The 114997-nt window shown below is 67.5% G+C and carries 108 protein-coding genes, 5 tRNA genes and 1 pseudogene (2 of these 114 running past the window's edge); 61 read left to right on the top strand and 53 right to left on the bottom strand.

What is annotated here, in order from left to right; translation table 11 throughout:
- The 5 genes from pspA to GKZ92_RS13175 all read left to right on the top strand — a co-directional run.
- Positions 1-405, top strand: the 3' portion of a protein-coding gene (pspA, locus tag GKZ92_RS13195; protein ID WP_006359533.1) for a phage shock protein PspA. The gene continues 417 nt to the left of window position 1, outside the view; only the last 405 of its 822 coding nucleotides appear in the window; its start codon lies off the left edge, out of view; its stop codon occupies positions 403-405.
- A 10-nt stretch (positions 406-415) separates the two neighbouring features.
- A complete protein-coding gene (locus GKZ92_RS13190; protein ID WP_006359532.1) occupies positions 416-1609 on the top strand; it encodes a glycosyltransferase in 1194 nt (397 codons plus the stop codon).
- Positions 1600-1794, top strand: a complete 195-nt coding sequence (locus GKZ92_RS13185) for a DUF3046 domain-containing protein (RefSeq protein WP_006359531.1) — start codon at positions 1600-1602, stop codon at positions 1792-1794. The genes GKZ92_RS13190 and GKZ92_RS13185 overlap by 10 nt, the downstream gene beginning before the upstream one ends.
- Positions 1795-2023: 229 nt before the next feature.
- Entirely contained in the window at positions 2024-3067 is a 1044-nt protein-coding gene (gene recA / locus GKZ92_RS13180; protein WP_006359530.1) for a recombinase RecA, read from the top strand.
- Positions 3068-3087: 20 nt separating this feature from the next.
- Entirely contained in the window at positions 3088-3627 is a 540-nt protein-coding gene (locus tag GKZ92_RS13175) for a regulatory protein RecX (RefSeq protein WP_006359529.1), read from the top strand.
- Positions 3628-3654: 27 nt separating this feature from the next.
- Here the strand turns inward: GKZ92_RS13175 and GKZ92_RS13170 are convergent, their stop codons facing one another.
- From GKZ92_RS13170 to GKZ92_RS13155, 4 genes are read right to left on the bottom strand one after another with little or no spacing between them, the layout of a single operon-like run.
- Positions 3655-4533: an amino acid ABC transporter permease gene (locus GKZ92_RS13170; RefSeq protein ID WP_042375772.1), complete on the bottom strand. Its 879-nt coding sequence runs from the start codon at positions 4531-4533 to the stop codon at positions 3655-3657.
- Positions 4530-5207 carry an amino acid ABC transporter permease gene (locus tag GKZ92_RS13165; protein WP_042375773.1) on the bottom strand — a complete coding sequence of 226 codons (678 nt, stop codon included), beginning with the start codon at positions 5205-5207 and terminating at the stop codon, positions 4530-4532. The genes GKZ92_RS13170 and GKZ92_RS13165 overlap by 4 nt, the downstream gene beginning before the upstream one ends.
- Before the next feature lie 12 nt (positions 5208-5219).
- Positions 5220-6251 (bottom strand): glutamate ABC transporter substrate-binding protein, encoded by a 1032-nt coding sequence (locus GKZ92_RS13160; protein WP_081790104.1) that lies wholly within the window; start codon positions 6249-6251, stop codon positions 5220-5222.
- Between the two features lies 1 nt (position 6252).
- Entirely contained in the window at positions 6253-6981 is a 729-nt protein-coding gene (locus GKZ92_RS13155; RefSeq protein ID WP_196222048.1) for an amino acid ABC transporter ATP-binding protein, read from the bottom strand.
- A gap of 143 nt (positions 6982-7124) precedes the next feature.
- Here GKZ92_RS13155 and miaB point away from each other — a divergent pair, with 143 nt between their 5' ends.
- Together miaB and GKZ92_RS13145 are read left to right on the top strand one after the other, a co-directional pair.
- The gene (miaB, locus tag GKZ92_RS13150; protein ID WP_196222047.1) at positions 7125-8693 is read left to right on the top strand and encodes a tRNA (N6-isopentenyl adenosine(37)-C2)-methylthiotransferase MiaB; all 1569 of its coding nucleotides are present in this window, start codon (positions 7125-7127) and stop codon (positions 8691-8693) included.
- A gap of 43 nt (positions 8694-8736) precedes the next feature.
- The gene (locus tag GKZ92_RS13145; RefSeq protein WP_006359523.1) at positions 8737-9354 is read left to right on the top strand and encodes an Rv2732c family membrane protein; all 618 of its coding nucleotides are present in this window, start codon (positions 8737-8739) and stop codon (positions 9352-9354) included.
- 40 nt (positions 9355-9394) lie between these two features.
- Here the strand turns inward: GKZ92_RS13145 and GKZ92_RS13140 are convergent, their stop codons facing one another.
- Positions 9395-10759 carry a DUF349 domain-containing protein gene (locus tag GKZ92_RS13140; RefSeq protein WP_196222004.1) on the bottom strand — a complete coding sequence of 455 codons (1365 nt, stop codon included), beginning with the start codon at positions 10757-10759 and terminating at the stop codon, positions 9395-9397.
- Positions 10760-10973: 214 nt separating this feature from the next.
- Between GKZ92_RS13140 and GKZ92_RS13135 the strand changes: the two genes are divergently transcribed.
- The 4 genes from GKZ92_RS13135 to hflX are packed head-to-tail and all read left to right on the top strand — an operon-like array spanning position 10974 to position 15073.
- Positions 10974-11708 (top strand): hypothetical protein, encoded by a 735-nt coding sequence (locus GKZ92_RS13135; RefSeq protein WP_006359521.1) that lies wholly within the window; start codon positions 10974-10976, stop codon positions 11706-11708.
- Complete coding sequence (gene miaA, locus GKZ92_RS13130; RefSeq protein WP_006359520.1) at positions 11705-12622, top strand: tRNA (adenosine(37)-N6)-dimethylallyltransferase MiaA; 918 nt, start codon at positions 11705-11707, stop codon at positions 12620-12622. The genes GKZ92_RS13135 and miaA overlap by 4 nt, the downstream gene beginning before the upstream one ends.
- 39 nt (positions 12623-12661) lie before the next feature.
- Positions 12662-13564 (top strand): diaminopimelate epimerase, encoded by a 903-nt coding sequence (dapF, locus tag GKZ92_RS13125; protein WP_035754133.1) that lies wholly within the window; start codon positions 12662-12664, stop codon positions 13562-13564.
- Between the two features lie 51 nt (positions 13565-13615).
- Positions 13616-15073: a GTPase HflX gene (gene hflX / locus GKZ92_RS13120; RefSeq protein ID WP_006359518.1), complete on the top strand. Its 1458-nt coding sequence runs from the start codon at positions 13616-13618 to the stop codon at positions 15071-15073.
- Positions 15074-15076: 3 nt separating this feature from the next.
- Here the strand turns inward: hflX and GKZ92_RS13115 are convergent, their stop codons facing one another.
- The 4 genes from GKZ92_RS13115 to GKZ92_RS13100 all read right to left on the bottom strand — a co-directional run bounded on the left by GKZ92_RS13115 (position 15077) and on the right by GKZ92_RS13100 (position 19272).
- On the bottom strand, positions 15077-15337 hold the full coding sequence (locus GKZ92_RS13115; RefSeq protein WP_006359517.1) for an HPr family phosphocarrier protein: 261 nt from the start codon (positions 15335-15337) through the stop codon (positions 15077-15079).
- A 77-nt stretch (positions 15338-15414) separates the two neighbouring features.
- Positions 15415-17478 carry a PTS fructose transporter subunit IIABC gene (locus GKZ92_RS13110; protein WP_006359516.1) on the bottom strand — a complete coding sequence of 688 codons (2064 nt, stop codon included), beginning with the start codon at positions 17476-17478 and terminating at the stop codon, positions 15415-15417.
- A gap of 67 nt (positions 17479-17545) precedes the next feature.
- A complete protein-coding gene (pfkB, locus tag GKZ92_RS13105; RefSeq protein ID WP_155225343.1) occupies positions 17546-18505 on the bottom strand; it encodes a 1-phosphofructokinase in 960 nt (319 codons plus the stop codon).
- The gene (locus GKZ92_RS13100) at positions 18502-19272 is read right to left on the bottom strand and encodes a DeoR/GlpR family DNA-binding transcription regulator (RefSeq protein ID WP_155225342.1); all 771 of its coding nucleotides are present in this window, start codon (positions 19270-19272) and stop codon (positions 18502-18504) included. Before GKZ92_RS13100 ends, pfkB begins: the two co-directional genes overlap by 4 nt.
- A 136-nt stretch (positions 19273-19408) precedes the next feature.
- On the opposite strand from GKZ92_RS13100, the gene GKZ92_RS13095 reads away from it, so the two are divergent.
- A complete protein-coding gene (locus tag GKZ92_RS13095) occupies positions 19409-21109 on the top strand; it encodes a putative PEP-binding protein (RefSeq protein ID WP_155225341.1) in 1701 nt (566 codons plus the stop codon).
- Here GKZ92_RS13095 and lexA read toward each other — a convergent pair.
- Positions 21087-21794 carry a transcriptional repressor LexA gene (gene lexA, locus GKZ92_RS13090; protein ID WP_006359512.1) on the bottom strand — a complete coding sequence of 236 codons (708 nt, stop codon included), beginning with the start codon at positions 21792-21794 and terminating at the stop codon, positions 21087-21089. The genes GKZ92_RS13095 and lexA overlap by 23 nt on opposite strands.
- A gap of 237 nt (positions 21795-22031) precedes the next feature.
- On the opposite strand from lexA, the gene GKZ92_RS13085 reads away from it, so the two are divergent.
- Positions 22032-22568: a LysM peptidoglycan-binding domain-containing protein gene (locus tag GKZ92_RS13085; RefSeq protein WP_006359511.1), complete on the top strand. Its 537-nt coding sequence runs from the start codon at positions 22032-22034 to the stop codon at positions 22566-22568.
- A gap of 99 nt (positions 22569-22667) precedes the next feature.
- On the top strand, positions 22668-23135 hold the full coding sequence (gene nrdR / locus GKZ92_RS13080; protein WP_035754175.1) for a transcriptional regulator NrdR: 468 nt from the start codon (positions 22668-22670) through the stop codon (positions 23133-23135).
- On the opposite strand, the gene hrpA is transcribed toward nrdR, so the two are convergent.
- Positions 23109-27095, bottom strand: coding sequence for an ATP-dependent RNA helicase HrpA (hrpA, locus tag GKZ92_RS13075; RefSeq protein WP_042375780.1), 3987 nt, complete (start codon positions 27093-27095; stop codon positions 23109-23111). The two genes, nrdR and hrpA, sit on opposite strands and share 27 nt — an antisense overlap.
- A gap of 22 nt (positions 27096-27117) precedes the next feature.
- On the opposite strand from hrpA, the gene GKZ92_RS13070 reads away from it, so the two are divergent.
- Positions 27118-28395, top strand: coding sequence for an aminotransferase family protein (locus GKZ92_RS13070; RefSeq protein ID WP_006359508.1), 1278 nt, complete (start codon positions 27118-27120; stop codon positions 28393-28395).
- 72 nt (positions 28396-28467) lie between these two features.
- On the opposite strand, the gene GKZ92_RS13065 is transcribed toward GKZ92_RS13070, so the two are convergent.
- On the bottom strand, positions 28468-29001 hold the full coding sequence (locus GKZ92_RS13065; protein ID WP_006359507.1) for an alkyl hydroperoxide reductase: 534 nt from the start codon (positions 28999-29001) through the stop codon (positions 28468-28470).
- 14 nt (positions 29002-29015) lie between these two features.
- Positions 29016-29603 (bottom strand): peroxiredoxin, encoded by a 588-nt coding sequence (locus tag GKZ92_RS13060; protein WP_006359506.1) that lies wholly within the window; start codon positions 29601-29603, stop codon positions 29016-29018.
- A gap of 126 nt (positions 29604-29729) precedes the next feature.
- On the opposite strand from GKZ92_RS13060, the gene GKZ92_RS13055 reads away from it, so the two are divergent.
- Entirely contained in the window at positions 29730-30662 is a 933-nt protein-coding gene (locus GKZ92_RS13055) for a hydrogen peroxide-inducible genes activator (RefSeq protein ID WP_006359505.1), read from the top strand.
- 3 nt (positions 30663-30665) lie between these two features.
- On the opposite strand, the gene GKZ92_RS13050 is transcribed toward GKZ92_RS13055, so the two are convergent.
- Positions 30666-32747, bottom strand: coding sequence for a DEAD/DEAH box helicase (locus tag GKZ92_RS13050; RefSeq protein WP_006359504.1), 2082 nt, complete (start codon positions 32745-32747; stop codon positions 30666-30668).
- A 20-nt stretch (positions 32748-32767) separates the two neighbouring features.
- The gene (locus GKZ92_RS13045) at positions 32768-33748 is read right to left on the bottom strand and encodes a PAC2 family protein (RefSeq protein ID WP_006359503.1); all 981 of its coding nucleotides are present in this window, start codon (positions 33746-33748) and stop codon (positions 32768-32770) included.
- 254 nt (positions 33749-34002) lie between these two features.
- Between GKZ92_RS13045 and GKZ92_RS13040 the strand changes: the two genes are divergently transcribed.
- Both GKZ92_RS13040 and GKZ92_RS13035 read left to right on the top strand, forming a co-directional pair.
- Positions 34003-34668 carry a hypothetical protein gene (locus GKZ92_RS13040; protein WP_155225714.1) on the top strand — a complete coding sequence of 222 codons (666 nt, stop codon included), beginning with the start codon at positions 34003-34005 and terminating at the stop codon, positions 34666-34668.
- A 91-nt stretch (positions 34669-34759) separates the two neighbouring features.
- Positions 34760-35851 carry a DUF4192 domain-containing protein gene (locus GKZ92_RS13035; RefSeq protein WP_006359501.1) on the top strand — a complete coding sequence of 364 codons (1092 nt, stop codon included), beginning with the start codon at positions 34760-34762 and terminating at the stop codon, positions 35849-35851.
- Positions 35852-35900: 49 nt separating this feature from the next.
- Here GKZ92_RS13035 and GKZ92_RS13030 read toward each other — a convergent pair whose 3' ends face one another.
- Positions 35901-36596, bottom strand: a complete 696-nt coding sequence (locus GKZ92_RS13030) for a metal-dependent transcriptional regulator (protein ID WP_006359500.1) — start codon at positions 36594-36596, stop codon at positions 35901-35903.
- 160 nt (positions 36597-36756) lie between these two features.
- On the opposite strand from GKZ92_RS13030, the gene GKZ92_RS13025 reads away from it, so the two are divergent.
- Both GKZ92_RS13025 and GKZ92_RS13020 read left to right on the top strand, forming a co-directional pair.
- Positions 36757-38013 (top strand): acetoin utilization protein AcuC, encoded by a 1257-nt coding sequence (locus GKZ92_RS13025; RefSeq protein WP_006359499.1) that lies wholly within the window; start codon positions 36757-36759, stop codon positions 38011-38013.
- On the top strand, positions 38006-40843 hold the full coding sequence (locus GKZ92_RS13020) for a bifunctional acetate--CoA ligase family protein/GNAT family N-acetyltransferase (protein ID WP_035754135.1): 2838 nt from the start codon (positions 38006-38008) through the stop codon (positions 40841-40843). Before GKZ92_RS13025 ends, GKZ92_RS13020 begins: the two co-directional genes overlap by 8 nt.
- 13 nt (positions 40844-40856) lie before the next feature.
- On the opposite strand, the gene GKZ92_RS13015 is transcribed toward GKZ92_RS13020, so the two are convergent.
- Positions 40857-41795 (bottom strand): sigma-70 family RNA polymerase sigma factor, encoded by a 939-nt coding sequence (locus GKZ92_RS13015; protein WP_174310882.1) that lies wholly within the window; start codon positions 41793-41795, stop codon positions 40857-40859.
- A 255-nt stretch (positions 41796-42050) separates the two neighbouring features.
- Positions 42051-42488, bottom strand: a complete 438-nt coding sequence (locus tag GKZ92_RS13010) for a DUF3099 domain-containing protein (RefSeq protein ID WP_127962955.1) — start codon at positions 42486-42488, stop codon at positions 42051-42053.
- Positions 42489-42621: 133 nt separating this feature from the next.
- On the opposite strand from GKZ92_RS13010, the gene GKZ92_RS13005 reads away from it, so the two are divergent.
- Entirely contained in the window at positions 42622-42894 is a 273-nt protein-coding gene (locus tag GKZ92_RS13005; protein ID WP_005197294.1) for a DUF3039 domain-containing protein, read from the top strand.
- Positions 42895-42915: 21 nt separating this feature from the next.
- Here the strand turns inward: GKZ92_RS13005 and GKZ92_RS13000 are convergent, their stop codons facing one another.
- The gene (locus tag GKZ92_RS13000; protein WP_139319493.1) at positions 42916-44181 is read right to left on the bottom strand and encodes a YihY/virulence factor BrkB family protein; all 1266 of its coding nucleotides are present in this window, start codon (positions 44179-44181) and stop codon (positions 42916-42918) included.
- A gap of 268 nt (positions 44182-44449) precedes the next feature.
- Between GKZ92_RS13000 and GKZ92_RS12995 the strand changes: the two genes are divergently transcribed.
- Entirely contained in the window at positions 44450-46207 is a 1758-nt protein-coding gene (locus tag GKZ92_RS12995) for a DEAD/DEAH box helicase (RefSeq protein WP_006357269.1), read from the top strand.
- A gap of 95 nt (positions 46208-46302) precedes the next feature.
- Here GKZ92_RS12995 and GKZ92_RS12990 read toward each other — a convergent pair whose 3' ends face one another.
- From GKZ92_RS12990 to ppgK, 3 genes are all read right to left on the bottom strand, one after another.
- On the bottom strand, positions 46303-46512 hold the full coding sequence (locus GKZ92_RS12990) for a DUF7455 domain-containing protein (RefSeq protein WP_005197291.1): 210 nt from the start codon (positions 46510-46512) through the stop codon (positions 46303-46305).
- 226 nt (positions 46513-46738) lie between these two features.
- Complete coding sequence (locus tag GKZ92_RS12985; protein ID WP_259347561.1) at positions 46739-48289, bottom strand: RNA polymerase sigma factor; 1551 nt, start codon at positions 48287-48289, stop codon at positions 46739-46741.
- A 56-nt stretch (positions 48290-48345) separates the two neighbouring features.
- Positions 48346-49134, bottom strand: coding sequence for a polyphosphate--glucose phosphotransferase (gene ppgK, locus GKZ92_RS12980; RefSeq protein WP_035754137.1), 789 nt, complete (start codon positions 49132-49134; stop codon positions 48346-48348).
- 131 nt (positions 49135-49265) lie between these two features.
- Between ppgK and GKZ92_RS12975 the strand changes: the two genes are divergently transcribed.
- A complete protein-coding gene (locus tag GKZ92_RS12975) occupies positions 49266-50126 on the top strand; it encodes an inositol monophosphatase family protein (RefSeq protein WP_006357272.1) in 861 nt (286 codons plus the stop codon).
- A 7-nt stretch (positions 50127-50133) separates the two neighbouring features.
- Here the strand turns inward: GKZ92_RS12975 and cei are convergent, their stop codons facing one another.
- On the bottom strand, positions 50134-50826 hold the full coding sequence (cei, locus tag GKZ92_RS12970) for an envelope integrity protein Cei (RefSeq protein ID WP_035754138.1): 693 nt from the start codon (positions 50824-50826) through the stop codon (positions 50134-50136).
- A gap of 444 nt (positions 50827-51270) precedes the next feature.
- Here cei and GKZ92_RS12965 point away from each other — a divergent pair, with 444 nt between their 5' ends.
- Positions 51271-51570, top strand: coding sequence for a DUF4193 domain-containing protein (locus tag GKZ92_RS12965; RefSeq protein WP_005197286.1), 300 nt, complete (start codon positions 51271-51273; stop codon positions 51568-51570).
- Positions 51571-51690: 120 nt separating this feature from the next.
- Here the strand turns inward: GKZ92_RS12965 and GKZ92_RS12960 are convergent, their stop codons facing one another.
- Positions 51691-52245 (bottom strand): DUF3093 domain-containing protein, encoded by a 555-nt coding sequence (locus GKZ92_RS12960; RefSeq protein WP_035754139.1) that lies wholly within the window; start codon positions 52243-52245, stop codon positions 51691-51693.
- Positions 52246-52268: 23 nt separating this feature from the next.
- Between GKZ92_RS12960 and dut the strand changes: the two genes are divergently transcribed.
- Both dut and GKZ92_RS12950 read left to right on the top strand, forming a co-directional pair.
- Entirely contained in the window at positions 52269-52739 is a 471-nt protein-coding gene (gene dut, locus GKZ92_RS12955) for a dUTP diphosphatase (RefSeq protein ID WP_155225340.1), read from the top strand.
- Positions 52740-52815: 76 nt separating this feature from the next.
- A complete protein-coding gene (locus GKZ92_RS12950; RefSeq protein WP_006357276.1) occupies positions 52816-53682 on the top strand; it encodes a DUF3710 domain-containing protein in 867 nt (288 codons plus the stop codon).
- A gap of 26 nt (positions 53683-53708) precedes the next feature.
- On the opposite strand, the pseudogene GKZ92_RS12945 reads toward GKZ92_RS12950, so the two are convergent.
- Positions 53709-54431, bottom strand: a pseudogene (locus GKZ92_RS12945) (alpha/beta hydrolase); the annotation flags it as partial.
- 187 nt (positions 54432-54618) lie between these two features.
- Here GKZ92_RS12945 and GKZ92_RS12940 point away from each other — a divergent pair.
- Both GKZ92_RS12940 and GKZ92_RS12935 read left to right on the top strand, forming a co-directional pair.
- Complete coding sequence (locus GKZ92_RS12940; protein ID WP_006357278.1) at positions 54619-54996, top strand: OB-fold nucleic acid binding domain-containing protein; 378 nt, start codon at positions 54619-54621, stop codon at positions 54994-54996.
- Positions 54993-55673 carry a DUF3159 domain-containing protein gene (locus GKZ92_RS12935; protein WP_006357279.1) on the top strand — a complete coding sequence of 227 codons (681 nt, stop codon included), beginning with the start codon at positions 54993-54995 and terminating at the stop codon, positions 55671-55673. The genes GKZ92_RS12940 and GKZ92_RS12935 overlap by 4 nt, the downstream gene beginning before the upstream one ends.
- A gap of 3 nt (positions 55674-55676) precedes the next feature.
- Here the strand turns inward: GKZ92_RS12935 and GKZ92_RS12930 are convergent, their stop codons facing one another.
- Positions 55677-56339 (bottom strand): potassium channel family protein, encoded by a 663-nt coding sequence (locus GKZ92_RS12930; protein ID WP_035754141.1) that lies wholly within the window; start codon positions 56337-56339, stop codon positions 55677-55679.
- Between the two features lie 43 nt (positions 56340-56382).
- Entirely contained in the window at positions 56383-57048 is a 666-nt protein-coding gene (locus GKZ92_RS12925) for a potassium channel family protein (protein ID WP_006357281.1), read from the bottom strand.
- A 78-nt stretch (positions 57049-57126) separates the two neighbouring features.
- Between GKZ92_RS12925 and GKZ92_RS12920 the strand changes: the two genes are divergently transcribed.
- The 3 genes from GKZ92_RS12920 (at position 57127) to dxs (ending at position 62536) form a co-directional block, all read left to right on the top strand.
- On the top strand, positions 57127-59142 hold the full coding sequence (locus GKZ92_RS12920) for an APC family permease (protein ID WP_006357282.1): 2016 nt from the start codon (positions 57127-57129) through the stop codon (positions 59140-59142).
- Positions 59139-60431, top strand: coding sequence for a class I SAM-dependent RNA methyltransferase (locus tag GKZ92_RS12915; protein WP_006357283.1), 1293 nt, complete (start codon positions 59139-59141; stop codon positions 60429-60431). The genes GKZ92_RS12920 and GKZ92_RS12915 overlap by 4 nt, the downstream gene beginning before the upstream one ends.
- A gap of 146 nt (positions 60432-60577) precedes the next feature.
- Positions 60578-62536: a 1-deoxy-D-xylulose-5-phosphate synthase gene (gene dxs, locus GKZ92_RS12910; protein ID WP_006357284.1), complete on the top strand. Its 1959-nt coding sequence runs from the start codon at positions 60578-60580 to the stop codon at positions 62534-62536.
- 48 nt (positions 62537-62584) lie between these two features.
- On the opposite strand, the gene GKZ92_RS12905 is transcribed toward dxs, so the two are convergent.
- From GKZ92_RS12905 to GKZ92_RS12895, 3 genes are all read right to left on the bottom strand, one after another.
- Positions 62585-63013: a type II toxin-antitoxin system Rv0910 family toxin gene (locus GKZ92_RS12905; RefSeq protein ID WP_042375783.1), complete on the bottom strand. Its 429-nt coding sequence runs from the start codon at positions 63011-63013 to the stop codon at positions 62585-62587.
- A gap of 80 nt (positions 63014-63093) precedes the next feature.
- Positions 63094-64380: an HRDC domain-containing protein gene (locus GKZ92_RS12900; protein ID WP_006357286.1), complete on the bottom strand. Its 1287-nt coding sequence runs from the start codon at positions 64378-64380 to the stop codon at positions 63094-63096.
- Positions 64381-64385: 5 nt separating this feature from the next.
- Positions 64386-65021: a DUF3000 domain-containing protein gene (locus GKZ92_RS12895; RefSeq protein WP_035751407.1), complete on the bottom strand. Its 636-nt coding sequence runs from the start codon at positions 65019-65021 to the stop codon at positions 64386-64388.
- Positions 65022-65164: 143 nt separating this feature from the next.
- Here GKZ92_RS12895 and hemE point away from each other — a divergent pair, with 143 nt between their 5' ends.
- The 5 genes from hemE to GKZ92_RS23750 all read left to right on the top strand — a co-directional run bounded on the left by hemE (position 65165) and on the right by GKZ92_RS23750 (position 69228).
- Positions 65165-66226 (top strand): uroporphyrinogen decarboxylase, encoded by a 1062-nt coding sequence (gene hemE / locus GKZ92_RS12890; RefSeq protein ID WP_155225339.1) that lies wholly within the window; start codon positions 65165-65167, stop codon positions 66224-66226.
- Positions 66226-67635 carry an FAD-dependent oxidoreductase gene (locus GKZ92_RS12885; RefSeq protein ID WP_155225338.1) on the top strand — a complete coding sequence of 470 codons (1410 nt, stop codon included), beginning with the start codon at positions 66226-66228 and terminating at the stop codon, positions 67633-67635. The genes hemE and GKZ92_RS12885 overlap by 1 nt, the downstream gene beginning before the upstream one ends.
- 38 nt (positions 67636-67673) lie before the next feature.
- Entirely contained in the window at positions 67674-68369 is a 696-nt protein-coding gene (gene hemQ / locus GKZ92_RS12880) for a hydrogen peroxide-dependent heme synthase (RefSeq protein ID WP_006357290.1), read from the top strand.
- Between the two features lie 185 nt (positions 68370-68554).
- Positions 68555-68836 carry a hypothetical protein gene (locus GKZ92_RS12875; RefSeq protein WP_042375786.1) on the top strand — a complete coding sequence of 94 codons (282 nt, stop codon included), beginning with the start codon at positions 68555-68557 and terminating at the stop codon, positions 68834-68836.
- A gap of 239 nt (positions 68837-69075) precedes the next feature.
- Positions 69076-69228: a hypothetical protein gene (locus GKZ92_RS23750; RefSeq protein WP_230461800.1), complete on the top strand. Its 153-nt coding sequence runs from the start codon at positions 69076-69078 to the stop codon at positions 69226-69228.
- Between the two features lie 203 nt (positions 69229-69431).
- Here the strand turns inward: GKZ92_RS23750 and msrB are convergent, their stop codons facing one another.
- The 4 genes from msrB to GKZ92_RS12850 form a co-directional block, all read right to left on the bottom strand.
- A complete protein-coding gene (gene msrB / locus GKZ92_RS12865; RefSeq protein WP_035751674.1) occupies positions 69432-69857 on the bottom strand; it encodes a peptide-methionine (R)-S-oxide reductase MsrB in 426 nt (141 codons plus the stop codon).
- 51 nt (positions 69858-69908) lie between these two features.
- Positions 69909-71177, bottom strand: a complete 1269-nt coding sequence (locus GKZ92_RS12860; RefSeq protein ID WP_006357293.1) for a glycosyltransferase family 87 protein — start codon at positions 71175-71177, stop codon at positions 69909-69911.
- A gap of 70 nt (positions 71178-71247) precedes the next feature.
- A complete protein-coding gene (locus tag GKZ92_RS12855; RefSeq protein WP_230461799.1) occupies positions 71248-72816 on the bottom strand; it encodes an alpha/beta hydrolase in 1569 nt (522 codons plus the stop codon).
- A gap of 59 nt (positions 72817-72875) precedes the next feature.
- Positions 72876-73691 (bottom strand): dihydrofolate reductase family protein, encoded by an 816-nt coding sequence (locus GKZ92_RS12850; protein WP_155225337.1) that lies wholly within the window; start codon positions 73689-73691, stop codon positions 72876-72878.
- Positions 73692-73726: 35 nt separating this feature from the next.
- Between GKZ92_RS12850 and zapE the strand changes: the two genes are divergently transcribed.
- On the top strand, positions 73727-74740 hold the full coding sequence (gene zapE, locus GKZ92_RS12845; protein ID WP_155225336.1) for a cell division protein ZapE: 1014 nt from the start codon (positions 73727-73729) through the stop codon (positions 74738-74740).
- Between the two features lie 6 nt (positions 74741-74746).
- Here zapE and GKZ92_RS12840 read toward each other — a convergent pair whose 3' ends face one another.
- From GKZ92_RS12840 to GKZ92_RS12830, 3 genes are read right to left on the bottom strand one after another with little or no spacing between them, the layout of a single operon-like run.
- Positions 74747-75310, bottom strand: coding sequence for a GNAT family N-acetyltransferase (locus GKZ92_RS12840; RefSeq protein ID WP_006357297.1), 564 nt, complete (start codon positions 75308-75310; stop codon positions 74747-74749).
- A complete protein-coding gene (locus GKZ92_RS12835) occupies positions 75307-76149 on the bottom strand; it encodes a sulfurtransferase (RefSeq protein WP_155225335.1) in 843 nt (280 codons plus the stop codon). The genes GKZ92_RS12840 and GKZ92_RS12835 overlap by 4 nt, the downstream gene beginning before the upstream one ends.
- Positions 76150-76186: 37 nt before the next feature.
- A complete protein-coding gene (locus GKZ92_RS12830; RefSeq protein ID WP_155225334.1) occupies positions 76187-78148 on the bottom strand; it encodes a flavin-containing monooxygenase in 1962 nt (653 codons plus the stop codon).
- Between the two features lie 136 nt (positions 78149-78284).
- Between GKZ92_RS12830 and GKZ92_RS12825 the strand changes: the two genes are divergently transcribed.
- The 5 genes from GKZ92_RS12825 to GKZ92_RS12805 are packed head-to-tail and all read left to right on the top strand — an operon-like array spanning position 78285 to position 83856.
- Entirely contained in the window at positions 78285-78923 is a 639-nt protein-coding gene (locus GKZ92_RS12825; protein ID WP_035751679.1) for a nitroreductase family protein, read from the top strand.
- The gene (locus tag GKZ92_RS12820) at positions 78920-80527 is read left to right on the top strand and encodes a class I adenylate-forming enzyme family protein (RefSeq protein WP_035751413.1); all 1608 of its coding nucleotides are present in this window, start codon (positions 78920-78922) and stop codon (positions 80525-80527) included. Before GKZ92_RS12825 ends, GKZ92_RS12820 begins: the two co-directional genes overlap by 4 nt.
- Positions 80508-81146 (top strand): TetR/AcrR family transcriptional regulator, encoded by a 639-nt coding sequence (locus GKZ92_RS12815; RefSeq protein WP_006357302.1) that lies wholly within the window; start codon positions 80508-80510, stop codon positions 81144-81146. Before GKZ92_RS12820 ends, GKZ92_RS12815 begins: the two co-directional genes overlap by 20 nt.
- Positions 81143-82252: a CaiB/BaiF CoA transferase family protein gene (locus tag GKZ92_RS12810; RefSeq protein ID WP_006357303.1), complete on the top strand. Its 1110-nt coding sequence runs from the start codon at positions 81143-81145 to the stop codon at positions 82250-82252. The genes GKZ92_RS12815 and GKZ92_RS12810 overlap by 4 nt, the downstream gene beginning before the upstream one ends.
- Entirely contained in the window at positions 82249-83856 is a 1608-nt protein-coding gene (locus GKZ92_RS12805; RefSeq protein WP_035751681.1) for an AMP-binding protein, read from the top strand. Before GKZ92_RS12810 ends, GKZ92_RS12805 begins: the two co-directional genes overlap by 4 nt.
- Before the next feature lie 16 nt (positions 83857-83872).
- Here the strand turns inward: GKZ92_RS12805 and GKZ92_RS12800 are convergent, their stop codons facing one another.
- From GKZ92_RS12800 to GKZ92_RS12785, 4 genes are all read right to left on the bottom strand, one after another.
- Positions 83873-85516, bottom strand: coding sequence for an ABC transporter permease (locus GKZ92_RS12800; protein ID WP_155225333.1), 1644 nt, complete (start codon positions 85514-85516; stop codon positions 83873-83875).
- Positions 85517-85525: 9 nt separating this feature from the next.
- The gene (locus GKZ92_RS12795) at positions 85526-86425 is read right to left on the bottom strand and encodes an ABC transporter ATP-binding protein (protein ID WP_155225332.1); all 900 of its coding nucleotides are present in this window, start codon (positions 86423-86425) and stop codon (positions 85526-85528) included.
- A gap of 82 nt (positions 86426-86507) precedes the next feature.
- Positions 86508-87125 (bottom strand): hypothetical protein, encoded by a 618-nt coding sequence (locus tag GKZ92_RS12790; protein ID WP_230461798.1) that lies wholly within the window; start codon positions 87123-87125, stop codon positions 86508-86510.
- Between the two features lie 153 nt (positions 87126-87278).
- A tRNA-Gly gene (locus tag GKZ92_RS12785) sits at positions 87279-87351 on the bottom strand.
- A gap of 287 nt (positions 87352-87638) precedes the next feature.
- Here GKZ92_RS12785 and GKZ92_RS12780 point away from each other — a divergent pair.
- Entirely contained in the window at positions 87639-88235 is a 597-nt protein-coding gene (locus GKZ92_RS12780) for an N-terminal phage integrase SAM-like domain-containing protein (protein WP_329602372.1), read from the top strand.
- 25 nt (positions 88236-88260) lie between these two features.
- Here the strand turns inward: GKZ92_RS12780 and istB are convergent, their stop codons facing one another.
- Both istB and istA read right to left on the bottom strand, forming a co-directional pair.
- The gene (gene istB / locus GKZ92_RS12775; protein WP_006361228.1) at positions 88261-89046 is read right to left on the bottom strand and encodes an IS21-like element helper ATPase IstB; all 786 of its coding nucleotides are present in this window, start codon (positions 89044-89046) and stop codon (positions 88261-88263) included.
- The gene (gene istA / locus GKZ92_RS12770; protein WP_075863973.1) at positions 89043-90554 is read right to left on the bottom strand and encodes an IS21 family transposase; all 1512 of its coding nucleotides are present in this window, start codon (positions 90552-90554) and stop codon (positions 89043-89045) included. Before istA ends, istB begins: the two co-directional genes overlap by 4 nt.
- An 18-nt stretch (positions 90555-90572) precedes the next feature.
- Between istA and GKZ92_RS12765 the strand changes: the two genes are divergently transcribed.
- The 8 genes from GKZ92_RS12765 to GKZ92_RS12730 all read left to right on the top strand — a co-directional run bounded on the left by GKZ92_RS12765 (position 90573) and on the right by GKZ92_RS12730 (position 95875).
- Entirely contained in the window at positions 90573-91340 is a 768-nt protein-coding gene (locus tag GKZ92_RS12765; RefSeq protein ID WP_155225711.1) for a tyrosine-type recombinase/integrase, read from the top strand.
- 50 nt (positions 91341-91390) lie between these two features.
- On the top strand, positions 91391-91927 hold the full coding sequence (locus tag GKZ92_RS23960; protein WP_329602371.1) for a helix-turn-helix domain-containing protein: 537 nt from the start codon (positions 91391-91393) through the stop codon (positions 91925-91927).
- Positions 91928-92038: 111 nt separating this feature from the next.
- Positions 92039-92713 carry a hypothetical protein gene (locus GKZ92_RS12755; protein WP_155225331.1) on the top strand — a complete coding sequence of 225 codons (675 nt, stop codon included), beginning with the start codon at positions 92039-92041 and terminating at the stop codon, positions 92711-92713.
- A 229-nt stretch (positions 92714-92942) separates the two neighbouring features.
- Positions 92943-93104: a helix-turn-helix domain-containing protein gene (locus tag GKZ92_RS12750; RefSeq protein ID WP_329602370.1), complete on the top strand. Its 162-nt coding sequence runs from the start codon at positions 92943-92945 to the stop codon at positions 93102-93104.
- A gap of 15 nt (positions 93105-93119) precedes the next feature.
- Positions 93120-93443 carry a hypothetical protein gene (locus tag GKZ92_RS12745; RefSeq protein ID WP_155225330.1) on the top strand — a complete coding sequence of 108 codons (324 nt, stop codon included), beginning with the start codon at positions 93120-93122 and terminating at the stop codon, positions 93441-93443.
- A complete protein-coding gene (locus GKZ92_RS12740) occupies positions 93443-93592 on the top strand; it encodes a hypothetical protein (RefSeq protein WP_155225329.1) in 150 nt (49 codons plus the stop codon). The genes GKZ92_RS12745 and GKZ92_RS12740 overlap by 1 nt, the downstream gene beginning before the upstream one ends.
- Positions 93589-94698 (top strand): helix-turn-helix domain-containing protein, encoded by a 1110-nt coding sequence (locus GKZ92_RS12735; RefSeq protein ID WP_155225328.1) that lies wholly within the window; start codon positions 93589-93591, stop codon positions 94696-94698. The genes GKZ92_RS12740 and GKZ92_RS12735 overlap by 4 nt, the downstream gene beginning before the upstream one ends.
- Before the next feature lie 973 nt (positions 94699-95671).
- Positions 95672-95875, top strand: a complete 204-nt coding sequence (locus GKZ92_RS12730) for a hypothetical protein (protein ID WP_155225327.1) — start codon at positions 95672-95674, stop codon at positions 95873-95875.
- 111 nt (positions 95876-95986) lie between these two features.
- Here GKZ92_RS12730 and GKZ92_RS12725 read toward each other — a convergent pair whose 3' ends face one another.
- Positions 95987-97294 carry an ISL3 family transposase gene (locus GKZ92_RS12725; RefSeq protein WP_155225275.1) on the bottom strand — a complete coding sequence of 436 codons (1308 nt, stop codon included), beginning with the start codon at positions 97292-97294 and terminating at the stop codon, positions 95987-95989.
- A gap of 311 nt (positions 97295-97605) precedes the next feature.
- Here GKZ92_RS12725 and GKZ92_RS12720 point away from each other — a divergent pair, with 311 nt between their 5' ends.
- The 5 genes from GKZ92_RS12720 to GKZ92_RS12705 all read left to right on the top strand — a co-directional run bounded on the left by GKZ92_RS12720 (position 97606) and on the right by GKZ92_RS12705 (position 100020).
- A complete protein-coding gene (locus tag GKZ92_RS12720; RefSeq protein ID WP_155225326.1) occupies positions 97606-98310 on the top strand; it encodes a hypothetical protein in 705 nt (234 codons plus the stop codon).
- Positions 98311-98524: 214 nt separating this feature from the next.
- On the top strand, positions 98525-98719 hold the full coding sequence (locus tag GKZ92_RS12715) for a hypothetical protein (RefSeq protein WP_155225325.1): 195 nt from the start codon (positions 98525-98527) through the stop codon (positions 98717-98719).
- Positions 98716-99078 carry a hypothetical protein gene (locus GKZ92_RS23565; RefSeq protein WP_196222003.1) on the top strand — a complete coding sequence of 121 codons (363 nt, stop codon included), beginning with the start codon at positions 98716-98718 and terminating at the stop codon, positions 99076-99078. The genes GKZ92_RS12715 and GKZ92_RS23565 overlap by 4 nt, the downstream gene beginning before the upstream one ends.
- The gene (locus GKZ92_RS24005; protein WP_442903303.1) at positions 99078-99593 is read left to right on the top strand and encodes an HNH endonuclease; all 516 of its coding nucleotides are present in this window, start codon (positions 99078-99080) and stop codon (positions 99591-99593) included. The genes GKZ92_RS23565 and GKZ92_RS24005 overlap by 1 nt, the downstream gene beginning before the upstream one ends.
- Positions 99594-99696: 103 nt before the next feature.
- On the top strand, positions 99697-100020 hold the full coding sequence (locus tag GKZ92_RS12705) for a hypothetical protein (RefSeq protein WP_155225323.1): 324 nt from the start codon (positions 99697-99699) through the stop codon (positions 100018-100020).
- A gap of 79 nt (positions 100021-100099) precedes the next feature.
- Here the strand turns inward: GKZ92_RS12705 and GKZ92_RS12700 are convergent, their stop codons facing one another.
- Positions 100100-100780: a hypothetical protein gene (locus GKZ92_RS12700; RefSeq protein ID WP_155225322.1), complete on the bottom strand. Its 681-nt coding sequence runs from the start codon at positions 100778-100780 to the stop codon at positions 100100-100102.
- A gap of 115 nt (positions 100781-100895) precedes the next feature.
- On the opposite strand from GKZ92_RS12700, the gene GKZ92_RS12695 reads away from it, so the two are divergent.
- The gene (locus tag GKZ92_RS12695) at positions 100896-101438 is read left to right on the top strand and encodes an ADP-ribosyltransferase (RefSeq protein ID WP_196222001.1); all 543 of its coding nucleotides are present in this window, start codon (positions 100896-100898) and stop codon (positions 101436-101438) included.
- Between the two features lie 766 nt (positions 101439-102204).
- Here the strand turns inward: GKZ92_RS12695 and GKZ92_RS12690 are convergent.
- From GKZ92_RS12690 to GKZ92_RS12670, 5 genes are all read right to left on the bottom strand, one after another.
- Positions 102205-102564, bottom strand: a complete 360-nt coding sequence (locus tag GKZ92_RS12690) for a hypothetical protein (RefSeq protein ID WP_155225320.1) — start codon at positions 102562-102564, stop codon at positions 102205-102207.
- A 28-nt stretch (positions 102565-102592) separates the two neighbouring features.
- Positions 102593-102850 (bottom strand): hypothetical protein, encoded by a 258-nt coding sequence (locus tag GKZ92_RS12685; RefSeq protein WP_155225319.1) that lies wholly within the window; start codon positions 102848-102850, stop codon positions 102593-102595.
- A 141-nt stretch (positions 102851-102991) separates the two neighbouring features.
- Positions 102992-103066, bottom strand: a tRNA-Val gene (locus tag GKZ92_RS12680).
- A 24-nt stretch (positions 103067-103090) separates the two neighbouring features.
- Positions 103091-103164: transfer RNA gene (locus tag GKZ92_RS12675), tRNA-Cys, on the bottom strand.
- A gap of 23 nt (positions 103165-103187) precedes the next feature.
- Positions 103188-103260: transfer RNA gene (locus GKZ92_RS12670), tRNA-Gly, on the bottom strand.
- A 253-nt stretch (positions 103261-103513) separates the two neighbouring features.
- Between GKZ92_RS12670 and GKZ92_RS12665 the strand changes: the two genes are divergently transcribed.
- Together GKZ92_RS12665 and GKZ92_RS12660 are read left to right on the top strand one after the other, a co-directional pair.
- Positions 103514-103585 (top strand) — tRNA-Val (locus tag GKZ92_RS12665).
- 134 nt (positions 103586-103719) lie between these two features.
- On the top strand, positions 103720-105087 hold the full coding sequence (locus GKZ92_RS12660) for a glycosyltransferase 87 family protein (RefSeq protein WP_230461797.1): 1368 nt from the start codon (positions 103720-103722) through the stop codon (positions 105085-105087).
- Here GKZ92_RS12660 and adhE read toward each other — a convergent pair.
- From adhE to otsB, 3 genes are all read right to left on the bottom strand, one after another.
- Entirely contained in the window at positions 105071-107698 is a 2628-nt protein-coding gene (adhE, locus tag GKZ92_RS12655; RefSeq protein ID WP_155225318.1) for a bifunctional acetaldehyde-CoA/alcohol dehydrogenase, read from the bottom strand. The two genes, GKZ92_RS12660 and adhE, sit on opposite strands and share 17 nt — an antisense overlap.
- A 155-nt stretch (positions 107699-107853) precedes the next feature.
- On the bottom strand, positions 107854-108783 hold the full coding sequence (locus tag GKZ92_RS12650; RefSeq protein ID WP_035751420.1) for an alpha/beta fold hydrolase: 930 nt from the start codon (positions 108781-108783) through the stop codon (positions 107854-107856).
- A gap of 35 nt (positions 108784-108818) precedes the next feature.
- Entirely contained in the window at positions 108819-112469 is a 3651-nt protein-coding gene (gene otsB / locus GKZ92_RS12645) for a trehalose-phosphatase (protein ID WP_035751422.1), read from the bottom strand.
- A 93-nt stretch (positions 112470-112562) separates the two neighbouring features.
- Here otsB and GKZ92_RS12640 point away from each other — a divergent pair, with 93 nt between their 5' ends.
- Together GKZ92_RS12640 and thrS are read left to right on the top strand one after the other, a co-directional pair.
- Entirely contained in the window at positions 112563-112985 is a 423-nt protein-coding gene (locus GKZ92_RS12640; RefSeq protein ID WP_035751424.1) for a TIGR02611 family protein, read from the top strand.
- A 139-nt stretch (positions 112986-113124) separates the two neighbouring features.
- Positions 113125-114997, top strand: partial view of a threonine--tRNA ligase gene (gene thrS, locus GKZ92_RS12635; protein WP_035751426.1) — the 5' portion only. It continues 203 nt past the right edge of the window; 1873 of the gene's 2076 nt are visible here — the first part of the coding sequence; the start codon lies at positions 113125-113127; its stop codon lies beyond the right edge, outside the window.

Below are 114997 nucleotides of genomic sequence, written 5' to 3'. Positions count from 1 at the left end.
AATGCGATGATCCTCCAGCAGAAGCTCGCCGAGCGCTCCAAGCTGCTCAGCCAGCTCGAGCAGGCGAAGATGCAGGAGCAGGTCAGCGCGTCGCTCAACCAGATGAGCGAGCTGTCGGTGCCCGGCAACACCCCGAGCCTCGACCAGGTGCGCGACAAGATCGAGCGCCGCTACGCCAATGCCCTCGGCTCGGCCGAACTGGCGAAGAACTCGGTCCAGGGCCGGATGCAGGAGGTCGAGCAGGCCGGCATCCAGATGGCCGGTCACTCCCGCCTCGAGCAGATCCGCGCCAGCATGCGCGGCGACGCCCTGCCGTCCGCCGGAGCGACCGCACCGCCGCTGCAGAAGGGTCAGCCGGCGACGCAGGCCACCCCGCCGACCACCGAGCCGCCCGCGCAGAACTGATCCGCGGCACGTGCATGTCGCACTTGTCGCGGGTTCTGATGCAGGACATGCCTTTCCGGCCTTCGCCCTCGCCGAGCGTTTTGTCTCGGCGGGGCACCGGGCGACGGTCTACACCGGACTGAACTGGTCGGATGCCGCGCGTCGTCGCGGCATCGACATCGCCGAACTCCCGGGTCTCGCGGCCACGGATGTCGACGACGACGCCGACGCCGGGGACAAACTCGGCGCCCGTGCGGCGCGGATGGCGCAGCTGCTGGCACCCGTGCTGTCCGAGTCCGGCGCCGAACTCGTCGTCTCCGATGTCATCACCGTCTGCGGGGGATGGGCGGCGCAGCTGAACGGCCTGCCGTGGATCGAGCTCTCGCCACATCCGCTGTACCTGCCGTCCCGCGGACTACCGCCGATCGGTTCGGGTCTCGCCCCGGGAACCGGGTTTCGTGGTCGCGTCCGGGACGCGCTGATGCGTGCCGCGACCGCGACCTCCATCCGCAAGGGCGAACGGCAGCGTGCCGCTGCGCGGGTGTCGATCGGTCTGCCCGCCGCCGACGACGGCCCGAGTGCGCGGTTCGTGGCGACCCTGCCCGGCCTCGAGGTGGCACGGCCCGACTGGCCCGCCGACACCCATCTGATCGGCCCACTCCTGTGGGAACCCACCGACGACCTCTTCGACCGCCCCGCCGGTGACGAGCCGCTGGTGGTACTCGCGCCGTCCACGGCCGAGACCGGCGCCGCCGACATGGTCGGTGTGGTGCTCGAGGCGCTGTCCGAGCCGGTTCTCGGACGGCGTGTCCGGGTGGTGGTCTCCGGGCTGCACCGGCCGACGGCCGAGGACCTGGCCCGCTTCGGCGGCGGCGTACCCGCCCCGATCACCGCGGGACTGGGACGGCAGGACGAGGTGCTGGCCCATGCCCGGGTACTCATCTGCGGCTCCGGGCACGGCATCCTCGCCAAGGCGATGACCGCCGGGGTGCCGGTGGTCGCGGTACCCGGCGGCGGCGATCAGTGGGAGCTGGCGAACCGTCTCCAGCGCGCGGGTGCCGGCCGGTGGGTCCGCCCGCTCACCGTCGACGCCGTCGCCGACGCCGTCCGCGCGGTCCTCGACGACACCGGACACGCCCGCTGCGCCGAGCGGATCGGGGAGAGCGGCACCGACACCGTCGACCCGGTGGTGGTGGCCGAACGTAGGGTGGGGCTGTGCGCCTGACCGAGTTCAACGAACTGATGAGCACCGAATTCGGTGTGACACGGGCGGATTCGATCCTCGTCGACCACGTGCTCACCGAGTTCGCCGGCCGCACCGGTGCGCAGGCGATCGACGACGGGATCGACCCCCGCGATGTCTGGGTGGCGATCTGCCGCGACTTCGACGTGCCGCGACAGCGGTGGTGACACGCCCCGCGTGTCGCACTTGCCATCGAACACCTGTTCGTTCATTCTGGTGATCAGACGGAACCGAACGGGCCGCCGCCGCGTCTGAAGTATCGGGACCGAGGAGAAGAATGGGTCGCCGGGAGCGCCGCCAAGACTTGTCGGACCCACGCGATACCTTTCAGACATGAACGCCCGGACCGCACCGACCACCCGCCGGAAATCCGGCTCACAACCGAGGAGAACTCCGATGGCATCTGCGCCTCAAGACCGTGAGAAGGCCCTCGATCTGGCCCTCGCCCAGATCGACAAGAACTTCGGCAAGGGTTCGGTCATGCGTCTCGGTGAGGAGACTCGTCAGCCGATCGAGGTCATCCCGACCGGCTCGATCGCACTCGACGTCGCCCTCGGTATCGGTGGTCTGCCCCGCGGCCGCGTCGTCGAGATCTACGGTCCGGAATCCTCGGGTAAGACCACGGTGGCGCTGCACGCCGTCGCGAATGCCCAGGCCCAGGGCGGCATCGCCGCCTTCATCGACGCCGAGCACGCTCTCGACCCCGACTACGCCGCCAAGCTCGGTGTCGACACCGACGCGCTGCTGGTGTCCCAGCCCGACACCGGTGAGCAGGCTCTCGAGATCGCCGACATGCTGATCCGTTCGGGCGCTCTGGACATCCTGGTCATCGACTCGGTGGCCGCACTGGTGCCCAAGGCCGAGATCGAGGGCGAGATGGGCGACAGCCACGTCGGCCTGCAGGCCCGCCTGATGAGCCAGGCGCTGCGCAAGATGACCGGTGCGCTCAGCCAGTCCAAGACCACCGCGATCTTCATCAACCAGCTGCGTGAGAAGATCGGCGTCATGTTCGGTACGCCCGAGACCACCACGGGCGGTAAGGCTCTCAAGTTCTACTCGTCGGTGCGCCTCGACGTCCGGCGCATCGAGACCCTCAAGGACGGGACCGATGCCGTCGGTAACCGCACCCGCGTGAAGGTCGTCAAGAACAAGGTCGCGCCGCCGTTCAAGCAGGCCGAGTTCGACATCCTCTACGGTCACGGCATCAGCAAGGAGGGCTCGCTGATCGACATGGGTGTCGCCGAGGGCTTCATCCGCAAGTCCGGCTCGTGGTTCACCTACGAGGGCGATCAGCTCGGCCAGGGCAAGGAGAACGCCCGCAAGTTCCTGCTCGAGAACCTCGACATCCGCGACGAAATCGAGAAGAAGATCAAGGAGAAGCTCGGCGTCGGCGCCACCGTCGACGCCGACGACGTCGCCCCGGCGCCAGTCGAATTCTGATCGGTCCCGCCTGATCCGATATGAACGAGGCATCAAGCCCCGAACGGACGGACCCCGAGCGGACGCAGAAAAAGGGACCCAGTGCATGGGACTCCGCACTGCGGCTGCTCGGGGTCCGTGCGCGTTCACGGCACGAGATGCGGGAGAGGTTGACCCGCAAGGGATTCGACGCCGACACCGTCGACGAGGTGATGGCACGGCTCGACAAGCACCAGCTGCTCGACGACACCGATTTCGCCGCGGAGTGGGTGCGTTCCCGACACCTGAACTCGGGTAAGGGACGTGTGGCGCTCCGTCACGAACTGCGCACCAAGGGGATCTCGGAGTCGATCATCGCCGAGACCCTGGCCGACATCGATCCCGATGACGAACGCGGGGTCGCGGCGGGACTCGTCGAGCGAAAACTGACGCCGTCGGTCGTCGAACGCGTCGTCGCCGATCGTGCCGAGCGCGAGAAGACGCTGCGCCGGCTGGTCGCATTCCTTGTGCGGCGCGGTTATTCGCAGTCGCTGGCCTTCGACGTGGTGGGGGAGGCGCTCGGCGCGTTGGACGACGCCTGACGCCTCCCCGTCACGGGATCACTCGGATCAGAGCAGGTTCTCCGACGCGGCCTGCTCGGTCTTCTCCGGGTCCGCGGGCTCGGTCGCCCGACGCCCCTGACGCAGCCGTCGTTCGACGTAGGTCGCCAGGTTCGACAGCCCGAAGTTGATGAGGATCATGATGATCGCCACCACGATCAGCGCCGGGATGTAGTTGCCGTAGCGCGAGGCCGACAGCAGACCGCTGCGTACGACCTCCGAGTAGCCGATGATGTAGCCCAGCGCGCTGTCCTTCAGGGCCACCACCATCTGCGAGATCAGTGCCGGCATCATCGCGGTGATCGCCTGGGGGAGCAGCACGATCCTCATCATCTGGCTCTTCCGCAGACCCAGCGCCATCGACGCCTCGGTCTGGCCCTTCGGCAGCGAGTTGATGCCCGAGCGCAGGATCTCGGCCATCACCGACCCGTTGTAGAGCGTGAGGCCGGTGACCACGGCGGCGAACGCCAGCATCGACGACGGGAAGATGCCGTAGATGGCGAACAAGAACCAGGTGAACACCATCAGGATCAGCACCGGGATCGCGCGGAACACCTCGACGAATACGCCTGAGACGGCACGCACCCAGAGATGATCCGACAGCCGGCCGATGCCGAGGACGGCACCGAGGATCAGCGACAGCACGATCGAGACGGCGGCCGCCGCGAGCGTGCGCCACAGGCCGGGCAGGATGTAGCCGGTCCAGGTGGACCAGGTGACGAACGGGCTCCACTTCTCGCCGGTGAACTGCTCGTTGGCAGCGAGCACGGTGATCACGTAGATCGCGATCGCCGCGAGGATCGCGATGAACAGGATCGCTGTCAGGCGGTTCCGGGTTCGTGCGCGTGGGCCGGGGGCGTCGTACAGGACAGTCGATTCGGCGCTCATCGTTTCACCGCCAGTCGCTTGGCGAGGTAGCCGAAGACGGCTCCCTCGGTGAGGGTGATGATCATGAAGCCCACGGCGATGACGCCGAAGATCACGAACAGCTGGTCGGAGAAGGTTTCGATCTCGGTCTTCATCAGGGCCGCGGCCTCGGCGACGCCGATGACCGAGGCGACCGTGGTGTTCTTCGTCAGCGCGATCAGCACGCTGCCCATCGGGCCGATGACGGCTCGAATGGCCTGCGGCAGCACGATGATCCCGAACACCTGGGCGAAGGGCATGCCCAGCGACCGCGCTGCCTCCGCCTGCCCGAGGGGCACAGTGTTGAAGCCGGAGCGCAGCGTCTCACAGACGAACGTCGACGTGTAGAGGACGAACGCGAGTACCGCGAGCCAGAAATTGTTGGACTTGATCGTCGGCGCGAAGGTCAGCCCCAGGTTCTGGTACAGGCCGATGGCGCAGAACAGCACGACGAGCGTCAACGGGGTGTTGCGGACGACGTTCACGTAGACCCCGGCGAAGGCGCGCATCACCGGGACGGGGGACACCCGCATCGCGGCGAGGATCGTGCCCCAGACCAGCGAGCCGATCGCCGAATAGAAGGTCAACTGGATGGTCACCCAGAAGGCGGGCCACAGCTGGGGGCCCATGCTCTCCCACAGAGAGGCGTCATTCATCGATTACTCCTCTCACTCGAGTCCGGGCGGGCACGGCGTGGACGGTGAATCGAGGAACTCGAGGTCACCGGGGTCCGGCAGGTAGGGGAACTTCGAACCGGGACGGTCCGCGCGGGCGATGATCTCGTCCACGTACTCGTTGCCGAGTGCTTCGCGGAGGTCGGCGTTCCAGGGCGACTCGACGCCCTCGGCCGGGGTCAGCATGGTGTCGAGGGCCTTGTTGATCGCCTCGACCGCGGCGGTGTCGCCGAGTGCGACACCCACGCCGTAGCGTTCGGTCGAGAACGGGCTGCCCGCCGTCTTCAGCGCGTCCTTGACGCACGCGTCCTTGAGGTACGTCATCTCGACGAGCTTGAACTCGTCCTTCCAGAAGTTGGAGTAGCCGGCGAGGATCGCCTCGTCGGTCGTCAGCGCGTCGACCTTGCCGCGGCGGAGCGCCTCGACGCAGGCCGAGTAGGAGTCGTACTCCTGCAGCTGCACGGTCGGCAGCTGCGCCTTCACGTTCTGCGCCGACGTCGAGCCGGTGACCGAACAGAGCTTCTTTCCGTTGTCGAGGTCGGCCAGCTCGGAGATCGAGTTGTCGTCGTCACGCACCATCAGGCCCTGGTAGGTCTGCAGGTAGGGGCCGCCGAACGACACCTTCTTGGAACGGCTGGCGTTGATCGAGTAGGTGGCGGCGATCAGGTCGACCTCGCCGTTGTCGATCATCGCCTCGCGGCGGGCCGACGGCGTCTCGCGCCAGGTGATCTCCGGGTGATCGACGCCGAGGTCGTCCGCGATGGAGTTGACCACATAGGTGGCGACCGACGCGTCGAAGCCGGTGACGTTGCCGTCCGGCTCGTACAGGCCGAGGCCGGGCTGGTCGAACTTGACGCCCAGGACGACCGCTCCGTCACGGATCGAGCTGAGCAGGTTGCGGGGTTCGGTGCTGCCACATCCCGACAGCAGTCCGGCGAGCAGTGCCCCGACCGCGACGACCAGTCCGGCGCCACGCCATCGGGACACCTGCGGGCGTGTTCGGTGTGTTTCCTGACTCATCCGCATCTCAGTGCCCCAGGATCTTGCCGAGGAAATCGCGTGCTCGGTCGGTCTTGGGGTCGGTGAAGAAGGTGTCGGGTTCGGCGTCCTCGATGATCGCGCCGTCGGCCATGAAGATCACCCGGTCGGCGGCCTTGCGGGCGAAGCCCATCTCGTGGGTGACCACGAGCATCGTCATGCCCTCTTTGGCCAGGGCGACCATGACGTCGAGGACCTCGTTGACCATCTCGGGGTCGAGCGCCGAGGTCGGCTCGTCGAACAACATGACCTTCGGATCCATGGCGAGGGAGCGGGCGATGGCGACGCGCTGTTGCTGGCCGCCGGACAGCTGGGCGGGGTACTTGTCCTTCTGGCTGGCGATGCCGACCCGCTCGAGCAGTTCCAGCGCCCGCTTGCCGGCGTCGGCCTTGGACTTCTTGCGCACCTTCGTCGGTGCGAGGGTGACGTTCTCGAGGATCGTCTTGTGGGAGAACAGATTGAAGGACTGGAACACCATGCCGACGTCGGCGCGGAGTCGAGCGAGGTCCTTGCCCTCGGCGGGCAGGAGCTGACCCTCGACCCGGATCTCACCCTCGTCGATCGGTTCGAGGCGGTTGATCGTCCGGCAGAGAGTGGACTTGCCCGATCCGGACGGACCGAGGACCACGACCACCTGTCCGGCGGGAACCTCGAGGTCGATGTCCTTGAGGACGTGCAGCGAACCGAAGTGCTTCTGCACCCCGCGCATCGCGATCATCGGCTGGGACCCGGGGTCCGCGGACTTGCTCGGCGAAACGGTCATTGGAGAACCCTAACCAAATTCGTGCCGAGGAGCGGTACCGGTCACGCAACGTCGGCGATTTGCGTCGGCACCGTACCCTGGTAGGAGTGAGTATCGAGTTGTCGGATCGGCCTGACCAGGCTGCATCAGCCCCAGACCCCCTCGGCGATCAAGCACCCCGCAGCTACCAGGTTCGAACCTACGGCTGCCAGATGAACGTCCACGACTCCGAACGCATCTCCGGGCTCCTCGAGGACGCGGGTTATGTGCGTGCCGGCGAGGACGACGACGCCGATCTGGTGGTGTTCAACACGTGTGCCATCCGCGAGAACGCCGACAACAAGCTCTACGGCAACCTGTCGCACCTGGCCCCGGTGAAATCCCAGCGGCCCGGCATGCAGATCGCCGTCGGCGGTTGCCTCGCGCAGAAGGACAAGGACACCGTCATCGCCAAGGCGCCGTGGGTCGACGTCGTGTTCGGCACCCACAACATCGGCTCGCTGCCGGCGCTGCTCGACCGTGCCCGTCACAACGAGGAGGCGCAGGTCGAGATCCTCGACTCCCTGGAGCGCTTCCCGTCGACGCTGCCCGCCAAGCGCGACTCGGCCTACTCCGGTTGGGTGTCGGTGTCGGTGGGCTGCAACAACACTTGCACCTTCTGCATCGTGCCGTCGCTGCGCGGCAAGGAGGTCGACCGCCGACCCGGTGACGTGCTCGCCGAGGTCCGGGCACTCGTCGACCAGGGTGTCGTCGAGGTGACGCTGCTCGGTCAGAACGTCAACGCCTATGGCATGTCCTTCGCCGATCCGGACCAGCCGCGCAACCGCGGCGCCTTCGCCGAACTGCTGCGTGCCTGCGGCGACATCGAAGGACTCGAACGGGTCCGGTTCACCTCGCCGCATCCCGCCGAGTTCACCGACGACGTCATCGAGGCGATGGCCGAGACCCCCAACGTGTGCCCGCAGCTGCACATGCCGCTGCAGTCCGGCTCCGACCGCATCCTGAAGGCGATGCGACGCAGCTACCGCCAGACCAGGTTCCTCGGCATCCTCGACAAGGTCCGCGCGGCGATGCCTCATGCGGCGATCACCACCGACATCATCGTCGGGTTCCCGGGGGAGACCGAGGAGGACTTCCAGGCGACCCTCGACGTCGTGGAACGCGCCCGGTTCTCCAGCGCCTTCACCTTCCAGTACTCGCCGCGCCCGGGAACCCCGGCCGCGACGATGCCCGACCAGGTGCCCGCCGACGTCGTCGGTGAGCGCTACCAGCGACTCATCGCGCTGCAGGAACGAATCTGCCTGTCCGAGAACGAATCCCTGACCGGCACCGAGGTGGAACTGCTCGTCGTCGCCGACGAGGGACGCAAGTCCGCCGAGACCCGGCGGATGACCGGTCGCGCGCGGGACGGACGCCTGGTGCACTTCGCGCCCGGCGACACCGCGGGCATCCGACCCGGCGACGTGATCCACACCGTGGTCACCGCGGCCGCGCCGCACCACCTGATCGCCGACGCCGGGGTGCTCTCGCACCGCCGCACGCGCGCCGGCGACGCCCACGAGCAGAGCCGCACGCCCACGACCGCCCCCGTCGGAGTCGGCCTCGGCCTGCCGACGATTGGTCCCCCCGTACCCACCCCCGCCACCGCCGCTGCACCCGCGTCCGCCGGATGCGGCTCCTGCGGCTAGAGCGCGCGCCACACCAGACCCACTCGTGAGAAGAGGCGATGACATGTCCGAGAACCCGGACCGCACACCCGGCGCTTCCGACCGGGACGCGTTGAAGGAATACGAACAGGACCTGAGGAAGGCCGAGCGCAAGGTCGCCGGTGAGATCGACCCCGGCGCACGCGCGGTGGTCGTGGCCATCGCCGTATTGCTGGCCATGGTGTCGCTGGTCCTGCCGCACACCGGCTCGGTCACCGGCCTCGAGGTGCTGTCCTTCGCGCCGGAGGCCGCAGCCGAACGAGTCACCATCGTGTCGAAGATCTTCGTCTACCTGGTGGCGATCTTCGGCATCGTGGTCTCGATGCTCGCGCTGCTGACCCGCCGGTGGATTCTGGCGTGGATCGCCTTGTGCGGCTGTGCGATCGCCTGCGTGGCCGGAATGCTCGCCTGGTGGTCGCGCAACACCCCCGGCGTCGGTGGCGTGGAGCCTCCGTCGGGTGTGGGCATCGGACTGGTCCTCGGCTGGATCTCGGTCTTCGTCCTGACCTTCCACTGGTCACGCGTGGTGTGGGCGCGCTCGTCCTACCAACTGGCGATGGAGGCCGAGCGTCGCCGCCAGGCTGCCGAGCAGGAAGCCTATGCCTCGGCGCTCTACCACAAGGACCCCGAACAGCCGAAGTAGTCGGCGGCCCGGGGTCCTCGGGTCGTTGTAGCGGGTTCGCTCAGCGGTCGGTGACGGCGCTGTGGGCGGCCTCGGCCCACTCGCGCCACTGCGCGGCCTGCTCGCGCAGCGACGCCGCCTCACGGTCCTTGCCCTTCTCCACAGCCTTGCGGGCCTGCTCCTCGAACTGCGCGGCGCGGTCGGCGAACTGGGCGGCACGCGCCTGGGCCTCCGGGTCGGTGCGCTGCCACTGGGCGTCCTCGGCGTCGCGGATGCGCTTCTCGATCGCTCGTGCGCGTCCCTCCAGCGAGTGCATCTGATCGCGCGGGACCTTGCCGATCTCGTCCCACTTGTCGCGGAACGCCCGGAACTCACGACGCGCCGCGTCGAGGTCGGCGGCCGGGTCGATGGCCTTCTCGGCGGCCTCGAGCAGCGCGATCTTGGCGGTCGCGTTGGCCGCGAACTCGGCGTCGCGTTCGGAGGTCGCGGCGTTGCGGGCGTTGAAGAAGACGTCCTGAGCGGCCTTGAACCGCTGCCAGAGTGCCTCGTCGGTGTCGCGGGGCGCGCGGCCGGCGGCCTTCCACTCACCCAGGAGTTCGCGGAACCTGGCCGAGGTGGGACCCCAGTCGGTCGACGAGGACAGTTCCTCGGCGCGGGCGATCAGCGCTTCCTTGCGTTCCTTGGCCCCGGCGCGCTCGCGGTCGAGCTCGGCGAAGTGGGCACCACGGCGGCGGTTGAAGGCATCGCGTGCCTTCGCGTAGCGCTTCCACAGGGCGTCATCGGACTTGCGATCGATACCCTTGATGGTCTTCCACTCGTCGAGGATCTCGCGGAGTCGATCGCCGGCACCCTTCCAGTTGGTGGCCTCGGCGCCGATCTGTTCGGCCTCGGTGGCAAGGGTCTCCTTGCGGGCGATGGCGGTGGCGCGGGTCTTCTCACGCTCGGCGCGCAGCGACTCGGCGACCTCGTCGGCGGAACCGACGATGGCCTCCAGTCGACGCTGTAGCGCGGCGACATCGCCGATGACGTGGGCGTCGGGCAGGTCGTCGAGCAGGTGCTTGGCGGCTGCCTGGGCCTTGCGCGGGTCACCGGACCGTGCACTGAGACGTTCCTCGAGGATCTCGACCTCGGTGGCGAGGTCGTCGAAGCGGCGCGCGAAGTGGGCCAGACCCTCTTCGACGGTGCCGGCCTGCCACTGGCCGATCTCGCGCTCGCCGTCGGCGGTCTTGAGCCACACCACACCGGAGGAGTCGATGCGACCGTACCGGTGCGGGTCGCCGGCACTGATGTGCGTGATGACGGGTTCGTGCGGACCGGGTCGTGGGCCCGGCTTGGGACGCGGACCGGGTTTGGGGCGGGGCGTCGGGACCGGAGTGCTCGTCTGCGGCGCCTCGGTGGCCGTGGAGGGATCGGTCGGGTGGGTCATCTGCACATGTCCTGCCGCTCAGTGGTGCCGCGCGTCACGGCTGCCGGTCGCTGGGTCGGTTCTCGCGGGGCATCGTAACGCCCCGTCGACAGCCGACAGTACGGATCCATTCAAGCAGTTCAGGCGCGTGCATGTGGCGTGCGCGGCGAGTTGTCGGAATCCGTGTCGGGGTTCGGGCGTCGGTCGCGATGTCTGGTTCGACTAGCGTCGTGGTGTGCTTGCGGCCGTCGTCTTCGTACCGAGTGCCCCGTTGCTGGTACCCGAATTGGCCGGTCCGTCGGCGTTCGACACCGAACCCGTGCGATCGGCGGTGCGGGATGCCCTTGCCGACGCGGCGTCGACCGGGATCGATCGCTGGGTCGTGGTCGGCGCCTCCGACGACCCGGTGACCGGACCGGTGGAGGAGTCGGGGTCGGGCGGTTTCGCCCGGTACGGGGTCGACGTCCGGGTGAGCGTGAGCGATCGGACCGGTCGTCGGATGAGTCTGTCCGCCCTGATCGGAGCCTGGCTGCGTGAGTGGGCGGCGCTGGGACCGACGAGCATGTCGATCGTCGGCCGGGCGACGACGCCCGCCGAGTGCGCGGTCATCGGTGCGGATCTCGGCGCACGGCTGAGGAAGTCGCCGGAGCGGATCGGACTCCTGGTCGTCGGCGACGGCTCGACCGCGCTGACCCCCAAGGCGCCGGGCGGTGGCCGACGGGATTCCGCGGTTGCCCTCAACGACTCGATCGTCGCGGCGATCGCCGCCGCCGACACCGCTGCCCTCCTGGACCTCGACGACGCGCCCTGCGACACGGAGGGAGTCGGCGGCCGGGTCGCATGGCAGGTCGCCGCCGCCGCGGTCGACCACTCCGGTTCCGGCGTCGTCGCGAAGACGAGGTACGCCGAAGCCCCGTTCGGGGTCGGCTACGTCGTCGGCACGTGGACCGTCACCGGTGACCGTTCATGAGCGACCAACCGGCCCTGCGGCCGATCATGGTCGTCGGCCCGACCGCGTGCGGGAAGTCCGACCTCGCCCTCGACCTGGCCGAGCGGCTGGGCGGGGAGATCGTTAACATCGACGCGATGCAGCAGTACCGCGGCATGGACATCGGCACGGCCAAGGTCCCGGTCGCCGAACGCCGCGGCATCCCGCACCACCAGATCGACGTCCTCGACGTGACCGAGGTGGCCACCGTCGCCCGGTACCAGCAGGCCGCGGCCGCCGACGTGGAGCGACTCCTCGCCGCAGGTCGCGTCCCGGTCATCGTCGGCGGTTCGATGATGTACGTCCAGGGGCTGCTCGACAACTGGCAGTTCCCGGCGACCGACCCCGAGGTCCGCGGCCGGTACGAGGAGATGCTCGCCGAACGCGGCGTCGCCGAGATGCACCGGCTGCTGGCGTCGGTCGACCCCGCCGCGGCCGCAACGATTCTCGACACCGACGGCCGGCGCATCGTCCGCGCACTGGAGGTCGTAGAACTGACCGGGCAACCGTTCGCGGCGTCGCAGCCGACGATCGGCGAACCCCGGTGGGGGACCGTGATCCTCGCGCTCGACCGGGAGACCGCCGAACTCGACGACCGGATCGCGCGTCGTACCCGGCTGATGTTCGAGACCGGGCTGCCCGACGAGGTCGAGACCCTGTGCGCCGGCGGACTGCGGGAGGGGCGCACGGCCTCGCAGGCGATCGGCTACAAGCAGGTGCTCGCCGCCCTCGACGGTGAGTACGACATGGCCCAGGCCGAGGAACTCACCTTCATCGGCACCCGCCGGTACGTGCGCAGGCAGCGGTCGTGGTTCCGCCGCGATCACCGCGCCGTCTGGCTCGACGCCGCCGCCCCCGACCTCGCCGACCGCGCCCTCGCCGCCGCCGCTGTCTGAGGTCACCGGCGCCTGACGCTCTGCGCGAGAAGTAGTCTGGTGCGCGTGAGTTCTCATCAGACGGGTCTGCGCTTCGTCAAGGGCCACGGCACCCAGAACGACTTCGTCGTGCTCGCCGATCCGGCCGCCGAGCTGTCGCTCGACGCCGAGATGGTCGCGGCACTGTGCGACCGGCAGCGGGGCATCGGTGCCGACGGTCTGCTGCGCGTGGCGCGCACGGGTGCGCTCGTCGAACGCGGCGTCCTCGACGCACTGCCGGACGGCGTCGCGGCCGACGACTGGTTCATGGACTACCGCAACGGCGACGGCTCGATCGCCGAGATGTGCGGCAACGGCGTCCGGGTCTTCGCCCACTTCGTCCGCGCGACCGGACTCACCGACACCGACACCTTCACCGTGGGCTCGCGTGCCGGAGCCCGGCCCGTGACCATCCACTCCTTCGACGACGTGCACGCCGAGGTCACCGTGGAGATGGGTGTCGCCCGCCTCGACGGCACCTCGGTCGTGCGCATCGGCGACGACATCTATCCGGGTGTCAAGGTCGACGTCGGGAACCCGCACCTGGCGTGCGTGGTCGCCGACCTCACCGCCGACGGCCTCGCGGCTGTCGACTTCACCGCCGGCGTGGTCATCGAGGCCGACGACTTCCCGAACCGGGCCAACGTCGAGCTGCTCACCCCGCCGGTCGAGGACGTCGACGGACGTCTGTACGCGCGGATGCGGGTCTTCGAACGCGGCGTCGGAGAGACGCGTAGCTGCGGAACGGGCCTGGTCGCGGCCACGCGCGCCGCCCTCGACGCGCGCGGACAGGACACCGGCGAGCTGCGCATCGGCATCCCGGGCGGCGAGGTCACCGTGACGATCCGGACCGACGGCTCGACCCTGCGTGGCCCGTCGATGCTGGTCGCCGACGGCGTCCTGCGACCGGGCTGGGACCGCTGAGCCGATAATCACGTGCTCGGCGGGGGCGGGGCGTGAGACCATGGATCCCGTATGACCGAATCATCAGCACAGATCCTGTCCGACGCGGACCTCGACGATCGCCCCGGTGACCCCCACCGCGACGACGATCCGACCGTCGGCGAACTCCAACTCTCCGAGCGTGCGTCACTCCAGCGCGTCGCCGGGCTCTCCACCGAACTCACCGACGTCACCGAGGTCGAGTACCGGCAGCTCCGCCTCGAGAAGGTGGTCCTCGTCGGTGTCTGGACCGAGGGCAGCGCCGCGTCGGCCGAGGCCAACATGGCCGAGCTCGCCGCCCTGGCGGAGACCGCCGGTTCGCAGGTGCTCGACGCGTTGATACAGCGCCGTTCGAAGCCGGACTCGGCGACCTACATCGGTAGCGGCAAGGCCGAGGAACTCCGCGAGATCGTCCTGGCGACCGGGGCCGACACCGTCATCTGCGACGGTGAGCTCACGCCCGCCCAGCTGACCGCGCTGGAGAAGGTCGTCAAGGTCAAGGTCATCGACCGGACCGCCCTGATCCTCGACATCTTCGCCCAGCACGCCACGTCCCGAGAGGGCAAGGCGCAGGTCTCGCTGGCGCAGATGGAATACATGCTCCCGCGCCTGCGTGGTTGGGGTGAGTCGATGTCCCGGCAGGCCGGTGGCCGTGCCGGCAGCAACGGCGGTGTGGGTCTGCGTGGGCCCGGTGAGACCAAGATCGAGACCGACCGCCGGCGCATCCGTGAGCGGATGGCCAAGCTGCGCCGCGAGATCCGCGACATGAAGAAGGCGCGCACCACCAAGCGTGCGGCGCGCAACCGTTCGGCCATCCCGTCGATCACCGTCGCCGGCTACACCAACGCCGGCAAGTCGAGCCTGGTCAACGCGATGACCGGCGCCGGTGTGCTCGTCCAGGACGCGCTGTTCGCGACCCTCGACCCGACGACGCGCCGGGCCACCCTCGACGACGGGCGGGCCGTGGTCTTCACCGACACGGTCGGTTTCGTCCGCCACCTGCCGACCCAGCTCGTCGAGGCGTTCCGGTCGACGCTGGAGGAGGTCGTCGACGCCGATCTGCTCCTGCACGTGGTCGACGGATCGGATCCGTTCCCGATGGAACAGATCTCGGCGGTACGTCAGGTCATCAGCGAGGTCGTCGCCGAGGAGAAGGCGGAGGCGCCGCCGGAACTGCTGGTGATCAACAAGATCGACGCGATCGACGGTAACCGGCTCACCGAGCTGCGCGGCGCGGTCGGCGCCGACGCGGTGTTCGTCTCGGCACGCACCGGCGAGGGACTGCCCGAACTGTTCGACCGGGTCCGCGAGTTCGTGGGCCGCGAAGACGTCGAGCTCACCATCGAGGTGCCGTTCTCCCGCGGCGACATCGTCTCCCGGATCCACAGCGAGGGCGAGGTCCTCACCTCCGAGCACACCGAGTCGGGTACCACCATGAAGGTCCGCGTCCCGGCCGCTTTCGCGGGCGAGATCGCGGACCTCGAGGTCTAGCTGTCAGTCGGCATCCAGGTCGGTTTCGACGAGGGTGACGATCTTGTCGAGCGCCGCCTGGTCCTCGGCGGTCACCACGACCCGGGTGCCCTTCTCGGCGCCGAGCGTCATGATCATCAGCGCGGAACCGGCGTCGACCGGGTCGCCGCCCTCGAGTCCGAGGGTCACGGTGCTGCCGGTGTCGGCGACGGCCTCGGCGATGATCGTGGCCGGCCGGGCGTGCAGGCCGACTGCCGATCCGACGGTGACGGTGGTGCTGGGCATGGTGCCTCCTGTGTTGGCGATTGCTTGTCGGTTGGTGGTTGTGCGTGGCGATGTGGTCGCGCGTCGGGGTCTGGACTTCAGGCTGCCACGGCCTCGAGATCGGCCGCGGCGATCTCGCGGGTCCGGCCGAACTGCTTCGCCGCGATCACCACGACCGCGCTCAGGACGGTGCCGGCGAGCAGGGCCACGAGGAACAGCACCCAGCTGTTCATGGCGAAGAAGACGAAGATGCCGCCGTGCGGGGCGCGGAGCTCGACACCGAATGCCATGATCAGTGCGCCGGAAAGGGCGCCGCCGGCCATCATCGACGGGATGACTCGGAACGGGTCGGCCGCGGCGAACGGGATGGCGCCCTCGGAGATGAACGACGCCCCGAGAAGCCATGCGGCCTTGCCGTTCTCGCGTTCGGGTTCGGTGAACAGGCCGGGACGCAACACCGTTGCGAGCGCCAGGGCGAGCGGCGGGACCATGCCGGCACACATGACGGCGGCCATGATCTGGAACTGTGCGGGACCGGCGGTCGCGGCATCGGCGATACCGGCGGTGGCGAACAGGTAGGCGGTCTTGTTGACCGGGCCGCCGAGGTCGAAGCACATCATCAGACCGAGCACGATGCCCAGGACGACGGCCGATCCGCCGGACATGCTCTCGAGTCCGGAGTTCATCTGCTCGGTCAGCCAGGCGAGCGGCTTGCCGAGAACCAGGTAGAGCAGACCGCCGACGATCAGGCTGCCGAACAACGGGATGACCACGACCGGCATCAGTCCACGGGCCCACTGCGGCACGGGGAGTCGCGAGATCCACAGGCACGCGGCACCGGCGATGAGGCCGCCGATGAGTGCGCCGATGAAGCTCGCGCCGACTGCGAGGGACACGATGCCCGCGACGAAACCGGGTGCGATGCCGGGACGATCGGCGATCGCAAAGGAGATGTACCCGGCCAGGACCGGGACGGCGAGTCCCATCACCCCCGACCCGATCGCGAAACTGACCGCGCCGAGGTACTGGAGGAGACCCCCGGAGGGGAGATCCCAGAGGCTGTTGTTCAGGGCGATGAAGGCGGCGTCGTTGAGGGAACCGCCGGCATCGAGCGTACTGTTGGCGATCTCGTAGCCCGCGAGCAGGAAGCCCAGCGCGATGAGCAGACCGCCCGCCGCGACGAACGGGATCATGTAGCTGACACCGGTCATGAGTGCCTGACGGGTGCGCCCGGCCAGTCCGACGCCGGATGAACCCGCCTCGGCGGACTCGGTGCCGCCGTCGTCGGTCACGCGAGCCGCATCCGGATTCCGTCCGGCCGCAACGGCTTCGGCGATCATCGTGTCGGGTTCGTTGATGGCGCGCTTGACGCCCGAGGCGATCACCGGCTTGCCGTGGAAGCGGCCCTTGCCCTTGACCCCGATGTCGGTGGCGAAGATGACGGCGTCGGCGGACGCGATGACCTCGGGATCGAACGGTGTGGTGGCCGAGGAGCCCTGCGTCTCCACCGCGAAGTCGACCCCGGCCCGTTCGGCAGCGTACTTCAGTGCGTCCGCGGCCATGTAGGTGTGCGCGATCCCGGTGGGGCAGGCGGTGATCGCGAGGATGCGCGGCCGGTTCTCGGAGACCGTCTCGCTGCGCTTCTCGGTGGCGGCCGGGGTCTCCCTCGCCGCCGGGGCTGCCGGGGGAGTGGCGGCCTTCCCGGCGTCGGGATCGATGGCCGCGGTGACCAGTTCGATGACGCGGTCGTCGGTCTCGGCCTCGCGGAGGCTCGCCACGAAGTCGGGGCGGACGAGCGAGCGCGCCAGGGAACTCAGCAGTTTCATGTGCGCGGCCGCACCGCCCTCGGGGGCGGCGATGAGGAAGACGAGATCCGCCGGACCGTCGGGTGCGCCGAAGTCGACCTTGCGGGACAGGCGCGCCATGGCGAGGCTCGCCGACGTCACCGATGCGGTGCGGGCGTGCGGGATCGCGATGCCACCGGGTAGTCCGGTGGCGGACTTGGCCTCTCGCTCGAGTGCCGCCCGGGCCAGGTCGGCGGGATCGGTGGTCCGTCCGGCCGCGGCCAGAGCATCGGCGAGAGTGGTGATGACGGCGGCGGGGTCGGCGCCGGCGTCGACGTCGAGACTCACCGTCTGCGCGGTGATGATCTGCTCGGTCATGGGATGTCCTTCGGCAATGTGGGTCGGGGGTTTGTGGGGGTCCTGTGGGCGCGGGATCGGCTTCATCTCATCGGCCGGCCCCGGAGAGTTCCGTGATCGTGACCCCGGACAGGTCGAGATGATCGGGAGTGGGGGAGGCGGTGCCGGCGAGCGCGGCGGCCGCCGAACCGTAGGCGACGGCGGAGCGGAGACATTCCGGAGCCGACGCACCGCGCGTCTGGGCGATGAGGAAGCCGGCCAGGGACGAGTCGCCCGCGCCGACGGTGCTGCGCGGGACGATCGGCGGTGGGGTCGCGCACCAAGTGCCCGCAGCGGTGACGAGGACGGCGCCCCGCGCCCCCAGCGTCGCCAGGACGCTGCCGCCGATCTGCTCGACAAGGGCCTGCGAGGCGGTCACGACCGGCCGGAGATCGTTGCGCGACAGGGAATCACGGAGCTCGGCGGCATCGGCGCCGGTGAGTTCGGCGAGTTCGTCCTCGTTGGGTTTGATCAGGTCGACACGTCCTGCCGCGGCTGCGCGCAACGGTGCTCCCGAGGTGTCCACGGCCACGCGGCATCCGGCGGTGACCAGCGCGTCGGCGACCGTCCGGTACCAGTCCTCCGGCACGCCGGGTGGAAGTGATCCACACAGCGTGACCCACTCCGCGCCGTTCGCGTGGGTGCGGATCAGAGTGGACAGCGACTCGAGCTGAGCTGCTGTCAGGGTCACGCCCGGGGCGTTGATCTTCGTGGTGGTGCCGTCGGATTCGGCGATGGTGACGTTGGAACGGACCTCGCCGTCGACGGGGACGGCGTCGTAGGGGAGTCCGAGGTCGTCGAGCGCGGCGAGCAGGGGGTCGCCGGTGCGAGCGGGCAGCAGGGCCCGTGTCGAGAGACCGGCGGCGGCGACGGTGCGGGCGACGTTGACGCCCTTGCCGCCCGGTTCGGCGCGGACGACGCCGGCCCGCTGGACCTCGCCGCGTCGCAGCGGGGTGGCGAGTTCGAGGGTGCGGTCGACGCTGGGATTGGCGGTGACGGTGAGGATCACGCGATCACGACCTCGACGCCGCGGGACGATAGTGCGGCCGAGAACTGCGGATCGATGCCGGAATCGGTGATGAGAACGTCGATGTCGTCGATGCCGGCGAAACCGGACAGCTCCTCGCGCTCCATCTTCGAACTGTCGGCGAGGACGACGACGCGGCGGGCTGCGGCGACCATCGCCGCCTTCACCGCCGCCTCGTCGGGATCGGGGGTGGACAGACCGTGCGCCTCGCTCAGGCCGTTGGTGCCGATGAACGCGGTCGTCACGCGGAGTCGGCCGAGCGCGGCGACCGTTTCGGCGCCGACTGTCGCCTGCGTGAGTCCGCGGACGCGACCGCCGAGGGAGTGGAGACCGTCGGCATGGCGTCCGGCGAGCAGCCCGGCGATCGGGAGGCTGTTGGTGATCAGTGTGAGATCGCGGTCGCGCGGCATGGCCTCGGCGGCCCGGAAGGTGGTGGTGCCGGCGTCGAAGAGCACCGATCCGCCGTCGGGCGGGAGGAAACGAAGCGCGGCACGACCGATCGCGGCCTTCTCCTCGGTCTGTTCCGTCTCGCGCTCGTCGATGCCGAGTTCACCGATCACGCGCAGGACCTCGGGGCGGACGGCACCGCCGTGGACTCGCTGCAGGTGCCCGGCACGTTCGAGCACCGCGAGGTCGCGGCGGACCGTCTCACTGGTCACGTCGAACTTCGCGGCGAGCTCGGCGACCGAGGCGCGTCCTGCGACGCGTACCTCCTCGGCGATGGCCTGCTGTCTCTCCTCGGCGTACACACCGGCTCCGTTCTGATCGTTCCCGTGGCGCTGATCGGGCCGTCCAATGTGGGAACATGTGGCTTTGCGTGTTGTAGTAATTGTGTTTACGCCTGTTTATGTTGACAAGTCAAGAAGAATTTGTAACCGTGGTCACATGACGCAGATTCTGACGGGGACGCCGGTTGTCGGTGGTGTGGCTCTCGGGCCCGCACTCTGGCCGGGACGCCGACCCGACCACTCCGCAGAGGCACTGGGCGCAGGCGTCGAGATCGCCGAGGACCGTCGCGCCGACGAGGCCGAACGGTTCACCGCCGCGGCGGCCGCGGTCGCCTCGCGCCTACGTGAGCGTGCATCGCAGAACACCGGCGTCGCCGCCGAGGTGCTCACCGCAACGGCCGGACTCGCGGAGGACCGCGGCTGGATCGGTGCCGCCTCGGGTCTGATCGCCAAGGGCGCCTCGGCGCCGTCGGCCGCCGTCGCCGCCACCGAACAGTTCGCCGCCGTGTTCACCAAGCTCGGTGGGCTCATGGCCGAGCGCGTCACCGATCTCAACGACGTCCGCGACCGCGTCCTCGCCGAACTCCTGGGCCTGCCCGAGCCCGGCGTGCCCACGCCGGACGTGCCCTCGGTCCTCCTCGCCGACGACCTCGCGCCCGCCGACACCGCGGGGCTCGATCCCGCCACCACCATCGCGCTGGTCACCCGCCTGGGCGGGCCCACCAGCCACACCGCGATCATCGCCCGGCAGCTCGGCATCCCGTGTGTCGTCGCGGTCCCCGGTCTCGCCGGGATCGACTCGGGCACGGTGATACTCGTGGACGGCACGACAGGCGAGATCGTCGTGCAACCCGACAACGCCGCCGCGCGGGCCCGTGTCGACGAGTACACGCGTCAGGCCGCACGGGTCGCCGGCTGGTCGGGCCCGGGTCGCACCGCCGACGGTGTGGAGGTGGCGATCCTGGCCAACGTCGCCGACGGATCGTCGGCCCGTGCGGCCACCGATCATCCGGTGGAGGGCGTCGGACTGTTCCGCACCGAACTGGCCTTCCTCGAACGCGCCGACGAGCCGTCGGTGGAGGAACAGGCGGACATCTATCGCGAGGTGCTCGACGCGTTCGGCGGCCGCAAGGTCGTCATCCGTACGCTCGACGCCGGCTCGGACAAGCCGCTGCGCTTCGTGCACCAGCCCGAGGAGGCCAACCCGGCGCTCGGTGTGCGCGGCGACCGGATCGCCTTGGCACACCCCGAGATCCGTGCCCATCAGCTCGACGCGATCACACGCGCCGCCGAGGGTTCCGAGACGAGCCCCTGGGTCATGGCGCCGATGATCGCCTCACCGGCCGAGGCGGCCGCCTTCGCCGCTCAGGTACGGGAACGCGGACTGGTCGCCGGGGTGATGATCGAGGTCCCCGCCGCCGCGATCCTCGCGCCGGCGATCCTGGCCGAGGTCGACTTCGTCTCGATCGGCACCAACGACCTCACGCAGTACACGATGGCCGCCGACCGGATGTCGGCCGATCTCGCATCGCTGACCGATCCGTGGCAGCCGGCGGTCCTGCACCTCATCGCGACGGTCGCGCGGGCCGGACGGGATCAGGGGAAACCGGTGGGCGTGTGCGGCGAGGCCGCGGCGGACCCGATCCTCGCCTGTGTGCTCGTCGGGTTGGGTGTCACCTCGCTGTCGAGTGCTCCGGTGGCGGCCGCCGCGGTCGGTGCCCGCCTCGGCGGCGTCTCACGGTCGACCTGCGAAAACGCGGCGACAGCCGCGCTCGCCACCACCGATCCGGCTGCGGCGCGCGAGGCTGCCGCCGCGGTTCTCGAGAACGAAGAGGTCAGATACGCCGCATCACGGTGACGACCTTGCCGAGGATCACGGCCTCGTCGCCCGGGATCGGGTCGAACAGCTCGTTGTGCGGCATCAGCCAGACATGACCCTTCTGGCGTTTGAAGGTCTTGACCGTGGCCTCGCCGTCGATCATCGCGGCCACGATGTCGCCGTTGTCGGCCACGTTCTGCTGGCGGACGACCACCCAGTCGCCGTCGCAGATCGCGGCGTCGATCATCGACTCACCGACGACCTTCAGCAGGAACAGCGAACCCTCGCCGACGAGCTCGCGGGGGAGCGGGAAGACGTCCTCGACGGCTTCTTCCGCGAGGATCGGGCCGCCTGCGGCGATCCGGCCGAGCACCGGCACGAAGGTGGGCTCGGGTAGCGCACCACCGGTCGGTGAGGTGGGCGTCGGCGGCTCGCTCGGTGCGATGTTGACCGCTCGCGGACGATTCGCGTCGCGCTTGAGGAGGCCCTTGCGTTCGAGCGTCCGCAGTTGGTGGGCGACGGAGGAGGTCGACGTGAGACCCACCTCGTCACCGATCTCGCGGATGCTCGGCGGGTAACCGCGCTCGCGCACGGATTTGCGGATCACCTCGAGAACTCCGCGCTGCCGCGGCGTCAGCGAGGCCTCGGCCGCCGCCATGTCTGCCGGGGCGACGGGCTCGTCGGCGCCCCGCGCTCCGGTGCGCTTACCGCCGTCATCGCTCATGATCGGGTTCCTCTCGATTCCGAACGTGCTGGTAGATCGCTTGTCTGACGACGACCCTAGCCGAGAATGCCGACCGCATCAAACATTTGTTCGACGTGTTGCGAGACAAGTGTCGGAGTGCCGTGCTACAAATCGAACATCAGTTCATCGAACAGATGATCGACAATCGAACAGTTCGAACGCCGACGACGCAGTCGGAGCACGGACAAGCGTTCGACCGGAAACACGGAGGGCATCATGCGCACCGCCACTCTCATCGACCCCGACCGCTCCACCGATTCGGTCCGTGGTGACGTCCTGGAGCGTCCGCGCCCGATGCGCCGCGGCGACGGCCGCCGGCCCGTCGACGGGCGTCCGGTGCCGGAGTCGGCGGTCCGGGTCCGCCGGGTCGCCTCCACCCGGTGCGCCTCGCCGGTCGGTATGCGGGGTCGTGCACCGGTCGTACCCGTCTCGCGTGTTGCGCATACCGCGCCCTCGGCCGTCATCCGGCGGCGTCGGCGCACGGCGACGGCAATTCTCGCCGGCGTCGGGCTCGCTCTGGCCGTGTGGGTCATCGCGGTCGTCGGTCAGAACTACGCCGCGACGGTCACACCTTCTTCGGTCGGCACCGAGGTCGTACACGTGCGGTCGGGCGACTCGCTGAGCACCATCGCATCGCGCGTCGCCCCCGAGATGCCGCGTGAGGCGGTCGTCGACGAGATCATCCAGCTGAACGACCTCCCGTCGAGCGGGCTGCGCGTCGGTCAGCCGCTGCTCGCCCCCCGGTACCACTGAGCACGGGCGGTATCCTCGATGTCACAGGGACCGGCCGACTACCGGCCTGGCATGCGGCGCGGCTGCACCAGAGTGTCCCGTGACCTGCGTGAGGATACGATGCGCTGCCCCTTCTGCAAGAACGACGACACCAAGGTCATCGACTCGCGTGTCGCTGATGAGGGGCAGGCCATCCGGCGCCGCCGCTCCTGCGTGGAGTGCGGGCGACGCTTCTCGACCGTGGAGAGCGCGGTGCTCGCGGTGGTCAAACGCAACGGCGTCACCGAACCGTTCAGTCGCGAGAAGGTGATGAGGGGCGTCCGGCGCGCATGCCAGGGACGCCACGTCGCCGAGGACGCATTGGCGCAGCTCGCCCAGCAGGTCGAGGACACCGTACGTGCCAGTGGATCGGCCGAGATCCCCAGCAACGAGGTCGGTCTCGCGATCCTCAAGCCGCTGCGCGACCTCGACGAGGTCGCCTACCTGCGGTTCGCGTCGGTCTATCGCTCGTTCGACTCCGTCGAGGACTTCCAGCGCGAGATCGACGACCTCCGAGCCGCCTCAGCCGAGTCGGTCAAGAGTTCGTAGGACCCGCTTCTCCGACACCGGGTACGCGGTGCCGAGCCGTTCGGCGAACAATCCCACCCGCAGCTCCTCGACGAGCCACTGGGCCTCGTCGTTGACGTGCGCCTTCCGGTGGTCGGGCACCTGAGTCAGTCGTTGCGCCCACCGCTCGGTCACCCGGTCGACGACGGCTACTCCGGCCTGATCCCGGGCCGCCGATGCAGGGAGCGCCGACAGGCGGGCCTCGGCGGCCGCGAGGTAGCGCGGCACATTCTCCAGATGTCGTCGTGCGGTGGCGGCGACGAATCCGTCGAAGACGAGATTGTCCAGCTGTTCGGCGACGTCATCGGCCGCGAGTGAACCGGCATGTCGGTCGATCGCGGCACGGACCGGTGCCACCCAACCGAGGGATTCGACGGCGAGAGAGAAGTAGTCCGGTGCCGACTCGGTGATCCGTGGACGCAACTTCTCGGTGAGCACGCGGAATGTCTCGGGAGAGCGCACCGCCGACAGGGTGCCGGCGTCGAGGCCCGCCACGACATCGCGGATGGCGCGACGTGTGCAGTCGGCCAGCAACGCATCGAGATCCGGGTAGGGGCTCTGGCTCAGCGCGAGTCGACCCGCGGCCCCGAGGGAACCGGCCACGCGGCGGTGCAGGGGCGGGATCGCCAGGTCGAGGAGCGCGACGATTCCTCTCGCCGCCAATCGATCACGGGTCTGCTCCGACGCGGCGTCGATCACGACCACCCCGCGCGTGCGTCCGGCGTCGTCGGTGATCGCGTCGATGGTCGGGTAACGGGTGAGGCGTTGTCCGGCGATGTCGACGGTCCGCTGTGCGGCGAGAGTGCCGATGCCCTCGTCGGTCCAGGCGCGATACAGGGTGCGCTTCACCGTCTTCGACGCTGCCGGGGTGGCCGCGCGCTGCAGTTCGGCGATGGAATCGGCTCGCGCGGTGATCTCCCCGGCGTCGTCGGCGACCGCGAAATGCATCCGTAGGTGGGCCGGAATCCGGTCGACGTCGAAATCGCCTGCGGTGACCGTCATCTGCGTGATCGTGGTGAGCTCGCGAGCGAGCCCGACCGTGAGCGGCTCGCTCCGTGGGGTGAGGCGGGCCAGTGCCAGTTCGGCGAAACGCTGTGCCGGCGACATCGACTTGCGTAGCTGCTTCGGCAACGACTTCACCAGTGCGGTGGCCAGTTCCGTCCGCATGCCGGGCACCGACCAGTCGAAACCCGCCGGGCGCACGTGGGGGAGCAGTGCGCGCGGGATGATCACGGTGACACCGTCATCGGGGGCGCCGGGCTCGAACCGGTAGCGGAGTTCGAGTCGGGTGTCGCCCTGCTGCCAGGCGCCCGGATAGTCGGTGGGGGCGGCTTCGGTACTCGCCGCGACGTCCTCCGGCTTGAGATCGAGCAGAGCCGCATCGGAGCGTCGGGCCTTCTTCCACCACGTGTCGAAGTGCCGTGCGGAGGTGACCTCGGCGCCCACCCTCTTGTCGTAGAACTCGAACAGCTGGTCCTCGGTGATCACTAGTCCGCGTGTGCGCATACGGTTCTCGACGTCGGAGGCGGCCTCGAGCAGTGCGCGGTTGCGTTCGAAGAACGGGTGCTGCGTACGCCAGTCGCCCTCGACGAGGGCATGGCGGATGAACAGTTCGCGTGAGACGACCGGGTCGATGGGGCCGTAGTCGACACGACGACGCGCGACGAGGGTGACCCCGTAGAGGGTGACCCGCTCGTAGGCCATCGCGGCACCGCGCTTGGACGACCAGTGCGGTTCGCTGTGCGTGCGCTTGACCAGATCGCCGGCCAGCTTCTCCGCCCACAGCGGGTCGATGCCGGCGACCGTGTGCGCGAACAGTCGCGAGGTCTCGAGGACCTCGGCGGCCATGATGAACGGCGGCGGCTTCTTGGCGAGCGGGGACGCCGGGAAGATCATCAGCGTCGTGTTGCGCGCCCCGGTGAACTCGCGGCCCTCGGTGTTGCGGGCGGCGATGTTGGACAGCAGTCCTGACAGGATCGCGCGATGGACGGCGTCGGCGTCGACCTCGGGCAGGTCGGAACCGGCCGGACTCACCGGCCAGTCGAGGTCCTTGACGATCTCGGTGAGCTGGCGATGCAGGTCCCGCCATTCCCGGATTCGCAGGAAGTGCAGGAACTCCCGTTCGCACATCCGACGGAACTTGCTGCTGGACAACTCCTTGCGCTGTTCGTCGAGGTAGCGCCACAGCTCGACGTAGGACAGGAAGTCCGACTGCGGCACGACGAAGCGCCGGTGCGAGGCGTCGGCGGCCTCGCGATGTTCGGCCGGACGCTCGCGGGGGTCGGGCAGGGACATCGCGGAGGCGATGACCAGCAGGTGGTCGAGGCAGCCGAGTTCGCGACCCGCGATCAGCATCCGTGCGATCCGCGGATCCACCGGGATCCGGGACATCGAGCGCCCGACGGGGGTGAGGCGCGGCGGGCCGCCCTCACGGCTCACGGTGATCGCCCCGAGTTCGGTGAGCACACCCATGCCGTCGCGGATGGCGCGCTCGTCGGGCGGCTGCACGAACGGGAAGTCCGCGATCTCACCGAGTTTCAGCGAGGTCATCTGGAGGATGACGGCGGCGAGGTTGGTACGCAGGATCTCCGGGTCGGTGAACGCGGGCCGGGCGTCGAAGTCGTTCTCGCTGTAGAGCCGAATGCACACACCGGGGGCGACGCGACCGCACCGCCCGGCGCGCTGGCGGGCGCTGGCCTGCGAAACCGGTTCGATGGGAAGGCGATTGACCTTGGTGCGGGTCGAGTACCGGCTGATACGAGCGGTGCCGGTGTCGATGACGTAGCGGATGCCGGGGACAGTCACCGACGTCTCGGCGACGTTGGTGGCCAGCACGATGCGGCGACCGTTCGACGGGGCGAAGACCTTCTGCTGGTCGGCGATCGACAACCGCGCGAACAGCGGGACGATCTCCGCGCCGCCGTTGCGGCCCGTTCCCGTCCGGCGCTTCAACGCATCCGCGGTCTCGCGGATGTCGCGTTCGGTGGGGAGGAAGACCAGGATGTCGCCGCGGCCGCCGGCCCACAGTTCGTCGATCGCGGCGTCGATGCCCTGGATCTGGTCGAGGTCGGCGTGTTCGCCGCCGCCGGTGTCGTCGCCGCTGTCGGGGCGCTCCTGCAGACTCAACGGCCGGTAACGGACCTCGACGGGGTAGGTGCGACCCGACACCTCGATGACCGGGACCGACATCTCGGGTGTGCTGAAATGCCGTGCGAAGCGGGCGGGTTCGATCGTCGCCGAGGTGATGATCACCTTCAGGTCCGGTCGTTGCGGTAGCAGCCGTCGCAGATAGCCGAGGATGAAATCGATGTTGAGGCTGCGCTCGTGGGCCTCGTCGATGATGAGGGTGTCGTAGCGCCGCAGCATCGGATCGGTGGCGATCTCGCGGAGCAGGATGCCGTCGGTCATCACGCGGATCAGGGTGTCGGCGCCCGAGCGGTCGGTGAACCGGACCGAATAGCCGACCGCGTCACCGAGTTCGGTGTCGGTCTCGTCGGCGATGCGCTTGGCCACCGAGCTCGCCGCGATACGACGCGGCTGCGTGTGGCCGATGGTGCCGCGGATGCCCCGGCCGAGTTCGAGGCAGATCTTCGGCAGCTGCGTGGTCTTGCCGGAACCGGTCTCACCGGCCACGACCACGACCTGGTGGTCCCGGATCGCGGCGGCGATCTCCTCGCGGGCGGCCGAGACGGGGAGTTCGTCGGGGAAGCGCAGCACCGGCACCGTGGCCCGGCGACGGTCGAGGCGGTGCCGGGCCTTCTCGACGTCGGCGACGAGCTGTTCCCATCTGTGCGGATCGGGGGTGCGGCCGAGTTTGTCGACCCGGCGGCGCAGACGGTGGGCGTCGACGATCGCGACCGCGTCGAGCGACCGCAGCAGTTCGGAACGGGAGATGCCGGGCTGAGGATCTCGCGGGGCTGGATCTGAGGACTCGACCGACATGATGACTCCAGGATATGGGTCGATGCCGGGGGCGCTCACCTCGCCCGGCATCATGGTGGGCATGTCTGAAACTTCTGGTGCTCTGTGGCACGGCTTCGCCGACATGGGTGCGGTGACCGCGAGTGGCCCCTTCGTCGTGACCAAGGGTGAGGGGACCCGTATCTGGGACCGCGAGGGCAAGGAATACATCGACGCGACCGCCGGTCTGTGGTTCACCAACGTGGGCCACGGGCGTACCGAGATCGCCGACGCGGTGTCGCGTCAGCTCGGCACCATCGCGCACTACTCCAACTTCGGGGACATCGCGAGCGACGTCACGCTGCAGCTCGCCGACGAGCTCGCCGCGATCGCGCCGGTGCCCGGGTCGAAGATCTTCTTCACCTCGGGCGGCAGCGACTCGATCGACACCGCGGTCAAGCTGGCCCGCCGCTACTGGGTGGAGCAGGGCAAGCCCGCCAAGCGCGTCGTCATCAGCCGCACCAAGGCCTATCACGGCATGCACGCCGCCGGTACGTCGCTGGCGGGCATCCCGCTCAACCACGACGGCTACGGCGAACTCATGCACGACGTGCAGAACGTCGACTGGGATGACGCGAAGAGCCTGCTCGGTCTGATCGAGCGGGTCGGCGCCGAGAACATCGCCGCGTTCTTCTGCGAGCCGATCATCGGCGCCGGTGGCATCTACCTGCCGCCGGCCGGATACCTGGACGAGGTCCGTGCGATCTGCCGGGACCACGACATCCTGTTCGTCGTCGACGAGGTCGTCACCGGCTTCGGCCGTATCGCCGGCAACTCGTGGTTCGCCTCGGCACGTTTCGACCTGCAGCCGGACATGATCACCACCGCCAAGGGGCTCACCTCGGGCTACGTGCCGATGGGTGCGGTCTTCATCGCGCCGCGCCTCGCCGAACCGTTCTTCGCCGGCGGCGTCTGGTGGCGCCACGGCTACACCTACGGCGGTCATGCCGCGGCCGCGGCCGCCGCACTGGCCAACCTCGAGATCATCCGCCGGGAGAACCTGCTCGCGGAGGCCACCCGACTCGAGGGCGACCTTGCGGCGGCCCTGTCCCCGCTGGCCGACCTCGACGCGGTGGCCGAGGTGCGCACCGGGCTCGGTGCGGTCACCGCGGTGCAGCTCGCCGATCCGGCGACGGCGCCGGCCACGGTGGTGAAGCTGCGTGAGCACGGCGTCAGCACACGCGCCGCCGGGCAGGGTGCGCTGCAGATCTCGCCCTCGTTCGTCATGACGACCGACGAGGTCGGCGAGATGGCCGACCGCATCCGTGCCGCGCTGAGCTGACGGCCCGAACACTGTCGAACACCACGAAGCCCGGCTGCCGAAAGGCAGCCGGGCTTCGTCGTGTTGCCTGGATCAGGCGTTCGCGAGCACCTCGGTGGTGGCGATGGCCTGGGCCACACCGGTCACGATCGAGGCGACCTTGAGGGCCTCGAAGATGGCCTCGCGGTCGACGCCGGCCTCACGCAGGGTGTTCTCGTGGGCGGCGACGCAGTGTCCGCAGCCGTTGATCGAGGACACGGCGAACGACCACAGCTCGAACGCGGCCTTGTCGACACCCGGGTTGCCGATGATGTTCATCCGCAGGCCGGGACGCAGGTCGTCGTACTTGCCGTCGAGGAAGCCGCGACCGCGGTAGAACACGTTGTTCATACCCATGATCGACGCGGCACCGAGTGCGGCGTTGTAGGCCTCGGCCGACAGGTTGTCAGCGGCCTCGTCGGCGATCTCGCTGAGCACCTTGGCGCTCTTGGTGGCAGCGGCGGTCGACAGCAGGGTTCCCCACAGCTGCTCCTCGTTCAGCGCGGTGGTGCGGCTGATCGAACCGAGGTTGAGCTTGAGGTCCTTCGCGTACTCCGGAAGGGCTTCCTTGAGATTGTCGATGCTCATCTTGATCTCCTTCTCTAGACGCCCGAGGACATGAGCTCGCCGGCGTCGATCGTCGGGTCACCCTTCTTCCAGTTGCAGGCGCACAGCTCGTCGGACTGCAGGGCGTCGAGGACGCGCAGCACCTCGTCGACGTTGCGGCCCACGGAACCGGCGGTGACCGACACGAACTGGATCTCGTTGTTCGGGTCGATGATGAAGGTGGCGCGATCGGCGACCCCGTCGGCGTTGAGAACGCCTGCAGCGGTGGCCAGCTCACGCTTCAGATCGCTCATCATCGGGAACGGCAGGGTCTTCAGGTCCTCGTGCTGTGCACGCCACTGGAAGTGGACGAACTCGTTGTCGACCGAGGCGCCGAGCACCTGGGTGTCACGATCGGCGAACTCGTCGTTCAGCTTGCCGAACGCGGCGATCTCGGTCGGGCACACGAAGGTGAAGTCCTTCGGCCAGAAGAAGACGACGCGCCACTGGCCGGGGTGGTCGTCGGAGGTGACGGTGGTGAAGTAGTCATCGGGCTGCTGGGCGTTGACCTTGCTGAGGTCGCCACCGATCACGGCGGTGAGGTTGTAGGCGGGGAACTGGTCACCGATGGTGAGCAGGGCCATGTATCGCTCCTTCAGCTGAGGGGGTGTACCGGAATTGCGCGCGAAAGACTTTCGCGACGTACGAGTACTATCGTGCCGGAAATTCGACAAAAGCGAAACGTGATTAGTAGCACTACACTGATAGCCATGCCCGATAAAACTTATCAGCCCACCATCGCCGGTCTGCGCGCGTTCGTGGCGCTCGCCCAGCGCAGACACTTCGGGTCCGCCGCCGCGGACCTGGGAGTGAGCCAGCCGTCGCTGTCGCAGGCCCTGTCGGCGCTCGAGACGGGTCTCGGGGTGACGCTCGTCGAACGGACGACGCGCCGGGTGCTGCTGACCCAGGACGGCGAGGAACTGCTGCCGCGGGCGATCGCGGCCGTGGACGCCGTCGACGAGTTCACCGCGGCGGCCGCGGGTGCCGGTCAGCCGCTGCACGGGGCGATCCGGCTGGGAGTCATCCCGACGGTCGCGCCCTACGTGCTGCCCGCGGTGCTGCGCGGACTCGCCGAGAGGCTTCCGGACCTGCGGCCCCGCGTCGTCGAGGAACAGACCGGGCGGCTCGTCGAACAGCTGCGGGGCGGCACGCTCGACGTGGCGCTCCTGGCGCTGCCGCTCGACGTGCCCGGAATCGCCGAGATACCGCTCTACCGTGAGGATTTCGTCCTCGCCCTGCCGGCCGGGCACGCTCTTGCCGGCAAACGACGGGTGGACCCGAGCGCATTGGCCGACCTGCCGTTGCTGCTGCTCGACGAGGGGCACTGCCTGCGGGACCAGGCGCTGGAGGTGTGTGCTCTCGCTGGGGTCCGGCCCGACCTGGGGCAGACGCGCGCGGCATCGCTGACGACGGCCGTGCACTGCGTCGTGGGCGGGCTCGGGGTGACCCTCATCCCGCAGACCGCGGTCGCGTCGGAGACGGCTTCGGGGGACCTGGCGATCGCCACCTTCGCCTCGCCGCGACCGGGGCGGCGGATCGGGGTCGTCTTCCGCCGGTCCGCACGCCACGACGACGCGTATCGACAGCTCGCGACGATCATCGGGGAGATCGTCGCCGACACCGGCGCCGTCACGCCGGTGTGAGGGTCAGACCTCCGCGGCCTGGGCGGCGAGTGCCTCCCACTCGTCGACGAGACTCGAGTCGACCTCGCGGACCATGGTGCCGAGATCGGCCACGATCTGTTCGATCTCCGGCGTCACCGCACTGGTCGGAACGCCCTGGCGGAGAACCCGATAGCAGTCGGACAGGTAGCGCAGCACCACGCCCTCGCTGCGGGCGAGACCGTAGGCGGAGATCAGCTCGGTGAAGGTCATCGCCTTCTCCAGCATCTCGCGGAGCACCGACTTCGGGTTGGGTGGGAACGACGCCACCCAGGGGTGACCGCGCCGGTAGATCTCGAAGGCGCCGAAGATCTCCTCGAAGAGCGGCTGCGGCCAGGTGATGTCCTCCAGCCGCGTCATCCGTTCCTCGTACTCGATGCCGTCGGCCTTCATCTCGGCGATCGCGGCGTCCCGGGCGACCTTGCGCTGGGCGAGCAGCAACGGTCGCGGGTTCTCCAGCGTCGACTCGAGAACGGAGATGACATCGAGGGCGTACGTGGAGGATTCGGGGTCGAGGATCTCGAACGTGGCCATCGCGAACGCGGACAGCGGGTTGGTCAGCGCGAAGTTCTCCGGCATGTCCACGCTGAGCGCGATGTGCCGGCCGGTCTCGTCCGGTTGGTCGAGCTGCACGACGATGCCGGCATCGCGCAGGCCGCGATAGAGCTCGATGGTGTGCTTGATGTGGCGCAGCTGCCGATCTCGCGGTTCGTGGTTGTCCTCGAGCAGGTGCCGGATGGCGGCGAAACAGTCGCCGGGACGGCCGAGGACCTCGAGCAGCATCGCGGTGGTCATCTGGAAGTGCGACCGCAGCGGCTCGTCGGGCGCGTCGATCAGCTGGGTGAAGGTCTTCTCTCCCCACGACACGAAACCCTCGGGAGGCTTGCGGCGCACCAGTTTCCGCAGCTTCTTCGGATCGTCGCCGGCCTTGGCGACGGCGCGGGCGTTCTCCACGTCGTGCTCGGGTGCCTGAGCCACGACGTACCCGACGGTGTCGAAGCCGGCGCGGCCGGCGCGGCCCGCGATCTGATGGAACTCCCGCGCCCGGAGGCGACGGACGCGGCGACCGTCGTACTTGCTCAACCCGGCGAACAGCACCGTGCGGATCGGCACGTTGATGCCCACGCCCAGCGTGTCGGTGCCGGCGATCACCTTCAGGAGTCCCTGCTGCGCAAGACGTTCGACGAGGCGACGGTAGCGGGGGAGCATCCCGGCGTGGTGGACGCCGACACCCGAACGCAGCAGCTTCGACAGGGTGTTGCCGAAGCCGGTGGAGAAGCGGAAGTCGCCGATCGCCTCGGCGATGGCGGCCTTCTCCTCCTTGTCGCAGATCTTGACGCTCAGGAGAGCCTGGGCGCGTTCGACCGCGGCGGCCTGGGTGAAGTGCACCACGTAGACCGGGGCGCGACCGCGGTCGACGAGATCGGCGATGGTCTCGTGGATCGGGGTCATCGCATAGTCGTGGACGAGCGGCACGGGCCGCTGGGCGCCGGTGACCTCGACCGTGTCGCGGCCGGTGCGGCGCGCGAGATCGTCGACGAAGAACGAGACGTCACCGAGCGTTGCCGACATCAGCAGGAACTGCGTGGAGGGCAGCTCGATGAGCGGGACCTGCCACGCCCAGCCGCGGTCGGGTTCGCCGTAGTAGTGGAACTCGTCGGCGACGAGCGTGCCGATGTCGCTGTCGCCACCGGCGGCGAGGGCCAGGTTCGCGACGATCTCGGCGGTGGCGCAGACGATCGGCGCATCCGGGTTGACCGACGCGTCACCGGTCAGCAGACCGACCTGGTCGGCGCCGAACATCCCGCACAGTTCGAAGAACTTCTCGCTGACGAGGGCCTTGATCGGCGCGGTGTAGAAGGCCCGCTCGCCCCGGCAGCGCGCGAAATACAGTGCGCCGGCGGCCACGAGCGACTTGCCCGAACCGGTCGGGGTCGCCAGGATGACGTGGCTGCCGGCGAGCAGCTCGAGCAGGGCCTCTTCCTGGTGTTCGTACAGGTCGAGGCCACGATCGGTCCACCACTGTGTGTAGGTGTCGAGCGCCTGGTCCTCATCGTCGACGGGCACCAGGGCCGTCGGGCTCGCGGTCAGATCGACGATCGCGGTCCCTCGTCTCCGGGCTCATCGTCCTTCGGGGTCTGCTCGGCTGCCTGCTCGGCGAGGAACCGTTCGAGTTCGGCGCCCAGTTCGTCGCCGCTGGGCAGCGACTCCTCGGCGGCGAGCAGCGACGCGCGCTCCTCGGCGGCCTGGGTGAAGGTGTCGTACTGCGTCTCCAATGCGGCGACGACCGACTCGATCTCGGAGTTGCCCTCGACCTCGGTGTCGACCTGGGCGCGCACCTTCTCGGCGGCGCTCTCGAGCGCGGCGAGCGGCAGGTCGAGACCGGCCAGTTCGGCGACCGCGGACAACAGTCGCGCAGAGGCCGCCGGGTAGTTGGTCTGCGCCAGGTAGTGCGGCACGTGGACCGACAGGCCGGAGGCCCGGTAGTCGTGCTCACCCATCCGCAGTTCGAGCAGCATCGAGGCGCTCGCGGGCAGCTTCATCGCCGAACCCCAGCGCGGGAGGTCGCCAAGGGCGTCGGGGTCGCTCCCGTGCGCGGTGATCGACGGCGGACGCGTGTGCGGCACGGCCATCGGGATGGCGTTGAGTCCGATCACATCGGTGACGCCCAGCCGGTCGGACAGGCGGCGCACCGCGTCGACGAACTGCTCCCAGCGCAGATCGGGTTCGGCGCCGGCCAGCAGCAGGAAGCCCTTCCCCGAGTTGTCGCGGATCGCGTGCAGGGTCAGCGCCGGCATCTCGACCTCCGTGAAGGTCTCACCGCTGAACGAGATCGTCGGGCGGCGGGAGCGGTAGTCCATCAGCTCGTCGGACGAGAACGTCGCGACCAGTTCCGACTCCAGGCTGTCCCGGAGGTGGGCGGCCGCGAGAGCGACGGCGTGGCCGGCGTCGGCGAACCCCTCGAGAGCATGGATCAGAACGGGGCCCGTGCCGTCGGCGCGGGTGACCTTCGGAGCGGGAAAGGCGAGTTCGTACAGCGCGTCGTTCCGCGCGGGTTGCTCGTCCACGTCATCCCTCCTTGTACGTGGCGGCCGTGGCACAGCACGGCCGGATTCTCGTCATATGTCTCATTGTCTCGCACCTCCGGTCGCGGTTGGGCACCGGCGTCCGGCGAGACACCGAATATGTAACGACATAGCCGCGCCAGGGATTCCCTCGTCGGGTGTGTCACCCGCACGGGCGGGCTCTCGCGGTGGCACAGTAGATCGCTGTGACCCCGGCAACCGCTGCACCCCGTACGTCCTCCGGACGCCGCCTGCCCGTGCTCGTGCTGGCCGCCGCCTGCGTCTTTTTCGCCGGTGGTGTCCTCTCGGCGTGTTCGATCGCGGGTGACGCCCAGTCGGCGAACCCGGACCTCTCGTCGAGGTCGGTGCTGGCCTCGGACTTCCCGGGTGGACCGGCGAGCCCGATCCCGCCCCAGGCGGTGGCCAACGCACTGGCCGACGTGACCGGCAGCCCGGCGCCGGGGCAGGGGGCCGACACCGAGGTCTCACCGGCCGACTGCGCACCTGCCCCGGTCTCCGCCGACGGCGCCGTCGCCTTCCTCGGCCCCGGCACCGCGGAACGCTCGACCCTGACCACCGTCGTCGCCCACGTCGACACCCCGCTCGCCGAGGTCGTGCAGCGCGCCGAGAGGCGCCCGGAACTGACAACGACCACCTTCGGGGCGTCGTCGACGGTGACCACCGAGGTCCTGCCCGCCCCGCCCGCACGGGACGGCGTCGAGACCGCGACCATCCGCCGCACCATCGTCACCGGCGGTGGTACCGCACCGGTCACCACCAGCTCGCTCGCATTGACAGGCCAGCGCGACGGGGTCCGTGTGTACGCCGAATATCGTTGGCCCGCAGCAGGTCCGGTGCCCGCCGAGGATTCGGCTGCGCTCGACGAGCTGTTCACCAAGGCGGTGTCGGCCGCCTTCGGCTGAGAAGACCACGGCCTGTGGACGGGCCGCCGCGGTTGTCCACAGGTCAGCCGGCGCGCCGTCGAGGCGCCCTCACGCGGCCGATGCTTCGTGCATGCCCGCCTTCGCGTCCTCCCGTTCCGTCCGTGACCCCATCGACCCGACGACGCTGCTGACGGCGATACCGGCGTTGCTCGGCTTCATCCCGGAACGCTCGATCATCGTGGTCGCCTTCGCGCCCGACCGGGGGATCTCGGCCACCATGCGCCACGATCTCGCCCTCGACGACGCCGGCGAACCGACATCCGAGCTGTCCACTGTGCTCGCGGGACTCGGGGCGATCACCCACTCCTACGGCGCCGACGAGGTGGTGGCGATCATCGCCGACAACCGCTATCCGGCCGACAGTCCTCGGTATCGACGGGTGCTCGCGATCGCCGACCGCCACTTCGACGCCATCGGGGGTGTCGCCGCCGGATTCGCTCTGTCCGCCTTCGATGCCGGGGCGGCGTGGTCGGTGATCTGGTGTCCCGACGGGCAAGCGTGGTCGGTCGACGTCCTCGACGACCGCGAGGGCGTCCTCGACGATCCGCAGACCTGTCCGACCGCCATCGCCGAGGCGGTGAAATCCGGCCGGCGCATCCTGCCGCGCCGGTCGGAGATGCGGGCCATGCTCGAACCGGTCGCCGGGGAGTGCAGCGCCGGACGGCCCTGCCCGGACTGCACCCGCGGCGTCGTTCCACTCGGGCGGGCGATGTCCGACGCGCAGCTGCTGGACCTCACGATCGGATCGGTCGCCGACGGCGGGGGACCGCTGGACTGCGCGGAGGTCGCCGTGCTGGAACAGGCCGTCCGACGACCTCAGGTCCGCGACGCCGCGCTGGCGCTCGCCGTCACCGACCTACGAGAAGACGCCGAATCGGTGTGGCGAGAACTCACACGCCGCCTGGCCGGACCCGGCCGTGCAGGAGCGGCCACCCTCCTGGCACATCTGCACTACATCGGCGGGGAAGGGGCGTACGCCGGAGTCGCACTCGACGTCGCCCTCGAAGCCGACCCGGACGCGAACCTGGCCCGACTCCTCGACACCGCCCTGCGGGCCGGCGTCCGGCCGACGATGCTGTGGGAGATGATCGACGGTTCCTACGGCACCGCCCGGGAACTCGGGGTCCAGATGCCAGAGATCACCCGGCGCGCCGCCGGGTGATCTCCGAGATTTTGTGGTGCCGGCCTCGTTGGGCCAGACCGCTGCCGCGTCAGACCTTCTCCACGACCTTCTCGACGAAGACCGAATGCGCCATGTCGGCGGAGAGCTCCAGGCCCTCGTGTCCGGGGGTGTTGATCGTGATGGTGCCGGCGACGTTGGTCACGGTCACGCGGGCGTTCGGAACCACGCCGGCCTCCCGCAGATGCGAGATGAGACCCACGTCGGACTGTGCGTGCTCGGACAGTCGCCGCACGATGACCGCCACGGTGTCGCCTGCGGGCAGATCCGCGATCCGGGTCGCACCGTCGTCGGTCGAGGACACCTCGACGCCGAGCAGATCCAGACCCGGGATCGGGTTGCCGTAGGGCGAGGTCGTCGGGTACTCGAGCACGGCGAGCAGACGACGCTCGACGTTCTCGCTCATCACGTGCTCCCAGCGGCAGGCCTCCTCGTGGACCTGGTCCCAGGGCATGCCGATGACGTCGACCAGGAGCCGCTCGGCCAGGCGGTGCTTGCGCATGACCGCGACGGCCAGCGACCGGCCGCGCTCGGTCAGTTCGAGATGGCGGTCGCCCGCGACGCGCAGAAGTCCGTCGCGTTCCATCCGGGCGACGGTCTGGGAGACGGTCGGGCCGCTTTGGTCCAGGCGCTCGGCGATACGCGCCCGCAGCGGCATGATCCCCTCTTCCTCGAGGTCGTAGATCGTCCGCAGATACATCTCGGTGGTGTCAACCAGATCGTTCACTGTGCCCAATCCCTTTCGTCCCCGCCAAGATTACCCTGTTCGCCCACGGTGACAGCCCTCTCACGAGGCCGCGGCACATGGCGACGACCCCGACCGTACCCACATGTGGTCGAACCGACATCGTCCAGCCGCCCGCCAGGTGAACCACTAGCCTGAACCTGTGACCGACACTTCCACGACGGCCGTCATCTGGAGCGAGGACTTCCTGTCCTACCGGTGGGCCCACACCCACCCGATGAATCCCGTGAGGCTCGCGCTGACGATGACCCTCGCCCAGAGCCTCGGGGTGCTCGACGACGTCGAGACGGTGCCGCCGCAGGCCATCGACGACGACGCCCTCACCGCGGTGCACACCCGCGACTACATCGACGCCGTCCGCGCGGTGGGTTCCGGCACCGCGTCGCTGTCGGGTCCGCTGCTCGAGCGGCTGTTCGGACTGGGCGACGCGGACAACCCGGTGTTCGCCGGGATGCACGAGGCCGCCCGGCTCCTCGTCGGCGGCACCCTCGCCGCCGCGCAGACCGTGGCGTCGGGTGCCGCGACCCGCGCGGTCAACATCGGCGGTGGCATGCACCACGCGATGAAGGCCCGGGCCGCCGGGTTCTGCATCTACAACGACTGCGCGATCGCGATCCGATACCTGCTGGACAAAGGCTTCGACCGGATCGCCTACATCGACGTCGACGCCCACCACGGCGACGGCGTCCAGGTGGAGTTCGCGGCGGACCCGCGCGTGATGACCGTCTCGCTGCACCAGCATCCCGCGACGCTGTGGCCGGGGACGGGCTGGCCGACCGAGGTCGGCGACGGCGACGCGCAGGGGAGTGCGGTCAACCTCGCGCTGATGCCCAACACCGAGGATCGCCTGTGGCTGCGGGCATTCCATGCCGTCGTGCCGTCACTGATCGCCGGGTTCAAACCGCAGATCATCGTCAGTCAGTGCGGCGCCGACAGTCATCGCGCCGATCCCCTCACCGACCTGTCGCTCACCGTCGAGGGGCAGCGCGCGGCGATGATCGCGATGCGTGATCTCGCCGACAAATACTGTGAGGGACGGTGGATCGCGGTCGGCGGTGGTGGCTACGGCGTCGTCAACGTGGTGCCGCGCAGCTGGACCCACCTGCTCGGCGTCGCTCTCGACCGGGAGATCGACCCGACCACGACCATCGACGAATCCTGGTGCGCCACAGCCGAACAGATCTCCACCCAGGTGCACTCCGACTATGCCCGGCCGCCGGTCGGGGTGATGGGCGACGGCGGCGACGTCGACTATCAGCCGTGGGACGGCGATGCGGGTCAGGAGCCATTCGAGGGGGTGAGTGCAACGGCACAGCGACAGACCGATCGCGCGATCCTGGCGACCCGCCGCGCGGTGTACCCTCTGCACGGTCTCGACCCGGAGGATCCCCGTGACTGATCAGGACGTGTCGTCCACCCCAGAGCAAACGCCGACCACGCCGGAAACACTGGCCGATCAGCCCGAACCCCGTGGCGCGTGGGACTATCCGCGACACTGGATCGCCGACGTGCTGGCCTCCGACGGCGGGGTCGTGCACCTGCGTCCGATCGTCCCCGACGACGCCGAGCGGATCGTCGCCTTCCATTCCAAGCTCTCCGAACGCACCCGCTACATGCGGTACTTCGGCCCGACACCGACGCTGCCGCCCCGCGAGGTCGCCCGGATGACGACCGTCGACCATCAGCAGCGCGTGGCGATCGTGGCGGTGCTCGGCGGCGAGATCATCGCCGTCGGCATCTACGAGGGACTCGCCTTCGACGGCAAGCCGGAATCGGCCGAGGTCGCCTTCGTCGTGGCCGACGAACACCAGGGCCGCGGTCTCGGACCGATCCTGCTCGAACACCTCGCGGGCGCCGCGGCCGAGAACGGTTTCACCCGCTTCGAGGCCGAGGTGCTCAGCGAGAACCCGAACATGGTCGCCGTGTTCCGCGACGCCGGCTACCAACTCGCCCGCAGCTTCGACGGCTCGACGGTGCACGTGGAGTTCCTGATCGACCCGACCGAGGCGCTCCTGTCGGTGCGCAACGCCCGCGAGAACGCGTCGGAGGCCCGCAGCGTCGCGAACCTGCTGCGCCCCACCTCGGTCGCGGTCATCGGTGCGTCGACCGATCCGAACAAGGTCGGCAACGCGTTGCTGGCCAACATCATCGCCGGCGGGTTCACCGGTCCGGTCTTCCCGGTGAACGGACCGGCCCGCGTCGAGGAGGAGCCCGGTAGCGACGCGCAGCGGCTCGGTCGCATGACGAGCCCGAGCCGGAAGCGAACCCGCGAACGGCCGCCGTCGGTCCGCGGCATCCGTGCCTACGAGACGGTGCGTGACATCCCGGACCCGGTGGATCTCGCGGTGGTCGCGGTCCCGGCGTCCCGGGTCGACGACGTCCTCGACGACTGTCTGGTGAAGGGTGTGCGGACGCTGGTCGTCGTGTCGGCGGGTTTCGGTGACTCCGGCGAGGAGGAGGGCCTCGAGAACGAGCGTCGCCTCGTCGCGCAGGTCCGCGAACACGGCATGCGGCTCGTCGGGCCGAACGCGCTCGGCGTGGCCAACAACGACGCCGGGATCGCGCTCAACGCCACACTTGCACCGCGGATCCCGGCTGCCGGCCGGGTCGGGTTCTTCTGCCAGTCCGGTGCGCTGGGCATCGCGATCCTCGACACCGCTGCCCGGCGGCAGATCGGGTTGTCGACCTTCGTCTCGGCGGGCAACCGTGCCGACGTCTCCGGCAACGACCTGCTGCAGTACTGGGACAGCGACGCCTCGACCGACGTGATCCTGCTCTACCTGGAGAGCTTCGGTAACCCGCGCAAGTTCTCGCGCATCTCGCGGCGGGTGTCGCGGGCCAAGCCGATCGTCGCGGTGAAGTCGGGCAGGGGAGCGATGAGCCCGGTCCGTGCGGCCCGGTCGACGGCCAACTTCGACGACCAGATCGCGCGCATGATGCTCGAACAGGCCGGTGTCATCCAGGTCGAGACGATCCCCGAGTTGTTCGACTGCGCGGCGTTGTTCGCCTATCAGCCGCTACCGCGCGGACCCCGCGTTCGGATCATCGGCAACTCGTCGGTGCTGGGCAGTCTCGCCGCCGACCAGGCACGCAACGGCGGCCTCGAGGTCGTCGACAACATCGACCTCGGTGCGGGGGCGTCGGAGGAACTGTTCGAAGATGCCGTCTCGGCGGCCATGACCGACACCGGCGTGGACGCGATCATCGTCGTCTTCGTGCCGCCGGTGGCGGTGGACGCCGACTGGCACGCCCGCGCACTGATGGCCGCGGCCAACACGCCGGGTGCCGATGGCGAGAAGCCGATCGTCACGACGTTCCTCGCCGTCGACGGCATCCCGCCGGGTCTCACCAAACCCGGCCCGAACGGTATGCCCGAACGCGGGTCCATCCCGTCATATGCCAGCCCGGAGCGCGCCGCGGCGTCATTGGCCCGTGCGTGGCAGTACGCGAAGTGGAAGTTGCGGCCGGAGTCGGCGATCCACCGGGCCGAGGGCACCGACCCCGAGGCGGCCCGTATGTACGTCCGCGAGGCGATGGACTCGGACGGGCAGTCGTCGGACCGTCTCCTCGGCCAGGTCGAGTCGGCGAGACTGCTGCGCTGGTACGGCGTCTCGGTCGTCCCGTTCCGTGAGGTCAGGACGATGCACGAGGCGTCGGCCGCAGCGCGGGAACTCGGCTTCCCGGTGGCGGTGAAGGCCACCTCGCCCAAGTGGCGGGGTCGTCTCGACCGTGAGGGTGCCCGGCTCGACCTGCCCGACGCGACGGCGGTCGTCAACGCGTTCGCCGAGCTGAGCGAACTCACCGGCGATCACGTCCTGCATGTCCAGAAGATGGCCCCGAAGGGCGTCGGCACGGTCATCCGCGTCCGCGACGACGAGTCGTTCGGGTCGGTGATCTCGTTCGGGTTGTCCGGGCGGACCTTCGACCTGCTCGGGGACCACGGCTACCGGGCGATCCCGCTCACCGAACCCGACGCCCGTGAACTGATCGACGAACCGCGTTCGGCGCCGCTCCTCTCCGGGTATCGAGGTGAGGAACCGGCCGACAAGGAGGCACTCGTCGACCTGTTGCTGCGGATCTCCACACTCGTCGACGACATCCCCGAGGTGCGCGACGTGCTCTGCGACCCGATCCTCGTGTCGGTCGAGGGCGCCTCGGTGCTCAACGCCCAGATACGAGTCGGCCCGGTGCCCGGAAGACGGGACACCGGACCGAGACGGCTCAGCTAGGAGACCGGAAGCGTCAGCTGGCGTAGGCGCGCAGGCGCTCGGCACGATCGCCGGCGCGCAGCTTGCCCATGACCTCGCGCTCGATCTGACGCACGCGCTCGCGCGACAGTCCGAACATGCGGCCGATCTGATCGAGGGTGCGCGGCTGGCCGTCGTCGAGGCCGTAGCGCATCCGGATGACCTGCTGCTCACGCTCGTCGAGGGTTGCGAGGACCGCCCGGATGTCGGAGTGCAGGAGACCGGCGATGACGGCGTTCTCGGCGGAGGTGGCCTCGGCGTCCTCGATGAAGTCGCCCAGCGGCGCCTCCTCGTCGCTACCGACCGGCATGTCGAGGCTCACCGGGTCGCGGCTGTGGTCGAGGAGGTCGGCGATCTTCTCGGCCGGGATGCCCGACTCGTTGGCCAGTTCCTCGTCGGTGGCCTCGCGGCCGAGCTGCTGGTGGAGCTCACGCTTGATGCGGGCGAGCTTGTTCACCTGCTCGACGAGATGGACGGGGAGCCGGATCGTGCGGCTCTGGTCGGCCATGCCGCGGGTGATGGCCTGACGAATCCACCATGTGGCGTACGTCGAGAACTTGAAGCCCTTGGCGTAGTCGAACTTCTCCATGGCGCGGATCAGACCCAGGTTGCCCTCCTGGATGAGATCCAGGAGCGGCATGCCGCGACCGGTGTAACGCTTGGCCAGCGAGACGACGAGACGGAGATTCGCCTCGAGCAGGTGGGCGCGTGCCGCCTCACCCTCGCGGACGATGGTCGCCAGGTCACGCTTCTTGGTGGCCGAGAGGCGCTTCTTGGTTGCCAGGACGTGCTTGGCGTAGAGGCCGGCCTCGATCTGCTTGGCGAGTTCGACCTCCTGCTCTGCGTTGAGGAGAGCGGTGCGTCCGATCCCGTTGAGGTAGACGCGGACGAGGTCCGCGGCCGGCGACTGGGCGTCGAGATCCTGCTCCGTCATCGCCGGGCGGGTGCCCGGGGCGGCGGGATCGGCGAAACCTGTGGTCGGGGTCGAACGTGCAACTGTCGAGCGTGACATGCGGCCTCCTGACTTGAATGCGTTCACTGGGTCCAACGTCCATGTGATGGCGATAGTTCCCGAAAGTCATTCGGCGCAAACCCGAAGGAGGCTTGGTGACCTGCGAAGACTTTCGCCGATTCGCAGGAGCGGCTGAGAAGTTGCTGAGATGTCGAACGCGGGGGAACCGCGAGCGCGTCAGTCGTCGGGATCGACGACGTGCCCCTCGACGGTTCCCCGGTCGAGTTGCTGATCGGTGTGCGAGAGGGCGGGCGGGCCGACGACGTGATGGTCGGCGCCGTACTTATAGTGCGGTACCTCGCCGCGCTTGCGGGGCGGGCGGTCGTTGGCGATCAGCACGGCCATCCACGGCAGCGGGATGGAGATGGCGACGATGGCCAGGGCGAGGAGTCCGGAGCCGGTGATCGAGTAGGCGATGCCGGCGACTATCAGTGCGGGGACGCGGAACGCCATCATGATCAGGTACTTGCGCACCCGGGCCTTCTGCTGCGCTTCGAGCGAGTCCTGGGCGTCGGTGATCAGGAAGGTCTCGGCGGGCACGGCCGGGTGTTCCGACCTGCCGAATCGTCTCGAGTCCTCGTGGTGGTCGTGCGGCTGACGGCCGGTCGCGCCCATGGAATCCCTTTGTTCGAACACCCTCTCCACTGTCCCACTTTCGGTTGCTCATTGCACTGACGGATTCCGGGCACCTGACGGCTGCCGCGGAGCAGCCTGTGCTTCGGGTTCCCCGGTGACGCACAATAGAGCAATGGCAACTGAAACCATCGAACGCCCCGATCTCGACGAGTGGACCGACACCGAGACCGACGAGAGGTCCGACGCCGACGCCACCGACAGCAGTGACGACGACCGGCCCAAGTTCTTCCACTACGTCAAGAAGGACAAGATCGCGGAGAGCGCCGTGATGGGCAGCCATGTGGTCGCGCTCTGCGGCGAGACCTTCCCGGTGACCCGTGCGGCCAAGCCGGGTTCGCCGGTGTGCCCGAAGTGCAAGAAGATCTACGCCAAGCTGCGCAAGTAGCGAGGGGGTCGCCGGGACCGGTCAGTCGCTCTCGCGGTCGCGCGTGGGACGTCGGATCGGTCCCGACGACAACCGGTCGGGAATCGTCTTGAGCTGGCCGGTGAAGTCGGAGGTCTGCGAGTTGACCCAGTGCCGGACCTGGGTCGTCGTGGACGCCTTGGCCGGCCAGAACTGTTGCACCGCCGCGTTGAACTCGGCCCCGATGACGATGCCGAAGCCGAGCGAGAAGGTGAACAGCAGGAAGGCGATCGGTGTCGCCAGCGCCCCGTATGACACGCCCGCCTCGGTGATCTTCGTCAGGTAGATGCGCAGCACGTAGCTGGCGACCCAGAAGAACACGCCCGCGACGATCGCGCCGCCGATGAGCCGGTGCCACGGCAGCGGATTGGGCAGGGCCAGGTGGTAGAGCGTGGTGAGCACGAACAGCAGGAGCACCGCGACGAACGGGAAATAGCCGAAGTCGATGAGTGTGGTCACGAACGACCCCCACGACTCCGGGACGATCGCCCGCAGATAGTTCGGTCCGAGTGCGACCAGCGGCAGCAGGAACACCGCCACGAACAGGAAGCCGACGTAGAGGAACAGCGCGAAGAACCGCTGCCACACCGGATGCCGGACCTCGTGCTGATCGTGCGCCTTGGCGATGGAGGCGATGAAACACGACATCGCCGACGAGCCGGCCCACAGCGACAGGATGAAGCCGACCGACATGAGTCCGATGCGGCCCCGTCCCAGGACGCTGTCCACGGTCGGGGTGATCAGGTCGTCGACGACCGTCTCGGTGAAGGTGCGCTGCGCGAACTCGATGATGCGGTCGTAGACGATGTCGACGGTGCCGGGTCCGAACCAGCCCGCGACGTAACCGACCGAGCCGAGGAGCCCGAGCAGCAGCGGGGGCAGCGAAAGCGCCTGCCAGAACGCGGCCTGCGCCGCCCAGCCGATGATCCCGTCGTCCCAGGACTTCACGATCGTCCGCCACACCACCCGGTGCATGTTGGGTAGGACCGGGGGACCGGGTTCGTTCTCGGCGTCGTCCGAATCCGAAGCCGCCTTCGCGCCGTTCGCCGGGACGGGCTCGTCGACTCCCTCGGGCTTCTCCGGCCGGTCGTGCACGACCGCGACGTCACGGGAGGCGGGTGCGGTGACGCCGGGGATTTCGGTGTCGCCGGCGAGCGGGGCCGGCCGGCGCGGCGTCCGGATCGTCGTGTCGAGCGGAGCGGTCACCGCGCTCGACGGATTCGGGCGCACGGCAGCCACCGGCGACGTCGCGTCGTCGGTCAGTGGCACCGGATTCCTCTTTCGCGTTGTGATGAGTTCAATATCCCCGATCGAAGGCCGTAAAGGGTACCCGGGTCACCAGGCGCGTCGTTCGGAGCGACCACACGGTGATGTCCGCGTCGGTGTCGGCGAGCCGCGGCGAGGGGGTGTCGCGATGCGGGTGCGGGGGCGGCCCGGCGGTACGATTGCCGGGTCCCCTTCGGCGCGGGTCCTCCCAACGCGAGGGGTCATTTCATGCCCGGTAGGGAATCCGTACGCCGTCAGGAGCAACACACACGTGACGTCCGCCGAACCCTCCACCAGCAGTGCCGATGCGTCGGGAACCGCCGCTCCCAATCTCGGGTCGCTCCGTGCCTGGCAGCGCCGTGCGCTGACCAAGTACCTGACGCGCAGGCCGAAGGACTTCCTCGCGGTGGCGACGCCCGGCGCCGGCAAGACGACGTTCGGCCTGCGTGTCGCCCGCGAACTGCTCGACGATCGGACTGTCGAACAGATCACCGTCGTGGCGCCCACCGAGCACCTCAAGCACCAGTGGGCCGAGGCGGCCGCGCGCGTGGGTATCGCCCTGGACTCGCATTTCTCGAACTCGGCCGGACAGACCAGCTCCGACTACAACGGCGTCGTCCTCACCTACGCCCAGGTGGCCGCGCACCCGACCAAGCACCGGGTCCGCACCGAGAACCGCCGCACCCTGGTCATCCTCGACGAGATCCACCACGGCGGTGACGCCAAGTCGTGGGGTGATGCGATCCGCGAGGCCTTCGACGACGCGGAACGCCGCCTGCTGCTCACCGGTACGCCGTTCCGCTCCGACGACTCGCCGATCCCGTTCGTCGTCTACGAGGCCGAGGCCGGCGGACACCAGCGCTCCAAGGCCGACCACACCTACGGCTACGCCGACGCGCTGAAGGACGGCGTCGTCCGTCCGGTGGTGTTCCTGGCGTACTCCGGCGAGGCGAGCTGGCGGACCAGCGCGGGCGAGGAGTTCACCGCGCGTCTCGGTGAGCCGTTGTCGGCCGAGCACACCGCGCGCGCCTGGCGGACCGCCCTCGACCCGCACGGTGATTGGATTCCGGCGGTCCTCACCGCCGCGCACACCCGACTCGGCCAGCTGCGTGCCAGCGGGATGCCCGATGCCGGCGGCCTGGTCATCGCGACCGACCAGTCGACCGCCCGCGACTACGCCGAACTGCTCACCGCCATCACCGGCAAGCAACCGACTCTGGTCCTCTCCGACGACCCCAAGTCCTCCTCCCGGATCGCCGAGTTCTCCGCGTCGAAGGACGAGTGGATGATCGCGGTGCGCATGGTGTCCGAGGGCGTCGACGTGCCGCGGCTCGCGGTCGGCGTGTACGCCACCAGCTCGTCGACCCCGCTGTTCTTCGCGCAGGCGATCGGTCGCTTCGTGCGATCGCGGCGCCCCGGCGAGACCGCGAGCGTGTTCCTGCCGTCGGTCCCCGTGCTGCTCGACCTCGCCAGCCAGATGGAGGCCCAGCGCGACCACGTCCTCGGCAAGCCGCACCGCGAGAGCGACGGCCTCGACGACCAGCTGCTCATCGACGCGAACAAGCAGAAGGACGAACCGGGGGAGGACGAGCCGGCGTTCCAGTCGCTGCACGCCGACGCCGAACTCGACCAGGTGATCTTCGACGGAGCGTCGTTCGGCACCGCCACCTTCGCCGGCAGCGATGAGGAATCGGACTACCTCGGCCTGCCCGGACTCCTCGACGCCGATCAGGTGCGCGCTCTGCTGCAGAAGCGCCAGGCCGAACAGGTCGTCGCCCGGTCGACCCCGGCGGCCGAGCCCAAGTCGGAAACCCCTGATCCCGGTCGTGCGCCCGGTACCACCGGGGAGAACCTGCACGCGCTGCGCAAGGAACTCAACACCCTGGTCGCCATGCACCACCACCGCACCGGGAAGCCCCACGGCATGGTGCACAACGAGCTCCGAACCCGGCTGGGTGGTCCGCCGACCGCGATGGCCACCGCCGAGCAGCTCAAAGAACGTATCGCCGCGCTGCGGACGTGGCGCTGAGCGCCCTCGGGGACCCGAACATGAGAGAACCCGGCCGGATGTTCCGGCCGGGTTCTCTCATCGTCTGGGGCTCGCCCGTCAGGCCATGACGAGTGTCAGACCAGTTCGCCCTCGGCTTCGACCACGGTGGCGCTGAGCTCCACCAGTCGGGCTTCGTGCTCGTTGAAGTGATGACGGCAGAAGAGAAGCTCGCCGCCCTTGGGCAGGACGGCACGTACCTTGGCTGCGGCACCGCAGCGATCACAGCGATCGGCGGCGGTGAGCGGTAGGTAGATCGGGGCTGTGGTGGTGGCGATGTCAGTCATTGTTCCTCCGTCCCGGTCCGGCGCCGGTATCCGGACGCCTTCCCTTCGAGCCGACACATCCGGGCGATGCGTCAAACCTCACTCTGTCAGACGCTCGGCGGCTTCGTATTGTTCCGGCAGGTGCTATCGGTGTGTCGTCACTCACCGTTAACCCCAGGCAACAATCCGACAACGTCTCCCGGAATCAGCCGTCCGGGGTCGGCGACCGGTTTTCCGGAGTGCGGAACTAGTCCAGGTAATCCCGGAGAACCTGCGACCGCGACGGGTGGCGTAGCTTCGACATCGTCTTGGACTCGATCTGGCGGATGCGCTCACGCGTGACGCCGTAGACCTGACCGATCTCGTCGAGGGTGCGGGGCTGGCCGTCGGTGAGACCGAAGCGCAGACGCACCACGCCCGCCTCGCGCTCGGACAGCGTCTCGAGGACCGACTGCAGCTGATCCTGCAGGAGGGTGAAGCTCACCGCGTCGACCGCGACGACCGCCTCGGAGTCCTCGATGAAGTCGCCGAGCTGGCTGTCGCCCTCGTCGCCGATGGTCTGGTCCAGCGAGATGGGCTCCCGGGCGTACTGCTGGATCTCCAGCACCTTCTCCGGGGTGATGTCCATCTCCTTGGCGAGTTCCTCGGGAGTCGGCTCGCGGCCGAGGTCCTGGAGGAGCTCACGCTGGATACGGCCCAGCTTGTTGATGACCTCGACCATGTGCACCGGGATGCGGATGGTGCGGGCCTGGTCGGCCATCGCGCGGGTGATCGCCTGGCGAATCCACCACGTGGCGTAGGTCGAGAACTTGTAACCCTTTGTGTAGTCGAACTTCTCGACCGCGCGGATCAGACCGAGGTTGCCCTCCTGGATCAGATCCAGGAACGCCATGCCGCGGCCGGTGTAGCGCTTGGCGAGCGAGACGACCAGACGGAGGTTGGCCTCGAGCAGGTGGTTCTTCGCACGGTTGCCGTCGCGGGAGATCCAGTTCAGGTCGCGCTTCTGCGCGGTGCTGATCTTCTCGCCGGAATCCATCATCCGACGGAGACGCTCGGTGGCGAACAGACCGGCCTCGATGCGCTTGGCGAGCTCGACCTCCTCTTCGGCGTTGAGGAGGGCGACCTTGCCGATCTGCTTGAGGTAGGCGCGCACGCTGTCGGCGGAAGCGGTGAGCTCGGCGTCCTTGCGGGCCTGGCGGAGTGCCTCCGACTCCTCTTCGTCCCAGACGAAGTCACCGGACTTGGCGGCGGCGTCGGTCTTGGTCGGCTCCTTTGCCGCGGTCTTGGCGCCGGCGGGTGCCGCCTCGGCCTCCTCGGACTCGTCCGCGTCGTCGGAGTCCTCGGTCTCGTCCTCGTCGTCGACCTCGATGTCGTCGATCTCCACGTCCTCGAGCTCGCCGTCGGCGACGTCGATGTCGTCGATCGAGTTCGGGTCATCGGGCTCGGCGTCGGTGTCGGCGACACCCTCGGCGGAAGTGGCCTTCTTGGCTGCCTTCTTGGGGGCTGCCTTCTTGGTGGCCTTCTTCGCTGCTGCCTTCTTCGCGGGCGCCTTCTTGGCAGCGGTCTTCTTCGCAGCCTTCTTGGCGGTCCGCTTGGCCGGGGTTTCGGTCGAGGCGGTGGTCGACTGGGTCTCGTCGGCCTCGGCGTCCCCCTGGCGGGTCTTGATGGCTGCCACGTACAACCTTTCGAACTTCTCTTCAGCGGAGTCTTTGTCGGGTCCCGTGAGACGTGACACGGCAGCACGAGCCGCCGTGGACAAGGGCTTGGTTTCTCGGTTCAGATGACCGGTGACGACCATTGTAACGACATCGGCTCGCCCGATGTGACAAAGCCCTGGTCAATCGACGCGGCGGCCTAGGTTTTGATGCCCTGTGAGACCGCCATCGCCGCGCCCACGATACCGGCGGTGTTCAGCAGCGTGGCGGGCACGACCGGGGTCTTGTTGGTGAGCAGGGGAATCCACTTGTCGGCCTTGCGGCTGATGCCGCCGCCGGCGATGAACAGCTTGGGCCAGAACAGCGCCTCGTAGGCCTTGAGGACGTCGGACACCTTCTCGGTCCATTTCTCGTAGGACCAGTCCTTCTCCTCCTTGATCCGCGACGACGCCTGGTGCTCGGCCTCCTTCTTGCCGACCTGCATGTGACCCAGCTCGGTGTTGGGCACGAGGTTGCCGTTGATGAGGATCGCCGAGCCGATGCCGGTGCCGAACGTCAGCAGCATCACCACGCCGTCGACGCCCTTGCCCGCGCCGTAGGCGTCCTCGGCCATCCCGGCCGCGTCGGCGTCGTTGAGCACCGAGACCGCGCGCCCGCCGAGGTGGCGGCTGAACAGCTCGTAGACGTCGGTGCCGATCCACGCCTTGTCGATGTTCGCGGCGGTCCGCATGATGCCCTCGGTGACCACGCCCGGCAGGGTGATGCCGACCGGACCGGCCCAGTCGAAGTGGGCGACGACCTCGGCGACCGCGGCGGCGACCGCCTCCGGGGTGGCCGGCTGCGGGGTGAGCACCTTGAATCGCTCGCCGACGAGTTCGCCGGTGTCGAGATCCACGATGCCGCCCTTGATCCCGGAGCCGCCGACGTCGACGCCGAAGCCCGGATTCCTGGGGGTCGGCGAGCTGTCGGTGGCGGGCGTGTCGGTCATGGCGGAGTCCCCTTCGGCGGCCGGCGGTGATCGACATCAGGCTATCGGCGCCCGCCGCCGCACGCGCGGCATCCCTCCAGATGCGTTGCTTCGCCTCACCGGTGAACGGTCCCGGCCGCCGATGTGCTGACATGGAACACGTGGATCAGACAATTCCGGTGGACGAACTGGCCGCCATCGCGGTGGACGTGGCGCAGGAGGCGGCCGCCCACGTGCGACGCCGCCGACCCGAATTGTTCGGTGCGACACCGGCACTTAACCCGGTGTCGACCAAGTCGACGGAAACCGATCCGGTCACCGTCGCCGACACCGAGACCGAACGCCTCATCCGGCAGCTCCTGCACCAGGCGAGGCCCGACGACGAGGTCCTGGGGGAGGAGCACGGCGGGAGTCGTGCCGTCCCGTCCGGTGTGCGCTGGGTGGTCGACCCCATCGACGGCACGGTCAACTTCATGTACGGCGTCCCCGCCTACGCGGTGTCGCTGGCGGCGCAGGTCGACGGCCGCTCGGTCGCCGGCGTCGTCGTCGACGTGGCGCGCGAGGTCGTCTACGGGGCCGCTCTGGGCGGCGGTGCCTGGGTCGCCGACGGTGACGGCGACCGAGTGCCGCTGCGCTGCAATCCTGTCGACCGTGCGGAACTCGCCCTCGTGGCAACGGGTTTCGGTTACGCAGCCGACCGTCGGCGCGCGCAGGGACGGATCGTCGCGGAGCTGCTCCCGAAGGTGCGGGACATCCGGCGGATCGGTGCCGCGGCGCTCGATCTGTGCATGGTGGCCTCCGGCGCGGTCGACGCCCATTACGAACACGGCCTGAGTCCCTGGGACTGGGCTGCGGGCGGTCTCATCGCCGCCGAGGCGGGTGCGGTCGTGGTGACCCCGCCGCCGGACTCCCGGGCGGACGAGGGGCACATCACCGTGGCCGTCGCACCGGGTATCGCCGACGAGTTCCTCGGACTGCTGGACGAGGTCGGGGCGCGGGAACCGCTGGTCTAGGACGAACTCAGCACGGGGCCGAGTGGACCGCCTTCACCAGGGCGGGATCGGCACCGGTCTCGGGGTTGGTGGGATCGGCCGACCGCAGTGCCTCGAGCGCCGCCTGCGCGTCCTGGGAGAGCTCACCACCCGAGTGGTAGGTACCGAGTGCGACGTCGACCGCGGTACCCCGGCGTCCGTCGTCGACGAGCTGCGCGCAGGGGAACGCCAGCCAGGCGGCCGCGGCGGAGGCGCGGCCCGCAGGACCGAACCGGATCTGCGCGACGCAGTTGAGATCCCGGTTGACGTAGACGGGATCGTCGGCGAACGGGGTGTCGACGGCCGGCGTGAAGCCCTGGGCCGCGAGGTCCTCGGACACCGATCGGGCAGCGCCTCGTTCCTCGGAGGCGTTGAGGACGCGGACCTGGAAGGTCGACAGGGCGGCGGGTGCGACCTCCAGCATCTCGTCGCGGGGGACCGGGGTGAGGGCCGGCGGCTCCGCCGGCTCCGGCGCGCCGGCCTCCGTGGCGGTTGCCGGGGACGGCTGATTACAAGCCGTGGGAACCGATTCGCTGTCGTCGCTGCCGAGCACGACCGCCCAGACGATCACGCCGAGGACCATGAGGACCACCACCGTGATGATCGCCGGGGCATACCGGCGGCGCGGGTACGGGCGGCCCTGTTCGTCGGTCGGGTAGCCGGTCGTAATCTTCGAGACCACCGTGGAACGACTCCTCACTGGGGAAACTCACGAGCGGGTGTACTGCACCGGGAACGACGCCCCGCGCGATCTCCGCAACACTCTAGAGGGTCGATCGCGCCGCGGGTGCGAGCCTCGCCGCCGGTGCCGTGTCGTGACCTCACCTACGGGCCCGACCTGCGTCAAACGCCCGATTTCGGACAAATCCGCGGTGCCGCATTGACGATTGACTGGACGTGGTCTATTCTTCGGGCGCTCGCGCTTCCAGACTCGGGGTGCAGCCGACATCGAACCGTGACCGAAGTCACACAATACGCCGGATTCTCGGGAACGAATTGCGCTCGAGCCGGTGTTGTAGTGACCCCACCGGCTAGACAATCCCGGCGGAGTCGTGCGCACACCCCTGGTGACGGCCGAGCCGGAACCGAGAGCGCCCCCTCACACTCGCAACAAGTAAGGCACACAATGGCTACTGATTACGACGCGCCACGACGCACCGAGGCCGAGGACCTCAACGAAGACTCGCTCGAGGAGCTGAAGGCCCGTCGGAGCGAGGCGCAGTCCGCGGCGGTCGACGTCGACGAGAGCGACACCGCGGAGTCCTTCGAACTGCCCGGGGCCGATCTCTCCGGTGAAGAACTGTCGGTCCGGGTCATCCCGAAGCAGGCCGACGAATTCACTTGTACCAGCTGCTTTCTCGTCTACCACCGTAGCCGGTTGGCCGAGGAGAACGGCAACTCGCTGATCTGCGTCGACTGCGCGTGAGTTCCGCGGATCACCCGCGGATGAGCACGACGAGTCCCTGACAGACAGGGCCTGACGAAGAAGGGGCCGCGCCATCAGGCGCGGCCCCTTCGTCGTGTCCTGTGTGACGTCCCGGTGTCGTCAGGCGGTCGTCGACGGGCGATCCGCGGCGGCGTCCGGGATGTCGAGCGCTGCCAGCAGCTCGGCCGGGCGACGGGTGGACACCAGCCAGTACGGGGTCGGGTCGTCGGGATCGTCGAGGACGATGAGGACCATGGTTTTCACCCAGAAGCGGTGCACCAGGTAGGCGGCGGGGTCGAGCTGCCGGCCGAGGGCGGCGCTCTTGGCGGTCGCCGGGATCGAGGCGCCGCGCGCGACGACGGCCCGCGGCAGACGCGCACGATGCGCCTGCAGTTCGCGGTCGGCGGTCACCCGGACGCGGGTGCGGCCCATCGACCACAGCACCAGGACACCGAGGATGGCGGTGACGACATAGCCGATCACGCTCCACTTGCTGCCGTGGGCGGACAACTGGATCTCGTAGCCCACCACGCCGGTCACGACGGCGGCGGCCAGCCACCACCACCACGGCACGTGCAGGCGCTCGTCGAACAGGTCCGCGGACCCGGAGTCGCGGCGCGTCGCCGGATTCTCCGACGTGCCGCCGGTGTTGTCAGGCGATTGAGGTGCGGTCACGTTGACCAGCGTAGTCTGCGTGCGTGACCCCAGATCTCCCCCCTCCGCCGCCCATCGCGGTCCGTCGACTCGACCCCGATCTGCCGTTGCCCACCCGGGCTCATCCCGGGGATGCGGGCGTGGACCTGTGCTCGACGATCGACCTGGAGCTGCCCGCGGGACGCCGGCAGCTGGTCGGCACCGGGATCGCGATCGCGCTGCCGTTCGGCACCGTCGGGCTGATCCATCCGCGCTCCGGGCTGGCCGCCCGCGCCGGCCTGTCCATCGTGAACACGCCCGGCACGATCGACGCGGGGTATCGCGGGGAGATCAAGGTCTGCCTGATCAATCTCGACCCCGAGCAGTCCATCACCATCTCGCGCGGTGACCGGATCGCGCAGCTGATCGTGCAGCGCGTCGAGCTGCCCGACTTCGTGGAGGTCGACGAACTCGACGACACCAGCCGCGGCGACGGCGGATACGGGTCCAGCGGCGGCCACGCCGTCCTGGGCTGAGCGCGACACGCCGGGCGTCGTCTGCCCCCGCGTCGATTAATCTTCAACACGAATGCGGATCAACGAGGAGTAGGCGATGACGAATAACGGTTCGGACGAACTGCGGGTCGGACAGGCACTGGGCCCCTACGACATCGACGCCCTCGCGACGGAGACGAGCGAGCTGGAGAACTCCCATCTCGACCTGGGCTCCGTGCTCGTGCCGGTGGTCGAGGGCGGGCAGGTGACCGTCGAGATGTCGGAGACCCACCAGCCCCAGAACGTCTACCTGGTCACCCCGATCGGCCGGATCTCGGTGAGTGCCTTCGCGGCGCCCAAGTCGCCGGGGATGTGGCGTGAGGTGGTCCGCGAACTGGCCGAGTCGCTGCGCGACGGCGGTGCGGCCACCAGCATCGAGGACGGCCACTGGGGCCGTGAGGTCGTGGCCGAGGTCGAGGGCGGCACGCACCGCTTCATCGGCGTCGACGGCCCGCGGTGGCTCGTGCGCTGTGTCGGCAGCGGTCCGTCGGAGAGCGCCGAGGATCTCGCGCGCCTGAGCCGGGCCGTGCTGGCCGAGACCGTCGTGCGTCGCGGTTCCGAGCCGCACCCGCCGCGCGAACCCCTCCCGATCGTGCTGCCGCCGGTGCTCGCCGACCAGGTGGCCGCCGCGCAACAGCAGATCTTCGCCGAGGCGGAGGCGGAGGCAGGGGCCGGGTCGCAGGCCCAGGCGCCCGCCCCCGAGGTCCCGGCCGCCGACGAATCGGACGGGGTTGCCGGGGGAGCACTGGACCAGGTCGCACACGCCACCGTCTACGGCGAGAACTCCTACACCGAGACCCCGGCCGGGGGCGGGTCGGGTGGACATGACGACCCGTCGGTCACCGCCGACCCGGACCCCGAGGACGACGCTCCGTTGCCGCCGTCGTCGGGCTCGGCGATGCAGCGCTTCTTCCGTCGGCGCTGATCCCGCTGCGGCCCGGCCGACGGCTCGACGCGTAGGTATGCATCGAGGCAACTCGCACCGAGCAGCGCGGGATCACGGCCCCACCCCTCGAGGGTGACCTCGACCAGCGCCGAATGCGGTGCTGCGTCCTCCCAGGCTCGGGCGACGGCGATCGGATGGATCGCGTCGTCGGGCGCCGCGACGAGTGCCAGCGGAACGGTGAGCCCGGCTATCCGTGCGGGTGTCGGGGCGCAGTAGCGCGCCGCGTCACGCAGCTGACCGATGACCTCGGGGTGCAGTCTGCGCCAGGAACGGGACAGCTCCTCGGCCAGCCAGTCCGGACTGCTCGCCGCCATCTCGGCGACCGTCGCCTCCAGTCCGTTCCGTTCCATCGCGTCGGCGGTCGCCCGTGCGCTCGCGGCGGCGAGCGCGGAGTCGGCGTCCCCGCTCCAGGCCGGTAGGGCCGCGAACACGCCCGCACAACGTCCGACGTGGTCGGCGAGGGCCCACTCGAGGGCGATCGCGGCGCCGATCGACACTCCTCCGACCAGAACGCAGTCGTGCTCGGCCGTCGCGCGGTCGAGGCCTCGACGGTGTCCGTCGACGAGAGCCGACGTCGGCTCGAGTGCCACCAGCTCCACCCCGAGCGTCGCGGCGGCGTGACCGAAGGCACGTGTGACGTGGTCGGCATCGGAACCGGTCCCGGGAATCACCACCAGCGCGGTGGGTTTTCGTGTTTGCGGACTGTCCACGACGGCATCAACTGTCATCCGGATGCGAGGCACCCAGAGATCATCCCTTAGGGTGTCCCGGGACTGCGGGTGCGCCCCAGTCGTCCACGTTGTCACCGGAGGGTGCCGGGTCTACGCTGGCGGACAGCCACCGATCATTCGTTCGGTGGCCACGGACGCTACGGCGGAAGCCCTGGCGCCGGTTGAAATCCATTGGGAGGTTGGGATGCCCACAGCTGGTTATCTCAAGCGACTGACCCGCCGACTCACCGAAGACCTCGGGGACGTCGACGCGGAGCGAATCGCCGAGGAGTCGAAGGCGACGGGCGCACAACGCGCGTCGGACTGCACCCGCGGCGAGGAGGTCACCATGCACGGCGAGCTGCGCGCGGTGGAGACCTGTTCACGCACGGCCAAGGCCGGCGTGAAGGCGGAGTTCTTCGACGGCTCCGACACCGTCATGCTGAAGTGGCTGGGCCGCAATCGCATCGCCGGCATCGAACCCGGCCGCAAGGTGACCGTACGGGGCCGACTCGCCCTGCAGGACGGCCACAAGGTGATCTACAACCCCTACTACGAGCTGCAGGGCAGCGACGACGAGTGACACCCACGAGTGACACCGGCAGGTCGGACGACGAGTCCGCCGACCACGACGTCGAGCAGGAACCGGGCCTCGAGCCGGCCCCCACGGTGCTGGAACAGATCGGCGGCGTCTCCGGCCTGATCTACTCGACCGTCCCGGTCGTCGTGTTCGTCCCCGTCAACTCGTTCTTCGGCCTCACGGCCGCCATCGTCGCCGCGCTCACCGCCGCGGCCCTCGTCTTCGGAGTGCGGCTCGTCCGCCGCGAAGGGCTCTCCCCGGCGATCTCCGGCCTTCTCGGCGTGGCGATCTGCGTCTTCATCGCCAACCGGGTGGGGGACGCCAAGGGATACTTCCTCTTCGGGATCTGGACCACCCTCACCTATGCGATCGTGTTCGTGATCTCCATCGTCGTGCGCTGGCCGCTGATCGGTGTCGCCTGGCACCTCGTCAACGGGCAGGGGACCGCCTGGCGCAAGCATCGTCGGACGTTGCGCGCCTACGACATCGCCACCGCCCTGTGGGCCCTGGTCTTCGCGGCGCGGTATCTCGCCCAGTCCGAGCTCTACGACCTCGGTGCCACCGGATGGCTGGCCTTCACCCGGATCGCGATGGGATGGCCGCTCACGGCTCTCGCGGTGCTCGCGACGGTCCTGCTCGTCCGCCGCGCGGTCCGCGAGGAAGAGACCGTCAGCGCGTGATCGTCAGCGTGTGATCTGCATGGCGTCGTAGAGGGCAGGTTCGGCCTCCGACGGGGCGATGAAGATCAGCTCGTCGCCGCCCTCGATCGGGTCGTCGCTCTGCGGCACGATGACGCGCCCGCCCCGCAGGATCGTGACCAGAGCCACGTCGCGCGGGAGTTCGAGCTTGCGTACCGGCTTGCCCGCCATCGGGGTGTTCGACGGCAGGGTGAGTTCGACGAGGTTCGCCTGTCCCTGGCGAAAGGTCATGAGGCGGACCAGGTCACCCACCGATACCGCCTCCTCGACCAGGGAGGCCAGCAGGCGCGGGGTCGACACGGCGACGTCGACGCCCCAGTCCTCACCGAAGAGCCACTCGTTGCGCGGGTCGTTGACCCGCGCGACGACGCGGTTGATCGCGAACTCGGTCTTGGCCAGCAGGCTCACGACCAGATTGGCCTTGTCGTCGCCGGTCGCGGCGATCATCACGTCGAAGGTCTGCAACTGCGCGTCTTCGAGTTTCGCGAGTTCGCAGGCGTCGGCGAGGATCCACTTGGCGCCCGCCACCGAGTCCGGGTCGATGTGGTCGGCCTTGCGCTCGAACAGCGTGACGTCGTGCGAGTTGACCAGGAGTTCGCGGGCGATCGAGCGCCCGACCGCGCCGGCTCCGGCGATGGCGACCTTCACAGGATGACTCCTCGGTGTTCGGGGCTCTGGTGTTCCGGGGTGTTCAGGACTCGGCCTGGGTGAACGGTCCCGCGGCGATGCTGCGCGCGTCGGCCAGGTGGTCGAGCAGGACGGCGCCGTAGACCACGTCGTCCTGCTGGAGAACGGTTTTGGACTCGGGCAGGATCGGCCGGCCGACCCGGTTGAGGAAGGCCACGCGAGCGCCGGTCTGCTCCTGGAACTTGGCGACCGACACCCCGATCCACGACTCGTCGACGTCGATCTCGGCGACGGCCAGGGAACCGGACGGGTCACGCCACTCGGCCGTCGCGGTCTCGCCGAGCGCGGAGACGAAACGTTCGGTCGTCCACGGCACGGTCGCGACGGTCGGAATGCCCAGACGCTCGTACACCTCGGCACGCTTGGCATCGTAGATGCGGGCGACGACGCGCTCGACGTCGAAGGTCTCCCGGGCCACGCGGGCGGCGATGATGTTGGAGTTGTCGCCGGAGGACACCGCGGCGAAGGCGTCGGCGTGCTCGATCCCGGACTTGACGAGGATGTCCCGGTCGAAGCCCACGCCGGTGATCGTGCGGCCCGCGAAATCGGTGGACAGCCGGGCGAACGAGGACGGGTCCCGGTCGATGATCGCGACGTCGTGTCCGCGTTTCTGCATCGCCATCGCGAGCGACGATCCGACGCGCCCGCAACCCATGATGACTACCTGCACGACATTCCTCTCCTGACGCGACCTGCGTGCCGCGAGTCGAACCTACCCGCCACGATGCGGACGCTCTAGGGTTGCCTGGTGTCCACCGTCTCCAAGGTGTCCGTCGCGACGAAGCGCCTCCTGCTCGGCAGGCCCTTCCGCAGCGACAAGCTGGGTCACACTCTGCTCCCCAAACGGATCGCCCTCCCGGTTTTCGCGTCCGACGCGATGAGCTCGGTGGCCTACGCGCCCCAGGAGATCTTCCTCGTCCTGTCGGTGGCCGGTATCACCGCGCTCGCGTTCACCCCCTGGGTCGCCGTCGCCGTCGCGGTGGTCCTCGCGGTCGTGGTCGCCAGCTATCGGCAGAACGTGCACGCATATCCGTCGGGTGGTGGCGATTACGAGGTCGCCACCGTCAACCTGGGCCCCAACGCCGGCCTGACGGTCGGCAGCGCTCTCCTCGTCGACTACGTGCTGACGGTTGCGGTGTCGGTGACGTCGGCGGCGGAGAACATCGGTTCGGCCGTGCCGTTCGTCAACGAGCACAAGGTCTGGTTCTGCGTCGGCGCGATCCTGATCCTGGCGGCGGTGAACCTCCGCGGCATCAAGGAATCCGGTGCGTTCCTGGCCATCCCGACCTACGCCTTCATCGTCGGCGTGCTGGGCATGCTCGTCTGGGGGTTCACCGAGATCTTCGTCCTCGGCGAGGAGATCCGTTCGGAGACGGCCGACTTCGGTATCGTCGCCGAACAGGACAACCTCACCGGACTGGCGCTGGTCTTCCTCGTCGCGCGCTCGTTCTCCTCCGGATGTGCCGCGCTGACAGGGGTCGAGGCCATCAGCAACGGTGTCCCCGCGTTCCGGAAACCCAAGTCCCGCAACGCCGCGACCACCCTCCTCATGCTCGGCGCATTCTCGATCACCCTGCTGCTGGGCATCGTCATGCTCGCCCAGGAGATCGGCGCGAAGTACGTGATGGACCCGTCGAAGGACCTCGTCGGTGCCCCCGAGGGCTACCAGCAGAAGGCGATGATCGCGCAGCTGGCTCACGCGGTCTTCGACTCGTTCCCGGCCGGTTTCTTCTTCGTCGCGGTGGCCACCGCGCTGATCCTGTTGCTGGCCGCGAACACGGCGTTCAACGGTTTCCCGGTGCTCGGTTCGGTCCTGGCGCAGGATCGATACCTGCCGCGACAGTTGCACACCCGTGGCGACCGCCTCGCGTTCAGCAACGGCATCCTGTTCCTGGCGGCCGCGGCGATAGTCTTCGTGGTCGCGTTCGGGGCGCAGGTGACCGCGCTGATCCAGCTCTACATCGTCGGCGTGTTCGTCTCGTTCACGTTGAGTCAGACCGGCATGGTGCGGCACTGGACAAGACTGCTGCGCACCGAGACCGACCCCAGTGCCCGGCGGCGGATGATGCAGTCGCGGGTGGTGAACTCGGTCGGCCTGGTGATGACGGCCACGGTCCTGGTGGTGGTGCTGATCACGAAGTTCACCGCCGGTGCCTGGATCGCGGTGCTCGCCATGGTCTCGATCTTCGTGCTGATGAAGCTGATCCACCACCATTACGCGTCGGTTCAGCGCGAGCTCGACCGGGCCGAGACCGACGACGAGGGCGTGCTGCCCAGCCGGACGCATTCGATCGTTCTCGTGTCGAGTCTGCACATGGCCTCCAAGAGGGCCATGCGCTACGCCCGGGCGACGAGACCGGACGTCCTGGAGGCGATCACGGTGAACGTCGACGACCGGGACACCCGTAAACTCGTCTCCGAGTGGGAGGCCAGCGACATCACGGTCCCGCTGAAGGTCATCGCCTCCCCGTACCGCGAGATCACCCGGCCGGTCATCGATTACGTGCGACGCATCCGCCGTGAGTCCCCGCGCGACGTGGTGACCGTGTTCATACCCGAATACGTCGTCGGACACTGGTGGGAGCAGATCCTGCACAATCAATCCGCGCTGCGGCTCAAGGGACGCCTGCTGTTCGAACCCGGGGTGATGGTGACCTCGGTGCCCTGGCAGCTCACGTCGTCGGACCGCCGCAAGGAGACCAAGAGGTACTGGGCGCCGGGTGAGACCCGCCGCGCCCTGGGCGAATCGGAGCGCACACTGTGACACCCCCGGCACCGACGCGGCGCGTCGAGGTCACCGTCGATCGTCCCGCGAACGGTGGGGAGGCGGTCGGACGTGCCGACGGTCGGGTCCTGTTCGTGCGCGGCGCGATTCCGGGCGAACGCGTGGTCGCCGAGATCACCGACGACCGCCACGACTCGTACTGGCGTGCCGAGGCCGTCGAGATCCTCGACGAGTCCCCTCATCGGGTTCCGGTGGTGTGCCCGGCGGCGGCCGGGGGAGCGGGATGCTGCGATCTCGGGCACATCGAGCCGGGGCACGCGCGCGACCTGAAACAGGCCGTGCTGCTCGACGTCCTGAGCCGGATCGGTCACCTCGACGAGGCGACGATCGCCGGCACCGACCTCGCGACGCGGGGGGTCGACCGGTTGCCGGGAACCGACACCGGCTGGCGCATCAGGACACGGCTGGCCGTCGACGGACGGGGTCGCGCCGGACAGCACGCGTTCCGCGGTTCCGCGGTGATCCACGACGTCTGCGTGCAGCCGGCGCCGGGAATGGTCGACGACCTCGCCGGCCGCCGGTTCACCCCGCACGCCGAACTGGCCGTGGTCCTCGACGCCGACGGCACCCGCCACATCACCGAACTCGCACCCGTCGCCGAGGTCCGGCACGGTGACGCCCGACGCCGCGCACAGCAAAACCGTCGCCGCCGCTCCCGACCCCGCGCACAGGTGGTCGTCGAGGGCGCCGAGTCCGCGGTGCATCGCGTCGGTGACCGGTCGTGGGACATCCCGGTGACCGGGTTCTGGCAGGCGCACCGCGCCGCGCCGCAGACCTACGCCGACACCGTCGTCGGCTTTGTTCGAGACCATCTCGGCACCGGCCCGCGGGTCGCATGGGACCTCTACGGCGGCGCCGGGGTCTTCGCCGGCGCGTTGCTCGACCACCACCGAACGGGCCTCGAGGAGGTCCACATCGTCGACTCCGACGCGGGCGCACTGGCGGCCGCGGCCCGGACCTTCGACGCCGACGGCGATCGCGTGGTCACCCATCAGGGTGAGGTGGCGGCCCGGGTCCACGACCTCGGGGCGGCGCCCGACGTCGTCGTCCTCGACCCGCCGCGCACCGGCGCCGGCGAGCGGGTCGTCGAGGCGATCGCGGCCGCCGAACCGGCCGTGGTGGCGCACGTCGGCTGTGATGCCGCCCGCTTCGCACGTGATCTCGGTCTCTTCGCCCGTGCCGGATATCGCGTCGCGCAGGTGCGCGGCTTCGACGCGTTCCCGCTCACGCACCATGTCGAGGCCATCGCGTGCCTGGTTCCGGTCTGAGCTCCACCCGCCGAGTGAGGTCGTCGACCATCCGAGGGGCGGGGTCGTGCCGAATGCTTCCGTAGACTGACGGGTTATGAGCCGGGGGGGTTTCTCCCGGAATCGCGAACCGGGGTTCCCGGGGGCATCACGTGATGGAGGAAACGATGGGTGTGCTCGACCGGATCAGCTCGCCGGCCGATCTGCGGTCACTGTCGGAAGCGGAGATGGAGACTCTCGCCTCCGAGATCCGGACGTTCTTGATCGAGAAGGTGGCGGCGACCGGCGGTCATCTCGGCCCCAATCTCGGCGTGGTCGAACTGACCCTCGGAATCCACCGGGTCTTCGACTCGCCGCACGATCCGATCCTCTTCGACACCGGCCACCAGTGCTACGTCCACAAGATCGTGACCGGCCGCAAAGACGGCTTCGATCATCTGCGCCAGCGCGGCGGTCTGACCGGCTACCAGGAGCGCGCCGAATCCGAGCACGACTGGGTCGAGTCCTCCCACGCCTCGGCCGCGCTGTCCTACGCCGACGGCCTGGCCAAGTCCTTCGAGCTGACCGGACAGAACGACCGCACCGTGGTCGCGGTGGTCGGCGACGGCGCGCTCACCGGCGGCATGTGCTGGGAGGCGATCAACAACATCGCCGCCTGCAACCGTCCCGTGGTGATCGTCGTCAACGACAACGGCCGGTCCTACGCCCCGACCATCGGCGGTCTCGCGAGCCACCTGTCGGGTTTGCGCCTGCAACCCGGCTACGAGAAGTTCCTCGACGAGAGCCGCCGCGTCGTCAAGCAGATGCCCGTGGTCGGCGAACCCGCCTACGCGGTCCTCCACGGCATGAAGAGCGGTCTCAAGGACCTGCTCGCACCCCAGGCGATGTTCACCGACCTCGGTCTCAAGTACGTCGGCCCCGTCGACGGACACGACATCAACGCCGTCGAGTCGGCACTGCGGCACGCCCACGACTTCGGCGGACCGGTCATCGTGCACACCGTCACCCGCAAGGGTATGGGCTACGCCCACGCCGAGAACCACGTCGCCGACCAGATGCACGCCACCGGCATCATCGACCCCGTCACCGGGCGACCCACCAGCGTCGCACCGCAGGACTGGACCAAGGTCTTCTCGGCCGCGCTGCTCGACGCCGGCGCCAACCGCCCCGACGTCGTAGCGATCACCGCGGCCATGCCCGGCCCCACCGGCCTGACGCCGTTCGGCGAGCGCTACCCGGACCGCATGTTCGACGTCGGTATCGCCGAACAGCATGCGATGACCTCGGCGGCCGGCCTGGCTCTCGGCGGCCTGCATCCGGTCGTCGCCATCTACTCGACCTTCCTCAACCGCGCCTTCGACCAGCTCCTGATGGACGTCGCGCTGCTGAAGCAGCCGGTCACCCTCGTCCTCGACCGGTCGGGCATCACGGGGCCCGACGGCCCGAGCCACCACGGCATGTGGGATCTCTCGCTCATGGCGATGGTCCCCGGTCTGCGGGTCGCCGCGCCTCGGGACGCGGTCCGGCTGCGCGAGGAGTTCGACGAGGCGCTCGGCACCGACGACGGCCCGACCGCCCTCCGCTTCTCCAAAGGTGCTGTCCCCGAAGACATCCGCGCGGTCGAACGTCTCGACGACGGGGTCGACGTGCTTCACCGCAGCGATCGCGATCTCGGCCCGGCCTCCGGTGACGTGCTCATCGTGGCGGTCGGTGCCTTCTGCAGCCTCGCCGTCGACACCGCCGAACGTCTCGGGCAGCAGGGCATCGAGGCCACGGTCATCGACCCGCGCTGGGTGCTGCCCGTGCCGACCTCGGTGGTCGAGGTCGCCCGTCGTCACCGCCTGGTCGTCACCCTCGAGGACGGCTGCGTCAGCGGCGGAGTGGGATCGGCTGTCGCGGGAGCACTCTCGGCGGCCGAGGTGACTGTTCCGGTGCAGATCAAGGGAATCCCGCAGGCGTTCATCGAACATGCCTCGCGCGGGGAGATCCTCGGCGACCTCGGTCTGACCGCCCAGGATCTCGCGCGCTCGATCACCGCGACGGTGTCGGGCATGCAGGCCGGTCCGGCGCTGGAGCGCCAGATCGAGAGCCCCGCGGATCCCGCACAGAGTCGCGCCGAGGACTGATGCCTCAGGTCGGCGCCGGAGGTCGGCGCCGACCTGTGACCATCGATCTCAGCGCAGGGTGGCCAGATTCGAGATCGACTTGTGCACATCGGATTCCAGCACCCTGGCGACGAGACGCCCGACGGGTCCGTTGAGCAGACCGCCGGACACGTCGGCGGACAGGTCGAAGTGCGAGCCGTCGACGATCTCGTCGACCTTCATCGCGAGGTCGATGTCGATCCCGCCGCGGCCCGTGCCGGACAGTGCGATCAACCGTGGTTCGTCGTACTGGACGACGGTCCAGTGGATGACGTTGCGGAACCCCTTCACCTTGATCAGCGACGAGACCTTCGTCCCCTCGGTGATCGAGTCGGGGACCGGGGACTTCCACCCGCCGAAGATGGTCATCCACTCGTCGAAGCGCGAGAGGTTGCCGGCGAGTGCCCAGGCTGCGCCCGGGTCGAGGTCAGAGTCGATGCCGACGGAGACTGTGGCCACTGAGTGCTCCCATTCCGTGAGGTCGTGCCTGTTGCGAGGTCGTGCCTGTCGGAGGGTCTCTTACCCAACTCGGAGCGGGGCTACTCCGACGATGTGGTCTCGGTCGTCCCGGCCTCGCGCAACGCCTCGGTCAACGCGTCCACGCTGAGCTGCCGCTGCCACGGACGAGCTCCGGCGGCGGTGAGGTGTGCGTCCATCGCCTCGGTGGTGACGGGCTCGGCCAGTCCGTCCCAGCACAGCTGGCGGACGACGTCCGGGGCGAGGATGTTCTCCACCGGGAGGGTGTGGTGCTCGGCGACCTCTTTGAGCGCCGGGCGGACCTTCTGCATCCGCGCCGCGGCCTCCGGGTTGCGCTGTTCCCAGCGGCTCACCGGGGGAAGCCCGGGGCCGGTGGTCTTGCGGGCCGGCAACTCGCTGTCGGGGAGTTCGCGGGCCCGTTGCAGGGCGCTGAGCCAGATCCCGGCCTGGCGACGCTGGCGAGGGCCACCGAAGACCGGCAGGCGGGTCAGTTCGCTGTTCGATTTCGGGTCGACGGTCGCAGCGTTGACGATCGCGGTGTCGGGCAGGACGCGACCCGGAGCGACGTCCCGGCGCTCCGCCAATTCTTCGCGCGCCGTCCACAATTCGCGGACCGCCGCGAGTGCACGAGCCGACTTCACGGTGTGGATGTTGGAGGTCTTGCGCCAGCGGTCGGTGCGCGGGGGGGCCGGCGGGCGGGACAGCACGTAGGCGAACTCCTCGCGGGCCCAGCCGTCCTTGCCGGACTCGGCCAGTGCCGCGTCCATCGCGTCCCGGAGTTCGACGAGCACCTCGACGTCGAGGGCGGCGTAGTTCAGCCAGTCGTCGGGGAGCGGTCGTCGTGACCAGTCCGCCGCGCCGTGACCCTTGAGCAGGCCGAGCCCGAGGAACTGGGCGACCATCGCGGCGAGGTTCACCTTGGCGAGGCCGAGCAGGCGCCCGGCGAGCTCGGTGTCGTACAGCTCGACGCATTCGAAGCCGAGCTCGCGTAGGCAGGGGAGATCCTGATCGGCGGCGTGCAGCACCCACTCGGGCCCGCGTAGCGCGTCGATCACCGGGGCGAGTGCCTCGGGATCGGCGATCGGGTCGAGCAGGAAGCTGCCCGAGCCGCGTCGTTTGATCTGGATCAGGTAGGCGCGCTGGGAGTAGCGGTAACCGGAGGCGCGTTCGGTGTCGACGGCGATGGGTCCCTCGCCCGCGGCGAGTGCTCGCGCGGCGTCGGCGAACTCCGCCGCGGTCGAGAGCACCGGCGGGACACCGCCGGCGGGGGCGAGCAACGGCTCGACCTCGGGGGCTTCGTCCCCTGGGGGGTTGTTCTCGGCTGCTCGGTTCTCGGGTGGTGTGTCCACAGTGCTCACGTCGCGCCGAGTTGGGTCACGCCCGTCGGCGGGAGGCCGGCAGCCGACGACAGAACCTCGCAGAACGCCTCGAGGTGTCCGTTGAGACCCTCGGCGGTCAGCGCGGTCCACGACGCCCGGACCTCGAGCTGGTGGGCGCGCGGCGGTCCGGCGATGTCGCCGTAGCGCACCGACGTCGTCGACGTCACGGTGCCGCCGAGGGCGGTCACCTCGATGCGGTGTGCGGTGCCGTTGGGGGAGGCGGGGGTGCTGCTCTCACCGACCGGCACGCCGAGGGCGTCGGACAGCCAGCTCCAGGCGACCTCGGGCAGCAGCGGGTCCATCGCCAGGGCGGCCTCGACCTCTGCCTGCAGGTAGGCGACGAGGCGGATCGTCCCGTTCCAGGCGTCCTGGCCGGCCGGGTCGTACAACAGGATCAGCCGTCCGAAGGCGGTGCCCTGAGAATCGGTGGGGACGACGTCGGGGTCGTCCGGCGGGCGCACCTCGGCGCCGACCGCATAGCTGTACGGCGCCAGCCGCTGCGGCGGGCGGATGGGGCCGACCTCGATCTCACGGCGGACGCGGGCAGCATGCAGCGACTCCACCGCCGCGCGGAAATCAGCAGGCTCGTCCGGAGCTCCCGAGGAAGTCACCGTTCGACCGTAGGTGTGTCGTGCCTGGCAGCGGCGGAGGCGCGCCGAGTCACCGGCCCCAGAAATGGGGACGCGGACCGGGAAGGGTGGCGCGAGGCGACCCGGGGCGGGTCAGATCGCCGAACATGGCAGAGTGAGCGGTGATGTCGAACGTAACTGGTACCCGGGTCCATCGGTCGCACCTGCCGCTCGTCGCCGCGGCCACGGGTGGGACCCCGTCACGCCGTCCGGTGTGGTTCATGCGGCAGGCGGGCCGATCGCTGCCCGAGTACCGCGCCATCCGCGCGAACCACGGCATGCTCGAATCCTGCTTCGACGCCGAGCTGGTCTGCGAGATCACCATGCAGCCGGTGCGTCGTCATGACGTCGACGCCGCGATCCTGTTCTCCGACATCGTCGTCCCGCTCAGGGCCGCGGGCATCGACCTCGACATCGTCGCGGGCACCGGTCCGGTGATCGCCGAACCTGTGCGGTCGGCGGACGCCGTCTCCCGCATCCCGCGCCTGGAACCCGCCTCGGTCGGCGCGATCTCCCGCGCCATCGAACTGTTGCTCGCCGAACTCGGCGACACCGCGCTGATCGGTTTCGCGGGTGCACCGTTCACCCTCGCGTCGTACCTCATCGAGGGCGGACCGAGCCGCAACTACGAGCGCACCAAGGCGATGATGCACGGCGACCCGGAGACCTGGGCCGAGCTGATGGCCCGCCTCGCCGACATCACCATCGTCTTCCTGCAGGTCCAGCTCGAGGCCGGCGTCGACGCCATCCAGCTCTTCGACTCCTGGGCGGGCATGCTGTCGGCAGCCGACTACCAGCGTTTCGTGGCACCGCACAGCGCCCGCGTCCTCGCCGAGGTCGCCGGATACGGCGTTCCGCGCATCCACTTCGGTGTCGGGACGGGTGAACTGCTCGCGCCCATGGCCCATGTCGGGGCCGACGTCATCGGCGTCGACTGGCGGGTGCCGCTCGACGAGGCCGTCCGTCGCGTGGGCCCCGGCAAGGCCGTCCAGGGCAACCTCGACCCGACGATGCTCTTCGCGGGACCGGAGGTCGTCGACAGCGAGGTGCGTCGTGTGGTCGCCGACGGTGACCGGGCGCTCGCGGCCGGCGCGATCGGCCACATCTTCAACCTCGGCCACGGCGTGCTGCCGGGCACCGACCCGGACGTCCTCACCCGCGTCGTCGAACTGATCCACAGCCTCTGATGGCTGCCCGGCGCCGGATCGCGGTCGTCGGCGGAGGTGTCTCCGGCCTGACGGCGGCGTACCGGCTGCGTCGCGAACTCGGCGCCGACGCGGAGATCGACGTCCTCGAGGCGAGCGAGCGGCTCGGCGGCATCCTGCACACCACGACGGTCGGTGGCCAGTCGGTCGACGTCGGGGCCGAGGCGTTCATCGTCCGACGACCCGAAGCGCTCGGCCTGGTCCACGAACTCGGTCTGGGGGACCGGGTCGTGTCACCGACCGGCCGGCGTCCGTCGGTGTGGTCCGGCGGCCGCCTGCACCCACTGCCGGCCCCGGCGCTCATGGGAATCCCCGCGACCCCCGAGGCGGTCGCCGATCTCGCCGACCCCGCCGACCTGGAACTCCTCCGCACCGAGCCGCATCGTCCCTGGAGTTGGGACGCGTCCGCGGACCCGACGGTCGGGGACCTCGTCGCCGACCGTTTCGGTCCGTCCGTGGTCGCCCGCAGCGTCGATCCCATGCTGGGCGGCGTCTACTCGAGCCTCGCCGCCGACATCGGTCTGCGTGAGGCGCTCCCGGCCCTCGTGGCGCGTCTCGACGGCGGTGCGCCCAACCTGACCGCGGCCGTTTCCGGCCTCGTCGCCGACGCCACCGGTTCGGGTCCCGTGTTCGGCACTCTTGTGGGTGGCTACCGGGTCCTGCTCGACGCGCTCCGGTCCGCCGCGGCCGTCGAACCCGAACTCTGCTCGTACGTCCGCGGCCTGGAGCCGACCGCCACCGGTTGGACGCTCGATGTCGCCGGCGGTGCCCGCGAGGACATCCGGGACTACGACGGTGTCATCCTCGCGATCCCCGCGTGGCAGGCCGGGCATCTCCTGCGCGGTTCGCTACCCGACTTCGCCGCCCCGCTACGTGCGGTCCGGGGTGCGTCGTCGGTCGTGGTGTCGATCGCGCTGGCCCCCGGGACGCCGGTACCCGATCACTCCGGCGTTCTCGTCGGGACCGGGGAGAGTCTGCGCGCCAAGGCGTTCACGCTCAGCTCACAGAAGTGGGGACACCTGTCGCACGACGACGCGCCGGTGTCGGTGCGGGCGTCGTTCGGCCGGTTCGGCGCCCCGGTACCGAGCGTCGACGAAGAACCCGGTGTCGACGACCGGCTGCGGACCGAGGCCCTCGAGGATCTCGACGAGGTGTGCCGGGCCGCCGGCGTGGCACCCGCATCGCCGAACGTCGTCGACACCTACGTGCAGCGTTGGACCAACGGCCTGCCCGTCTACGGTCCCGGACACCTGGCCACGATGGCGCAGGTCGCCGCGTCCCGTCCGCGTCGGCTCGCGCTCGCCGGGTCGTCGTATGCGGGGGTCGGTGTCCCGGCCTGCATCGGCCAGGCCGGACGCGCCGTGTCGGCTCTGCTGACCGACCTGACCTGACTGTTCGTCCCGCCGGACACGGTGGCACCATGTCAGTCATGGCCCGCTTGGATTATGCAGAACTCAATTCCACGATCCGCTACCTGATGTTCTCGGTGTTCGCCGTTCGCCCCGGCGAGCTCGGCACCGACCGGGACCAGGCCAAGTCGGATGCCGCCGACTTCTTCAAGTCCCTCGAGGACACCGGCGTCGTGGTCCGCGGCGTGTACGACGTGTCGGGTCTCCGCGCCGACGCCGACTTCATGATCTGGTGGCATGCCGCCGGCGTCGAGTCCATCCAGGCCGCCTACGCGAAGTTCCGGCGCGAGACCGTCCTCGGCCGTGCCTGCAACCCGGTGTGGAGCAACGTGGCGCTGCACCGTCCCGCGGAGTTCAACAAGAGCCACATCCCGGCCTTCCTCGCCGGTGAGGAAGCGGGCAACTACATCTGCGTGTACCCGTTCGTGCGATCCTACGAGTGGTACCTGCTGCCCGACGAGGAGCGTCGCAAGATGCTCGCCGACCACGGCAAGGCCGCCCGCGAGTACAAGGACGTCCGCGCCAACACGGTGTCGTCGTTCGCCCTCGGCGACTACGAGTGGCTGCTGGCCTTCGAGGCACCGGAACTGCATCGCATCGTCGATCTGATGCGTGACCTGCGCGCCACCGAGGCCCGTATGCATGTTCGGGAGGAGACGCCGTTCTTCACCGGGCCGCGCGTCGAGGTCTCGGCGCTCATCGACGCCCTGCCCTGACCGAGAGACCTCCAGCAGGGGCACCCGCGATCACCGCGGGTGCCCCTGCTTTTTGTGGGGAGTGACCTGTGTCGCCCGGTTAGATGAAAAGCGGACAAAACTCCTGCGGATCAGATCACGGTGAGCGAAAGGTGAATGGAGCCTCAAGAAGAGGTAACGAATTGCTCTCGATCTGGAGGAAGCACATGGTCCGAATCGCTCCCGCGGCCCGGGTTATCGCCGGCCTGATGTTCTCGGCGGCGCTCGCCGGTGGCGTCGCAACCGCGAATGCCGAACCGTGCAAGATGAATCTCGCCAACGGTCAGCACGCTCCCTGCGCGCCTGAAGTCATCTCGCATGTACCCGGCGACCCGGGCGGCGGCAACGACCCGGCATCCGATCCGGCGTCGTTCGAGCATGTGCTGGTGGAGCCGGCTTGGCCCATTGTCGAGGAGTCGACCGAACCCGAGCGGTCGCCCGCGGTGTGATGGCCCAGTTGCCTACCGTTGAAGGGGGCACCCGCGGACACCGCGGGTGCCCCCTTTTTCTGGGTGGAGTTTCCCGATTCTTCTTGAATATGGCTGTGGCACAAGCGACTTGGTCGACCGACCCAGGTCGCCGCAAAGGGTGAAAACGGACAAAACGCCATAAGTTCTGTTATGACGGGAGTGTGAGCTTCGTCTCACGAGGGACACAGCACCGTTCTACCCGACGTGAAGGAACCCCCATGACCCATCTCGTCCCCGCGGTCCGCATCATCGCAGCACTGATGTTCTCGGCTGCACTGGCCGGCGGCGTCGCGACCGCGAACGATCCGATCCTGGCTCGTTCGAACACACGCCGCTGGACCGGATCTCGCCTGTCGCGGCTCCGCCCGTAGAGGAGCCGGTCGACGACCACCAGATCGACATCCCGCAGCCCGAGGAGAAGGACCCGGACAAGGAGAAGGAAGAGAAGGCGCAGAAGGAGAAGGAAGAGCGGGAGGCCAAGGAAAAGGAAGAGCGGGAGGCGAAGGAAAAGGAGCAGAAGGAGAAGGAGCAGAACGGCTAGTCCTGCTCCCTCCGAACCTGCTGTGCTACAGCGCTACTCGGCCGGCTCGAGTTTCAGGCTGATCGAGTTGATGCAGTAGCGCAGGTCGGTGGGGGTGTCGTAGCCCTCGCCGGCGAACACATGCCCCAGGTGACTCTTGCAGTTCGCGCAGAGCACCTCGACTCGCTTCATGCCGAGCGAGTTGTCCTCGACCTCGATGATCTTGTCGCCGGCGAGGGGTGAGAAGAACGACGGCCAGCCGCAGTGGGATTCGAATTTCTGCTCGCTGCGGAACAACTCCGTGTCGCACGCCCGGCAGCGGTAGACGCCGACCGTCTTGGTATCGGTGTACTCACCGGTGAAGGGTGCTTCGGTGCCGGCCTGGCGCAGGACACGGTACTCGGCCGGGGTCAGGCGCTGCTTCCACTCCTCGTCGGTGAGTGTCGCGAGGTTCTCGGTCTCGGGCTTGCTGTCGGTCATGGGTTCCACGTTAGCGCGGCATGCACCTCGGTAGCGCGGCGCGCGGCGGCGCTACTTCGAGAGCGACAGCGAGTCGTCGGACTTCGCCGTCGGTGCCGGGGGAGCGTCGGTCTCCGACCGCATCACCACGTCCTCACCGGCGACGCCGTCGGATCGCATGTCGAGCCAGCGGAACAGCAGCGAGCAGAACACCGCGATCATGAGCAGCGACCATCCCCAGGTCACCTTGTTGTACTCGACCATCCAGCCGAAGGCCGTCCACCGCTGCGAGTAGAAGCTGTCGAACGTCATGCAGCCGTACACGCCGAGCCAGGCAGGCCAGTTCCGCATCGCCGACCCCGGAAGCAACACCGTCATCAGCAGCGGGAACAGCAGCATCGAGTAGTAGCCCTGGCCGAGCGAACCCACCAGGAACGCGGTGCCCAGCAGCACGCCCGACGATGTCGCGAGCCACAGCAGCTCGTTGGTCTTGCGGTAGTAACGGTAGAGGAACCACAGGGAGAACGCGGCCATCACCACGAAGGCGGCGCGCAACAGCAGCACCAGCCACGGCGAGACCCCGAAGTAGGCGCCGTTGCCGGCGATCGAGCTGTTGTAGTAGTCGCGGGCCTCGCCGAGGTAGGGAACAGTCCGGCTGATGAATGCGTCGGCGTCGACCGAGAGCGGCCAGGCGACCGCGGTCAGCACGAGGGGGACCACGACGGCGAAGACGAACACCCGCCACTGCCGGTTGAGCAGGGGGAGAAGCATCAGTGGAGCCAGAATCGGTTTCACCGCGATCGTCAGGCCCATCGGGACACCGGCCCACCAGTCGTGCCGTGAGCGCATCAGCATGAGGAATGCGATCATGCCGAGAAGGACGAACGAGTTGAAGTTCGTGAAGATCAGGGTGTGCGAGACGGTTTCGGTGAAGAAGAACACGAACAGGACCGTCGGCATCACCCAGGAGTTCAGGGCGTACCCGAACATCCGGGTCAACAGGTAGGCGGAGATCAGCAGTGCCACCACGCTGACCGCGATGAACGCCCAGCGGGCACGTTCGTAGTCGATGATCGCCACCGGCGCCATCAGCAGGGTGCCCGACGGCGGGTACAGGTAGTGCGGGTCGACCGTGGCGTAGTTCTCGCCGTAGACCGGCAGGTTGTTCAGAAAGTTGTAGGCCGCCGCGTACACCGGCTTGAAATCGTCGGTGCGGTCGCCGTTGACGCCGAGGAACACCGACCGGTGCACCACCATGAGCAGGCTGATCGGCCACAGGATCATCGGGATGATCCGTTGCGCGCTCATCTGGGGATACAGATACCTGTCGAGATTGGCCACCCGCGCACCGTACTACGAGCGGGTCGGGACCTTCCGCAGAACCCTCCGGGCCGGTGCCGGTCACGGGTGGTCAGGCGGGGCAACCCCGCTGGGTCGGTCCTTCGAGCGGTGCCTTCTTCACGTACTCGGCGGCGACCTGTGCCGCGCAGGCGCTTCGGCCCAGCACCGAGAAGCCCAGTCCGTCCCAGCTGACGGTCACCGGTTCGGCTCCGGCGTTCATGAACAGCGGCACGAGCGTGCCCGCGCCGCTACCGCCGTTGATGGGGTCCCGGGTGCCGTTGAGGACCAGCGGGTCGGCGGGCAGTGACGACGGGGGACGGACGGCGGTGCCCGACGCCCAGCCGTTGCAGCGGACCAGCGACAGCGCGCTGTCGGAGCCGGTCAGCGGACTCTGCTTGGTCCAGGCCTCGACGAGGCCGGGGATCTCGTTCTGACCCACCGGGCCGGTGACGTCGTTGCAGCGCGAGACCAGGGCGCCGTCGGTCGTCCGTAGGGCTGCGGCCCGGTCGGCCAGCCGGACCAGCTCACCGGTGTCGCCGCGGTCGGCGGCGGTGATGGCTCGGGACAGGTCGAGCAGTGCCTCGGGGCGATCCGAGGCGACGGCGAGCGTGGTGGTGATGGCGTTGAGAGCGGTGGTGTCCGACAGTCCGTCCAGGCGTCCGGCGCGCGCCTTGGTGAGCAGACCGGTCATCACCCGCACTCCGTTGGTGCCGAGCGTGCAACCGTCCAGCGTCGAGCATCGCTGCGCGAATCCCTGCAGCGCGGTCTGCACACCCTGGGCGCGCAGGAGCGCGCGATCGCGGGCGTTCGCGCCGAAGGGCGTCGGGGTGTCGAGGATGATGCGTCCCGCGCGGCCGCCGTAGAGGGAGGAGTACGCGAGGACGACGTCGGAGCCCTCACCGACGCCGATGAGACCCAGGTGCTCGACGCCCCACCGCTGCCGGAGTGTCTCGAGGTCGGCCGCGGCGAACTGTGCGCCGAAGTTGAGTTGGTAGGGCGTCAGTGTCTCGGTACAGCCGTCCGAGGCCGACGACGCGGCCGCGGCGAGCCGCGAGATGCGTGCCTGGGTGGTGGTCCCGCGCGTGGTGAGCCCGTTGTCGGCGATCGTGCTCCGCTCGAGCCGGGTCATGCAGTCGAGGTCCCCGCTCTGGGGGATGCCGCGATGGTCGACGGCCACCACGGGGTGGGCGTCGACGAAGGCCCGGCCCGGACCGGACGACATCACCATCAGCGTCCGCGACGACGGGAGATCCGATCCCGAGGTGAGGACGAGCGGCGGCGCGTCGGCGGGCGTCGCCGCGGTGCGGGCCCGGGTCGCCGCGATCCGCACGACCTCACCGTCGGGCTTGTTCCGGTCGACAGGGGAGTCGAACTCCGCGCATTCGATGGTCACCCCGGCCGGACGGGCGACCCCGTAGCGTCCGGCCGTCCCTGCCGCACAGTCCGACCACTCGAGGTCGGACTTCGGTACGGCGAGCGCCGGCGCCGGGGGCGGTGCGGACGACGAGGGTGCGGAACCCTGACCGCCGCCGCCACCGGGGATGAGTTCGGGGCCCCGGTCGGGGCCCACGGCGCACGACGACACGAGGATCGCGACGATCACACCCAGGACTGCCGTGACGGCGTGCGCTCTTCGCATGTCCGCGAGCGTAGTCAACGACGCCCGGCGACGGCCGTGCAGTGATCCGTTCGGATCGGTCAGTGGATGGACGACCGGCCGTGACGCAGCCAGCGCGTGAAGACGTAACCGTCGTCGTCGGTGATGATCGCGGCCGGTGACATCCCCTTGAGGGTGGCGGTGTCATCCCCGTCCCCGGTGCGGGTGACGATGCGTCCCGCGCGCCCGCCGGCCAGATGGGGGCTGGTCGTCAGGCACAGTTCGTCGAGCAGGTCGTCGGCGATGATCGAACCGAGCAGGCTCGGGCCGCCCTCGCAGAGCACCCGCGGCCGGCCCCGCTTCCCGCACGTCTCGATCAGTGTCGACGTCTCGACGTCGTCCTCGCCGCAGTCGATCAGGGTGGCACCGGCGTCGACGAGCGCGGCGCGACGATCCGCGGGGGCCGACGCGCAGGTGAGTACGACGGTGTCGGGGTGACTCAGCGGCGGGTAGTCCGGCGGGATCGAGAGCGACCGCGACACCAGGGCGAGCGCGGGCGCGGGTGTCTGTCCGTTCTCCTCCCGGAGGTCCGCGAACGCCTCGTCGGGTTGCGGTTGGCGGTATCCCTCGGTGGTCGCCGTCCCGGCGCCGACGAGGATGACGTCGGCGAGTCCGCGCAAGACCCGGAAGACGGTCTTGTCTCCGTCGCCGCCGAGGCCGCCCGACTTCCCGTCGTGGGTGGCGGCGCCGTCGATCGAGGCCACCATGTTGGCCCGCACGAAGGGGGCCGCGGCGCCGGGCCCCTCCGACGGCCGTGGTGGATAGCGGTAGTGCTCGGCCAGCCGGAGCAGAATGTCGTTCCCCGTCTGATCGGACTCCGCGGATGTGACCTGGGTCGCTTTCTGCAGGTGGAACATGCATCCATCATTCCGCGGATGGCTACTCTCCACACATGGCGGCCCGACTTTGCGATCGCAACCCTGCGACCTCGCCGGACGCACTCATCGACGAGATGGTGCCTCCGTCGACCTTCGACGAGGTGAGTTTCGACTCCTACATTCCCGATCCGAAGGAGCCCTCGCAGGCCCAGGCGGTCGCGAAAGCGCGCGACTTCGTCGCGCGGGCGTCGAAGGCGCGCTCGGGGAAGAAGGGGCTCTTCTCGCGCAAGGCCCCCGCGCAGGGCATCGGGCTGTACCTCGACGGCGGGTTCGGCGTCGGCAAGACCCACCTCCTCGCCTCGATCTACCACTCCATGCCCGAGCCGAAGTCGTTCGCGACCTTCGTCGAGGTCACCCACGTGGTGGGTGCGCTCGGCTTCGTGAACGCGGTGGAACGGCTGTCGAAGCACACGGTGCTCTGCATCGACGAGTTCGAACTCGACGATCCCGGTGACACGATGCTGGTGTCCCGACTGCTCACCGAGCTCACCGCCAAGGGTGTGTCGGTGGTCGCCACCTCGAACACCCTGCCCGGCCAGCTCGGCGAGGGCCGCTTCGCAGCGCAGGACTTCCTGCGCGAGATCCGCAAGCTCTCGGCGGTGTTCGAGACCATCCGCGTCGACGGCCCCGACTATCGTCACCGCGACCTGCCGCCGGCCCCGGACCCACGCACGGAGTCCGAGCTGGCCGACATCGCCGACTCCACCGAGGGCGCAACCCTCGACGACTTCGATGCACTGTGCGATCACCTGAGCACGCTGCATCCGTCCAAGTACAAGGACCTCGTCGACGGCGTCTCACTGGTCTGCATCAACGGTGTCCACCCCGCGAAGGACCAGTCGGTGGCCCTGCGGCTCGTGGTGCTCGCCGACCGCCTCTACGACGCGCACATCCCGGTGACGGTGTCCGGCGCCAAGCTCGACGAGATCTTCACCGACGAGATGCTCGCCGGTGGCTACCGCAAGAAGTATCTGCGCGCGACCTCGCGTCTGCTGGCGTTGTCGCGGTTCGCCGAATCGGCTGCCTGAGAGGTCTTACAGCTTCTGTGTGAACACGTAGTCGTGTTCGACGCTGCCCCCGAGGTCGAAGGTCCGCACCCCGGCGCGGGTGAAACCCGTTTTGGCGTAGAACTTCTGGGCCCGTTCGTTGAGCTGGTTCACCCCGAGCCAGACGACGACGCTCCCGCGGTCTCGGGCACGATCGAGCGCCGCTTCCATGAGCGCACGCGACGGGCTGAGACCGGGACGCGCATGATGGTCGGGGAGTACGTACATCTTCGACACCTCGCTCGCCGGCCGCTCCGGGACTATCTCGGCGACAACGGGATTCGACGGATCGCCGTGCAGCACCAGTCCATAGCCGATGACCGGGCCGTCATCGCCGTCCCGGACGACGAGCACGTCGGCGTCCGGGTCGGCGATGTAGCCGCGAAAGTTCTTCTCACCGAGATTGGTCGCGATGAACTGGGCGATGTCCTCGGCCGCGGCGTGCGGCGGGCACGCCAGGGGGAAGGTCGCGCCGGCGACCTCGGCCACCGACGCCGCCCGGTCGGGATCGGTGAGGAGTTCGACGGTCGCCGCGGGATGAGTCGGCGTCATGACCGCGAATCGGCCGACGACAGCGGACGATCCGGGTCCGCGGTCCAGGCGTTCATCGACCCGTCGTACACCGCGACATCGTCGCGACCGAGTGCCTTCAGCGCAAATGCTGCTGCGGTGGCGGCGATCCCGCCGCCGCAGTAGGTGACCGGGCGCACCGTCGGGTCGAGGGCGCCCGCGTCGGCGAACAATCCGCGCAGTTCGTCGAGCGGCTTCAGCGTGCCCGCCTCGTCGACGAGTTCGCCGAACGGGACGTTGACGCTGCTCGGGATGTGGCCGCCGGCGAACGACTCCCGGTCGAGGGCATTGACCAGCAGCACCGACGATTCGGCGGTCGCCGTGACGACCTCGTCGGTCGACGCGATCCGCTCCGGGCGGCGGTGTGCGGTGAAAGTGGCCGCCGGATGGGTGGATTCACCGGTCTCGGTGGGGAGCCCCGCTGCCACCCAGGCGTCGTACCCGCCGTCGAGGACGACGACGTCGTCGAAGCCCTCGAGGCCGAACTGCCACCACAGTCGCGTCGCCCAGATGCCGTTGACCGTGTCGTAGACGACGACGGTCGAGTCGTTGCCGATCCCGGCCGCGCCGACCGCCGCGGCGAAGTTCTCCGACGACGCCGCTGCGAACGGGGCCTCGCCATTCGGATCGGACAACTCGGCGATCTGGTCGAGGAACACCGCACCGGGCAGGTGCCCCTGCAGGTAGGTGTCGCGGCCGGAGCGGACGTGCGCGCCGTCGGCGTCGAAGCTCAGGTGAACCGTCGCGTCGACGATGCGCAGACGTCCCTCGCCGAGGCACTTCTGCAGTTCGTTCGGGGTGATGAGCGGTGCGGGGGTCATGCCTGACACGGTAGTCCCGCCGTGCCTGCGCCGGTTCTCAGGGATCGAGCGGTTCGGCCGTCATCGGTTCGGTGTGGAAGTCGGCGAGATCGACGTGGCGGGTCTTGGCCCAGTAGTCGACGATCCGCCACGGCAGCACCGCCACGACCCGACCGTCGGGGTTGCGGTACCAGTTGGTCATCGCGGGATGCGTCCACACCATCTGTGCGTGCGCGCGGTCGACGGCGTCGTTGTACTCGTCGGTGACGTCGCGTCGCACCTCGAGGGCACCCAGCCGGCGCTCGATCATGGCGCGGATGGCGTCGCAGACGTAGCGCACCTGGTACTCGAGGATGCTGATGAAGCTGCCCCCGTGTCCCAGTGCGGTGTTGGGGCCGGTGAGGATGAACAGGTTGGGGAAGTCCGGCGCAGTGATGCCGAGGTAGGCGTACGCGTCGTGATCGCCCCAGGCCTCGACCGTCGTCTTGCCGCTGCGACCGACGACGTCCATCGGGCACAGGTAGCGGTCGCTGTGGAAGCCGGTCGCGAACACGATGATGTCGAAGTCGTGTGCCCGGCCGGTGCTGTCGACGAGACCGGTCTCGGTGACGGAGTCCACGCCGTGTCCCACCAGCTCGACGTCGGGCTGCCGCAACATGCGAAACCAGCCGTTGTCCAACAGCATTCGTTTGCCGAAGGGCGGGTAGTCCGGCGTCGACAGCTCGACGAGATCGTCGCGGTCGCCGAGCTCGCTGCGCATGTACCGCAGGTAGAACTCGCGGTGACCGTGATTCACGGCGTTGATCGACGCGGTGGGTTCGGGCCATTCGGGGTCGACGTGCAGGGTGGAGTGGACCTTGTCGTTGAAGATCCAGGACAGCCGCGCGCGGTACCACTCCCGGTAGCCGGGCAGGTTGTTCATCAGCCAGTGCACGCTGTCGCCGACCGGCGCGAAGTAGTCGTCGTTGGGGGCGATCCACTGCGGCGACCGCTGGAAGATCGTCAGCGATCCGACCTTGTCGACGATGGCGGGGCCGATCTGCATCGCCGACGCACCGGAGCCGACGATGGCGACGCGTTTGCCGGCCAGGGCGCCGGGCTCGTCGAGTTCGGTGGGCCAGTGGGCGGAGTGGAACATCTTGCCGGTGAAGGTGTCCATGCCGACGAGCGCGGGGAGCTTGGGCCGGTTGAGGATGCCGACCGCGCTGATCAGGATGCGTGAGGTGAGGGTGCTCTCGTTTCCGTCCCGGTCGCGGACCCGGACGACCCACTGCTGGGCGGCGGAGTCGTAGGCCGCGGAGAGGACCTCGGTGCCGAATCGGACGCGGTCGCGCACCGCGTGGCGGTCGGCGAAGGCCTGCAGATAGCCCTGGACCTCGTCGCGCTTGCCGAAGTGGGTGGACCAGTCGTGGTCGAACGACGAGATCGAGTACAGGTAGCTCGGGGTGTCGACGCCGGCGCCCGGGTACTGGTTCTCGTACCAGGAGCCGCCGACCTCGTCGTTCTTCTCCAGGACGGTGTGCTCGATGCCGGCGTCGGCGAGCTGGGTGGAGATCAGCATCCCGGCCACGCCGGCGCCGATGACCAGGGCGTTCATCGTCGAGCCGAGCTCGTCGGGCAGCGCTGGCAGGTGGGTGCCGCGCAGGTCGCCCCGCACGATCTCGCTCATCATCGGCGCGAACTCCGGTGCCACCGGTTCGCCGGCGGTGAAGGAAATCAGTGCGGCGACGAGTTCCTCGTCGGCCGGCACGCGTGCCGGTGAGCCCTGCTCGTACCAGTCCTCGAGGGCGTCGACGACGGCGTCGCCGATCTCGGCCTGCACGTCCTCGGGCAGGCCGCCGGTCGAGTTGTCGTCCATGCCGCGGCTACGGGTCGGACGGTAGCGGTCGGCCAGCCAGCGGCGATCCCCGGTCATCTCCACCAGCACGGCGAGCAGCGTCGGGATGTTGCCCGCGTCGACCGCGGTCCGGATCTCCGAGGGGGCCGGACGCGTCGCCGGGCGGGTGGAAACTGAAGTCATAGCTGCAACTAACCACTGTTAGTCCCATTTCGTCAACAGGGGGAAAGTCCCGATTTCCGATGCTTGACTGCCGCTATCTCGTATGGAACTGTGTCCCCAGTCATACTAACAACGGTTAGTGATCACGGAGGTTGACATGGAACTCAGCGAGGCAATGCGCACCACGGGCACATGCCGCTACTTCAGCGACAAGCCTGTCGAGGACGAGGTGTTCTACCGGGCGTTCGACGACGCGCGCTTCGGTCCGCAAGGCGGGAACCGCCAGCCGGTCCGCTGGGTCGTCGTCCGTGATGACGTCACCAAGAAGGCACTCGCCGACCTCTACCTGCCCTACTGGGAGCCGTACTACAACTCGATCCTCGAGGGCTCCAAGAAGGTCGGCGCCGTCCCGAAGACCATCGAGAGCGCCAACTACTTCGCCCATCACCTCGCCGAGGTGCCCGCCCTCGTCGTGGTGTGCGCCGAGGCGGAAGGGCTGCATCCCACCGACCACGAACTCGGCCGGCTCAGCGTCGTCGGCGGCGCGTCGATCTACCCGAGCGTGCAGAACCTGACCCTTGCGCTGCGGCAGCAGGGCGTCGCCACCGCACTCACCACTCTGCTGTGTGCGGCCGAGAACGAGGTCAAGGAACTGCTCGGCATCCCGGACGAGTACATCACCGCGGCACACATCGCGGTCGGCTACCCGCGCAACGGTTTCCCGCGCAAGCTCACCCGCAGCCCGGTCGAGGAGATCGCCTTCCTCGACCGGTTCGACAATCGGATGTTCGCGTGAGTGCCCCAGCCGTGACGGACGACCGCAAGCTCACCCGAACCCAGACGTCGCCGCTCGGACGCGCGACGATCGGTGATCAGCTCCGCAGGCTCTCGCGGTCGCAGGGCGACAAGCCCGCGATCATCGCCTACGACGCGGCCGGCGGCCGCACGTCGACCAGCTACGGCGACCTCGATCGCATGGCCAACCGCGTTGCCCACGTCCTCGTCGACCTCGGCGTCCGGCGCGGCGACCGAGTCGCGGTGATGAGCCGCAACCGCGTCGAGACCGTCGCGTCGTACTACGGCGCGCTGAAGGTCGGCGCGGCATACTCCGGTGTCAGCCCGATGTTCCGCGAGAAGGAGATCGCCCAGCAGCTGGGTCATCTCGAGCCCGCGGTCCTCGTCGTCGAACGTGACCTGGCACCTCTGGCCGGTCCGATCGCCGACAGCCTCGGCGTCTCGGTTCTCGTCGTCGGGGAGTCGGGATCGGATTCGTGGAACTCCTTCGACGAGCTGGTCGGGCAGGCTGACGACGCCGAACCCGACTGTGACGTCGACGAACACGATCTGGCGATGATCGTCTACACCAGCGGTACCGAGTCGACCCCCAAGGGTGTCGAGATCGCGCACCGCAACTACCTGATCTCCACCGCACCCGCGTACACCTGGGGTCTGCGTTGTCAGAACGACGACGTCTGGCTGTACGTCATGCCGTTCCACACGATCGCGGGTATCGGATCGCTGACCTCGCTGACCCTGCTCGGCGCCACGCTCGTGCTACCGGCCGCGGTCGACCCGGCGACGTCGCTGCGGATGATCCGCGACGAGAAGATCTCGGTGCTCGCCCAGACCCCGACCTTCTTCATCGCCCTCGCCAACCACGCCGACTTCGGACCCGACACCGTCGGGACGGTCCGCCGGTGTCTGACCTACGGCGGTCAGGTGTCGCCGCATGCCGTCGACGCATGGGCCACCGCCACGCCGGAATCGGTGTGGGGCACCTACTGGGGCCAGTCCGAACTCACCCAGCTGGGCTCGGTCGGGTGGTTCAAGCGGCTCGAGGACGTGCCCGGACAGGACCCGACGTGGATCGGCAAGCCGGTGGGCCATCTCGAGGTGCGCGTGGTCGACGCCGACGGCAACGAGGCCGAAGAGGGTGAACTCCTCTGTCGTACACCGTCGGTCATGCTCGGCTATCACAAGGACCCGGAGAAGACCGCGCAGGTCCTCGAAGGCGGTTGGGTGCACACCGGCGACATCGTGCGCATCGACGACGAGGGCAACATGTTCTTCCGCGACCGGCGCAAGGACATGATCAAGACCGGCGGATACAACGTCGCCTCCCAGGAGGTCGAGCGTGTGCTGCAGGCGCATCCCGACGTCGAACGGGCCGCGGTCGTCGGCCTGCCCGATCCGTACTGGTCCGAGGCCGTCACCGGTTTCGTCGTGCTGCGTGCGGGTACCTCGGTGTCCGCGGAGGACATCCGCGAGTACTGCCGCACCGACCTGGCGTCGTACAAGGTCCCCAAGGCGGTGCACATCGTCGACGAACTGCCGACCGACGCCCAGGGCAAGTTGCTCAAGCGTGAGTTGAGGAGAGCCCATGGAACCCCTCAGGGCTGACGCCGCCGAGGCCGCCGTCTCGAAAGCGGCGGTGGCGGAAGAGCGTCCGCGGACCCGCCGGGACGAGATCGTGGAGGCCGCCGCACGGTATTTCGCCGAGCACGGTTACGCGAACGCGGGGATGCGCGACATCGCCGAGGCCGTCGGCATGCGAGGTGCGAGCCTCTACAACCACTTCCACTCGAAAGAGGAGATCCTCTACGCCATCGCGTTGCGGATGACCGAGGACCCGCAGCAGGATCTGCTGGTGCTCGACGGCGAGGGCGGCCCGGTCCAGCGCCTCACCGGCCTGGTGGAGGCGCATGTCCGGAGGCTCGCGCGGTACCGGGTGGAACACCTTGTGGCGCTGCGGGAACTGTCCGCCTTGACGCCTGAACACCGCCGGGCGGTCACCGACTACCGCAAGTACTACCAGCGGCGCATCCGCGACGTGATCGAGGCGGGCGCCCGCATGGGCGTGTTCGAGGTGCGCGATGCCCATCAGTCCGCGATCGCGGTGCTCGACCTGATGAACGGCATCAGCTGGTGGCTGCGCGACGAGCACGATGTCGACCAGTTGGTCAGCGACTACGTCGATTTCACGATCCGCGGCGTCCTGCACCACCAGGCGGGTTCGTGAGCGGTCCGCTCGCCGGCGTGCGCGTGGTCGAGATGCCGGGCCTGGGTCCGACACCGCACGCCGCGATGATGCTCGCCGACCTCGGCGCCGACGTCATCCGGATCCGACGCCCCGGCCCCGAGACCCCGGGTCCCGACGGCATCGTCGACGCGGACGCCGGTCTCTACCGGTCCCGGCGCAGCGTCGAGGCCGATCTCAAGGACCCCGCCGACCTGAACCGCATCCGCGAGATGATCCGGCGCGCGGACATCCTCATCGAGGGTTTCCGGCCGGGCGTGATGGAACGCCTCGGCCTCGGACCCGAGATCTGTGACGATGCAACGCAACTCGTGTACGCCCGCATGACCGGGTGGGGTCAGGACGGCGACCGCGCGATGCTCGCCGGACACGACATCAACTACCTGGCCGTGACCGGCGTGCTCGAGGCGATGGGCCCGGCCGGATCACCACCCGTACCGCCGCTGTCCCTGGCCGGTGATTTCGGCGGGGGATCGATGCTGCTCGTGGTCGGCGTACTGGCCGCGCTGCACGACCGGTCGCGGACCGGACGCGGGCAGGTCGTCGACGCCGCGATGGTCGACGGTGCCGGTCTGCTCGCCCAACTGCAGTGGTCGTGGAAGGCCGCCGGTCGCTGGGTGTCCCGATCGGAGGGCAACCTGCTCGACGGTTCCGCCCCCTTCTATGCGACCTACGAGTGTGCGGACGGCCGCTTCGTCGCCGTCGGCGCGCTCGAGGAGAAGTTCTGGCGCAACCTGATCGGCACGCTCGGTCTGGCCGACCTGCCCGACCGCTGGGACCGCGCGCACTGGCCGGTCATCTCCGCCGCGCTCGCCGCCCGGTTCGCCGCGCGCACCCGTGATGAGTGGGCCGCTGAGTTCGCCGGCGTCGACGCGTGCCTCACCCCGGTGCTCGACTTCGACGAGGCGGCCGCCGATCCCGTTGCGCAGCAACGCGTCAGCTACGTCACGGTCGATGACGCCGTGCAGCCCGCACCCGCTCCGCGGTTCTCGCGAACCGTACTGCCCACGCCGTCAGGGAGTTCGACCGCAGACCTGACGCAGATCCTCGATCAATGGTCGACCGATTCACCTGTGGAGGTGTCGTGAGTTACACCAGCCCGTTCCCCGACGTCGAGATCCCCGAGGTCAGCGTCCACGAATTCCTGTTCGGTTCGATCGCCGACGACGAGCTCGGGCGTACCGCTCTGGTGGACCCGAAGTCCGGTGCGGTGACGTCGTATCGAGAGCTGATCACTCAGATCGACGCGGTCGCCGGCTGGCTGGCGTCGCGGGGGATCGGTGTGGGCGACGTGGTGGGCATCCTCTCGCCCAACATCCCGGCGTTCGCGTCGGTCTTCCACGGAATCCTGCGGGCCGGGGCCACCGCGACGACGATCAACGCGCTGTTCACCGCGCCCGAGATCGCCAAGCAGCTCCGCGATTCCGGTGCCACGATGCTGGTCACGATCTCGCCGATGGCTGCGCAGGCGAAGGCCGCCGTCGCCGAGGTCGGGCTGGATGACACGAGCCTCGTCGTCCTCGACGGTGAGGGACAGGACGCCTCGGCTCACCCGAACGCCGCCGACATGCTCGGCGCCCGATTGCCCGCGCCTCAGGTGTCCTTCGACCCGGCCACCCATGTGGCGGTGTTGCCCTACAGTTCCGGGACCACCGGCAATCCGAAGGGTGTCGCGCTCTCACACCGGAACCTGGTCGCCAATGTCGCCCAGCTGAAGCCGTTGCAGGGCATGACCGCCGACGACGTGGTGATCGCGGTGCTGCCGTTCTTCCACATCTACGGCATGACCGTGTTGCTGAACGCGGCGCTGTTCAACCGGTCCTCGCTGGTCGTCATGCCCAAGTTCGACCTCGTGGAGTTCTTGGAGAACATCCAGGACCACAAGGTGACGATGGCCTACATCGCGCCGCCGGTCGCCGTCGCCCTGGCGAAGCATCCGATCGTGGACGACTACGACCTGTCGTCGCTGCACACGATGATGTCAGGCGCGGCTCCGCTCGACGACGAGCTGGGCCAGGCGGTCGCCAAGCGTCTGGACCTGCACATGCTGCAGGGCTACGGCATGAGCGAGTTGTCCCCGGTGTCCCACATCATCCCGTTCGATGCGAAAGCGCTTCTCGGACTCGAAGATCCGCCGCTGTCGTCGACGGGCTGGCCGGTGCCGAACACCGTGAACAAGATCGTCGACCCGGCCACCGGAGAGGACATCCCCCTCCCGCAGGAAGGGCTCTCGGAGCCGGGTGAGTTGTGGGTGAAGGGGCCGAACGTGATGCTCGGCTACCTCAACAACGAGCAGGCCACCGCCGACACGATCGACGCTGACGGCTTCCTGCACACCGGTGACATGGCGCAGGTCGATCCGACGGGCTGTGTGTACATCGTCGACCGGCTCAAGGAGCTCATCAAGTACAAGGGCTACCAGGTGCCGCCGGCCGAGTTGGAGGCCCTGCTCCTGACGCACGAGAAGATCGCGGACTCGGCGGTCATCGGTGTGATCGATGCGGAGTCGGGGGAGGAGATCCCGAAGGCGTTCGTCGTGCGGCAGCCCGAGGCCGAGCTGACCGCCGACGAGGTGATGGAGTTCGTGGCGTCGAAGGTGGCCCCGCACAAGAAGGTTCGTGCGGTGGAGTTCATCGAGGCGATCCCGAAGTCGGCGTCGGGCAAGATCCTCCGTAAGGATCTGCGTAAGTAGGAGACCGGAGCAGCGTCTATCCCAGGTCGCGCCTGCCGAAGCCGACGACTCCGAGGATCACGGCAAACAGTGCGAGCGCCGTGACCCCGAGGATGCCTCCCGCCCCCACACTGTCGAGCGGGGCCTGCGGCAGATGCTGGAACGGTGATGCGGCGCGGGTCCATTCGGGCAGGTTGAACGATTCGGCGAGGATCTCGGCGACCAGGCAGTACGCGAAGTACGTCCAGGCGATGATCGCGGCCGCTCGGGGCACGAAGCCGATGCCGGCCACGGCGACCGCGAGGATCAACCAGACCGCCGGGACGTACACCGCTGCCGCGGCGAGAAGGCGTGGGATCTGACCGGGATCGCCGATGGTGAGGCCGTAGGCCAGCCCTTCGCCCACCGCGCCGGCCGCCAGGACGGCGGCGCTGCCGACGAGTGCCATCGTGATGTGGCCGCCGAACCAGTAGAGCCGGTTGGTGTTCGCGGCGACGAGCGACTCCGCCCGGTCGGCGGTTTCCTCACGGCGTGCCCGCAAGGCGCTGTTCACCCCGTATCCGGCCGACATCAGGGCGGCGATCGTGAGCGTGAGTGCGAGGTAGGCGTCCACGGCGTCCTCGGCGCCGCCGGGCAGGAACTCCGCGATCTGAGGGTTGTTCTCCATGAAGTCGGTGATCGCGTCGCCGAACGAGCCGTAGGCGGCCGATAGGACGAACACGCCTGTCGCCCAGGCGGCGATCGACCCGCGGTGTAGACGCCACGCCAGACCCGTCGTCGTATGCAACAGCCACGACGCCTCTGCGCGCCCGGCCCGGTTGCCGAAGATCCCGGCGCCGAAATCGCGGTGCTCGGAGACCGCCACGGCGGCTGCGATGGTCAGCGTCCCTGCCACGAGTGGAAGCAGGATCGGCCACCACCTGTCGTCGACGTACGGGTACGTGCGCTGACCCCAGCCGATGGGGGAGAGCCACGACATCGCTCCGTTGCCGACATCACCGATCGCCCGCAGCACATACGCCAGCCCGAGCATCGCGGTGATCGAACCGTAGACGCTGCGGGGATTCTCGAAGATCTGCGCGGCCAGTGCCGTCAGTGTCGCGAAGGTGAGGCCCACTCCGGCCAGTGCCGCGCCGAAGAGTACGGAACCGCCGAGCGGGAGGCCGGTGGCGACGGCGGTGATCACGACGGCGACCCCGGCGGCAAGATTCGCGACGGCCGCAAGAGTCAATGCGGTCGCGACCGGCGCATCGCGGCCGACCCGCGTCGAGCGGAGGAGTTCGGCGCGACCGTTCTCCTCGTCGGTACGCGTGTGGCGACCGACGAGAAACATCGACATGAGTCCGAGAACGATGGCGGCATAGCCGAATATCTCGAACACGACCTCGCCGCCGATGGTGGCGAGCAGCTGCTCCGGGCCGCCGAGCGCGATCACCGCGGGACTTCCGCCGATGGTCTCGCGGAGGGCGGCCAGCTTGGCCGGGGTGTCGTAGAGGTTCTGGCTGGCGACGGCCTGGAATCCCACTAGGGCGGCGGTACCGCCGATCCACGCCACGAGCGCGGCTCGTTCGCGCCGAACGTAGAACTTCAGAAGTGTTCGGAGCCCGGTGGCGTCCGCAGTCCGTCCGGCGCCACGTACCGTGTTCCGCTCCGCGACCTGCACCATCTCGATCTCCGCCATCGGATCTCCTCAGGCCCCGGTCGCCCGGGTGCCGGTTCCGTAGTGCCGGAGGAAGATGTCCTCCAGCGTCGGCGGGGCGCTGGTCAGATCGCGGACACCCAGGGTCGCGAGTTCGCGCACCACGGTGTCCAGGGCGGCGGCGTCGACGGTGCAGCGGATGCGGTGTCCGTCGCGGATCAGGTCGTGCACGCCGGGGACCGCGTCGAGCGTCGAGGGATCGTGGGCGGTCTCGGCACTGATCTCGAGCCGACCGAGGTGGCGCAGCTCCGACAGTGATCCGCTGTCCACCGTCCGCCCGGCCCGGATGAGGGTGACCCGGTCGCAGAGCGCCTCGACCTGGGCCAGGATGTGACTCGACAGCAGAACGGTGCGACCGTTCCGGCGTTCCTCCTCGATGCACCGCTGGAACTCGGCCTCCTTGAGCGGATCCAGACCGGACGTCGGCTCGTCGAGCAGGAGCAGTTCGGCGTCGGAGGCCAGCGCGGCGATCAAGGCGACCTTCTGCCGGTTGCCCTTCGAATAGGTCCGGGCCTTCTTCCGCGGGTCGAGTTCGAATCGCTCGATCAATTCGTCACGACGACGCCGGTCACGGTCACCGCGGAGGTTGCACAGGAGATCGATGACCTCCCCGCCGGTCACGCCCGGCCACAGATTCACCTCTCCGGGCACATACGCGATGCGGCCGTGCAGATTCACGTTGTCGCGCCACGGATCTCGGTCCAGGACGCGGACGACGCCCGAATCCGCGCGCAGCAATCCGAGCAGAACACGGATGGTGGTGGTCTTGCCGGAGCCGTTGGGTCCCAGGAATCCGTGGACCTCGCCCTCGGTGACGGTCAGGTCGAAGGCGTCGAGGGCCCTGACATGGTCGAACGACTTGGTCAGCTCCTGGATCGCGATCGCGGGCACATTCCCAGACTAAGACCGTCGGGCGCCCCGATCGCGGGGCCGAAAGTCACCTGATTCCGGCCCCGCGAACATGGCGATGAACTCAGCTGGAACCGAAGAGACCGTCGAGCGAGCCGCCTCCGGAGCCGGCGCAACCGGTCACGGTCACGGTGTGCCACTCACGGTTCCCGATCCATTCGCCCCCGCCTTCACCGTTGTTCCCGGGCGGGCCGAGGACCATCCGGTACTTCACCGTGTGTGTCGCGGCGTCCGGATTGGGGAGCGGCGGATTGTAGGAGTCGCTCAGATTCTTCAGATCTTTGGTGTACGTGGCTGTGGACACGCTGCGGTTGCTCACCATCCACCGGTTCTGCTCGGTGTTCTCACCTTCGGTTGCGATGTCGTCCGGCCACCGCGGGGCATCGTTGACCGTCGTGTGCATCCCACCGGTCCGTCCGACCTTGAAGTCGGCATAGTCGACGTCGCGCAGCGGTTCGTCGTCGATCTGCCAGTCGATCGTGTAGCTCGTGACGTTGGTGGTGTTCTTGATGGTGAACTCCACCTTGCAGTTTCCCTGGTTCTCGGCCCAGAACTGGACAGGACCTGTCCGCTGACCGTTGTCGGCTGCCTGCGCGACACCGGGTGCGATGGAGAGCGCCAACCCCCCGGCGGCGACCGTCGCCAGTCCGGTAACGATGGTCCGTTTGATCAATTGCCTCACCCATTTCGTCTTGTCCCGACCTGTTCGGGACGCTATGGACGGGTCAAATGTCCAATGGTGAGATCTGGATCACATGGCACGAATTTGCCGTCGCTGGGCACGTGCAAGTCACAGAAAAGCCCCGGTCCGGGGACCGGGGCTTTTCTTCCTACGAGCGGATGACGGGATTCGAACCCGCGACCCTCACCTTGGCAAGGTGATGCGCTACCAGCTGCGCTACATCCGCATGCTCACGAGCGATGGCACTGCCCGCGTGGCCAAGAGAAAGCCCCGGTCGGGGACCGGGGCTGACTTCTCTCGTGGTGCGCGATACAAGGATTGAACTTGAATCACTGCAAATCTCCGGTATCCGCTTTGACCTCGGGTTTGATGCCTTGGCCTGCGGATAGGTGCCATAGTAGCGCACGGACAGCAGATGACAAGTCCGGACACGAAATGAAACACTGCAGGTCACGTGCAGGTCACGCGAGGTCACGAACACGGTAAAGTGCCCAAACAGGCACAACGAGGGGCGTGACAGTGGTTCGTGGTGAGGGACGCAAGAACGCGAAAACTGGGGCATTCGGCTCAGTCAACAAGCTGCCATCCGGGCGCTACAGGGCACGCTACGTCGGCCCAGACGGGCGGCGACACAACGCTCCCACCACGTTCGTGACAGTGTTGGATGCCCGAGGCTGGCTGGCAGTCCAACAGGCTGACATCATCCGGAAAGCGTGGACGCCACCAGAGGCGGAACCGCAAGCGATAGTTGCGTTCTCGGAGTACGCCGAAACGTGGCTTGCGGCACGAACCGTCAAAGGGCAACCTCTGAAAGACCGGACCCGCGACCACTACCGGGACCTACTCAACAACCGACTCCTGCCCACCTTCGGGAAGCTTCCCCTCTCGTCGATCACCTCGGAGGATGTGGAACGGTGGCATCGCAAGCAAGTTGAGCTACAGACACCTACGGCGACCGCCAACGCCTACTCCCTGCTGAACACGATCATGCAATCAGCAATGAAAGACTCCCGGCGTCTGGTCAAGACCAACCCGTGCGTGGTGTCTGGTGCCGGGAACGCGCGACGGATGTCAACGGCCAGTTTGATGTCCCCGCTGGTGGCCAGGTAAAAGTCCCCACCCTGTGCGGGATGTTCTAGGTGGGTGGTACCTCCGTTCGGTGTGTCATGCGGTAGGAGTCGCCGTCGGTGATGACGATGGTGGCGTGGTGTAGGAGCCGGTCGAGGATGCTGGCGGCGGTGGTGTGTTCGGGCAGGAATCGTCCCCATTGTTCGAAGGGCCAGTGGCTGGCGATCGCGAGAGAGCGGCGTTCGTAGGCGCCGGCGACGAGCCGGAACAGTAGTTGGGTGCCGGTGTCGTCGAGTGGTGCGAATCCGATCTCGTCGAGGATGAGCAGATCTTGGCGTAGCAGGGTGTCGATGGTTTTGCCGACGGTGTTGTCGGCCAGTCCGCGATACAGGGTCTCCACGAGGTCGGCGGCGGTGAAGTACCGCACTTTGTGTCCGGCGTGTACTGCGGCGATCCCCAGCCCGATCAGGGTGTGACTCTTGCCAGTCCCGGCTGGGCCGATCAAGGCCAGATTGTGTTGGGCTCGAACCCATTCCAGTGAGGATAGGTATTCGAAGGTGTTGGCCGGGATGGAGGATGCGGCCACGTCGAACGATTCCAGGGTTTTGGTGACCGGGAACCCGGCAGCTTTGAGTCGGTTGCGGATGTTGGAGGCATCACGAGCGGCGATCTCGGCTTCGACCAGGGTCCGCAGCACTTCTTCGGGTGTCCATCGCTGGGTTTTCGCGGTGAGCAGTACCTCGGGTGCGGTGCGGCGGATCGAGGCGAGCTTCAATCGGCGTAGCGCTTGGTCGAGGTCGGCCGGTAGTGGCGGCACTGTTGGTGCAACTGATGTCGATGTTGTGGTGGTCATGACACCTCCTTGTCGCCGGCGCCGAGCTTGTAGGCATCCAGCGAGCGGGTGGGCGCGGTAGGCAGGTGCCCGAGCAGTGCTGTGCCGGCCGGTCGCGGGTTGGGGGTGCCGGCTCCGGCATCGAGGATCGAACGCACATCGGCGGCCTTGAACCGTCGGAATGCCACCGCCCTGGTCAGGGCGGTGAGCACCTGTTCGTGGCCGTGGGAGGTGACGAGCCCGAGGATGTCGTCGAGTTCACCGCTTAGGCGGGTGTTACCGATCGCGGCGGCACCGACCAGGAACTGCTCAGCAACCTCACCGAGAGCGCAGAACTGCTTCTCTGCTGCGGTTTTGGGTCGTGGTGCACGACTGGGCGGTGTGCGTGGCCCGCCGTAGTGGTCATCGTTGAGGACGACCTCTCCGGGTGCGGCCAGCAGATGTTCGGCGATCACCTCGCCTGAGGCGGGTTCGGCGATCAGGAGCCGTTCACCGTCCTGGATGAGGGTCACGGTGGTGCCGATGAGCCGGTTGGGTACCGAGTAGCGGGCCGAGGCGTACCGGATACATGAGAGGCGATCGACCTTTCGGGTGACCGGCGGTGGGCCGACTTGGGCCCGCAGAGATGGCAACGTCGACAGCACTTCTCGTTCCACATCGAGTTGCTCAGCAGGCACGCACAGTGTGTCGCTGTGGCGGCGGGTGTTGACCTCGACACACCAGTCCCGCGCGGCCCGGTTCGCTGCGTGCACATCCAGCTGCACGTCGTCACGACCAGCGGCGATCTTGGCTTCGGTCCACAACGGTTGCGCCAGATCTGACTGCGCGTACCCGCAGAGGTTCTCCACGATCCCTTTCGATTCCGGATCGGCGCCGTGACAGAAATCCGGGGCGAACCCGTAGTGGGTGGCAAACCGCACATACGAGGGGGTGGGTACGACGACGTTGGCGACGACTCCACCTTTGAGGCAGCCCATCCGATCAGCGAGTACCTTGTTGGGTACTCCACCGATCTCCTCAAAGGCTTCAGCGATGAATCCGAGTGTGGTGGTGGATGTTTCATTGGTGGCGAACCGAACGAACCGCCAGCGTGAGAACGCCAACACCGCGCAGAACATGTGCAGGCCGCCGATCACGGCCCAATCGATGACCAGGTAGTCACCCGGAGCCCACACTGCCGGGCGACGCCCACGATGGTGATCACGGCGCCACTGTGTTTTCTCCTGGGCGACGAGACGACGGAAGTTGCGGGCCGAGCCTGCATAGCCCGCCGCTCGCGCTACTGGTAGCAGACGTTTGGCGGTGATCCGGCCGTGTGACCGCTCGACTCTCTCGGCGACCAGCTCGGCGACGGTGTCGTAGTTGCGGGCCCGTTCCTTGCGATCGGGTGGTTGATCGTCGGCCTCGAACCGGTCGACCACACGTTTGACGGTCTTGTGGGTGGTGCCGCACACCTCGGCTGCGGCGCGATAGCTTCCGAGTTCTCGGTAAGCAGAAATGATGTCCATACGGTCCTTCGCAGACTTCAATGGAACTCCCAGGCGGTGATGGTGATCGGTTGGCACCTTCACCGTCATCGCCTGGGCCCTCAGTTCCGGGTCGACACGACGAACACAGGGTGGGGACTTTTATCTGGCCACCAGCGGGGACCTCGACCTGGCCACCAGTGGGGACTTTCTCATGGCCATGGACAACGGAAGAAGCGCATTAAGCCGGCCTCGTTGGAACAGTTGGCGGTCATCGTCGAGAACATGCCCGAACGGCTACGGCTGATGGTTCTGTTGGCGGCGTGGTGCGCACTCCGGTTCTCCGAGCTGTCGGCCTTGAGGAGAGCCGACATTACGTTGGAGCGCGACAACACTGGCAAACCTGTTGCAGGGTTCGTGATCGTTGAGCGTGGTGCTGTACGTGCCCGCGAGAAGGGCAGGCACGCGACTACCCCGAAGTCTGAGGCGGGGGAGCGGACCGTTGAAATACCACCCCACCTCCTGCCGCTGGTCGAACATCATCTGGCCGAGCATGTAGCGGCGGGGCGTGGATCGCTGCTGTTTCCAGCTTCACACGGCGGGTTTTTGGCACCGAGCACCGTGTACCGGCATTTCTATCCCGCGCGAACGGCTGCTGGCCGAGACGACCTAAGGTTTCACGATCTTCGCCATACCGGGGCTGTTCTTGCCGCTTCGACGGGTGCAACGTTGGCCGAGTTGATGAACCGGCTAGGTCACTCGACTCCTACGGCTGCTCTGCGGTACCAGCATGTCGTTGATGGGCGTGACAGGTCGATTGCGAGGATGCTGTCGAAGCTGGCCGAGTGAGCCTGATCGTGACGTAGGCGTACTTCGGTGAGGAGTTCTGTTAGCTGGGAATGTCGAAGTCATCGAGTTCTACTACGCGCGTTCGTCAACCAGGTGCGCGACTCGATGCAAGGGGAACTCCCGCAAGTGTCGCTTCCCGACTTTACGCCGACCCAAAAGTCCAGTTCGAGGCGCACGTGTTGATCCCGCATCTAGCACCGTTTCATCGAGGCCCCGTGTGTCGCAGTTGCGATCAAGGGGGCAAATCTCCACAAATTGGGTATGACAGTTCGCCCGATCTGTCATGCCGTTGTCGTATGGTTTCGAGGTTCGTCGCGCAGTGTCCGGAAAGCCCCAAGATTGTGTTGGCTCCGACCCCACGAACACCCCAAACCGAAAGTCACCCCTACAGGGGTCTGAAGCCGTGTGGAGTTGTTGTGGGACAAAAGTTTTTGAGTGTTGAGCAGGCCGGCCAGATTGTTGGCGTTTCCGGGCGCACCATTCGCCGCTGGGTGGCATCAGGACGGCTAACCGGGTACAGGGTAGGGCCGAAGCTTTTGAGGGTGTCAGCGGCTGAACTGGACCGTCTAGCGACGCCCGTGGTCTGAATCTGCATCGCAGGCATTTGTCTCGGGAGCAGAAGCGTGCTCTTGTTGCTGCCTCAATTCCGCCTGGCGTGGAGCCGTGGGACTGGATCGTCGAACACAGTGGTGGTTCTGATGACCGATCTGTCGAAGGTTATTTCCCCCGCCGATTTGGCGGAGCTGAACTCGGTGACGGAGAAGACTCTGGCTGAGCCTGATGCTGCGCTTGTCGAGTGTGAGGCTGTGATTGAGCGTGGTTTGAAGTCGTTTGTGGAGGTCGGTCAGGCGTTGGCCCGAATCCGGGATGAGGACCTTTATAAACAACTCGGGTACACGCGGTTTGAGGATTACTGCCGAGAACGGTGGGACTTAAAACGTTCATATGCTTACGAAACTATCGAAGCATCGCAAACGGTCAGGTCTTTGTCCGGAATTCCGGACACGCATATTCCCACTAATCCCGGCCAAGCCCGAGAACTTCTTGGCCTTGCGCCTGGTGAGGCCCAAGAAGTCATGCAAGCCGCCCACGAGGCCACAGGCGGAAAGATTACCGCTAAAGCCATCAAGCAAGCACGTGAAGAGTATGAATCTGAGGAGGAGCCCCAATATCCAGCTCGGCCGGTCGATGAGCAGCATTTTGCGCGGGTGAATGCTGCCGACCGCAAAATTCATGAACTTTTAAACGAGTTCATCAGGAACAGGCATCCGCTTAATGCTCATCAGCACGAGTTGTCGGTGATGATGTTGCAGAAAATTCGAGCCGCAACTATCCATATTGAGGAAATCTACAATGGCAAGAACGACTTCTAGCGGCCCTGGAGAGCAGCTAAAAGGTCGTTGTACGCACGACTACTAGAGTCAACGGGTGTCTTAGAAATTCGCCTCCGGTCCGCTTATGGCATTCGAGTAATCGAATCCAAGGGACTTTACGCGTGCGCGCGCGTTTCCTATTATGCAAACATTTTACTTGCATATCCAACAAACGTGCGCGGTCCGTTTTTCGAACACTCACGGAAGACCACACTGACTCCAGGAAACCATGATGCTCTCTATTTCTCAAGCCGCAGTCCTTCTAGGGGTAAGCACTCGGACTATTCGACGGTGGATCGCTGCCGGCGAACTCCCGGCGACACGAATCGGCCCGAAACTACTCCGAATCCACACTGAGGACCTTGAACGCCTCGGCACACCAATCAACTAAACGGGAGGACCTTTCGTGACCGCGCCACACAACATCCAATCGGAGAACACCCGCGTCACCTGGACCTGCCCCAAGTGCGGAGCAACCGAAGTACCGGGAAGCGCCAACAACATGTTCCGTTTGTGGAACCACGCCGCTGGTGTGCCGTTCAGCCGTCGCACAGCGGCTCAGGCTGCGCAGAACGCGCGCGGCCTCACCCAGTGTCGTGCCGAGGTGTTCGATTACCTGCTGCGTAATGCGCGTCTGGCGGTGACCACTCCAGGCCGGCGACTGATGACCGACCGGGAAATGACGGCCTGGCGGCTGGAGCAGGCTCAGGCGGAAGGACGGCTGTTCTGATGACAAAGCGCGAGGAGGAGAAGCGGGCGCGTCGAAAGCACCGCCAGCTAGCGAAGAAAGTCAACCGACCAGTCTTCTACGCGTTGGCCGTGGATGGGAATCCCATACGCAACGAGAACGGCGAAATGATCGGGGTGTGGATCGCGTGACGTTCTCAAAGTTCGAATGGCTAAAGGCAGCCACGGGCAAAGGGTTGACCGGCTCGCAGTGGGAGGTACTCGTGTGGGTGTGGAACCACACCGACGCTAATGGTGCCAATGCGTTCGCGGGTGCCGAGCGTGTCGCCGCCGATACAGCCAAGAACGAAAAAACCGTGCGGCGTGCTCTCGCCGATCTGACAGAGCGTGGGATTCTCATCCGCGACACGACTGGTGGGCGTCGAGGAGATGCGAGGTTTGCGTCTCGGTATCGCCTTGGGAGCTTTGACCCCAACCGGACATCTACATTCCCAACCGGACATTCCCATTCCCAACCGGGCGTACAGACCCCCCCAACAGATCCAATTACAACATATCCGACTACAACAAACCCAAAAGCAGATATGTCCTCGACATCGGTCGAGGGTGTGGATTCCCCTTCGGGGCACAACAACGTCGAAGATTCTGACTTGTCTGTGTCGATGCGGCCGAAGGCCCTCAACGTTGATGATGCCTCCCCCCAAGCCCCCCTCGCGGATTTTCCGGACCACGAGCTGAGGCCGCTACCGGCGGGCTGGCACATCAATGGTGCTCATGTTTCCCTTGCAGACAAGTACGGCATCAACTGTCGAGAGCTTGCGGATATTTGGTGCCGATGGGTCGAGGAAACTCCTTCGGACTCGGGTCCACGTCAGTCTACGAATTGGGATCGTTTCTTTGCTCACGTCATTGCAGCGATAGGTGATGACGAGGTTGATCCCGATGGACGGCATTTCATGTTGGAAGAGTTCGGCGATGTCGATGGTTGGTGGGATCGCGGCTCTGAATCCGCCATATGGCTCGAAAACACTAAAAGGTACCCAGATGTACCCGAAGACGATTTTACAGCCTCAGAATTTGATACAGAGGCAGCAATCGCCCGTCCTGATCTCCCAGCCGGGAAGGTTTACGGCAATGAATGGGTGGTGTCGAAGGCTTGCCGTTTTGCTTGCCGTGATCGGGGCCTTGACTTCGATCAGGAAATCGTAGCTTTCCTTATCGAGAATGCCGATGACGCAGACACGCCGATGGGTTTCGAGAAGCGGTTTATTCGCGGCCTCGACAGAATAAGCGCCTGAAACGTCCGTAGCCGCGATATATTTGTTCCCGGCACCTGAGTGACCGAAACATCATTCTGTTCGTTCTACGGCGCTCTGACGAGCCGGAAATCGGCATCTGTGTTGACATAGCTAATCGAGGTGACCGTTGGCTCGAATAACAATTTGGCTCACTGAGCACGAAGCTTGCAAGTTCGCCAACCGGTCACCCCTCACCTTACGCGACTGGCGTCTCCGAGGTCATGTCGTGGCCCGTAAGCGGAAAGGTGTCTTCGAGTTCGACCAGGAGAGCCTTCGAGCCCGCCGGCAATTTTTGAACTGGCGTGAACAGGACCGCCTTGTGGTGCATCCCGACAGGGTCGAAGCTTTCCAGTGGCTTTCTGAGTGCGCGCAGGCGGGAATTCGACTCCCCTCAGACTGGGGTCTCGCCCGAATCATGGGCGTGTCGTCATCCCAAGGTCGCGAGTGGAAGAAACAGTTCCTCACCAGGTGTGGGAGTGCTACGTGGGATCGTCCTGACGACGAGATTGCGGCCCGCGCGAACACGACGGTTAGAGCTGTCGAAGTCGCCAGAGAATGCTGGCAAAGACGTCGCGCATCAAAATTTAAACCGATGCAACAGTCATACTTGCGTTAAATAGCGGGCTGAGAAGCCTCCTAGCAGGATGTAAATAGACCCGGCAACCCTGATGGGGGTAAGCCGAATAAAGAGGCGCTGAGAGCGTCTTACAAACCCGCGCATAAAACAGGTTGCGGGGAATAAAGATGGAAAGATAATGGATAAAGAAATAGTACACAGGATAGCGCCCGGATTGGGTTTTGCCCCAATCGGCTGGCGGCGAACCTCCAGGAACGGTCACCAAGTCGTCCTTTTGACGCAAGGCACGTCATGGATCGCAATCCCCACCGAGGTGTTCGACACAATCGTCGATGACATCGACGAATCCCTAGAACGAGAACCGGAACTGGGCCGACTATTTTCCTCGCGTGATTCGTGCTCTCCACCGAAGTGGAACAGGACATGAGCCGGAACCGTGCGGATCGATTCAAACTCAAGCTGGTCGGACAACTCCAAGAAAACTGGGTGCTAGAGCACGGTGAAGTCTCCTGGATTGACTTCCCGAGAAGCCACCTCAGTGACCTGCACAAAATCGTTCAGAAAGAGTTCCTGAAACAACTCGACAATGAGGATGACTGAATGGCGCGAGCGATCCTCACGAACACAAAAGTTAACGCATCCGTGTGGCGCGATGAGGTTCGTTTACAAGTGACCCGAACTGATGCCGGCCTCAATCTGGCTCTTCCTGATTCAGAGTGCGTCGAGGTGTTGTGCGAGGCCGCCGGAGTGGATGAGTGACCGCAAGATGTAGTGGTTGAGGTTGCGGAAGCCCAACGCGATCCCGCGGAGGTGTTCCAGGCGGCCGTTGATCGCTTCGACGGGTCCGTTGGAGGCGCCGGTGTCGAAGTAGGCCAAGATCTCGGCACGCCGCGCCCATAATGATCGGCCGAGTTGGGCCAACTCTGCCAGCCCGGACGGAACGCCGGTATGAATCCGTTTGAGCAGCTTGTACATCGCGATCTTGCCGTCACGCTTGTTCTCCTGGCCGTAGGCGTTGATCAGCTCTTGGTAGATCGCGTAGGTGACCGAGACGGCCACGTGCTCCTCGTGAGCCTCCAACCCGCTACGTAGCCGGGCCTTCTGCTTGTCTGTCAGCAACGCGATCCGGGTCAGCAGTGGTCGGCGGATACCGTAGAGCGGATCACCCGTGCGGCCGCGGTGCCCACACGTATGGTGTTGCACGCGTTGACGACACACTGTGAGCTTCTCGGCGGCCAGATGGACCACGTGGAACGGGTCCATCACCGCCCGCGCCTTATCCAATGCCTCGGCGGTCGCGGTGCGATACCCGGTGAATCCGTCCATGGTGACCACCCGGATCCGGTCCCGAAAGGAGTCATCGCGGGCATCGAGCCAGTCCTTCAACGCCGCTTTGGACCGGCCGGCCACCATATCCAGCAAGCGCGCCGACCCGGTCCCATCCACAATCGGTGTGAGGTCGACCAGCACGGTCACGAAACTCGAATCACCATTGCCGCGAACATGTTTCCACTTGTGCTCATCAACACCGAGAACCCTGACACCGTCGAGTCGGCCAGGCGCCGAAGCCACCGTACGCGCCGCCTGCAACGCGAGGGCATTCACGGTGTTCCAGCCCAACCCGACCGACGCGGCGACCGCAGAGACGCTCATCTTGTCCAGAATCATCCGCCGAAGAATCCACGCGATCGTGCGGCGCGTCACCGCCGCGCGCGGCGCGACGATCGCCGAGATGTCGGCGCGAAAGATGCCCTGACCACACGCGCCGTTCTCGCAGGCGTAGCGCGGCACCCTCAGATGCAACCGGGTCGGATGGCCCACGATCGGTAGATCTGCCACCTCACGATCGACATGATCACGCAACCGACCCGCCCGCTCGCACCTCGGGCAGCTACTCTTCGGGGCCAAGACCTCGCAGAACAGGTGTGTGCGATCCTCGCCGTCGAGAGCGGCATCGGTGATCGTCACCCCGAGTTCGATCGTGCGGCAAATCGTGTCGGCAATGGCGCTACGCTGCAACGAGGGTCCTGTCGGTGTGAGTGATGAGGTGTAGGGGCTTTCATCTTCACACCACAGGACCCGCCCGCATCCCCGGCTCGCCGCCGCCGAACCCGACCTACATCTTGTGCCCGGTAGAACCCGTTCTACGCACCGTCAATCAGGAAGAGCCCTCAATCTGGGTGTGCAACTACGACCCACCGAAGTGTCAAAACTTGTGCGCGACCTTATCGAATCGCTGGCGTTCATTGATCATAAGCACGCCGCTGACACTTTGGCGTTCGCAGTCGAAGTTCTGACTGGCGTCAAAACTCTTACAGAAGGAAACACCAATGACCGTTGATATCCGAAGTATCCGCCGCCACCTGGACTCCCTGCGTGGAGTCCTCACCGACGACGAGAGTGCCGAACTCGACCGGCTCATGCAAAAACACGACCGCGCTACGGCACTGGAAGTTCACGCTGAGACCGCGGTGTCGACCGTCGCCGAGTCTGTCGCCGCGTCGCTCCCCGCAGGCGCATCTGACGCTGACCTGATTGAGGCTGCCTCGAAAGTCCCCGCCCCAGGAGCGCTGAAGCTCGTTGCCAGTCGTGTCGGGCGTGCCGCAGAACGCGAAGCCCGCAATCTCGTCACGAGCAAGCGGGCCGACCTCATCGCCATGCTTAACGGCGAACTCGACGCGGTGCGCAAAGAGGCGGCGAAGCTACTCCCAAGCGTGCTTGCCATCGCCAACGCTTCTGACGCCATCCGCGCCGGCAAGTCCAAAGAGTGGACGCGAGCCGAAGACCTCCACACGGAGCACAAGTCGTTGCGTCGCGAAATCGACAGCCTCCGGTCCGATGGATTCCTCCCGTCGTTTAAGGGCCATGATGGTTATGGAATTTTCCGTCACCCCGAAACCGAGGCCGGCTACTACAATCGCTCGGCTTTTCAGCAGTTCGCCGAGGACGTCAACCGGCATGCATACGTGCCCGTGGATCAGTCGGAGGTCGACCAGGTTCGTGCCGCTGACCAGAAGGCATCGCATGTGGGATAACAGCATCGAAGCCGCCATCAAAGCGGCAGAAGACCGCTCGAACGGGTGTCCCTCCGATCCGCTACTTGCGCAGATTTGGCGTGACCAGCGAGATGGCCGAACGTGGCACCCGGACCCCGTAGTTGCCGCCGCACTTGAGGACGTCGAGAAGGGCCGGAGTTACTGCCCCGACCCGATCCTCGCCGCAGCGCTCGAAGCCACACAGAATATGCCCGTGAGTGGCACCTCGGACCCCGAACCCGAACCGGACTACCGACCAGCGGTCGAACGTCCAGAGGTCGGCGGTGGCGACCCATACGGTGACGGTCGGGCGATGCAGGCCGCGCACGAACGGTCCTCCTGGGTCAATTCAGGCCGGTATAGGTACGCCGACACCCAGCGGGTTCGCGAGTTCGGGGGCGAGCCGTGAAACCGCTGAACTGGGTCACGGAGGCGACCGCGATTAGGCCGGAACTGCCAGTCAATCCGCGAGCGATCGCAGCTATTCATCCCCAAACGAAGCCCGACGTCACAACCGTGGCCCATCTGGTCGCAGCACGCACCGCCGAGGCACGCGACATCGCCAATTGCCCCGAAGATGACGGCTGGTGGTACGAACCGTCACGCACACCCTCATCCGTGCGCCTAGCGATATGGGACAGCGTGCTTCGGACCGTTCGCGGCCAAGACGGCACCTTCACCGATGCCGAACGCGCCGCCATCCTCGACGACCCGCGTCGGCATGGCAAACGCGTCGGAGGCGTCGACATCGAAGAAGGGTCCGAATAATGGCCGACCCAAGATCAGGACGAAAATGGTTCGAATTCACAACCCGCTATTGGGAGCAGTTTGGCGAATACAACCCACCCTGCGCCCTCTGCGGCGAAATAGTGAACACCAGCATTCGGGGACGTCTAAATCCGTGGAGCCGATCCGTGGACCACATAATTCCCGTCGAAAGTGGCGGGAAAGTATATGACCTAAATAACGTCCAGGGCGTGCACCGGCTATGCAACACCAGTCGCGGCTCAAAACCCATGTCAGAATTCGACACACCAAAAAAGCGGCAATCATTCCGCAAAGTCGTTGAGGCGCTAGCCGTCGTTCAAGAAGTCAAACGCGAGCACACCTACGTGACCGCCGAAATCACCGAAACCCCAGCTCAACAGCGCCCATGGGCACCCTGGGGATGGTACAGCAGCAACGAAGGCGTCCGCCCAAACGGCGAATACTATTACAAATGCTGCGACCAAAAACCAACCAACACAAACATCCTCCACGAATGCCCAAAACAAGCCCTATAGGGCCATTTTCCGTTGTATGTGAAAAGCTCGGAAGAGGGTTGCAGATGTTTTTCCTATACGGGCCGGGGGTACCCCCCAGGGTGTTGCAGGAATGGGTAGAAGAATGATTGAATCGGTTTGTCGATTTGTTTCTTCTGCCCATTCTCTGGGGGTTCTCATGTTTTATGTTGTGGTTGGTGTGCTGGTGGTGGCTGGCCTGGTGGTGTACGGGGATCGGTTGCAGCGTCGGCAGGAGGTGGCTGGCCGGCAGAACCTTGTCGACGACTTGGTGCCGGTCATCGTTGAGAGGGTGAAGACGCAACTAGAGGTTGAGATGGGTGAGCGGATGGGTGACGCGATTGCAGGTGTGCAGGACGCCATTCTGGTGTCGTTGTCTCAAGTGATTCGGGAGGCTGTTGAGCGTGACGCTGTTCTGCTCGATGCCTAGAGCGTTGAGCCTGGAACTCTCGGGGCGTCATAGCTAGGTCGGTGACCGCGCGGAGGATGTCCAAGGCAGCGGCAATAGCTCAGTGCCAGATGCGAGGGTCTAGAACGCTACTGCCGTCAGGTTTTCTAGCCCGCATAGCGGTGTTGAAGTGTTCCTTGTCGTCGGTGCTGGATGGCTTCGGCCAGATACGTTCTGGCTCGGTGAACGTGTACCTGCGCCACCTACGTCCGTTGCCATCGAGGTAACGGAACAACACCTGAGTGTCCTGATCGTCAAAGGGTGTGTTGGGGTCAGGCACGACCCACACAGAGTCGAAGTCCTTACCTGCAGGCAGGTACATGCGTTCGGGTGCAGCCCGCTCGTGTTGCCGCTGCGACTCGGTCTGCTGGCAACCGGTATCGCCGTAGGTGACGCCCTCTATGACGATCTGGTGGAACGGTAGGTGGCTTGCGTTGCGGAGCGTCACGGTCACGACGATTCGGTCGTCGGGGTAGGACGTGACTAGGCGCGGAGTGAGTAGCCGTGCAAGTAGCACTTCGTCTTCGTGGCGGTTCTCGCGGTTCGCTACGAGTGTGCGCCAAGCTAGGAACACGCTGGCGAATGCGCCAACGGCTGCGAGGAGCGTCAGCCAGGATGGGAATGTGCCCATGTCGGCGCCTAATTGCCAGGCGGCGATGATTGCTAGAGCAGCGCCTGCCGTTGTACCGGCCACTGCTGCCGCGTGACGACGGTTGTACGGCGGCACTAGCTTATCGGTCACGGGACTTGCCTGACCTCTCTCGCGGCTACGGGCGGCTACGGACACGAGGACGGAACTTCAGTTCTCGACAGCGTATGCAACCAAGTACTAGGGCCAGGTGAGAGGATCACGTTCTGTGAGGTTTCACCGCGATGATGTGATCCAGAAGACTAGGTTTGAGGTAGTGAAGTCGCCTCTCGAAATTCTGACTGAACATGAGAGGTCAGTCCTACAGTCATATGCGATCAGCGGCCACAACCGAATCAATGCGGCACTCCGGGGCGACATCGAAATGACTCCCGAGATCGAACATCTGGTCGCGACCATACGGAGCGCGCTGCGTCGTATCCCACTGAAGGCATCTGTAAGAGTTACGCGATCCGTAGACGCGCAAGCACTGGCTGGCGTCGAACCTGGCCGGCAGGTGAGGTTCCCGGGGTTCCTGTCGACCAGCATGGCCCCGGAACCGCCTACAGCTTCACCGCTCGACCACCAGGTCATGGATCTACTCGTGATCGCAGGCACTCCGGCTGTCGCTTTAGGGGAGCTTGCAGAATTCCCGCTAGAGAAGGAACTTCTGATAATCGATAACCCGTTGGTCCACTTCACTGCGGTAGACTTCGAAGCAGTTCCACCGTGCGCACGCGGTTTCGTCGTTCCAGAGGAGGAGCACTTGTGAGCGCTTTGACAGAAGATCGACTGGTCTCCGAACTCGTCGAGATGACGCCGCAGGAAGCGACACGCGCTCGACGCAAGGTTGAGCGGTTGACAGGCGCACCCCTGCCCGTATCCGCGTATGAGCGTCGCTTGTACGTGTCCCAGGGCCTGGAACCACCAACTGAGTGAGCTTGAATGAAACCCGCCCCGAGTACCAGTCGAAGCTGGTCGGGGCGGGTTTCTTGTCGGACTAGGGGTGCAGGGCCACGCGTGTCGAAGCGGTCGTACTGATATCCCGTGCCCGGTTCTGGCTCACGGGGTCTCTGGTAGTCAAAGGTGACTGAGCTGATGCCCCGGAAGGCCATCGTTGTGCCGTCAACTTCGACGTGTTGAGGGTGGTCGCCAGATCGGTACATGAGTTTGAGTAGTTCGTCAGCGGTGAAGACTGTCTCGCCGTGGAGTCGGTCGCCGTGTTGCTCCAAGAGTGCGATTTGGCACTCCCGGTATATGTCAACGCCCCTGTCGGCAAGCAGTTTCAGAAGCTCCGCGAGGGTAGTGCGCCCTTCGCCCTCACTCGGTAGCGAGGACTGCAACCCGTACCAGAGTGTTGGCTCTAGTTGATCCTTCGTGATCTCTAGCTTGTCTTTTCCGGTCATGCTCGGATTATTCCCGCACGGATGGTATTGCTCTGGTCGCATTGCAGAAACCATCCGATCAGACCAAACAAAGAATCCGCCCCACGCTATCCTCGAAAAGGGATTGCGTGGGGCGGATTTTTCGTGTGCAGGCTAGGCCGACTTCAGCAGGTTGACACGCCCCGATGCTGCGATGGTGACCTGGCGTAGGAGGTGTTGGGCGTCGGTGAATGCGGCGACATATTCGCCGGCCTCAGCCGCGTCCATGAACTGCCCATCGGTGTTGCCGTCGATGGAGATGCCGTGCTCCATGCTGCCGTCCGCCAGCCTGTACGAGGATTCAACAACGACAGTGATCGTGCCGACCTCGCGGGTTGACCAGTACATGGTCACTGTTTCGCGGTCGATGAGCGGCTGCGGTGTGATGTCGAGCTGTCGGGCGACGGCTGCGAACATTTCCGCATTACGTCGGTTCGTCTCTGAGAGTGCGGCAAGAGCGGTGAGAGTGGTCATGATTTGTGGTTTCTTTCTGTGAATTGAGTCAGAGTCCGAGCCAGGCTGCGACACCAGGCATCGGTGTCAGGAGTTCGTCGACCTCATCGCCAGTCGCCAGTGTGAGCGCCTGGACGACCTCGCGGCCAAGCCGGGGGAGATCATCAGAGCCGTGGTCAACGGCCTCTTCCAACTCCCACACGGCGGTACGCAGTGGCTCTGCGTAGGGGCCGGTGGGTTCTTGCTCGTAGAGGTCCCAGGCGGCGCGGATGAGAGTTTCGGGTGCGCTGAGAGTGGTGACTGTCACGGGTCTGCTTACCTCCGGTTGTGTGCGCAGGACCCCGCGTAGGGCCTTGCGTGTGTGGGACCGGAGTTTGCCCACGAGGTCACGAGCAGGTCATGAAACAAGAAAGCCCCGGCGTAAACCGGGGCTGACCTGCAGTAACTGTGGTGCGCGATACAAGGATTGAACTTGTGACCTCTTCCGTGTCAGGGAAGCGCTCTCCCACTGAGCTAATCGCGCGGGACTGTGTTGAGTTGTGATGCGTGGAGGTGGCGACGGGAATCGAACCCGTGTACACGGCTTTGCAGGCCGTTGCCTCACCACTCGGCCACACCACCAGATGCGAGGTCGACTCGCGCCGAGCGGATGACGGGATTCGAACCCGCGACCCTCACCTTGGCAAGGTGATGCGCTACCAGCTGCGCTACATCCGCATGCCCACGAGCGATCTTGTGGATCTTGCTGCTCGCGGTGCGAAGAGAAACTTACGCGATCGATTCCGGACTTTACAAATCGGCAGGTCAGACGCTTGACGAACGGCGAATTCCCAGCGTGTGATTCCCGGTGGCTGCCGAATCGGACGTCTGTGACGTGGCGCACGTCCGTGATTTGGGAACTCTGCGCAAGCCGTGTAATCTTCTGGCTCGTGCGCAGGCGCCCCTGTCACAGACATCAGGCGCCCGACACGGTCCCGTGGCTCAGTGGAAGAGCGTCCCGTTCACACCGGGAAGGTCGCTGGTTCGATCCCAGCCGGGACCACAGAGAAAAGCCCCGCCGAGTCTCGGCGGGGCTTTTTGCGTGCTGGGTGCTGTTTCGACGCGAATCGGCAACGACTCGCGCACCGTCGGCGTTTCTCGTGATCTGGATCACAGCTCGGGCGTAGTCTCGCCCGCGTGTCCGCAGCACCGACCGTCCACTCCCGTTCCATCCCGACGTGGGCGATCGTGCTGGCGGGGATCGCGGCTCTCGGCGTGATCGCCTGGCACATCAGCGCTTTCCCGATCACCAATCCGTTCTACGGGCTGTTCGAGAACGCGACCGATGTCCGCGTCTACCGTGCCGGCGCCGACGCCGTGCTCGACTCGCGCCCCCTCTACGACGCCCCGGTCCTGTGGCGCCTGCACTTCACGTATCCGCCGTTCGCGGCGATCGCCTTCGTGCCGCTCGCCGTGCTGGGTGCCGGGTTCGCCGACATCATCTGGTGGGCAACCGGTTTCGCCGCACTCGTCGCGGTGGTGGCGCTGGGCACGCGCAGCCTGGGCTACCGGTTGGGTGCCCGCCTCATCGTGTTCGCCGCCCTGTTCTCGATCGCGGTCACCGCGCTCGAACCCGTGCGGACCACCATCTGGCTCGGCCAGGTCAATCTCGTCGTGATGGCGCTTGTCCTCACCGACCTGGTCTTCCTGCGCGTCGATTCGCGGTGGCGGGGGATCGCGCTCGGGATCGCCGCCGGACTCAAGCTGATGCCGCTGTTCGCGGTTTTCTATCTGGTCGTCACGCGGCAGTGGCGTGCGGCGGCCACCGCGATCGCCACCTTCGGCGCCACGGTCGCGATCGGATTCCTCGTCATCGGGTCGGATGCCCGGACGTACTGGACTCGTCACCTGTTCGAGTCCGCCCGCATCGGCCGTGCCGATTCGCCTGCCAACCAGTCGGTCCGCGGCTTCGGTTCGCAGATGCTGGCGCACCTCGACGTCCGGCGTTTCACCCATCCGGGACCGGGCGGGCCGGTGTTCGAGGCGCCGTCGTGGCTGTGGGTGCCCGCGGTACTGGTGGTCGCGGTAGTGGGCCTGTGGGCCGCGGTCGTCGCCCGGCGGATGTCGCAGCCGCTCCTGGCCGCGACGATCGTGGGGATGACGATGTGCGCGGTGTCGCCGTTCGCATGGGGGCACCACTGGGTGTGGTGCGTACCGCTGCTGCTGGTGACCCTCGATCTCGCCCTGCGGCATTGGTCGCGTCAGACCTGGTGGTACTGGCTCGCCCCGACCGGTGTCGTCGCGCTCACCTTCACCTGGTGGCGGCACTGGTGGGACAGCGGGACTTACCTGACTTCTGATCACGCGATCTCGCTGGGGCTGTTCATGATGCCGCGAAGTCCCGGCCTGGGCGTGGGCGGCCATGTACTGGCCGTGATCTACGCCGGTTGCTACCCGCTGCTGCTCGCCGTCACCGTGGTGGCGACTCTGGTCGGACACTCGGTCGCGCGGCGTCGTGCCGAGGCGCGGACGCCGGCACGAGATGACGTCATCGCGGTTGCGTAGCGGGATCGTCGGCGCCGAGCCCGCCCGTCTCGCCGAAATACCCGAGCCGGAGCAGGTCGGTGATCTCACTGATCAGCGGCATCCGCGGGTTGGTGCGGTTGCTCAGATCACCGAAGGCGGTCATCGCCAGCTGTGGCAGCGCGTCGAGGAACTCGGCTTCGGGCACGCCGATCTCGGCGAGTGTGCGTGGCATTCCCAACCTGCGCAGCAAATCGTCCACGCCCTGAAACAGCCGGCGCCGGCTCTCGGCCGGTTCGCGGCCGCCGAAGACGACCCGACCCAGTTGCGCATACTTGTCCGGCGCGACGTACGCCGAATAGCCCGGCGCGGGCATGAACTTGGTCGGCACGGAGGCGTTGTAGCGCAGAGTGTGCGGTAGGAACACACCGTTGACCCGACCGTGCGCGATATTGAACCTGGCGCCGACGGCATGGGCGAGAGCGTGATTGGTCCCCACGAACGCGTTCGAGAAGGCCAAACCCGCGAGAGTGGCCGCGTTGGCCATGTCGGTTCGGGCCGCGAGGTCGGCCGGATCGTCGTACGCACGGGGCAGCGCATCGAAGATCAGTCGGGCGGCCTGGACGCAGAACGCGTCGGTGTACGGGGAGGCGAAGATCGAGGCGACGGCTTCCAGCGCGTGGGTGAGCGCATCGATGCCGGTGTCGACGGTCAGCGTGCGCGGCATGGAAAGGGTCAGTGTCGGGTCCACGATCGCCATGTCCGGGACGAGCGAGTAATCGACGAGGGTCTCCTTGCGGCCCGCTACGGTCAGCACTGCGGCCGGCGACACCTCGGAACCGGTGCCGGCGGTGGTGGGAATCGCGACCAGTCGCAGTGTGTGCGGGTCCTGGGGGTACTCCGCGATCCGCTTGCGGGGATCGAGGAACGGCAGCGTCAACTCCGCAAGGTCGGTCTCGGGGTGCTCGTAGAAGAGCCGGATCGCCTTGGCGGCGTCGAGCACCGACCCGCCTCCGACGGCGATGAGCAGATCCGGCCGCTGACCTTGCAGCACCGCGACGCCCCGACGGATCGTCGCTTCATCCGGTTCCGGCTCGACCTCGGCGAAGACCCTGACGTGTTGGGCGCGCATGTGGGCACGCAGCTCGTCGACCACGCCGCGTTCTTCGCTCAGGACATCGGTGACGACCACGACATCCGTACACGGGACGTCGCGGAGATTGTCCAGTGCGCCGGCGTTGAAGAAGGTGTTCGCGGGCACGCGGAACCACTGGGACGGGGACCGTCGACGGGCCACGGTCTTGATGTTCAGCAACTGCAGGTAGTTCACGTTCTCGGTGGTGCTCGACCCGCCCCAGGTGCCGCAGCCCAGCGAGAAGGTGGGCGCGAGGTCGTTGTAGATCCCGCCCAGCGCCCCGACTGCGGTGGGTGCGTTGACGAGAATCCGCCCGGTGCGTACGGCGGCACTGAAGGCGTCGACGACCGACTCGTCGGCGGTATAGACGGCCGAGGTGTGGCCGAGGCCGCCGTGCTCGGTGACCAGGACCGCGGCGTCGATCCCGTGCTGCACGTCGCGGGCGCGGACGAGTCCGAGGACGGGCATCAGCTTCTCCTGCACCAGCGGGTGGATCGCGAGCTCGTCCAGATCCGACGGAAGTGGCGCCAGCAGCACCTTCACCGCGGGGTCGACGGTGAAACCGGCTCGGGCGGCCAACTCGGGAGCCTGCTGGCCGAGCGCGCCGAGGTTGACCTTGTCGCCGTCGCCGAAGGCGAAGTCGGCGATGGCCGTCGCCTGCTCGTCGGTGAGCAGGTGAGCGCCCATCCGACGGAACTCTGCAACCGTGGCGTCGTAGATCGCGTCGTCGACGATGCAGGTCTGTTCGGCGGGGCAGATGACGGAGGCATCGAAGGTCTTGGAGATCAGGATGTCGACGACGGCACCCTTGATGTCGGCGGTTCGGTGCAGGTAGATCGGTGCGTTGCCGGGTCCGACGCCGAGTCCTGGTTTGCCGGCTGCGTTGGCGAGTGCGACGATCTTCTGTCCGCCGGTGACCCAGATGAAGTCGACGAGCCGGTGCCGGAACAGGTAGTGGGTGACCTCATGGGCGGCGTCGGGAATCACCTGCAGGGCGCCGGGGGGCATGCCGGCCGCCTCGGCTGCCTCGCGCAGGATCGCCACCGTCCGTTCGCAGGAATGCGCCGCCACCGGTGAGGGGCGAAAGATGATGGCATTGCGGGTCTTTGCCGCGATGATCGCCTTGTACAGCACCGTCGACGTGGGATTGGTGACCGGGGTGATCGCGAGGACGACGCCGATCGGCTCGGCCACGCGCGCGACATCGCGTTCGGCGTCCTCCTCGATCACGCCCACCGACTTCTTGTCCTTGAGGTGGTCGTAGAGGAACTCCGTGGCGATGTAGTTCTTGACGACCTTGTCCTCGAAGACCCCGAAGCCGGTCTCCTCGATCGCCACCGCGGCGAGTTCGGCGGCGGCCCTCACCCCGGCCCGTGCCATGGCCGCGACGATCGCGTCGACCCGTTGCTGATCCAGCGTGCGGAACTCCGTCGCGGCGGCCGCGGCCCTCTCGACCGCGGCGTCGACATCGGTCAGATCGAGTGTTGGTGCTTCGGCGTTCTCGCGGATGGTCGACATTCGATATCACCTCGAACCGGTGTGTCGTCGCGCTTTCAGAAGATACGCGGCCGTGTTCGCGCACGTTACTCGCGACCGTGGGGACACGGGCCCCTTTGGGTCTTCCCCGGCACGATCTTCGACCCGGTGTGCGCCGGCAGTCGGGTTTGCCGGCATCAGTCGTCCGGGTTCTGAGCCAGGAAGTCCGCGAGTTCCCGACGCACCCGTTCGCTCTGACCGAGCAACAGGTGTCCACCGGAGTCGAGGCTGACCAGTCGCGCGCCGGGAATCCTCGACGCCGCCTCGGCGGCCGCTGAATATGACGTCAGTGGATCATCCACGGCGTGGACGATGAGCGTCGGGACGGCGATCTCCTCGAGTGGGTACGTGTTGATGTCGGGGTCGGCGACATATGCGTCGAAGACCGCACCCCGCCTGCGTAAGCCGATGGGGAAGATCGCGTTCGACAACTCCGTCAGGACGTGGCGCTGGGCGGGGGAGCGCGGGAAACCCCTGGGCACACCAAGTAGGCGGAAGAACGCCGGGCGGGCGAAGTACTTCAGCGACCACATCGCTGGATCGTTGTAGAACGATCGAGCCCATCGTGGCGGGATGCGTGTCGTCCGACTGCCCGGGAAACTGCCCGAGATGACGACCAGATGCCGGACCCGTCCGGGATGTCGAAGCGCGAACCGGACCGCGGCGCTCGTGCCGGCCGACAGCCCGACGGCGTCCACCTCGTGATACCCGAGGTGGTCGAGCAATTCCGCGAATGCATCCGCCTGGTCGGCGACCGAGGCACCGTCGGGCATCATCGATCCCAGGTAGCCGAAGCGCGACGGCGCGATGATCCGTCTGTCCGCCACCAGGTCGCGCATCGACAGCAGGCCGCCATCGCAGCCCTGAAAGATGCCGTGGCTCACGAGAAGTGGGTCTCCGGCGCCGCGTCCCGCGTAATCGATCGCACCGAACCGCGACTCGACCATGTGTCGGGGGGTCGACCCGATCCGTTTGCGAGCTGCGACCAGGTCGCGGACATAGGCGACACGGACGAGTCCGGCCACCGTCGCGACGACGGCGGCGACGACCAGGCGGAGTACGCGCACTCTCACCGGGGTTCGGCGACGGAGAGATCTCGATCTCATGAGAACTCGACCGTTTGTCCGGGGGCGAGTTGCACGAACGAGTCGCGACACTGGACATCGATAGGGTCGACGTCTCGTTGCTCGGAGGTCACCTCGACGCCGCTGCCGCTGACGGTCAGCTTCAGCCGGTGTCGCCGGTAGTAGATGCGAAACGACAGTGCGCCCAGCGATCGCGGCCACCGGGGATTGAGGATCAGCCGGTCATTGCGGAGTTCGAGGCCGGTGAAGCACCGCTGCAACAGGTCGATGCTGCCGCACATGGCCGCCAGGTGGATGCCCTCCGACGTCGTGCCACCCTGGATGTCGGTGATGTCGGCGTCGAGCACCTGCTCGAAGAACTTCACCGCGTGCTCGCGGTCGGCTCGGGCGAGGACCCACGAATGGACCACCGAACTCAGCGTCGAACCGTGCGAGGTCCGCGCCATGTAGTAGTCGATGGTGTGCGGAATCATTTCGGCCGGTAGCCCATAACCCAAGTCCTCCAACAGTTCCCGTAGCTCCTCCGCGGACAGCAGATAGAACAGCATGAGGACGTCGGCCTGCTTGGACACCTTGTACCGGGTCACATCGTCGTTCTCGGCCTCGAGGATGCGGTCGAGGCGTTGGATGCTCCCGTAGCGGGCGCGGTAGGCCTCCCAGTCCAGTTCTTCGAGCCGGTCGTAGCCTTCGAACTGGCTGATCGTCCCGTCGTGGAAGGGCACGAACATCCGGCGGGTGAGGGACCGCCACAGTTCGAGCTCGGGTTCCCGCAGCCCGAGGTCGACGAGCAGATTCACGCGGTCCCGCTGCGGGATCGTCGCGAGTGCGTCGAGGGCGCGACGGATCACCCACACCGCCATGACGTTGGTGTACGCGTTGTTGTCGATCCCGTCGTAGGGCGCGTCCGGATAGCCGGCATGGAACTCGTCGGGTCCGATGACCCCGCGGATCACGTAGCGGTCGCGGTCGGGGTCGTACTCCGCGAGGTCGGCCCAGAAGCGTGCGATCTCGACGAGCATCTCGGCGCCGGGCCCGATCAGGAAGTCGAGGTCGTGCGTGATCTGGAAGTACTGCCAGACGTTGTAGGCGATCGCCAGGCCGACGTGATGCTGACGCGCGCTCGGGTCCGGATTCCACCGGCCCGAACGCGGGTTGAGATGCAGCTTCTGGCTCTCCTCGCGGCCGTCGCTGCCGGATTGCCAGGGGTACATCGCGCCGCGGTGGCCGGCGTCGCGGGCGGCGATCCGGGCCTCGTCGAGCCGGCGGTAGCGGTAGCGGAGCAGCGCTTCGGCCAGGCGGGGGAGTCGGGGGGTGACCACCGGGAGGACATACATCTCGTCCCAGAAGATGTGTCCGCGGTAGGCCTCTCCGTGCAGTCCGCGTGCGGGGATCCCCACATCGGTGTCCACGGTGTTGTGCGAGACCACCTGCAACATGTGCAGCATGTGGAACCGGATCGCCCGCTGCGGGTCGGGTTGGTCCTCGAGGTCGATCCGGCACAGATCCCACAGCCGCACACAGGCACGAGCGTGGCCGGCGAGCAGGCCGTGAAACCGTCCGAGCCGCGTCAGACCGTCGGCGGCGGCCATTCCCGGCTCGGAGATGCCGCGGTCGCGGGAGGTGTAGAGCGTCACGACCTTCTCGACGACGACCTCCTCACCGGCGGTGACGTCGACGGTGAGGAGATGTCCGATCCGACCGTGGTCGGAGACGAGGTCGCGGTGCGCGGGCAACTGTTCGTTCCCGCGCCACACCGTGGTCCGGGCCGCCATCGCGATCTGGACCCGCGACTGGTTGGTCTGCACCCGCAGCAGCACGGAATCCGGTGTGGGTGCGCTGGTCTCGTGCGCGGTCAGGTGCCGGCCGGCGAGTTCTCGGTAGCGATCGACCCCCGTGTTGGCGACCTCCCCGTCGAGAACCGAGGAGAACTCCACCCGGCCCGACCAGTCCTCGGCGAGGACGCTCGTCTCCAGGGCGCACACATGGGGCCGGTCCATCGACACGAAACGACGCTGCCGGAGCTTGGTGGTGCGTCCGTGCGCATCGCGGAATCGGATGTCACGGATCAGAACCGCGCGGCGCAGGTCGAGAATCTGACGGAACGCCAGGATCTCGACCGCGTCGATGTCGAAGTTCTCGCCGTCGTCGATCCGGAAGGTCAGCGGCAGCCAGTTCGGGAGGTTGACCAGGCTCTCGTTCTCCACCATGCCGGCCGGGAGATCGTCGCTGAGCCGGTTGTAGACGCCGGCGGCGTAGGTGCCCGGATAGTGGATCGCGCCGGCCACCGACTCCGGCGCGGCGCCACGCGTCGCGAAACAGCCGTTCCCGACCGTGCACAGGGCTTCCCGGAGTTTCTCCGCGCCCGGGTCGTAGTGTTCGTAGATCAGCGACCAGGCGCTCGAGGGTTGGGCGGCCTGTGCGACCAGGTCGACGACCCGGCGCAGCAGCGCAGGGACGGCCGCGGGCGACTCGACGGCGAACTGCGCGGCCGTGCGACGGTCGCGGTTCTCGTCGGCGCACACCACCACGCCGAGCCCGTCGGTGGCCACCCGGTCGAACGCATCCTCGTCGGGCAGATCGTCGCCGAAGTAGATCGGGATCGACTCGTCGTCGGCCGCGCCGACCTGATGGAGTATCCAGTCCACCGCTCGGCCCTTGTCCCAGTCGACATCCGGACGCAGCTCGAGCACCTTGCGGCCGGGAAGCGCCCGCAATCCGTGCCGGACTCCGATCTCGCGGGCTCCCGCGACGATCTCGTCGGCCAGGTCGGGGGCCGCGTTGCGGTAGTGCACCGCGACGCTGAACTGTTTGGATTCCACCAGGACTCCGGCCGAGTCGGCGAACCGCTGCCGGAGATCGGCGGTCGCGGCGGTCACCTCCGAGGTGGACGCCCGCGCGACGTCGTTGACGCGATGCTCGCCGTCCGGGCCGACGAGTTCGAGTCCATGACACCCGGCGTACCAGAGACCGGGAATGCCGACGCGCTGCCGGATGTCGGGCAGATCGCGTCCGCTGATGATCGCCACCGGGCACAGTTCCGACAGCCGGCTCAGTGCCTCGCCCGCACCGTCGACGAGGGTCGCCGCCGCCGGGTCGTTGACGATCTCCGACAGCGTCCCGTCGAAATCGAGGAAGACCACGGGTCGGCGCGCGACCGCGATGGCGTTCAGATGCTCCAGGTAGGTGACGGCGTCCGGCATCGTGGCGATCCGCGCGCCGCCGAGACGCGTTTTGATGTCTGCGGGGTGCTCGAGGACGGCATCGGCACCGTGACGCCGGAGTTCGTCGGCCGATGCGGTGCCGTCGACGCCGATCACCAGGGCGAACGCGCCGCTTCGAGCCGCGGCCACGCCGGCCGTGGAGGACTCGACGGCAACACATCGTGCCGGTGACACCCCGAGGCTCCCGGCCACGTGCCGGAGGGCGCCGCGGTCGGGCGGGCCGACCAGGGCCGGCAGATCACCCATACCCGCGGTGTCGAGCAGGGCGGGCAGGTCGCGATGCGACGAGTGCACCCCGCACGCGATGCCGAACCCCCGCAGCCGGTGGACGAGTGCCCCGGTGGATCGGAGCAGTGCCGAGTCGGCCTCGAGATCAACCGAATCGAGACCGAAGACCACGCCGTCGTGCAGGCGTGCGTCGATAGTGACCGTTCGCATCGTCCCCATCTGCTCAGCATGAACGCGTGCCCGGGCGTACACGCCGGACTTCGGTAGCCTGGACCCGACTTTTGACATTGACGGGTCCGACGTAGGGGGAACATGGCGGAGTCGTGGTGGAAGCGCATGCGGGTCCGAGCGCGTCATCGCCGGTACGTAGTGCGTTCCGACCCGCGCTGGCATCGCATCTATCGCATCGGCGTCGCCGTCGTCGGCACGATCGTGCTGCTCTGCGGCATCGTCGCCATCCCGTACCCGGGCCCCGGCTGGCTCATCGTGTTCCTCGGCCTCGGGATTCTGGCGTCGGAGTTCGAGTGGGCCCATCGCCTGCTGAAGTTCGCGCGAGCGAAGTACGACGCCTGGATGGAGTGGATCGGCCGGCAGCACTGGTCGGTGCAATCCGTGTTCTGGATCGGCACCTTCGCCATCGTCGTGGGAACGCTCTGGCTCCTGGGAGCACTGCACACGGCGGCCGGATGGGTGAACCTCGACTACCAGTGGCTCGCCAGCCCCATCTTCTCCTGATCGCCCTTCCGGGCCGCGCCGCGCGCCGGGAGAGGAGGGGTACGGCCGGTCGGGATGACACGCGGATACCATCGGAGTCGCAAACGTCCGCCGACTCCACGCGAACTCAGCGTGTCCGAACCCATTCGAGGAGCGTCCCGTGCCCGACGACGTCCAGGTGACCAGCCCAGCCACGATCCGTGTGCCGGCTGGAACTACCGCGGGCACCGCACTCCGTGACCACGACCTGCCCAACAAGGGCCCCGAGGCGATCGTCGTCGTCCGCGACGCCGCCGGCGACCTTCGTGACCTGTCCTGGGCGCCCGCCGAGGACGCCGAGGTCGAGCCGGTGGCGGCCAACACCGAGGCCGGACGCAGCGTCATCCGGCATTCGTGCGCGCACGTGCTCGCGCAGGCGGTCCAGGATCTGTTCCCCGACGCCAAGCTGGGCATCGGACCGCCCATCAAGGACGGCTTCTACTACGACTTCGATGTCGCCGAACCCTTCACGCCTGAGGACATCAAGGCCCTCGAGAAGAAGATGAAGCAGATCATCAAGTCCGGTCAGCGTTTCTCGCGCCGCGTCTATGAATCCAAGGACGAGGCACGCGCCGAACTGGCGAACGAGCCGTTCAAGCTCGAACTGATCGACGACAAGGGTGCCGCCGACGACGCCGAGGTCATGGAGGTCGGCGGCGGAGAGCTGTCCGTCTACGACAACCTCAATCCGCGAACCGGTGAACGCATCTGGTGCGACCTGTGCCGCGGGCCGCATGTGCCGACCACCAAGTACATCGCCGCGTTCAAGTTGACCCGGTCGTCGGCCGCTTACTGGCGCGGTGACCAGGACAACGCCGACCTCCAGCGGGTGTACGGCACCGCATGGGAGTCCGCCGAGGCCCTCGACACCCATCTCGAGCTGCTCGCCGAGGCGGAGAAGCGCGACCACCGCAAGCTGGGCGCCGAACTCGACCTGTTCAGCTTCCCCGACGAGCTCGGCTCGGGCCTGCCGGTCTTCCATCCCAAGGGCGGCATCATCCGCAAGGAGATGGAGGACTACTCACGGGCACGGCACGTGGCCGCCGGGTACGAGTTCGTCAACACGCCGCACATCACCAAGGGACACCTCTACGAGGTCTCCGGTCACCTCGACTGGTACCGCGACGGGATGTTCCCGCCCATGCACGTCGACGCCGAGATCGACGAGAACGGCGAGGTGCGCAAGCCCGGCCAGGACTACTACCTGAAGCCGATGAACTGCCCGATGCACAATCTGATCTTCCGGGGCCGCGGACGTTCGTATCGTGAACTGCCGCTGCGCATGTTCGAGTTCGGGTCGGTCTACCGCTACGAGAAGTCCGGCGTGATCCACGGCCTCACCCGGGTGCGCGGCATGACGCAGGACGACGCGCACATCTACTGCACGCGCGAGCAGATGCGCGACGAGCTGACGTCGATCCTCAACTTCGTCCTCGGTCTCCTCAAGGACTACGGCCTGGACGACTTCTACCTCGAACTGTCGACCAAGGACCCGAAGAAGTTCGTCGGCTCCGACGAGGTGTGGGAAGAGGCGACCAACACGCTCGCCGAGGTCGCCGAGGCCTCGGGTCTCGACCTGGTGCCCGATCCGGGCGGCGCCGCGTTCTACGGCCCCAAGATCTCGGTGCAGGCCAAGGATGCGCTCGGCCGCACGTGGCAGATGTCGACCATCCAGCTCGACTTCAACCTGCCGGAGCGGTTCGAACTGGAGTACACCGGCCCGGACGGCACCAAACAGCGTCCGGTGATGATCCACCGCGCCCTGTTCGGCTCCATCGAGCGGTTCTTCGGTGTGCTCACCGAGCACTACGCGGGCGCCTTCCCGGCTTGGCTCTCGCCGGTCCAGGTCATGGGCATCCCGGTCGCCGACGCGTTCGCCGGTCACCTGCAGGGCGTCGTCGACGCGCTGCGTGCCGCGGGTGTCCGCGCCGAGGTCGACCACTCCGACGACCGCATGCAGAAGAAGATCCGCAACCACACCACCGGCAAGGTGC

Origin of the sequence: Gordonia sp. 135, assembly GCF_009720185.1 — a bacterium.
In the GTDB taxonomy this organism is placed as follows: Bacteria; Actinomycetota; Actinomycetes; order Mycobacteriales; family Mycobacteriaceae; genus Gordonia; species Gordonia alkanivorans.
This window is presented reverse-complemented; position numbering and strand designations above follow the sequence as displayed.

Coding starts and splice junctions, on each gene's coding strand:
- recA (WP_006359530.1), top strand. CDS start 2,024: ATGGCATCTGCGCCTCAAGACCGTGAGAAGGCCCTCGATCTGGCCCTC.
- GKZ92_RS13175 (WP_006359529.1), top strand. CDS start 3,088: ATGAACGAGGCATCAAGCCCCGAACGGACGGACCCCGAGCGGACGCAG.
- GKZ92_RS13170 (WP_042375772.1), bottom strand. CDS start 4,533: ATGAGCGCCGAATCGACTGTCCTGTACGACGCCCCCGGCCCACGCGCA.
- GKZ92_RS13165 (WP_042375773.1), bottom strand. CDS start 5,207: ATGAATGACGCCTCTCTGTGGGAGAGCATGGGCCCCCAGCTGTGGCCC.
- GKZ92_RS13160 (WP_081790104.1), bottom strand. CDS start 6,251: ATGCGGATGAGTCAGGAAACACACCGAACACGCCCGCAGGTGTCCCGA.
- GKZ92_RS13155 (WP_196222048.1), bottom strand. CDS start 6,981: ATGATCGCGATGCGCGGGGTGCAGAAGCACTTCGGTTCGCTGCACGTC.
- GKZ92_RS13145 (WP_006359523.1), top strand. CDS start 8,737: ATGTCCGAGAACCCGGACCGCACACCCGGCGCTTCCGACCGGGACGCG.
- GKZ92_RS13140 (WP_196222004.1), bottom strand. CDS start 10,759: ATGACCCACCCGACCGATCCCTCCACGGCCACCGAGGCGCCGCAGACG.
- miaA (WP_006359520.1), top strand. CDS start 11,705: ATGAGCGACCAACCGGCCCTGCGGCCGATCATGGTCGTCGGCCCGACC.
- hflX (WP_006359518.1), top strand. CDS start 13,616: ATGACCGAATCATCAGCACAGATCCTGTCCGACGCGGACCTCGACGAT.
- GKZ92_RS13115 (WP_006359517.1), bottom strand. CDS start 15,337: ATGCCCAGCACCACCGTCACCGTCGGATCGGCAGTCGGCCTGCACGCC.
- GKZ92_RS13110 (WP_006359516.1), bottom strand. CDS start 17,478: ATGACCGAGCAGATCATCACCGCGCAGACGGTGAGTCTCGACGTCGAC.
- GKZ92_RS13095 (WP_155225341.1), top strand. CDS start 19,409: ATGACGCAGATTCTGACGGGGACGCCGGTTGTCGGTGGTGTGGCTCTC.
- lexA (WP_006359512.1), bottom strand. CDS start 21,794: ATGAGCGATGACGGCGGTAAGCGCACCGGAGCGCGGGGCGCCGACGAG.
- GKZ92_RS13085 (WP_006359511.1), top strand. CDS start 22,032: ATGCGCACCGCCACTCTCATCGACCCCGACCGCTCCACCGATTCGGTC.
- nrdR (WP_035754175.1), top strand. CDS start 22,668: ATGCGCTGCCCCTTCTGCAAGAACGACGACACCAAGGTCATCGACTCG.
- hrpA (WP_042375780.1), bottom strand. CDS start 27,095: ATGTCGGTCGAGTCCTCAGATCCAGCCCCGCGAGATCCTCAGCCCGGC.
- GKZ92_RS13070 (WP_006359508.1), top strand. CDS start 27,118: ATGCCGGGGGCGCTCACCTCGCCCGGCATCATGGTGGGCATGTCTGAA.
- GKZ92_RS13065 (WP_006359507.1), bottom strand. CDS start 29,001: ATGAGCATCGACAATCTCAAGGAAGCCCTTCCGGAGTACGCGAAGGAC.
- GKZ92_RS13060 (WP_006359506.1), bottom strand. CDS start 29,603: ATGGCCCTGCTCACCATCGGTGACCAGTTCCCCGCCTACAACCTCACC.
- GKZ92_RS13055 (WP_006359505.1), top strand. CDS start 29,730: ATGCCCGATAAAACTTATCAGCCCACCATCGCCGGTCTGCGCGCGTTC.
- GKZ92_RS13035 (WP_006359501.1), top strand. CDS start 34,760: ATGCCCGCCTTCGCGTCCTCCCGTTCCGTCCGTGACCCCATCGACCCG.
- GKZ92_RS13015 (WP_174310882.1), bottom strand. CDS start 41,795: ATGACGGAGCAGGATCTCGACGCCCAGTCGCCGGCCGCGGACCTCGTC.
- GKZ92_RS13010 (WP_127962955.1), bottom strand. CDS start 42,488: ATGGGCGCGACCGGCCGTCAGCCGCACGACCACCACGAGGACTCGAGA.
- GKZ92_RS13005 (WP_005197294.1), top strand. CDS start 42,622: ATGGCAACTGAAACCATCGAACGCCCCGATCTCGACGAGTGGACCGAC.
- GKZ92_RS12990 (WP_005197291.1), bottom strand. CDS start 46,512: ATGACTGACATCGCCACCACCACAGCCCCGATCTACCTACCGCTCACC.
- GKZ92_RS12985 (WP_259347561.1), bottom strand. CDS start 48,289: ATGGTCGTCACCGGTCATCTGAACCGAGAAACCAAGCCCTTGTCCACG.
- ppgK (WP_035754137.1), bottom strand. CDS start 49,134: ATGACCGACACGCCCGCCACCGACAGCTCGCCGACCCCCAGGAATCCG.
- GKZ92_RS12975 (WP_006357272.1), top strand. CDS start 49,266: ATGGAACACGTGGATCAGACAATTCCGGTGGACGAACTGGCCGCCATC.
- GKZ92_RS12965 (WP_005197286.1), top strand. CDS start 51,271: ATGGCTACTGATTACGACGCGCCACGACGCACCGAGGCCGAGGACCTC.
- GKZ92_RS12950 (WP_006357276.1), top strand. CDS start 52,816: ATGACGAATAACGGTTCGGACGAACTGCGGGTCGGACAGGCACTGGGC.
- GKZ92_RS12940 (WP_006357278.1), top strand. CDS start 54,619: ATGCCCACAGCTGGTTATCTCAAGCGACTGACCCGCCGACTCACCGAA.
- dxs (WP_006357284.1), top strand. CDS start 60,578: ATGGGTGTGCTCGACCGGATCAGCTCGCCGGCCGATCTGCGGTCACTG.
- hemE (WP_155225339.1), top strand. CDS start 65,165: ATGTCGAACGTAACTGGTACCCGGGTCCATCGGTCGCACCTGCCGCTC.
- GKZ92_RS12885 (WP_155225338.1), top strand. CDS start 66,226: ATGGCTGCCCGGCGCCGGATCGCGGTCGTCGGCGGAGGTGTCTCCGGC.
- hemQ (WP_006357290.1), top strand. CDS start 67,674: ATGGCCCGCTTGGATTATGCAGAACTCAATTCCACGATCCGCTACCTG.
- GKZ92_RS12875 (WP_042375786.1), top strand. CDS start 68,555: ATGGTCCGAATCGCTCCCGCGGCCCGGGTTATCGCCGGCCTGATGTTC.
- GKZ92_RS23750 (WP_230461800.1), top strand. CDS start 69,076: ATGACCCATCTCGTCCCCGCGGTCCGCATCATCGCAGCACTGATGTTC.
- msrB (WP_035751674.1), bottom strand. CDS start 69,857: ATGACCGACAGCAAGCCCGAGACCGAGAACCTCGCGACACTCACCGAC.
- GKZ92_RS12855 (WP_230461799.1), bottom strand. CDS start 72,816: ATGCGAAGAGCGCACGCCGTCACGGCAGTCCTGGGTGTGATCGTCGCG.
- GKZ92_RS12850 (WP_155225337.1), bottom strand. CDS start 73,691: ATGTTCCACCTGCAGAAAGCGACCCAGGTCACATCCGCGGAGTCCGAT.
- zapE (WP_155225336.1), top strand. CDS start 73,727: ATGGCGGCCCGACTTTGCGATCGCAACCCTGCGACCTCGCCGGACGCA.
- GKZ92_RS12840 (WP_006357297.1), bottom strand. CDS start 75,310: ATGACGCCGACTCATCCCGCGGCGACCGTCGAACTCCTCACCGATCCC.
- GKZ92_RS12835 (WP_155225335.1), bottom strand. CDS start 76,149: ATGACCCCCGCACCGCTCATCACCCCGAACGAACTGCAGAAGTGCCTC.
- GKZ92_RS12830 (WP_155225334.1), bottom strand. CDS start 78,148: ATGACTTCAGTTTCCACCCGCCCGGCGACGCGTCCGGCCCCCTCGGAG.
- GKZ92_RS12825 (WP_035751679.1), top strand. CDS start 78,285: ATGGAACTCAGCGAGGCAATGCGCACCACGGGCACATGCCGCTACTTC.
- GKZ92_RS12815 (WP_006357302.1), top strand. CDS start 80,508: ATGGAACCCCTCAGGGCTGACGCCGCCGAGGCCGCCGTCTCGAAAGCG.
- GKZ92_RS12800 (WP_155225333.1), bottom strand. CDS start 85,516: ATGGCGGAGATCGAGATGGTGCAGGTCGCGGAGCGGAACACGGTACGT.
- istB (WP_006361228.1), bottom strand. CDS start 89,046: ATGACCACCACAACATCGACATCAGTTGCACCAACAGTGCCGCCACTA.
- GKZ92_RS12765 (WP_155225711.1), top strand. CDS start 90,573: ATGGTGATCGGTTGGCACCTTCACCGTCATCGCCTGGGCCCTCAGTTC.
- GKZ92_RS23960 (WP_329602371.1), top strand. CDS start 91,391: ATGTCGAAGTCATCGAGTTCTACTACGCGCGTTCGTCAACCAGGTGCG.
- GKZ92_RS12755 (WP_155225331.1), top strand. CDS start 92,039: ATGACCGATCTGTCGAAGGTTATTTCCCCCGCCGATTTGGCGGAGCTG.
- GKZ92_RS12750 (WP_329602370.1), top strand. CDS start 92,943: ATGATGCTCTCTATTTCTCAAGCCGCAGTCCTTCTAGGGGTAAGCACT.
- GKZ92_RS12740 (WP_155225329.1), top strand. CDS start 93,443: ATGACAAAGCGCGAGGAGGAGAAGCGGGCGCGTCGAAAGCACCGCCAG.
- GKZ92_RS12720 (WP_155225326.1), top strand. CDS start 97,606: ATGACCGTTGATATCCGAAGTATCCGCCGCCACCTGGACTCCCTGCGT.
- GKZ92_RS24005 (WP_442903303.1), top strand. CDS start 99,078: ATGGCCGACCCAAGATCAGGACGAAAATGGTTCGAATTCACAACCCGC.
- GKZ92_RS12705 (WP_155225323.1), top strand. CDS start 99,697: ATGATTGAATCGGTTTGTCGATTTGTTTCTTCTGCCCATTCTCTGGGG.
- GKZ92_RS12690 (WP_155225320.1), bottom strand. CDS start 102,564: ATGACCACTCTCACCGCTCTTGCCGCACTCTCAGAGACGAACCGACGT.
- adhE (WP_155225318.1), bottom strand. CDS start 107,698: ATGTCGACCATCCGCGAGAACGCCGAAGCACCAACACTCGATCTGACC.
- otsB (WP_035751422.1), bottom strand. CDS start 112,469: ATGGGGACGATGCGAACGGTCACTATCGACGCACGCCTGCACGACGGC.
- GKZ92_RS12640 (WP_035751424.1), top strand. CDS start 112,563: ATGGCGGAGTCGTGGTGGAAGCGCATGCGGGTCCGAGCGCGTCATCGC.